The following is a 100,702-nucleotide window of genomic DNA, read 5'->3' on the forward strand; positions in this document are numbered from 1 at the left end:
TCGTGGACGTAAAGCGAAGCAGTCCACGAACAAGGCCCCGGAGGACCGTCACCGCACCCAACAACACCCAGCCCGCCGCAGGCGCAACGGCGAGACGCCCCGCGGCGCCGCGGACAACTACGGGCGGGGGCGCCGCAAAGCGCCACGGCGAGACGCCCCGCGGCGGGACGGCCAGGTACGTGGGAGGCACCGCAAAGCGCAGCGGAACGGCGAGCAACCACCACGGCGAGGAGCCGAGTACGTGGGCTACTCGCCCCTGCGCGTGAGATGCGTGAAGGCCGCCAGGTTCCGTGTGGACTCGCCCCGCGACACCCGCCACGCGTACTCCTTGCGGATGGCTGTGGCGAAGCCCAGTTCGAGGAGGGTGTTGAAGGCGCCGTCCGCCGCCTCCAGGACCTGGCCGAGGATCCGGTCGAGCTCGTCGGGGGTGACCGCGACGAGCGGCAGCTTGCCGGCGAGGTAGACGTCGCCGAGCTTGTCGATCGCGTAACTCACGCCGTAGAGGCGGGTGTTGCGCTCCAGAAGCCACCGGTGCACCGCGTCGTGGTTCTCGTCGGGGCGGCGGACGACGAAGGCGTTGATGGAGAGGGAGTGCTTGCCGACGATGAGCGAGCAGGTCGTCGACAGCTTGCGGGTCCCGGGGAGCTTGACGACGTAGTTGCCGTCGGACGGGGACTCCCACTCCAGGCCGGCGTCGTCCAGCGTCGTCTCGATCACCCGTCGTGCGTCCGCGGGGCGCACGACATCCGCGGGGCGCACGACGTCCGCGGGTCGTACGTCGTCCACCGGTCGTACGTCGTCAGCCTGGGGCAGGTCGTCAGCCATGGGCCGATCGTAGGTGACGCCGCCGTTCCTGCATCGCGGCGGTGTAGACGTCGCCGGTGGCCGTGGCGGCGGTGTCCCAGCCGAAGGACTGGGCGTGCCGGGCGGCGTCGGCGCCCATACGGGTGGCCAGGTCCGGGTCCTGGAGGAAGCGCTGCAGGGCGCGGGCGTAGTCGGCGGGGTCGTGGCCGGCGACGAGGAAGCCGCTGACGCCGTCGCGGACGGCCACCGGCAGGCCGCCGACCGCGGCGGCGATCACCGGGGTGCCGCAGGCCTGGGCCTCGATGGCGACCAGGCCGAAGGACTCGCTGTACGAGGGCATGACCAGCACGGAGGCGGCGCGGTACCAGTCGGCGAGCTGTTCCTGGCCGACCGGCGGGCGGAACCGCACGAGGTCGGCGATGCCGAGTCGGGCGGCGAGCTTCTGCAGGCCCTCGGGCTTGGCCAGGCCGCTGCCGCTGGGGCCGCCGACGACCGGTACCAGGAGCCGGGAGCGCAGCGAGGGGTCGTCGGCCAGCAGGGCGGCGGTGGCGCGCAGCAGGATGTCGGGGGCCTTGAGGGGTTGTATGCGGCCGGCGAAGAGCGGGATGACCGCGTCCTGGGGGAGGCCGAGGCGGGCGCGGGCCGCGGCCCGGCTCTCGGCGATGCCGCCGCTCGTCGGCCGGAAGCGGTCGAGGTTGACGCCGGGGTGGACGACCGCGACCCGGTCGGGGTCGGCGTCGTAATGCCGGATCAGCTCCTCGGCCTCCTCGGCGGTGTTGGCTATCAGGCGGTCGGCGGCCCGGACGACCTGGGTCTCGCCGATGACCCGGGCGGGCGGTTCGGGGGTGTCGCCGACGGCCAGGGCGGCGTTCTTGACCTTGGCCATGGTGTGCATGGCGTGCACCAGCGGGACGCCCCAGCGCTCGGCGGCCAGCCAGCCGACGTGGCCGGAGAGCCAGTAGTGGGAGTGGACCAGGTCGTAGTAGCCGGGGCGGTGGCCGGCCCAGGCCTGCATCACGCCGTGGGTGAAGGCGCACAGCTGGGCGGGGAGGTCCTCCTTGGCCAGGCCCTCGTACGGGCCGGCGTCGACGTGCCGGACGAGGACGCCGGGGGCGAGGTCGACCGCGGGCGGGAGGGTGCCCGTGGTGGCGCGGGTGAAGATCTCCACCTCGATGTTGAGGGCGGCGAGCTTCTTGGCGAGCTCGACGATGTAGACGTTCATGCCGCCGGCGTCGCCGGTGCCGGGCTGGTGCAGCGGGGAGGTGTGGACGCTGAGCATGGCCACCCGGCGCGGACGGCGCGGGCCGCCGGGCAGGCGCAGCCGCGACGGTCCCGGGAACGGGCCATGGGGACGGCTGCGGAGCCGGGACACATAGGGGCTCACGTCGAGCTACCTCCTAGCCAGGGCGTGGTGGCACGCCACCGACCTGCTGCAACAACACATCCGGCGGTTCCATTTCCGTCCGGCGGCACATCGTCGCACTTTGCCAAAGTGTGACCGTTCGGTGCACGTGACCGATCGCACGTGACCGTGGGGCAAGGAGGGCTTTCGCCGCCCATACTCTCGAAGCCATGCCCCGCCGCCCCGCCCCCGCTCATCCTGCGCCGACCCGGCCCGTCGGCAGCGCGACCCGCGGGACCACCAACCCCAACCGGCTGCGCCGCATGGACCGCTGGATAGCCGCGGAACACGCCGCCGTGCTGCGCCGCTCGGCCGACCCGGTCGCGGTCGACCTCGGGTACGGCGCCGCGCCCTGGACCGCGGTCGAGCTGCTCGGCCGGCTGCGCACGGTCCGCCCCGACGCCCGGGTCGTCGGCATAGAGATCGACCCGGACCGGGTGGCGGCCGCCCGCCCGTACGAGAAGCCGGGCCTGGACTTCCTGCACGGCGGCTTCGAGGTGCCGCTGCCCGGCGATGCGCGGCGGGCGCCGGTCCTGATACGGGCCGCGAACGTGCTGCGGCAGTACGACGAGGACGAGGTGACCGCCGTCTGGCGGCGGCTGTGCGCCCGGCTGGCCCCCGGCGGGCTGCTGGTCGAGGGCACCTGCGACGAGATAGGGCGCCGCCACGTATGGGTGGCGCTGGGTCCCGAAGGGCCCCGCACGGTCACCTTCGCGGCCCGGCTCAGCTCCCTGGAAACCCCCTCCGACCTGGCCGAACGCCTCCCCAAGGCGCTGATACACCGCAATGTGCCGGGCGAGCCGGTGCACGCCTTCCTGCGCGACTTCGACCGGGCCTGGGCGGCGGCCGCCCCGCTGGGCGCGCTCGGTGCGCGGCAGCGGTGGCGGGCCGCCGTCGCGTCCCTGGCGGCGGACTGGCCGCTCACCGGTGACCCGCGGCGGCGCCGCCAGGGCGAGGTCACCGTGCGCTGGGAGGCGCTGGCGCCGCGCGGGTAGCCGGCGGGCCCGTCCGGGCCGTGGTCACCCCGCCAGCGCGGTGGCCTCCGGCTCGCGGGACACCGCGGGCCGGGCCGCCAGCTCCCGCAGCCGCCGCTCGGTCTTCGAGCCGCACGGGGCCGTGTACGTGACCAGCGCCTGGTCCGGGTCGGTGGTCAGCCGGAAACTCTCGAAGGTGATCTCCAACTCGCCGACGTCCGGGTGCCGCAGGCGCTTGGTGCCGCGCAGGCACTCGCGCACCGACTGGGTCTCCCAGATCCGCCGGAAGTCCGCGCTGCGCTCCAGCAGTTCGCCCACGACCTCGCAGATCCGCGGGTCGTCCGGGTGCCGTCCGCTGTCGGCCCGCAGATTGCCGACCACCTCGACGGCCTTGTCCTCCCAGTCGGGGTGCAGCGCGCGGGCCGCCGGGTCGAGGAAGACCAGCAGCGCGGTGTTCCGCCGGTCCGGGGCGAGCGCGTCCAGGTCGAAGGCGATCCGGCCGCCGAGCGCGTTCCAGGCCAGGATGTCCAGGCCGCGGCCGACGACCATGGCCGGGACGGTGGTGGCCATCGCGTCCAGCAGCTGCCGGATCTCGGGCCGTACGGTCCGCCCGGGGACCGGCCCGGGCACGCAGTCCGCCTCGCTGCGGCGCCGGGGTACGGCGATGTTGCGCAGGTACGTCACCTCGCCGCCGGACAGCCGCAGGGCCCGCGCGATGGCGTCCAGGACGGAGTCGGAGATGGCGGGGGCCCGGCCCTGTTCGATCCGGGTGTAGTAGTCGACGCTGATGCCGGCGAGCTGGGCGACCTCCTCGCGCCGCAGCCCGCGCACCCGGCGGCGGCCGATCCCGCTCGGCAGACCCAGGTCGGCCGGGTCGAGCGCGGCGCGGCGCGCCTTGAGGAACGAGCTGATCTCGATTTCCGCGTACAGCATCCGTCCAGTATGCGCCGCGGCGCCGGGTGGGTGGTTCCGCCGGACCCAGGCTGCGACGGGCCTGGTCCGCCCTCCGCCACGGCACCAAGGTGGTGCACACACCCACCCGGGCACGGATCACCGACGAACAGACGGCAGGAGCAGCTCATGCAGCGCAGGATCCTCGGCGGCACCGGCATCTCGGTCAGCGAGTACGCGCTGGGCGCGATGATGCTCGGCGCCCTCGGCAACACCGACCACGCCGACTGCGTCCGCCTCGTGCACCGCGCACTGGACGCCGGCATCAACTTCGTGGACACCGCGGACATGTACTCCGCGGGCGAGTCCGAGGAGATCGTCGGCAAGGCCCTCAAGGGACGCCGCGACGACGTCGTACTCGCCAGCAAGTTCTTCAACCCCATGGGCCCGGACGCCAACCACCGCGGGGCGTCACGGCGTTGGATCGTACGCGCCGTGGAGGACAGCCTGCGCCGGCTGGACACCGACCACCTCGACCTCTACCAGGTGCACCGCCCGGACCCCACCACCGACATCGACGAGACCCTCTCCGCGCTCTCGGACCTGGTCCGCTCCGGCAAGGTACGGGCCGTCGGCACCTCGACCTTCCCCGCCGAGCAGATCGTCGAGGCCCACTGGACCGCCGAGCGCCGCGGCCACGTCCGCTTCCGCACCGAGCAGCCGCCGTACTCGATGCTGGCCCGCGGCGTCGAAGGCTCGGTGCTGCCGACCGCGCAGAAGTACGGCATGGGCGTGCTGACCTGGGGTCCGCTCAGCGCCGGCTGGCTCTCCGGCCGCGATCTGTCGGCCAGTTCCCGGGCCGCCCTGGAGAGCCACAAGTTCGACCTCTCGGTCCCGGCGAACGCCCGCAAGGCCGAGGCGGTCCGCGCCCTGTCCGAGGTCGCCTCCGACGCCGGCCTCAGCCTCCCCCACCTGGCCACCGCCTTCGTCCGCGCGCACCCGGCGGTGACCTCGGTCATCATCGGCCCGCGCACCCTCGACCAGTTGGAGAGCCTGCTGGACGGCGCCGACGTCACCCTCGGCGCGGACGTCCTGGACCGGATCGACGCCATCGTCCCCCCGGGCACCGACCTCAACCGCGCGGACAACTACTACCTGCCCCCGGCCCTCACGGACCCGGCCCTGCGCCGCCGCTGAACCCGGCCCGTGCTCAGGCCAGATGCAGCGCCGCGAGCAAGGCGTCGACCAGCGGCCGGTCCCGCTCGTGGGTGAGCCGGCCGCGGGCCTCCTCCGGCGTCAGCCACTCCAGCCGGTCGACCTCGTCGGTCGGCGTGAACGCCCCCGCCAGCGCCTCGGCGGCCCAGTAACGGACCTGCTTGGGCCGCCCGTTGGCGAGGTAGTACGAGGTCGGCAGGGGGGCGCCGGGGCGGCAGTCCATGCCGGTCTCCTCGGCCACCTCGCGGACCGCCCCGGCCAGTGCGTCCTCGCCGCGCTTGAGCTTGCCCTTGGGGTGTGACCAGTCGTCATATTTCGGCCGGTGGACTAGCGCGATCTCCAGCCCGTACTCGGCGGACGGGCGCCGGCGCCACAGCACGCACCCCGCCGCCCGCACCGGCTTACGGGCATCCACTTTCCGGGCGTCCGGCTTACGTGCGTCCTGCTTGCGGCCGTCCGGCCTCCCGGCCGGCGGCTCCCCGGGCCCCGTCACCGCTCCACCCCCTTGAGCGCCTTCTCCCGTGCCAGCCAGACGCGGCCGAAGGCGTAGCGGGCCGCCTCGACCTGGTGGCGCTGGTCGGCGTGGAGGACTCCGAGGGCGTAGGCGGTGGCCGGGGCGATCCGCGGGGTGCGGGCCGCGGCGGCGGCCGCGGCGGCGGCCTCCGCGGCGTCGCGGTGGCCCGCCAGGATCCGGGCCGCCTCCGCCAGTCGGGGGTCGGCGTACTCGGGCACGAGCACCTCCTGGGCGTAGCGGCTCAGCCGGAGCAGCACCCGGACCTGGTGCCAGGGCGCGTCCTGGCGGGGGCCGTCGGCCAGCGCCTCGGCGTTGTACGGCTGCCCGGCACGGACCAGCGGCAGCGCACCGACCGCCTCGGCCAGTCGGCGCGCGGACTGCTCGGCCAGCGGCGGCAGCGCCTCGGCGGCCGGGACGTCCGCGGCCACCCGGGTCAGCGGCACCTCGGAGGCGAGCACGGCGACGGAGTCGGCGACGGCGTGGAAGCGGGACGAGCCCAGGGCCTGCAGCGCGGCGGAGTGGGCGCGGGTACGGGCGAGGGTGAGCTGGCGGTCCAGCAGCGCCCCGGCCCGCGCGGCACCGGCCGCGAGGAGGGCATCGGCGTCCGGGACGTCGGTGTCCCGCGCCTCGGCGGCGCCGGTGTCCGGGACCTCCCCTGCCCGGGCGTCGGCGGCACGGGCGTCGGGCGTGCGGGCGCCACCGGGGCGGGTCCCGGCGGCCGGTTCGGCGCCGCGGGCGGCCCGTACGCCGCGGCCGGTGCGCGGGGCCCGGTCGGTGCCGCGCTCGGGGCGGTCGGTGCGGCCGGTCAGCCGCGTCAGGGCGGCCATCAGCCGGTCGCGGCGGGCCGCACAGGCCTGCTCGCGGGCCAGGGTTCCGGACAACCAGCCCAGCTCGGCGAGGAGTTGGTCGGCCCAGGCCTCCTCGGTCAGCGGCCGGAAGGTGTGCAGGGTGGCGCTGATCCGGCGGGCGGCGCGGCGCAGCCGGCGGGCCGCCGCGCCGGCGCCCTCGGCGTCCGGGCCGCTCTCCCGGTGCTGCCGCAGACTGCGCAGGAAGTCCGCGGACTGCTGGTGGAGATAGCCGGCGAGCACGTCCTCGGCGGTGCGCCCGGACAGCTGCGGGCCGCCGGGTCCGGTGCCCGCCGCCGCGTCGTCGTACGGCCCCGGCGGACCGTACGGTCCGTAGGGGTCCACCACCGCGGCACGGGCGCCGGCCGCCCCGCCGGGCTCGTATCCGGTGCCGAGGAGACCGGCCGGCCCCCCGGTCGGCTGGTCAGGTCGCTGGGCCACGCCGGCGCCTCCGGGCGTCGATGAGCATTTCCTGTACGTTGCGCAGCGGCGCGCCGTCCGCGTCCACGGCCCGCCGGGTCCAGTCGCCGTCCGGGCCCAGGTGCCAGGAGGACGTGGTGTCCGAGGTACCGGTCTCCAGGAGCCGGTTGAGGGCGGCCCGGTGCGCCGGGTCGGTGACCCGGACCAGCGCCTCGATCCGCCGGTCGAGGTTGCGGTGCATCATGTCGGCGCTGCCCAGCCACACCTCGGGCTCGCCGCCGTTGCCGAAGACGAAGACCCGGGAGTGTTCCAGGAAGCGGCCGAGGATGCTGCGGACCCGGACGTTCTCGCTGAGGCCGGGCACCCCTGGGCGCAGCGCACAGATGCCGCGCACCCAGACGTCGACCGGCACGCCGGCCTGCGAGGCGCGGTAGAGCGCGTCGATGACGGCCTCGTCGACCATCGAGTTGACCTTGATGCGGACGTACGCCGGCCGCCCCGCGCGCTGGTGCGCGATCTCCTTGGTGATGCGCTGGATCAGACCGTCGCGCAGGGACTTGGGGGCGACCAGCAGCCGGCGGTAGGTCTCCCGGCGGGAGTAGCCGCTCAGCCGGTTGAAGAGGTCGGAGAGGTCGGCGCCCACCTGCGGATCGGCGGTCAGCAGCCCCAGGTCCTCGTAGAGCCGGGCCGTCTTCGGGTGGTAGTTGCCGGTGCCCACGTGGGAGTAGCGGCGCAGCAGGTCGCCCTCCTGGCGGACCACCAGGGAGAGCTTGCAGTGCGTCTTCAGGCCGACCAGGCCGTAGACGACGTGGCAGCCCGCCTCCTCCAGCTTGCGGGCCCACTTGATGTTGGCCTGTTCGTCGAACCGGGCCTTGATCTCGACCAGCACCAGGACCTGCTTGCCGGACTCGGCGGCGTCTATCAGGGCGTCGACGATCGGCGAGTCGCCGGAGGTGCGGTAGAGGGTCTGCTTGATGGCGAGGACGTCGGGGTCGCCCGCGGCCTGCTCCAGGAACGCCTGCACGGAGGTGGAGAAGGAGTCGTAGGGGTGGTGCAGGAGGACGTCACGGGCGCGCAGGGCGGCGAAGATGTCGGGCGCGGAGGCCGACTCCACCTCGGCGAGGTCGCGGTGGGTGCCGGCGACGAACTTGGGGTACTTCAGCTCGGGCCGGTCCAGCGCTCCTATGCCGAACAGGCCGGTCAGGTCCAGCGGGCCGGGCAGCGGGTAGACCTCGGCGTCGGAGATCTTCAGCTCCTGGACGAGCAGGTCGAGCACGGCCGGGTCGATGGACTCCTCGACCTCCAGCCGGACCGGCGGGCCGAACCGCCGCCGCATCAGCTCCTTCTCCAGCGCCTGGAGGAGGTTCTCGGCGTCGTCCTCCTCGACCTCCAGGTCCTCGTTGCGGGTCACCCGGAACATGTGGTGCGCGCGCACCTCCATGCCCGGGAACAGCTCCTCCAGGTGGGCGGCGATGACGTCCTCGATGGGGACGTAGCGCTGCGGGGAGGCCTCGAGGAAGCGGGAGAGCAGCGGCGGGACCTTGACCCGGGCGAAGTGGTCGTGGCCGCTGACCGGGTTACGGACGACGACGGCCAGGTTCAGCGAGAGGCCGGAGATGTACGGGAAGGGGTGCGCGGGGTCCACGGCCAGCGGCGTGAGCACCGGGAAGATCTGCTGCCGGAAGAGCGTGAACAGCCGGGCCTGCTCCTTCTCCGTCAGGTCGGGCCAGCGGATCAGGTGGATGCCCTGGTCGGCGAGGTCCGGGGCGATGTCCTGCTGGAAGCAGGCGGCGTGCCGGGCCATGAGCTCGCGCGAGCGGGTCCAGATCAGGTCCAGCACCTCGCGGGGCTGGAGGCCGGAGGCGGAACGGGTGGCGACGCCGGTCGCGATCCGCCGCTTGAGTCCGGCGACCCGGACCATGAAGAACTCGTCGAGGTTGCTGGCGAAGATCGCCAGGAAGTTGGCTCGTTCGAGCAGCGGGGTGGCCGGGTCCTCGGCGAGTTCGAGCACCCGCTCGTTGAACGCCAGCCAGCTGCGTTCCCGGTCCAGGAAGCGGTCGGCGGGCAGCTCGGCGCCGTCCGCGCCCACCACGCCCTGGTCCACGTACGCGTCCGGGTCGGCGTCGAGGTCGGGTTCCAGGCCCGGCACCGTCCCGCGGACGGCGTGCGGCCGGTGCGCGGCGATGGAGCCCACGGAAGGCTGGGCCGAGGGGGCCGGGGCCTGCGGGGGCCTGGTGGCCGGCATCTCGGGCTGGACCTGTGCCTGGGCGCTGGGCTGCTGGTTCATGGCCTTATTCTTCCGCGTCCGGGGGGTTCCAGGCGCGTCAGGAGGTGGCGGCGCGAGATGGAGCCTCGGGTGGGGGAGGTTCGGCACAGCGGGCTGCATTCAGCGATGCTCGCAACCGACCTTGAATCATCGGTAACGCGGATATGGCGCACAGGCAAGCGGGACGCTACGGCGCGGGGCCGGAAGGGCGGGCATCGACGGCCGGAGACGGGCAGCGCGCCCGGGCGCCGGCGCCACTGTGTCACCCCGCCGCCACGCTGTCACCGCCCCCCAGGCGCCTGACGAATTCCGTCGGCTTCCCTGGCGAGATTACCGAGCACACCTCGTTCGATTCTTCGGGGACCACCTGATTTCCCCGGCAGGACTTTCCACGGCGCAGTAAAGAAGGACCGCGAAGGGCGAACGCAAAAGAAATGCATCGAAGCGCGGAGAAACCCATGCGCTTCCGGAAGGTGGCGGAAGGTGTTTGCCGCTGCTGCCGCCACCGTCCGCCGGGCGACCGGCGCCTGACGGGTCGTCGGCGACGGGCACCGGTGCTGCGCGCCGGGCCCCTCCCGGGTCACCACGGCCGCGCGACGGGAAGCCGGGAATTCTTGACGGAAAGGCACTGGAAATCCCGGAAAAGAACTGGCGGAAATCAGGAAAAGGGATCCGGAAACAGCCGGAGTGCTCTTTCAGCGGCTACGGACGGTGATATCGCCGCGCTCGGTGCGCAGGGTGACCGTGCCGGGCACCTGATGTGGAGGTGGTGAGGGTCGGGAAACCCAAGGACCACGAAGAAGACCGCGACGCCGGGCGCCGGGCGCCGGGCGGCGAGTAGCCCGGCACCCAGCGTCCGCCGTCCGGCGTCCGGCGTCCGGCGTCCGGCGTCCGCTATGCCGGTCAACTCCCCGCCGACCGGCCGCCATTGGCGACGATCAGGTCTCCGAGCGGTACATCAGGTCCGTCTCGTGCGTGACGAACCCCATCCGCTCGTAGACGCTCACCGCCGCCGCGTTGTCGGCGTCGACGTACAGCATCGCGGTCGGCAGCCCCTGCCCGGCCAGGTGGCGCAGGCCGATCGAGGTGAGTGCCTTGCCCAGGCCGCCGCCCTGGGCTCCCGGGCGTACGCCGAGGACGTAGACCTCGCCCAGGCCCTCCTCGGCGTGCACCTTCGTCCAGTGGAAGCCGACCAGCCGCCCGTCCTTCTCGGCCAGGAAGAAGCCCTTGGGGTCGAACCACGCCTCGGCCTTGCGGTCCTCCAGGTCACGCTGGGTCAGCGAGCCCTGCTCGGGGTGGTGCGCGAAGGCCGCCGCGTTCACCTCCAGCCAGGCCGCGTCGTCCGTGCCCGGCTGGAAGGTCCGTACGGTCACGCCCTCGGGCAGGACCGGCTCGGGCAGCTCCAGGTCACCCAGCGAGCGCCGCATCTGCCGCAGCTCACGGAACATCGTCAGGCCCAGGGTCTGCGCGAGGTGCCGGGCGGCCGGGTGCCCGCCGTGCGCCCAGACCCGCAGCCGGCGCCCGGACAGCTCCAGCAGCTCGGCGCCGAGCGCCCGGCCGTGCCCGCGGCCGCGGTGCCCGGCGTGCACCACCAGCTCGGCGGCCGGCGCCTCCACCGGGTCGGTGTCCTCCAGCTGGCCGTAGCCGACCAGCAGGTCCTCACCCGCGTCCACGTGCGCGTACACCAGCACATGCGCGACACCCGGGCGCTTGCCGCCCCGCAGCTGCAGCCGTCCCTGTTCGGACACCGCGGGCTGCCCGTCCGTGCGCGCGGCCCGTTCGATCAGCTCCAGGACGGCCGCGGCCGTTTCCGGCGCGACCTCGTCGACCACCTGGATCCTGCGGCCGGTCCGGCCCATCTCCTGTGCAGCGTCAGTCATGTGTGCAGCGTACGACCCTGCCGGGGTGTCGCAGCGGTATCAGGGCGCTGCCGTACGGATCTGCCCGGCGATCCACGCCGGCGGCGCCGGCCGGCCCGCCGCTGACCGGCAACCAGCCCGTAACCCGGCACCCCCTGTTGCGCTACGCGCGTCAACAATATGCTGCGGTCCGCTCAGGACCATCCAGGAGGGGAACCCATGCCAGCGACACCGCAACGGCGCCGCGCCATCAGCAGATTGAGGACCGGTTCGGCCGCACTGGCCGCCGCCGTCGGGATCGGCGTCACCGTCGCCGCCCTACCGGCCGGGGCCGACACCGTGCACCCGGACCGCACCGGGCACACCGGCCGCACCGTTGACGTTCAGCTGCTCTCCTTCAACGACTTCCACGGCAACCTCGAACCGCCGCAGGGCTCCTCCGGCACGGTCCAGGAGCTGCAGCCCGACGGCACGAAGAAGAGCGTGCCGGCCGGCGGGGTCGAGTACCTGGCCCAGTCCCTGCGCACGGCCCGCAAGGGCCACCCCTACTCGGTCACCGCGGCCGCCGGCGACCTGGTCGGCGCCAGCCCGCTGCTGTCCGGACTGTTCCACGACGAGCCGACCGTCGAGGCCATGAACAAGCTGGGCCTGGACGTCACCTCCGTCGGCAACCACGAATTCGACGAGGGCCGCGCGGAGTTGACCCGCCTGCAGAACGGCGGCTGCCACCCCAAGGACGGCTGCTACGAGGACGGCAAGAAGTTCGCCGGCGCCGGCTTCCCGTACCTGACCGCCAACGTCACCGACGAGAAGACCGGCAAGCCGCTGCTCAAGCCGTACACCGTCTGGCGGCACAAGGGCGTGAAGATCGGCTTCATCGGCGTGACCCTCGAAGGCACCCCGGACGTCGTCAGCGCCAACGGCGTCAAGGGCCTGAAGTTCCACGACGAGGTCGAGACGATCAACAAGTACGCCAAGGTCCTCAACAGGCAGGGCGTCAAGGCGATCGTGGCCCTCATCCACGAAGGCGGCCTGCCCGCCTCCACCTCCTACAACTACGACTGCGACAGCCCCGGCCCCGGCGACGGCATCTCCGGCCCGATCACCGAGATCGCCAAGCACGTCACGTCCAAGGTCGACGCCCTGGTCACCGGCCACACCCACCAGGCGTACGCCTGCACCATCCCCGACCCGTCGGGCCGGCCGCGCACCGTCACCTCCGCCGCGTCCTACGGCAAGCTCTACACCGACACCGAGCTCACCTACGACCGGCGCACCCACGACATCGTCCGCACCAGCGTCAAGGCGCCCGGTGCGGTCAACCACGTCGTCGACCGCGACCAGCCCAAGGCCGCGGACCTGACGTCCCTGATCGGCCGCTGGAACAAGCTGGCCGCGCCGGTCGCGGGCCGCCCGGTCGGCCACATCGCCGCCGACATCGCCGGCCGCGGCGCGGAGGCCCCCGAGTCCCCGCTCGGCGACGTCATCACTGACGCCCAGCTCGAAGCGACCAAGGCCGCCGACAAGGGCGGCGCCCAGCTCGCCCTGATGAACCCCGGCGGCATCCGCTCCGACCTCGCCTTCAAGGCCTCCGGCTCCGAGGGCGACGGTGTGGTCACCTACGGCGAGGCGTTCACCGTCCAGCCGTTCACCAACATGATGAACGTCGTCGACCTCACCGGCGCCCAGTTGCTGACCGCCCTCCAGCAGCAGGTCAGCGGCCCCAACGACGCGTCGCCCAAGATCCTCCAGGTCTCCGCGGGCCTCACCTACACCCTCGACCTGACCAAGAAGGGCGCCGACCGCGTCGTCAAGGACACCGTCAAGCTGAACGGCGCCCCCCTCGACCCGGCCAAGACCTACCGCGTCGCGATGAACGAGTTCCTCGCCGGCGGCGGTGACGGCTTCGCCGCCTTCAAGGACGCCAAGAACAAGTACGTCGGCCCGTCCGACCTGGACGCGTTCACGGCGTACCTGACCGCCCATTCCTCGGCGTCGTCGCCACTGACGCCGCCTGCGGCCAACCGCATCACGGTGGTGAAGTGACGGGCAGGGGCCCGCAGTAGCCCCGGGGGCTTCCTCTCCTTCTCCAGGCTGCACCACCACGATCAGCCGGAAGAGCAGAGAGGAAGCCCCCGGCCTCATTTACGCATCGGAAGCTACCGCGCGACATACGAGACCAACGCGGGACGCGTCCACGTCACGGTCCTTCTCGTCGGCAATGCGCCGGTCGGTCAGCACCCTGTGGGGCCCCACCGCCGTGGGGCGGTGGGGCCCCGCCATGAGGAGGACGACCCGGCCGCGGGGCCGCTCCTAGCGTGCAGGTATGACTTCGATACACGGCGGGGCGGGTCCCAAGAGGCGGCAGGCGACAAGCGCCTGGGCCTACGGGGCCTTCGGGTGGCTCGTGGTGTCGTTCGTGTGGCACGTGTGGATGGGCGTGGACCATCGCACGGCGATGGGCGCGCAGGACGACGTGCCCGTGTGGGTGTTCCTCGCCTATGACGGGCTGATCGTGGCGATGTCGGCGGTCGGCGCGGTCGTGAGCCTGGCGACCGTACGGCCGTGGGGGCGGCGGCTGCCCTGGTGGATGGTGACGGTGCCGCTGTGGTGCGGCGCCGGATTGCTGGTCGTACGGGGCGTGCCGGGCCTGGTCGAGAACCTCACGACGGCGGCCGGGCTCACCCCGTACGGCCTGCTGGGGCTGGCGGAGCAGCCCGCCGATCCCGCGTCCGGGGGGTTCTGGACGGAGATGGCGATCAATACGTACTTCTTCGTGGGCGCGGTGCTGATGGTGCCGCTGGCGGTGCGGAACCGCCGTCGGCGCCGGGACGGTCAGGAGAAGTCGGCCGCGTGATCGCGCGCCCACTCCGCGAAGGTGCGGGCGGGGTGGCCGGTGACCCGTTCGACCGCGTCGGAGACCGGGAAGGCGGGGGCGTCGACCGTGCTGCCGAACATCCGGACCAGTTCCAGGGCCGCCTCCTTCGGGAAGTGCGGGCCGGACATCGCCTCGGCGGCGGCCTCCTCGGTGATCTGCTCGACCCGGGTCTCGCGGCCGATCGCCCGGCCGATCTCGGCGACCTGGTCGGCGACGGTCAGCGGCTCGGGGCCGGTGACGAGGTAGGCCTGGCCGGTGTGGGTGCCGGTGCGGTCCAGGAGGGCGACGGCGGCGACGTCCGCGAGGTCCGCCTCATGGACCGGGACGCCCTGGGCGCCCGGGTGGGCGTCGCGGACCACCCCGGTGTCGCGGATCGCCGGGGCCCAGGCCAGTGCGTTGGTGGAGTAGTTGCCGCCGCGGACGAAGGTCCACTCCAGGCCGGAGTCGCGCACCGCGCGCTCCACCGTGGCGTGCATCCGGGCGATGAAGTTGTTCTCGTCGGCGGGGGTATCGGTCACCGCCATCGAGGAGTTGAGGACGATCCGGGGGACGCCGGCCTTGGCGGCGGCCTCGACCAGGGCGAGCGCGGCCCGGTCGCCGCCGGCCGCCAGGTTGAGGAAGAGGGCGTCGGCGCCGGCGAGGAGGGGCACGAGGTCGGCGGCGGAGCCGGTGAGATCGGCGCGTACCACCTCCGCCTCGGCGGGCAGTTGGGCGCGCGCCGGGTCGCGGGTCAGGGCGCGTACGGCGACGCCGTCCGCGAGGAGCCGGCCGACAAGGCTGCGGCCGATGTTGCCGGTTGCTCCGGTTACCACGATCATGAGGCCACCTTCAAAAGAGTGCGGATGTGTGCGCTGGAGGAAGCTGAAGAGCGCGTCGGGCCGCCGGGTGGCAGCACGCTGACGGTAATTCAGCAACAGTTCGCAGCGCGGCAAAATTTCCCCAAGCGGCACCCGACAAGCTGCGCGTATCCGACAAACTTTCGGTACGAGTTGCGTTCGAGGGCCCCGATCGTGGTGGGATGTGCGGATGCGAACCCCCACACGCATATCTTCACCCTCGCCCGAGCCCGCCGCCTCGCACCGCCCCCACACCCCCGTCGCGAGCGGCGCCCAGGACGACCCCACCGGCGACACCAGAAGACTCTTTCCGGTCAATCCGTACGCCGATCTGGCGGCCCTCGCCGACCCCGAGCCCGATCCCGCCGCGGAGACCGGGGCGGAGCACGACCCATTCGCGGACGCCGGCAGCGCCCGCCGTCGCAGCTACCTCAACGAGCGGGACGACAGCGACGATCCACTGGGGCTCGGGCTGCGCCCCGACGACGACGAGGCCTGGTCGCCGCCCAACCACCGGCGGGCCAAGCGCGGCATCAGTCGCTTCGCCGCCGTCCCGATCGCCGTGAAGCTGCTGGTCGCGGTGCTGGTGTGCACCGCGTTCCTCTCCCTCTTCGACCGGTTCGCGGTGCTGTACGCGCAGGACAAGGCCGCGGAGAAGCTGAAGACCGCGCTGCATCTGAACGCCACGCCCGAGGTCGACATCCGGGGCTTCCCGTTCCTCACCCAGGTCCTGGACAAGCGCGTCGACCAGGTGAAGGTCACCATCCCCGACCTGGCCGCCGACCGGGTCTCGCTGGCGAAGTTCGAGGCGACCGCGCGCGACGTCCGGCTCGACGGCGATCTGCCCAGTTCCGTCAAGGGCGCCACGATCGGCTCCATGCAGGGCGACGTGCTGCTCGCCTTCGACGACATGGACCGTGAACTGGGCGCGTCCCAGGTGAAGTTCAGGCAGCTGGGGCACGATTCGGTCCGCGCGGTGGGACAGTTGCCGATCGCCGGGCACGAGCTGCGGGTCCAGGCCGAGGCGCGCATCCGGCGGGCCGGCGACCGCGGGGTGTCCACCGACATCAGCCGGATGCGGCTGGACATCGGCGACGTCGCCGTCTACCGGCCGGGCACCGGCAAGGAAGAGGGCCTGCGGCTGACCCGCAAGGCCGCCGCCGACCTCAGCCGGCAGGCCGCCAAGGTCAAGTCGATGCTGAGCGTCCCGGCGATCGCCGAGCGGATCGGCATCCCGAAGGAGTACGTCGACGAGGCGCTGCGCAGCGACGACAAGCTGCACGAGCTGACCGGGTCGCCGCGCTTCGTGCACGAGCTGATGAAGGTCAACCTCGTCGACGTGGTGACGGACCACCCGTGGCTGCTGCAGAAGGTCGGCATCGACCCGAAGATCCTCGGGGCGCTGAGCGGGCTGACCAAGCCGCAGCTCGCGGACCGGCTGTCGCTCTCCTTCCAGCTCCCCAAGACCCCCGGTGACGTCCGGCTGCGCAACATCTCCGTCGAACGGGACGGCATCCGCGCCGAACTGTCGGGGACGGACCTGCCGTTCGGGGACGCGGCCGCGAAGCGGAAGTGACGTAAGGACGCGGCGGGCCGCTCAGCCCGCCGCGGGCGGCTCCGGCGGGCCCGGCGGCGGGGCCGGGCTCCCCGGTGGCGGGGCCGGCCGTGCGGGCGGCGGGGTCGGTGCGCCCGGCAGGGTCAGGACCGCCTCGGTGCCGCCGAGGTCGGCGGAGCGCAGCCGTACCGCGCCGCCCGCCTGCTCCGCCGTCCGCGCCACGATCGACAGGCCCAGCCCGCTGCCTGGCAGGCTGCGGGCGGACGGCGAACGCCAGAACCGCTCGAAGACGTGCGGCAGTTCGTCCTGCGGGATGCCGGGGCCGTGGTCGCGCACGGTCAGTTCACCGCGGGTCAGCCGGACCTCGACCGTGCCGCCCGGCGGGCTGAACTTCACCGCGTTGTCGAGCAGGTTGACCACCGCGCGCTCCAGCGAGGCCGCCTCGGCGCGTACGTACCAGGGCTCGACGTCCGTGGTGAGGGTCAGCGACGGGCCGCGCAGCCGGGCCCGTTCCAGCGCCGAGCCGACGATCTCGTGCAGCGCCACGACGCCGACCGCGCTCTGTCCGGGCTCGGGCTGCCGGGACAGCTCCTGCAGATCGCCGATCAGCGCGGCCAGCTCGCCCATCTGTGCCTTCACCGACGCCAGCAGGGCCTCCTTGTCGGCGGGCGGGATCGGGCGGCCGGACCGCTCACTGCGCACCAGCAGGTCGATGTTGGTGCGCAGCGAGGTCAGCGGGGTGCGCAGCTCGTGGCCGGCGTCCGCGATCAGCTGCTGCTGGAGGTCGCGGGAGGCGGCCAGCGCCGCGGTCATCGCGTTGAAGGAGCGGGACAGCCGGGCGATCTCGTCCTCGCCGTCGGCCGGGATGCGGACGGCGAGGTCCTGGGTGCGGGCGACGTGTTCGACGGCGGCGGTGAGCCGGTCGACGGGCTTCAGACCGGCCCGGGCCACCCACAGGCCGGCGGTCGCCGCGCCCAGCACGCCCACTCCGGCGACCACCAGCAGCACCAGCGCGAGCTGGTTGAGCGGGTCGGTGACCTGCTTCATCGGTACCGCGACGGAGATCGCCAGCCGGTTGCCCGCGGCGTCGGTGAGCGGCCCGTCGTAGGGCTTGGTCGACACCCGCATCTCGGCCCCGTCCTGGGCCCGGGTGGTGTGCTCGGTGCTCGCCAGCCGGCCCGCGGCCACCGCGGTGTCCGCGCGCTGCGGGGGGATCGGCGCCTTGTCCGGCGAGGTGCAGATGTAGCCGCCGGCCGACACCAGCTGGATGGTGTACGGGGTGGGCTGGAAGTGCACCCCGTCCGGGCTGTTGCAGTACGCGCTGAGCGCCCGGACGTAGCCGGCGTCCACCTCGACGCTGCTGAGCTGGGTGTCGAGCTGCTCGGTCAGCCGGTCCCGGGTGATCAGCCAGCAGGCGGCGGCCGAGAGGGCCACCGCGAAGGCCACCGCCACCGCCGTGAGCATCGCCAGCCGCGAGCGCAGCGGCAGCCGGTGGAACCCCGCCATCGGGCCCCGACGGGTCATGCGGGGCGTGGGGGTCGTGCTCATTCCGCCCCGCCCTCCGTCCGCAGGACGTAACCGACCCCCCGCACGGTGTGCACCAGGCGCGGTTCGCCGCCCGCCTCCGTCTTGCGGCGCAGGTACATCACGTACACGTCGAGGGAGTTGGAGGTGGGTTCGAAGTCGAAGCCCCAGACGGCCTTGAGGATCTGTTCGCGGGTGAGGACCTGCCGCGGGTGCGCGAGGAACATCTCCAGCAGGGTGAACTCCGTACGGGTCAGCTCGACCGGCCGGCCGCCGCGGGTCACCTCGCGGGTGGAGAGGTTCATCCGCAGGTCGCCGAAGCTCAGCGTCTCGCCCTCCGCGGGCTGCGCGCCGCCCGCCGCCGCGTAGGAGCTGCGGCGCAGCAGGGCGCGGATCCGGGCGAGCAGTTCGTCGAGCTCGAAGGGCTTGACGAGGTAGTCGTCGGCCCCGGCGTCGAGGCCGGTGACCCGGTCGCCGACGGTGTCGCGGGCGGTGAGCATCAGGATCGGTACGGTCACCCCGCTCGCCCGCAGCCGGCGGGCGGCGGTCAGCCCGTCCATGCGGGGCATCAGGACGTCCAGGACGATCAGTTCGGGGTCGTAGCCGGCGACCTTCTCGACCGCGTCCAGGCCGTCGACCGCCTCCTCGGTGCCGTACCCCTCGAAGACGAGCGAGCGCCGCAGCGCCTCACGGACCGCGGGCTCGTCGTCGACGATGAGGATGCGGGCGGGGTGGTCACCGTGCTCGGCGGGGCTCATGTGCGTGGGTACCTCGGCTGGGATACGGAAACGGACGGCTGCTCTTCAGCCTCGCACGGCGCCGGGCGATCCGCGGGGGGACGCGGAGCCTCTCCTGCCGGGGCGGTGGTCGGTGGGGGCACCTCCCGGCGGTGGCCGGGGGAGGGCGGGCGGTTCAGACGCCGCTGTTGTTTCCGCCGCTGCCGCCGCCGCGCAGCGCGTCGAGGTCGGCCTTGACGGTGTTGATCGGGATGGCGAAGCCCAGGCCGACGCTGCCGGCAGTGCTGCTGTTGGCCGAACTCGGCGAGTACATCGCGGAGTTGATGCCGATGATCTGGCCCTGGAGGTTGATCAGGGCGCCGCCGGAGTTGCCGGGGTTGAGCGAGGCGTCGGTCTGTATCGCCTTGTACGAGGTCTTCGAGGAGCCGGTGTCGCCGTTGTACTGGTTGCCGCCGAACTCGAACGGCCAGCCGCCGCCGTCGCCCGGGCCGCCCTGCCGGTTCCGGCCGTCCTCCTTGGGGACGGTCACATCGCGGTGGAGGGCGGAGACGATGCCGCTGGTCACCGAGCCGGTCAGGCCCTCCGGTGAGCCGATCGCCACCACGCCGTCCCCGACCGCGATCCGGTCGGAGTCGCCGAGCGAGGCCGGGGTGAGCCCCTTGGCCCCCTGGACCTTGATCAGTGCCAGGTCCTTGGCCGGGTCGGTCCCGACGACCTTGGCGGTCTTCCGGCTGCCGTCGCTGAAGGTCACCCGGACCGTGTCGGCGCCGGCGACCACGTGGTTGTTGGTGATGATCTCGCCGCCGCGGGTGAGCACGACGCCGGAGCCGGTGGACTCCCCGTCGGTGGTGCGCGCCTTGATCTCCACGATCGACGGGCTGACCGCCTTGGCCACCGCCGAGACACCACTGCCGCTGTTCTTGCCGGCGTTGACCAGGGGCGCGCCGACGGTGTCCTGGTCGGCGCGGGTGGTCGCACCGGCGATCAGTGCCGCGCTGCCGCCCCCGATGAGGCCGGAGGCGAGCGCGACCGCCGCGATCAGCGCGACCGGCTTACGGGCCCGCCGCGGCGCACCCGCCGCGCCGGCCGCCTCGGCCGGTCCCGGTGCGTACGGGGGCGGCGGTGGGAAGCCCCGCTCGGTCCCGTGCGCGAATCCCTGTGCGTAGCCCTGCTGGTGGATCTCATCGCCGCTTCGGCGGTAGCTGTCGGTCATGGTGATGACTGTGCGGCCGGTGCATGAGAACCGTCTGAGAACGTCGTGAGAGACCCGACAGAAGGAGATATGCCCGGCATGAAGGGCCCGGTGCGGGTCCGCGCGCGGTCAGCCGTCGCAGCCGCACGACCGCCGGACGACCAGCCGGGACGGGAACTGCCGCAGCCGCTCGCGGCGGGAGCCGACCACCCGCAGCCCGTCGTCCAGGACCAGGTCGACCGCGGCCCGGGCCATCGCCTGGCGGTCCGAGGCGACGGTGGTCAGCGGCGGGTCGGTGAGCCCGGCCTCCTTGACGTCGTCGAAGCCGGCCACCGCCAACTCGCCGGGCACGTCGATGCGCAGCTCGCGGGCGGCCCGCAGCACGCCGATGGCCTGGTCGTCGGTCGCGCACATGATGGCCGGCGGCCGCTCGGGCCCGGCCAGCAGCTTCAGCGCCACCTGGTAGGCGTCGTAGCGGTTGTAGAGCGCCTGGTGGTAGTGGCCGTCCGGGGAGCGGCCGGACTCCAGCATGGCCCGCCGCCAGCCCTCGACGTGGTCGGTGACCGGGTCGCCGGACTTCGGGGTCTCCTCCGTGCCGCCGAGGAAGGCGACGTAGGGGTGCCCGTGCTCCAGCAGGTGCCGGGTCGCCAGCTGGGCGCCCCAGATGTCGTCGGTCATCACCGCGACGTCGTCGATGGCGTCCGGCCGGCGGTGCAGCAGCACGACCCGGGCGTCCCAGGCGTCGATCTCGGCGGCGGCGTGCTCACTGGGTCCCTGGCTGATCAGGATCAGCCCGGCCACCCGCATGCCGAGGAACGCCCGGAGGTAGTGCACCTCGCGCTCGTCGAGGTAGTTGGCGTTGCCGACCAGCACCATCTTTCCGCGCTCGGCGGCGGCCTGTTCGACGGCGTGCGCCATCTCCGCGAAGAACGGCTGCCGGGTGTCCGGCACGATCAGGCCTATGAGGTCGGTCCGGCGGGACGCCATCGCCTGGGCGACGCGGTCCGGCCGGTAGCCGAGCTCCTTGATGGCGGCGAGCACCCGCTCGCGCGTGGCCGGGGCAACCGGCCGGGGTCCGTTGTTGATGACGTAACTGACCACGGCAGTGGACGTCCCCGCCAGTCTTGCCACATCATCCCGCGTCACCTTGGCCACGCGCGGCAGTCTACGCGGGTGGCCCTACCCGCGGGCAGGCCGTACGCCTGCGGGGTCCGCGCTGGTGGCGACGGCCGGGTCCGGGCCGTCGCCGTCCGCCGTGGTGCGGGTCCGTGCGGCGTCCGCCTGACGGCCGGATTCCGCGCGGTTCGCCCCGTTCGTCCCGTCGTCCTTGGCCTTGCTGCCGCCCTCCGCGGAGCGTTCGGGCTTCTCGGGGGTGACGAAGCGGTAGCCGACGTTACGGACCGTGCCGATGAGGGACTCGTGCTCGGGGCCGAGCTTGGCGCGCAGCCGGCGGACGTGGACGTCGACCGTCCGGGTGCCGCCGAAGTAGTCGTAGCCCCAGACCTCCTGCAGGAGCTGGGCGCGGGTGAAGACCCGGCCCGGGTGCTGCGCGAGGTACTTCAGCAGCTCGAACTCCTTGAAGGTCAGGTCCAGCACCCGGCCCTTCAACTTGGCGCTGTAGGTGGCCTCGTCCACCGAGAGGTCGCCGTTGCGGATCTCCATCGGCCCGTCGTCGGTGGTGATCTGCTGGCGGCCCATCGCCAGCCGCAGCCGCGCCTCGACCTCTGCGGGGCCGGCGGTGTCCAGCATGACGTCGTCGACGCCCCAGTCGGCGGTGACGGCGGCCAGGCCGCCCTCGGTGACGACCAGGATCAGCGGACAGCCGGGGCCGGTGGACCGCAGCAGCTGGCACAGGGAGCGCACGTGGGGAAGGTCACGGCGGCCGTCGATCAGTATGACGTCGGCGCCGGGGGTGTCGATGAGCGCCGGGCCCTCGGCCGGGGCTACCCGCACGCTGTGCAGCAGCAGCCCGAGCGCCGGGAGCACCTCCGTCGACGGCTGGAGTGCGTTGGTCAGCAGCAGGAGCGAACTCACCTGCGACCACCTGCCCGGTTCTCGGGGTGTTGCGTCCTCTTATGCTCGCGGTCCTGCCTGCTTCGCTCGCCCATGACGTCTGGTTCCTCCTCGGTCCCTGCGACGGGGGCATCTCCCCGGCTCGGCCGGGGTGTCTGCGGCACTGCTTCGTACGGGTCTCGCAGCCGCGTGGAACGTGGCTGAAAGCACAAAAGGACCCGGGGGCGACTCTGCCCGGATCCTTCTTGCCCAGCAGAATAGCTCAGATGAGTGCCGGACCCGAGGCCGATTTTGCACCTTCTTGTGTTTCGTCGATCACTTCGAGTGGTCATCGCGTGTCCCCATTGACGTCCCCCGGGCCCCTGATCGTCACCCTTCCGATCCCCTGAACGGCCCCGCACCAGCGTGAGTTGGGCGCTCCCGCACGACCCCCGCCATCACCCCGCCCACGCCCTCACCAGCACTCCGGCCGGCCCCGCGGCGCCTCGATCCGCCCGCCGGGGGCGTCCCGGCATGTGGACATGATCAGCCCACGGAACGGAACCCGGCGGCCCCGACGACCGGCGGCGGGCGGCCTGTATCGGGGCGGGGGAGCGCACGGGGAGCGCACGGGTGCGCGGATCGGCACACCGCCCGCGCCTCAGTCGTCGGTCCCGGTGCCGTCGTCGCCCGGGTCCTCCTCGTCCGAGGGCGGCCGGTGGTTGTCGATCTGGTGGTGGACCCGGATCGCGGCCTCGCGCAGCTCGTGCCACTGGTCGGCGTCGGCGAACAGCGGCGGATAGGTCCGGCCCTGTCCCAGCTCACGCAACGTGGCGAGGGCGCTCTCCGCGCTGCTCAGCGCGAGACCCAGTGCCCTGCGCTGATCGGCGATCCTCGCCCCGACGGGCCGGTCGTCCGACGCCTCGGCGTCCTGCCCCGCCGCGGACTCCGCGGCCGGCTCCCCCTCGTCCGCCCGCGCCCCGGGCCGCGCTCCGGCAGGGCCGACCGTCCAGTGCCCCGACGGCATCGAGTCCGCGATCGTCTTGCGCGCCCTGGCCTCGTCGGACGCGTAGACGACATCCCACGGCAGCAGCGGTACCTCGTCCTCGCCCTGCCGGCGGATCCGGTCCGGCGCCGTCAGGTCCACCGCGACGTGCTGGTATCCGCCGTCCGCCGCCTCCTCCTCGGGCACCCCGAACTCCTGCCGTGAACTGGCGTTGCGCGGCAGACGGCACGCTTCGAACCGCTGCGCGGCCAGCGCCAGGGTCCACAGACCGAGTTCATTGCCCTCGGCGGCCAGACCGCCGACGACGAGATGGGCATCGGCACGGAAGGGCACCTTCCCCGGCTCCCGGCGGGTGCCCAGGGCCGACCCGACGTTGCTGGTGATCAGCTTGTCGGCGATCAGGGCGGTACCGCCGGCCAGGGCGAGCGTGCAGCGGGCGTTGACGTCGCCTTTCAGGGCGGGCGCCACCAGGCTGGTGAAGTCGTCCGTCGGCACCGGGATCCAGCCGCCGGACAGCACGGCCTTGCACAGCACCCCGCCGTTGCTCCAGGCCTTCCGGGCCTGCTTGACGGCCGCCTTCTTCTCCGCCCGCCACGGCTCGTCCACCACCGGCCCCAGGAGCCCCGCATAACCCTTGGCGGTCATCCGCCGCTCGTTCTTGATCTCCTTGGCCCGCCCGCGCAGCTCGGCGTGCAGCTCCGCCCGGGTCAGCACGTGGAGGAGGTAGACGGCGCGCCACAGCGGCGTTCCGGGGATCCCCGGGTCGCGGAAGACCACCGGGGTGTCGGCGGCCGGGCGGCGGCCCACCGCGAGCGCGTACACCTCGCCCAGTTGCTCCTCGTTGCCCCACTCGCGCGCCCGGGTCTGGACGACGAGCTTGAGCGCGCGGGTGGCGACCTCCAGGTTCTGGGCCGCCGGGTCCCACGGTTTGAACTCCACATGCACCGAGGCGAGGATCGAGCGCAGGGCGTCGTCGAAGACGTCGGCGGCCGGCAGCATGCCGCCTTCGTGCGCCTGGGTTCCCACGACGATGTGGGCCGGCACCACGTACGTCTGGGCGATCTGGATGGCACGCAGCGAGGGCACCTCGCCTCCCGCCTCCTTGCCGAATTCCTCGCGCAGCAACTCACGCCGCAGTTCCCGGCCCAGTGCCCACCGCTGGGTCCGCGACTTCAGCGGCTCGTTGGCCGGCTGCTTGCGCTCGGCGAGCAGCGCCTCGGTCGCCGCGTCGGCCGCCTCCTCCTTCGTGGCGCCCGAGCCGGCCATCACCTTCCAGGCGCTGGCCAGCCGCGTGATGCCGTCCCTGGCCACCAACGCGTGCACCGGCTCGGTACCGTCGGCGAAGGCGATGACGACCGGGTGCACGATCAGCGCCCGGGTCACCCGCCGGGCCAGGATCGACTCCTCGTAGGAGTTGATGTGCAACGTGGCGTGAACGGTCTGCCAGATGTGCTTCCGGAGATGGGCCAGGTCCCGGTACTCGTAGCGCAGGATCGCCTGCGGCCGCCCGTCCGCGTCCATGCCGGTGACCTGAGGATCCTCCACGTCCAGCACTTCCTGGCCGGTACGCGGCTGGATGCCGGGGAACAGCTCGGTCAGCCACACCCTGGTGTGCACGGAGCGGAGGGTGGCGCCGTCGACGTGCTCCTCCAGGAGCAGGCTGCCGTCCGAGCCGGCCGGCTGCCGCAGTTGCACGGCGACGAGTCCCGGGGCGACCGACGCGCGCGCGACCGCGTGCCAGGCGTCCTCGGGCAGCGAAGCCAGCTCGCTCTCCTGTCCGGCCTTCACCAGCTTCATCCGGTCGTCGACGTGCGAGGCTCTCGGCAGCTCCCGCGCCACGTCGGAGACCACGACCTGTTCCTTGCCCCACTCCACGGTGATCGGCTGCTGCGCCTCGGACTTCGACATGAACCCTCCGTCGTTCTTGGCTGGTTGCGGACCGGCCGGCACGGGTCACCGCGCGGTGGGGCCGTCGGCCCACGGCAGGGTGGCGGGAAACCAGTCCTGCATGAACTCCCGCTCCGGGCGCTTGGCCACGCTCTGGTAGGCGGCGTACGCGAGCAGGTCGGCGGCCTGCAGGAAGTAGTTGATACGGGCCGACGCGAAGAGCGGGACGCCCTTGATGCGGCGGTCGTGCGCGGGCAGGTCGTGGTAGGCGTCGACCAGGCAGGTGTCGGTCCCGTCGCCGTCGACCATCACCACGCCGTATTCGCCGGCGGCGGCGAGCTCGGTGTTGATCCGGGCCAGCCAGGCCCGCTGGAGGGCCGGGCGGTCACGTCCGTAGTCGTCGGTCTCGCGGTAGACGGCGGTCACCCGGGCCCCGGGGAGGGCGGCGACGGTTTCCAGGCCACGGCGGATCACCCCGCGGCAGTTGGCCAGGTGGGCGGCGCGGGCGGCGCCGGTCAGCCCGGGGCGGTAGAGGTGGCGGCCGCGTCCCGCGGCGAGGTCCTGGGCGTGCAGCGAGGCGTCGATCGGCAGGCGCAGCGCGGGGTCCTCCTCCAGGGCGGCGCGGAACCGCAGCAACTCCTCTTTGGCGGCCGCGAGGTCGTCGAGGTGGACGGACAACGAGGCGAACGCCGTGATCGTGCGGGCGTCGCCGGCGTCGTCGCCGTAGATGATCCGCAGGGGCGCCGCGGACTCCTTGGTGGCCATGAACAGCCGTCTCCGTACCGGGCCGCATTGAGGCGTCGTGCGCACGCCATCGTCCGCACCCTCTTGGCGTGGAGCGTTCCCTCTCACCACGCGCACGCGCAGCGCGGCAGCGAGCGGCCGGGTACGTGCTCTGCGGCGGATCAGGCCTCATGGGAGGCGCCACTCACCCCAAGCAGCAGCCGTCGCCCGTCGGCCCCCCTCGCGGGAACTCCCTCGCGGGCAACGGCGTCCAGGACGATTCCCGGACCCCGGGCGACACATCGTCGCCGTGCGTGACGTGTTGACCACACCATAGCGGCGCGCCCGTATGACCTACACATAAATCCGCAATCTCCGGGGGGAGTTGGGTTTACTCGCAGGTCATACGGGCGCGGGTGCGGTAAAGGGCCGTCCGGCACGCCGCCGGGTCAGTCGGCCTCCGCCACCGCCTCGGCGAACTGGGCCGCGTACAGCCGGGCGTAGGCCCCGTCGGCCGCCAACAGCGCGTCGTGGGAGCCCTGTTCGACGATGGCGCCGTTCTCCATGACCAGGATGGTGTCGGCGTCCCGGATCGTGGAGAGGCGGTGCGCGATCACGAAACTGGTGCGCCCGGACCGGAGTTGGGCCATCGCGTGCTGGATGAGGACCTCGGTACGGGTGTCGACCGAGCTGGTGGCCTCGTCGAGGACCAGGATGGCCGGCTCGGCGAGGAAGGCCCGGGCGATGGTGATCAGCTGCTTCTCGCCGACCGAGACATTGCTGCCCTCGTCGTCGAGGACGGTGTCGTAGCCGTCGGGGAGGGTGCGCACGAAGCGGTCGACGTGGGTGGCCCTCGCGGCCGCCACGATCTTGTCCATCGAGGTGCCGGCCGGTGCGCCGTAGGCGATGTTCTCCGCGATCGTGCCGCCGAAGAGCCAGGTGTCCTGGAGGACCATGCCGATGTGGCCGCGCAGTTCCTCGCGGGACATCGCGGCGATGTCCACGCCGTCCAGGGTGATCCGGCCGCCGCGCACCTCGTAGAACCGCATCAGGAGGTTGACCAGGGTGGTCTTGCCGGCGCCGGTCGGGCCGACGATGGCGACCGTCTGGCCGGGGTGGACGGCCAGCGACAGGTCCTCGATCAGCGGCTTGTCCTCGGTGTAGGAGAACGAGACGGACGCGAACTCGACGTGGCCGCGGACGTGTTCGGGCCGGGCCGGCCGCTCGGGGTCCGGGTCCTGCTCCCCCGCGTCGAGGAGTTCGAAGACCCGCTCGGCGGAGGCGACGCCGGACTGGACGAGGTTGGCCATCGAGGCGACCTGGGTCAGCGGCTGGCTGAACTGGCGGGAGTACTGGATGAACGCCTGGACGTCACCGATGGACAGCGCCCCGGAGGCGACCCGCAGCCCGCCGACCACCGCGACCAGCACATAGTTCAGGTTGCCGATGAACATCATCGCGGGCTGGATGATGCCGGAGATGAACTGGGCCCGGAAGCCGGCCGCGTAGAGCGCCTCGTTCTGCTCGCGGAAGAGCTCGGCGGACTCCTTCTGCCGGCCGAAGACCTTCACCAGGCTGTGGCCGGTGTACATCTCCTCGATGTGGGCGTTGAGCCTGCCGGTGGTCTTCCACTGCTGGACGAACTGCGGCTGGGCCCGCTTGCCGATCTTGGTGGCGACGACCACCGAGACCGGGACGGTGACCAGCGCGACCAGCGCCAGCAGCCAGGAGATCCAGAACATCATGGCGAGCACGCCGACGATGGTCAGCAGCGAGGTCACGATCTGACTGAGGGTCTGCTGCAGCGTCTGCTGGATGTTGTCGATGTCGTTGGTGGCCCGGGAGAGCACCTCGCCGCGCTGCTGCTTGTCGAAGTAGCTCAGCGGCAGCCGGCCGAGCTTCTCCTCGACCTGCTCGCGCAGCCGGAAGACGGTCCGCTGGACGACCTTGGTGGCGATCCGGGCCTGGACGAAGCCGAAGAGCGAGGCCCCGGCGTAGATCAGGGCGGTCCAGAGCAGGACCACGCCCACCGCGCCGAAGTCGATGCCGTGGCCGGGCACGAACGGCATGGCGCCCAGCATGTCGGCCAGCCCGCCCTGGCCGTGCGCCCGCAGCCGGGCCACGGCCTGGGCCTTGGTGATCCCCTCGGGCAGCCGGCGGCCGATGATGCCGGACATGATCAGGTCGGTGGCGTGGCCGAGGACCTTGGGGCCGACGACGGTCAGCGCCACGCTCGCCACGCCCAGCAGCAGGGCGACGGACATGATGCCGCGCTCGGGCCGCATCTGGGCCAGCAGGCGCTTGCCCGAGCCCTTGAAGTCCATGGATTTCTCGGTGGGTTGCCCGCCCATGAAGCGGGCCGGGCCGGCCGCCGGGGCCGGCCCTCGTCTCGGGGCCGCCGTGGTGGTCCCCTCGGTGGCCGCCGGGGCGCCGGCGCGGGTGGCCGTCCCCTTGTCCGCGGTGGTCACGCCGCCTCCTGCTCGGTGAGCTGGGAGAGCACGATCTCCCGGTAGGTCTCGTTGTCGGCCATCAGCTCGGTGTGGGTGCCGGTGCCCACGATGCGGCCCTCGTCCAGCACCACGATCCGGTCGGCGCCGCGGATCGTGGCGACCCGCTGGGCGACGATCACCACCGTCGCCCGGTCCGTCTCGCGGGCGAGCGCGGCGCGCAGTGCGGCGTCCGTGGCGTAGTCCAGCGCGGAGAACGAGTCGTCGAAGAGGTAGATCTCGGGCCGGCGGACCAGCGCGCGGGCGATCGCCAGCCGCTGCCGCTGGCCGCCGGAGACGTTGGAGCCGCCCTGGGCGACGGGCGCGTCCAGACCGCCCTCCATCCGCTCGACGAAGTCCCGGGCCTGGGCGATCTCCAGGGCGTGCCACAGCTCGTCGTCGGTGGCGTCCGGGTTGCCGTAGCGGAGGTTGCTCGCCACCGTCCCGGAGAAGAGGTACGGCTTCTGCGGGACCAGGCCGATGGCGCCGGCCAGCGTCTCCGGGTCGAGGGTGCGCACGTCCTCGCCGTCGACGAGGACCGTGCCGCCGGTCGCGTCGAAGAGCCGGGGCACCAGCCCGAGGAGGGTGGACTTGCCGCTGCCGGTGGAGCCGATGACGGCGGTGGTCTCGCCGGGGCGTGCGGTCAGCGAGATGTCCTTGAGGACCGGCTGCTCGGCGCCGGGGAAGCGGAACTCGACGTTGCGGAGCTCCAGTTCGCCGTGGCGGCGCAGGGCGGTGACCGGGTTCTGCGGCGGGACGACGCTGGAGTCCGTGGCCAGCACCTCCTGGATGCGCTCGGCGCAGACCTCGGCGCGCGGCAGCATCATGACCATGAACGTCGCCATCATGATCGACATGAGGATGTACATCAGATAGCTGAGGAAGGCCGTCAGCGCGCCGATCTGCATCCCGCCGCTGTCGATGCGCAGCCCGCCGAACCAGACGACGGCCACGCTGGAGAGGTTCACGATCAGCATGACCAGCGGGAACATCATCGACATCAGCCGGCCGGCGCGCAGCGAGACGTCGTAGAGGTCGGTGTTGGCCCCGGCGAACCGCTCGCGCTCGTGCCCGTCGCGGACGAAGGCGCGGATCACGCGGATACCGGTGATCTGCTCGCGCAGCACGCGGTTGACGGTGTCGATGCGCTCCTGCACACCGCGGAACAGCGGCCGCATCCGGCGCACGATCAGTGAGACGAGGATCCCGAGGACCGGGACGATGACCAGCAGGAGGCCGGACAGCGGCACGTCCTGGTTGAGCGCCATGGCGACACCGCCGACGCACATGATCGGTGCGGAGACCATCATCGTGAACGTCATCAGCACCAGCATCTGGACCTGCTGGACGTCATTGGTGGTACGGGTGATCAGCGACGGGGCGCCGAAGGCGCCGAGCTCGCGGGCCGAGAAGGACTGCACCCGGTCGAAGACCGCGGCGCGGACGTCCCGGCCGAGGGCCATGGCCGTGCGCGCGCCGAAGTAGACGGCACCGATCGCGCAGACGATCTGCAGCAGGGTGACGGCGATCATGAAACCGCCGGTGCGGAAGATGTAGCCCGTGTCCCCCTGCACGACACCGTTGTCAATGATGTCGGCGTTGAGGGTGGGGAGGTAGAGGGTGGCCAGGGTCTGGATCAGCTGGAGCAGCACGATCAGGGTCATCGAGCGCTTGTGGGGCCGCAAATGCGCCCGCGCTAGTCGTACCAACACACAATGAGCCTAAGTGAACACTTGCCTTCGGCAATCGAATTTCCGGAAGGCCGCCAGGAGCGGGACGAAAGCCGTTGTCGGAACTTGTCCCGGACGGCCCCGGCCGCCGCGTACGCCATCATGGAGGCGGCAACGACGGGACCGCCGCCACCGAGGGCGGCCCCCGACCGACACGACGAAGAGGCCGCCGTGACAACAACTGGCACCGTGCGCTACTGGGCCGCGGCCAAGGCCGCCGCGGGCACGGCAGAAGAGCCCTATACGGCGGCGACGCTCGCCGAGGCGCTCGACGCCGCACGCGCCGCGCACGCCGCGAACCCCGAGTTCGCCCGCGTGCTGATGCGCTGCTCGTTCCTGGTGGACGGCGATCCGGTCGGCACCCGCGACCACGCCCGGGTGCCGCTCGCCGAGGGCGGCACCGTCGAGGTCCTCCCCCCGTTCGCGGGAGGGTGAGCAACCGATCATGAGCGACCACCAGCCGCAGGGCCACCACCCGTACCAGCCGCACGACCCCTACGCCCCGCAGGACCCCTACGGGCAGCCCGGGCCGTACGCCCCGCACGACGCCTACGGCCGGCCGGCCCCCTACGGGCAGGCCGAGCCGTACCAGGAGCAGCAGTACGGCGGGCACGACCCCTACGGGCAGCCGGTCCACCAGCCGGGCCACCAGCCGGCCCCCGCGCCGCACGAGCAGCGGGCCGCCCACCCGGACCCGTACGGGCAGCCCGGATACGGCCAGGACCGGTCCCGCGCCGAGCCGCCCGCGCCCGCCGCGCCGCTGCCCGCCGCGCAGCCGGCCCCGACCGCCACCATGGCGGCCGCCCCGCCCTCGCTGCCCGCCGCCCCGCTCAAGCCCAACCAGCGCGCCCGCCTGGAGGGCCGCTCGCCGATCATCCCGCCGGGCATCCAGCCGGCCGCGCTGACCGCCGTCCTGGCGCTGCTGCTGGCGCTGACCGCGCCGCTGGCCCGGCCGGTGCTCGCGGTGCCGGTGGTTCTCCTGCAGGCGGTCACCGCCGCCGGCTGGTTCCGGCTGAACGGCATGTGGCCGGCCCGCCAGGGCATCGCGCTGGCGTTCCTGGCCGGTCTGGCCACCGACGCGGCCCTGCTGGCCACGGACCGCGCGAGCGCGCCCCTGGTCGGCATCGGCACGCTCGGCGTGTGGTGCCTGCTGATCCTGATCCTCCAGCTGCGCAACCGCAGCAGCGCGGACGAGCGGATGTACGCGCTGACCGCGGGGCTGACGTCGACCGCGCTGGTGGTGCTCGCGGCCGGCCACCTGGCCGGGAACCCGCACGCGGTGGTCGTCGGCGCCGCCGCGGTCGCGGTGGCCACGCTCGCCCGGGCGCTGCCGTTGCCCTCGTCCGTCTCGGTCGTGATCTCCCTGGTGGCCGCGGCCGGCGCCGGCATCGCGGCCGGCCATCTGACCGGCCTGGGCACGTCCGGGGCCGACCTGGGCCTGGCGGCCGGCGGCTGCGCCCTGATCGGGTTGCGGGTGGCCAGCTACGACTACCCGTCCCGCTTCGTCCACATGACGGCGGGCGTGGCCCTCCCGCTGGCCCTCGCCGCCCCCGCGGTGTACGTCCTGGGGCGGGCCCTGGGCTAGCCCGCGAGCACCCGCGCCGGACACTCAGCGGCGGCCGACGGTGAGCGCTTCTGGCGCCCGCCCGCGGCCGCCGCTCCCCTTTGCGGAGGGCGTCGTTTAGGGTCTGATCCACCGGACGGGCCTGGGGCCGTCCGATCGCAGGCAGGGGGTCTGCGCGCCAAACGACGGGCCGGCCGGGCAGTGCCGGCCCAGTGTGGGGGTAGTGGTTCGATGCGTGCACTACGGGTGCTGTTGGTCCTCGTCGTCATATTCGGCGGGCTGTTCGTGGCCGCCGACCGGGTGGCGGTGAATCTCGTCGAGGACAAGGCCGCGGAGAAGATCCGCAGCAGCCAGGGGCTCGACCGGAACCCGGAGGTCACCATCAAGGGCTTCCCGTTCCTGACCCAGGTCGCCGGGCGCGATCTGCAGGAGGTGGACGCCGAGCTCGGCGGCATCGAGGCCCGGGCCGACGGGCACGCACTGCGCATCGACAAGCTGTCGGCGCAGTTCCATGACGTGGCGCTGACCAGCGACTACATGTCCATCGAGAGCGCCGCCACGGCCACCGGCAACGCCCGGATCACCTACGCCGACCTCACCAGGGCCGCGGGCGGCGGCGTCAAGATCACCTATGGCGGGGAGAAGAACGGCCGCAGCCAGGTCAAGATCTCGCCGAACCTGCCGCTCCTCAGCTCGCTGGACGTGACCGGCTCGATCAGCATCGTCCACGGCAACACCGTGCGGCTGCGCGCCGACGGGCTGCCCGCGATGTGCCGGGCGCTGCCGGGCTGCGAGTCGAAGGTGCGGGCCCAGACCGACCACGACTGGAAGCTGGACCAGCTGCCGGGCAACCTGAAGCTGGACAAGGTGGCGACGCTGGCCGACGGGCTGTCGATCTCCGCCTCCGGCACCGACGTCAAGCTCCCCGGCTGACCCGGGCGCGCCACGGCGCCCCGCGGCGGGCCGCCCCACCGGCCCACCGCCCGGCACGACCACCCTGCCGTCCATTTCCTGAGACACCGGGGTCCGAACACCCGTCCCCCCACCACCGGCCGGCCTCCGGCGCCCTCCCGGAAGCCGGCCGTTGACGCTCTGCGTCCCACATAACGGACAGACGCGTCTCGCCATTCGACACGCCGGTGACATGCCCGGCTTCGCGTCCCTACGATCGGTGCCATGCAGAGCGCATTGAGCCGTTCCCGTCCGCGGGGACTGGCGGTCCTCACGAAGCGGCGGGCAGTGGACCTGTGCCGCGTCGCCGCCATGCTCTGTCGCCCTGTCTGACGGGGTATGCCCCTCCCCCAAGCTCGCGATGAGTACGGGGTGTTCCCCTCGTCCGCCCGGCCGGCCGGCCGCTCCGGCCGCATCCCCCGCGTGTCCCCCGCACCGCGCCGCTCCTGCGCCCCGACGATCGTCGTGGGCCGTCCGGAAGCTTCCGGCGCGCGCCCGGCGTACCCGCGTGCCACTTCCCCAACCGCCCCCGTAACTGCCCCGGAGGAGAAGAACATGAGCCGTAGCGACGTCCTCGTAGACGCCGACTGGGTCGAGGCCCACCTCGAGGACCCGAAGGTCGTGATCGTCGAGGTCGACGAGGACACCTCGGCCTACGACAAGAACCACATCAAGAACGCGGTCCGGATCGACTGGAAGAAGGACCTCCAGGACCCGGTCCGCCGCGACTTCGTCGACCAGGCGGGCTTCGAGAAGCTGCTCTCGGAGAAGGGCATCGCCAACGACGACACCGTCGTCCTCTACGGCGGCAACAACAACTGGTTCGCCTCCTACGCGTACTGGTACTTCAAGCTCTACGGCCACGACAGCGTCAAGCTGCTCGACGGCGGCCGCAAGAAGTGGGAGCTGGACTCCCGCGACCTGGTCGACGGCTCCGAGGTCCCCCAGCGCCCGGCGACCGAGTACAAGGCCAAGGCCCAGGACACCTCGATCCGTGCCTTCCGTGACGACGTCGTCGCCGCGATCGGCAGCCTCAACCTGGTCGACGTCCGGTCCCCCGACGAGTTCAGCGGCAAGCTGCTCGCCCCCGCGCACCTGCCGCAGGAGCAGTCGCAGCGCCCCGGCCACGTGCCCAGCGCCCGCAACATCCCGTGGTCGAAGAACGCCAACGACGACGGCACCTTCAAGTCGGACGAGGAGCTCAAGGCCCTCTACGAGGAGGAGTCGGTCGACCTCGCCAAGGACACCATCGCCTACTGCCGGATCGGTGAGCGCTCCGCGCTGACCTGGTTCGTGCTGCACGAGCTGCTCGGCCAGACCAACGTCAAGAACTACGACGGCTCCTGGACCGAGTACGGCTCGCTGGTCGGCGTCCCGATCGAGCTCGGCGCCAACAAGTAAGCAAGGCTTCTCCCCCGAACCCCTCAAGGAAGTACCCCTTATGTGTGGAGCACAGGCCGGCGGCCCGGACGCCTCGACCATCAAGCCCGGTGAGACCACGATCCAGGGCAGCGTGACCCGCGACGGCCAGCCCGTCACCGGTTACGTCCGACTCCTGGACAGCACCGGCGAGTTCACCGCCGAGGTTCCCACCTCCGCGACCGGACAGTTCCGCTTCTACGCGGCCGAGGGCACCTGGACGCTGCGCGCGCTCGTCCCCGGCGCCACCGCGGACCGCACCGTCGTCGCCCAGAAGGGCGGGCTGGCGGAGGTCGCCATCGCCGTCTGACGGCGACCCTTGTCCGTACCTCCCGTACGGGCGCAAGGGCCGCACCCCCGAGGTTTGGACGCCTTGGCGGGGGTGCGGCCCTTCGCGCTGCTCTGCGCACCGCTCCGGCCCGGGCAACCGGTCCGCGCTCCGGCTTCTTTCCGGCCCCCCGCGGATTTACCGTGGAAGCGTGTACGCGCACCAACGGTCGCCCGCAGAGCGCCGTCACCGCCGGTACTTCGTGCTGATGGGCGTGTGCCTGGTGCTGTTCGTGCTGGCCTGGGGCGTGGTCCGGCTGTGGTCGGTGCCGGTCGCGGTCGGCATGTGCGTGGTCGCCATGGTCATCCCGCCGGTCGCGGCGATCATCGGCAACCGCCGCGAGCCCGGCGAACGCTGGTGGGACGAGTCGGGCGACCCGGAATCGGACCGCTGGTGGCGGGAGCTCGACGACCGCGGCGACGACAAGCACCCACGGTAGGCCGGACCCGCGGTAGACCGGTCAAGCGGTAGGCCGACCGGCCCTCGCGCGGAAGGACCGGCCCTCGCGCGGTCAGTACACCAGCGCCGTCAGTACACCAGCGCCGTCAGTACACCAGCGCGGTCAGTACACCAGCGCCTGCACGTCGTCCGGCATGATCTCGCTGACGAAGACCTGGGCCCCGGCGATGCCCGCGCCCTCGATCAGGTCCTTCTGCTCGATGTTGCGGCGGGCCGCGCACTGCGTACAGACCGTGATCGCGCCGCCGCCCGCGCGGATGCCGTCGATCAGCTCCGGCAGCGGTGCGGCGTGCGGCAGCTCGAACTCCGCCGCCCGCCCGGGCAGCGCGAACCACACCGACTCCCCGGTCAGCCACAGCGACACCTCGACGCCGCTGGCCGCCGCCACCGCCGCCACCGTGAACGCCTGCGAGCACCGCTCGGGTGCATCCGCCCCCGCCGTCACCTTGATCACGAGCTTCTTCGCCATGGGGCAAGAGTAGGCGCGGGCGGGCGGGAGACCTCACAGCGCCGTGGCCGGAGCCGCCGACTAGACTCGCAAGCGGTCCGTTACTCCCTCACTCCGTGCAAGGAGCGCCCCGTGCTTGAGGCATTCTTCACCACCCTGCTGGTTCTGGTCGCCGTCGGCGTGATCGCATTCGCCGGTCTGACCTGGGCGAAGCTGTACCAGGGCCAGCGCTGACGCACGCGGACACCCCTTTTCCCCTCACTACAGATCGCCTGAGCTCTCATGATCGAGATCCCCTCCGACCTCAACCCGGCCCTGGTGCCGCTCGCCTTCCTCCTCGGCACCTGGGAGGGCGCCGGCGTCGCCGACTTCCCCGGTACCGAGAAGTGCAACTTCGGGCAGGAGGTCACCTTCTCCCACGACGGCCGTGACTTCCTGGAGTACACCTCGCACAGCTGGGTGCTCGACTCCGAGGGCAAGAAGGTCCGCCCGCTGGAGACCGAGAGCGGCTACTGGCGCATCGACGCGGACCGCCAGGTCGAGGTCGTGATGATCCGGGACCAGGGCGTCGTCGAGGTCTGGTACGGCGAGCTGGCCGACCGGAAGCCGCAGATCGACCTGGCCACCGACGCCATCGCCCGGACCGCCTCGGCCGGCCCGTACAGCGGCGGCAAGCGGCTCTACGGCTACGTCAACAGCGACCTGATGTGGGTCGGCGAGAAGTCGACCCCGGACGTGCCGCTGCGGCCGTACATGTCCGCGCACCTGAAGAAGGTCGCCGACCTGAAGCAGTGGGCCGAGAGCCTGCCCGACGACATGCCGGACGGGGTCTCCTTCTTCAACCCTGACGGCACTCCGTACCAGGGCTGACCGGCCCGTACGGAACGCTTGACGCGCCCCGCGGGGAAGTCCGGTGGGAGTCCGGCACCGACCCGCAACGGTGAGCGGAAGGCCCCTTCCGCGAGTCCGACCGCCCGCGGCGGCGCACGTTCCCGCCAACTCGCCGTGGACTGCTTCCCGCCAACTCGCCGTGGACCGCGAGGGGACACCGCCGGGCACCGGTGCGCCGGGCCTCCGCTCCCACCGGCGTACGGACCGCCGCTCCCACCGGCGTACGGACCGCGGGCTGACGCGGCGCATACCCCGCCGCCGTCCCTGCTCCTACACTGGCGGTGTGGTGACCACCGACTGGCAGAGCGACCTCCGCAGGCGCGGATACCGCCTGACCCCGCAGCGGCAGCTCGTCCTGGAGGCCGTGGACAGGCTGGAGCACGCCACCCCGGACGACATCCTCACCGAGGTGCGCAAGACGGCCGGCGGCGTGAACATCTCCACGGTCTACCGAACCCTGGAGCTCCTGGAGGAGCTGGGCCTGGTCAGCCACGCCCACCTCGGCCACGGCGCGCCCACCTACCACCTCGCCGACCGCCACCACCACATCCACCTGGTGTGCCGGGACTGCACCGAGGTCATCGAGGCGGACCTGTCGGTGGCCGAGCCGTTCACCGCGACGCTGCGCGAACAGTTCGGCTTCGACACCGATATGAAGCATTTCGCGATCTTCGGCCGGTGCGCGGACTGCCGCGCCAAGGCCGGCGGCGACGAGAGCTGAGGCCACCCCGGCGGAAAGCCGCGGCCGCGTCGTAGGCTGGGCCCATGCTGCGACAATCACCCGTCAGCCCGCTGCTGTCGCTGCCCGGCGCAGTCCCCGCCGAGGCCCCCGACGAAGGCGTCGCCGCGCACTACGGCGACCTGTTCCGGGAGCAGCGCGCGCTCGCCGACGGCACCGGCTTCGTGGACCTCTCGCACCGCGGCGTGGTGACCGTCAGCGGCGCCGAGCGGCTGAGCTGGCTGCATCTGCTGCTCACCCAGCACGTCAGCGAACTCCCGCCGGGCCACGCCACGGAGGCCCTGATCCTCTCCGCGCACGGCCACATCGAGCATGCGCTGTACCTCGTCGACGACGGCGAAACGACGTGGCTGCACACCGAGCCGGGTGGCCAGGAGGCGCTGATCGCCTACCTGGAGAGCATGAAGTTCTTCTACCGGGTCGAGATCGCCGACCGGACCGACGAGATCGCGGTGGTCCATCTGCCGGCCGGGTCCATCACCGAGGTCCCCGAGGGCACCGTCGTACGGGAGACCGCGCACGGCCGCGATCTGTTCCTGCCGCGCGCGCGGTTGTCGGCGTTCGCGGACGCCCACGGCCCGGCCATCGGCGTGCTGGCGCTGGAGGCGCTACGCGTCGAGGCGCACCGCCCGCGGCTCGGCATGGAGACCGACCACCGCACCATTCCGCACGAGCTCGGCTGGATCGGCACCGCCGTCCACCTCCAGAAGGGCTGTTACCGAGGCCAGGAGACCGTGGCCCGGGTCCACAACCTGGGGAAGCCGCCGCGCCGGCTGGTCTTCCTGCACCTGGACGGCAGCGAGGTGCACCTGCCCCCGCACGGCGCCCCGATCCGCCTGGCCGCCGACGGCGAGGAGGGCCGCCAACTCGGCTTCGTCACCACCTCGGCCCGCCACCACGAACTCGGCCCCATCGCCCTGGCCCTGGTCAAGCGCAACGTCCCGCTGGACGCGAACCTGCTCGCGGGCGGCACGGCGGCGGCCCAGGAGGCGGTGGTGGAGCCGTAGGGACGGCGGGCTGCGGCGCTGGCGGACTGCCGCGGCGGCGGGGCTGGTGGGCTGCGGGACGGCAGGGCTGGTGGGCTGCGGCGCTGACGGGCTGCGGGACGGCGGGGCTGCCACGCTGGCGGGCTGGCCGGGCTGCGGGCTGGCGGGCTGCGGATGCCTGTCGCGGGCCCGGGAATAGCCGCCGTGCCCCGCCACGTTGTGGCCCCGCAGGGGGCGTTCGCGTCCCCTAGGGAATCCGTTCGCCTCCCCCTTACGGGCCACCCCTCCCCTTAGGGTTACGGGCCGCCCGTCCCCTTTAGGACAGCCCCTCGGCCCCGCCCCTGCCCCGCCCCTCAGACCTCGACCCACACCGTGAACGGTCCGTCGTTCGTCAGTGAGACCTTCATCTGGGCGCCGAAGCGGCCGGTCTCCACGTGGGCGCCCAGCGCTCGCAGCTGGGCGACGACCTCGTCGACCAGCGGTTCGGCGACCGGGCCGGGGGCCGCGGCGTTCCAGGTGGGACGACGGCCCTTGCGCGCGTCACCGTAGAGAGTGAACTGGCTGATCACCAGCATCGGCGCCCCGGTGTCCGAACAGGACTTCTCGCCCTGCAACATCCGCACCGACCACAGCTTGCGGGCGAGCTGTGCCGCCTTCTCCGGGGTGTCGTCGTGGGTGACGCCCACCAGTACGCACAGCCCCTCCCCGACGATCTCCCCGACCGTCTCGCCCGCCACGTCGACGCGGGCGCCGTCAACTCTCTGCACCACGGCTCGCATACCCGCCATCATGCCGGGTGGCGGTACGGCTTCGGACAGCCGTGCCCCCACGGGGGCCGTTCGGGTGCCATGGCCCTGCAGAAGGACCGCACAGAGTGGCACGATGCGTGCACGTGGTGCGTTTCATGGACAACATGCCCTGGACGCGGCCCGGATGAGGGGACGGAATCATTCATGAGTACTGCCGGCGCCGGACAGACACCCGGTCCCGTACCGAGCGCCCGTACGACATCGAGCGCCCGTACGACACCGACCGAACCACCGGCACCGGCCACCGCCGCGTCCGATACCGGGCGGCCGGCGCCCGCCGCCCCGGCACCCGCCGCCGGGCCCGCCGCCCCGGCGGCGCCCACCGCGTCGACGACCACCACCGCATCCCCCACCCCCACCACAGCCACCACATCCACCACGACGACCACGGCAGCGGCTCCCGGTGAGCCGGCCGGCACCAAGGACGGCCCCATGCTCCAGGCAGGCCAGGCGCAGCACCCCCGCCCCCCGCAGCAGCGCGACCGCTGCCGCCCGGCCGCCACACCCGATCTCTCCGGGCTGGGGCTGCCCGAGCTGCGCGTGGTACGGCGGGACTCGCAGCAGGAGGAGGCCGATCTGAGCTATCTGCGGCGCCTGCTGCAGGGCCGGATCGACATCCTGCGGGCCGAGATGGCCCGCCGTACCGCCCAGCACTCCCCGCTGCTGGACCGGCTGCCGGAGATCCTGACGGACCTGCCGTCGCGGCACCGCTCGTCGGCCCGCCATGTGACGCTCGGTACGCCGCACAGCGAGGAGTACCGCAGGATGGCGGACGAGATGCTCGGTGAGGTCCAACTGTCCGACCTCACCGCACGCACCGACCAGGAGCTGAACGAGGCGATGGGCCGGCTGATCCGTTACGAACGCCAGGTCTCGCAGCGCCGTCAGTCGCTGCAGCGCACCACCGACGAGTGCAGTGCGGAAATCGCCCGCAGGTACCGTGAAGGCGAAGCACAGGTAGATGACCTGCTGTCCTGACGACAAGTAGCGACAAGTAGCGATAAGTAACGACAAGCAGAGACAAGTAGCCGACCTGCCGTCCTGACGGGCCACGAGCCTGCCGGGCGCGGGTCGGACCCCGTCCCCGTCCGGAAGGCCGCCGATGACCTCGTCCTCGCCCACCCCGATATCCGTACCGACCCCGCGTTCCCCGGAGACCGTCTCCCCCGTCCTGGCCGAGGTCGTGCGCTCCGGTTTCGTCGAGGGCCGGCACCGCGGCTCGCTGGTGGTGCTGGCGGCGGACGGCAGTGTCGAGACGGCGCTGGGCGAGGTGACGGCACCGGTCTTCCCGCGGTCCACGAACAAGCCGATGCAGGCCGCGGCCGTTCTGCGGGCGGGCCTCGAACTGTCCGGTGAGCGGCTGGCACTGGCCGCCGCGAGCCACTCCGGCGAGGCCTTCCACCTCGATCTCGTCCGGACCATGCTGGCCGAGCACGGGCTGACCGCCGACCAGCTCCAGACGCCGCCCGACCTGCCGCTGGACCCGGAGGAGGCGGAGTCCTACCTCGCCGCCGGCCAGGTCCGCGACCGGCTGGCCATGAACTGCTCGGGCAAGCACACCGCGATGCTCGCCGCCTCGGCGGCCAACGGCTGGCCGCTGGCGTCGTACCTGGACCCGGCGCATCCGCTGCAGCAGCTGGTGGCCGAGGCGGTGCGCGGCGCGAGCGGCGAGGACGTCGCGCACGTCGGTACGGACGGCTGCGGCGCGCCGCTGCTCTCGCTCTCCCTGACGGGCCTGGCCCGCGCCTTCCGGCACTTCGTCCTGGCGGACCCGGGCACGCCGGAGCGGCGGGTGGCGGACGCGATGCGCGCCCACCCCGAGTACGTCGCCGGCACCCGCCGCCCCGACACCTGGCTGATGCGGGAGCTGCCCGGCACGCTGTCGAAGATGGGCGCCGAGGCGGTGCAGGCGGTGGCCCTGCCGGACGGCCGGGCGCTCGCCTTCAAGATCGACGACGGCGCCGGGCGCGCCCTCGGCCCGGTCCTCGCCCGCACCCTCCGCCTGATGGGCGTCGACACGCCGGTGCTGTCCCGTATGGCGGAGGTCCCGCTGCTGGGCGGCGGGGTCCGGGTGGGCGAGATCCGCGCGGCGTTCTGACCACGGCGCCGCTGCGGTGGCGCCGGTGCCGGGTGCGCCGGCGCTGCCGGAAGGGCGGTGGCCTGCATAAAGTGGCGATGACGGTGCAGGAAACAAGTGCACGCAGTATCACGTAGGTATCACGCGGTACCACGTAGATATCCGGCAGTAACACGTAGGTATCCCGCAGGTACCACGCACTCGTTCCGCACTGATCATGCACGTACCACCCACGACAGCAGGAGGCCGGCGACCATGAGCGACGCGAATCCCCAGCCGCAGGGGCCCGAGTCGATCGAGCATGCGCATGACCCCGAGGTACTGCAGCTCGCGTCCAAGGTGTTCGATCTGGCGCGGCACGGAGACACCGACACCGTCGCCGCGTACGTGGACGCCGGCGTGCCCGCCAACCTGACGAACGACAAAGGCGATTCGCTCGTGATGCTGGCGGCGTACCACGGCCACCCGACCACGGTGGAGGCGCTGCTGCAGCGCGACGCCGATCCCAACCGCCCCAACGACCGCGGCCAGACGCCGCTGGCCGGTGCGGTGTTCAAGGGCGACGACGAGGTCGTCAAGGTGCTGATGGCGCACGGGGCCGATCCGTCGGCGGGCGCGCCGTCGGCGATCGAGACGGCGCAGATGTTCCAGAAGACGGAGCTGCTGAAGCTGTTCGGCGTGGAGTGACGGGCGGGGGGGTGACGGGGTGGGGTGACCGGCACCGGGGTGACCGGCGTGGGGTGCTCCGCGTGGGGTGACCCGCGTTTGGTGACCGGCCGGCGGTCGTCCGGGGCGGCGGCCTTCCGGGGCGGCGGTCCTCCGGGGCTGGCGGTCGTCCGTGGCGACGGTCCTCCGGGGCTGGCGGTCGTCCGTGGCGACGGTCCTCCGGGGCTGGCGGTCGTCCGTGGCGACGGTCCTCGGGGCGCGCTTGACCTCAACTTTGCTTGAGGTCCTAGTTTCGGGCCCCGACGGCGAGCCCGCCGTCCACCGACCCGACCCGGCACCCCGCCACGGAGGGCCCGCATGTCCGAGCACACCTACCGCCTCGCAGTGATCGTCGCCAGCACCCGGGAGGGCCGGTTCGCGCCCGTCATCGCGAACTGGTTCACCCGGCAGGCGGAGACCCGCGCCCATGTCGACCTCGACGTGATCGACCTGGCCGAGATCCGCCCGTACGAACTGCGCCACGGCAGCGAGGAGTACGAGTCCTTCGCCAAGCGCGTGGAGCAGGCGGACGCGTTCGTGGTGATCACTCCCGAGTACAACCACTCCTTCCCGGCCCCGCTCAAGCACGCCATCGACCTGCTCTTCCCACAGTGGCAGGCCAAGCCGGTCGGCTTCGTCTCGTACGGCGGGATCTCCGGCGGCCTCCGCGCCGTCGAGCAACTGCGGCTGGTCTTCGCCGAGTTGCACGCGACGACGGTGCGCGAAACGGTGAGCTTCGCGCTGGCCGGCAACCTCTTCGACGACGCGGGCCGGCTGCACGACCCCGCCCCCGCCGAAAAGGCCGCCGACGCCCTGCTCCGCCAACTGGAGTGGTGGGCCCTGGCCCTCCGCGAGGCCCGCACGACGCGCCCTTACGGGGGCTAGATGAGTAAGTCCGAAGTCTTGGTTAGTGGTCGTAGGCGATCAGTGATCGGGTGACCGGTGTGTTGTTGGTGCGGTTGCGCCAGATGGCCGTGGTCAGGGCGAGGATGCGCTGGCCGATGCGGGCCATGACTCCGGCTGGGGTTCTGGCTCCGTGCCGTTCGAGGTCGAGTTGGCCTTTGAGTGTGTCGTTGACCGACTCGATCAGCTGCCGGATGGGCTTGAGCAGGTGTTCACCGGGTCGGGGCTTGCGGTTGCGGTAGCTGGGCCGCAGCACGGACAGGCCGTGGTCGGCCATGAAGGCGTCGAGGTGTCGGGAGACGTAGCCCTTGTCGCCGATGACCGTCTGTCCGGGATGGCTGGTCAGCAGGTCGGCGTCGTTCAGGAGCATGTCGGCGAGAACTTCGCGTTCGTCGGTCTTGGGGTTGGCCAGTGCCCAGGCGATCGGCAGTCCGCCGGGTGTGCAGATCAGGTGGAGCCGCAGGCCCCAGAAGAACCGTGAGTGCGAGGGGCAGTAGGAGTAGGCGGCCCAGCCGGCCAGGTCGGAGCGTTTGGCGGTGGGGCGGGAGCGGGCGCATTCCACCGGGGTGGAATCCACGATCCACACGTCGTCATGCCATAGGTCGGTGTCTCGGGCCAGGGTGCGGATGAAACGGCTGATCAGCGTGTTCGCCGCCCGCAGGCGCTTGTTGTAGCCGGACTGGCCGGGCAGGTAGGGGAACTCGGAGGCCAGGTGGCGGCGGGCGAACCGCAGCCACCTGGCTTCGGAGACGAACCCCAAAACGGCTTGCATCACTGCCACCGTCAACAGTTCCACGTCCGTCAGCCTCGGCGGCCGCCCCGGCCGCCGCGTTCCTGCCAGAGCGTCATCGATCTTCACGTACAGTGCTGTCGCGAGGGTTTCGAGATCTGTCGTCACAAACGGATCAACGAGACCCTCGCTTCATGCACCCCAAGACTTCGGACTTACTCATCTAGGCCGCACCCCTACGGGACCGGCATCCCCCTTACGGGGCCGGGGCCGGTCCGCACCCTTACGGGCCGGAGCACACGCTTACGGGTCGGGGCGCACCCTTACGGGGGTAGGGCGCACCCTTACGGGGTAGGGCGCACCCTTCCGGGGGCGGGGGCTGCAGGCCGGAGCCGTGGGGGCGGGGGCCGGGAGCCGCGGGCCGCGGGCCGGTGGCCGCGGGCAGCGGGCCTGCAGACCAGAGGCAGCGGGCAACGGGCCTGCAGACCGGATGCAGCGGGCAACGGGCCTGCGGACCGGGGGCAGCGGACCGGGGGAAGCGGGCCTGCGGACCGGGGACAGCGGGCCCCGGCCCGCAGGCCCCCGACCTGCGGCCCCCCGACCTGCCTGCCGGCCCGCGAAACGCCGTTATCCGGGCTCCCGCTTCCCCTCCGCCCCGATCGTGCGGTCGACGAGCTCCACGATCAGCCCGTCGGTCTCCTCGGCGGGCACCACACCGGGCAGCGTGAGCTGCTCCAGCATCAGCCCGGTCATGGCGAGATACATCAGCAGCACGGCGGTCCGGTCGCCCGGCAGCCCGCTCTCCAAGTGGAAGCCGAGGTCGTCGTCGAGCGTCGCCCGCATGACCCGGGTCAGCTCGGCCTGCAGTTCGGGGCGGCGGGTCGCCTCCAGACGCAGCTCCAGCATCGCCAGATAGCCGGTGCGGTCCCCGGTCACCCGGCGGTTGATCCACCGCATCAGGTCGGCCACCAGCGCCCGGCTACGCGGCGCCGCCATCACCTCGGCGACCTCGTCCGGATCGGGCGCGATCCGCTGGTGGATCTGGACGGTGACCTGGGCCAGCAGATCGTCCCTGCTGGTGAAGTAGTTGGACGCGGTGCCGGCGGGCACCCCCGCGGCCGCGTCTACGGCCCGGAAGGTGAGCCCGCGCGCACCGTCCCGCGCCAACACCTCGATCGCGGCATCCACCAACGCGGCCCGCCGCTCCGGATTACGCACCATCTCGCCCACCTCGCACACGGGGAACCGAAATCCCGGATCCCCGAAATCTGGGGAATCCTTCAGAATTCTTCGGAATCTTCCAAAACCCCCTTGCAACCACTACATCCAGAGTACTACAACTGAAGTTGTTGCACCGGGAGTGAGTGGCCGTGACCGACCTGGCCTCGACCACCCCGACCCAACCGCCCTGCCCCGGTGGCACACCACGCGCCATCGCGCCACCGCACCACCACGCCGCCGGACCGCCCGGCCGCGCCCGGAGAGGATCCTTATGCGCTTCGCCAAGTTCGGCACCGCCCTGCTCACCGACGACGTCGCGGCCAGCACCCGCTTCTACGTCGACCACTTCGGCTTCCAGCCGCTCGTCGAGCTCGACTGGTACGCCAGCCTCCAGCACCCCCAACACCCTGACTGTGCCCTGGACTTCACCCTGCGCGGGCACGAGGCCATGCCTCTGGATTTCCGCCACCAGAAGACCGGCGGCGCCCTCCTCGGGTTCCTGGTCGAGGACGCCACGGCCGAGGAGGCCGCCCTGCGCGCCAAGGGGGTGCCCATAGCCGTACCGCTGCGCGACGAGCCGTGGGGCCAGCGCCGCTTCAACGTCTGGGCCCCCGAAGGCACCCTCATCGAGGTCCTCCAGACCATCGCCCCGGATCCGGAGTGGATGGCCGCACAGGGACTGTGAGGCGCGCCGGCCGTCGCCCACCAGCCGCTCCCGCCTGGATACTTGCTCCAACGAGGAGAACACCGCGTCAGGGGGGCTGAAGGATGAACACACGCACACGCAACAGGCCGTACGAATGCGGGCTGGACGCCGCCGTGGACGTCATCGGCGGCAAATGGAAGGTGCTGCTGCTGTGGGCGCTGGCCGAGCGTCCACACCGGTTCGGCGAACTGCGCCGCGGCCTACCGAAGATCACCGAGAAGGTGCTGACCCAACAGCTGCGCGAGCTGGAGGCCGACGGCATCGTGCACCGCGAGACCTTCGCCCAGGTGCCGCCGAAGGTCGAATACTCCCTCACCGAGGCCGGCCGCTCCCTCAACGAGGCCCTGGCCCCACTCGGCGCCTGGGGCACCGCCCACCTCCCGCACCTGGAGGCCACTTACAGCCAACGGCATCCGGAGTAACGGGGGTTGGGCGCGCGTCGGGGCGAGGGCGTCCGGACTACCATCACGCCCCTCATACACCGCACACACCGCACGCGCCGCACACACCGCACGCGCCGCACGCGCCGCACGCGCCGCATGCACCGCCACCTCCCTGCGCGCCACGTACGCCATGCACTACTACGCACCGCACGCGGCGATCCGCACACCCGAGCGCTTCACTCCGCACACCGCCGCAGCGATCCGCCGAGCGCATCACTACGCACCCGCCGCGGTAATCCGCACCCCAAGCGCGACACTCCAGACCGCCTTAGCGATGTGCATCCCCAAGCGCGTCACTCCTCACCCCCATGGCGATATGCACCCCCGAGCGCGTCACTCCTCACCGCCGTGGCGATATGCACCCGCATCGCGCACGGAATCCGGCCGTCCGGCCGTGCCAGGGCCGCCGCCTCCCTCTCGAAGCGGGCGCGTAGTTCCGCGGTGACGGCGGGGTCGAGCGGCCCCAGATCGTAGAAGCCGCCCACGGTCGCCCAGACGCGCTCCAGCGGCCCGGTCAGATCGATCCGTACGGTCTCCCACCGCGCGGGCCCGAATCCGGCCGGGCCGAACACCGCGTCGAACCCCTCGCGGCTCCGCAGCCGCCGGTCGCCGAGCGAAGGAATCCGCTGGTCGGCAGGTGCGGCCACGAACAACGGCCGGGCCACTCGCAGGAACGCCGCATACGCCTCGTCCCCGGCCGCACCACCACCCAGGGCGACCGCCAGCGTGCCACCGGGCGCCAGCACCCGTGCCACCTCGGCCGCGACCCGCTCGGCGTCGCCCATCAGCATCAGCGCCATATGGGACACACAGCCGTCGAACCTGCCGTCCTCGAAGGGAAGTTGCTGGGCGCGTCCGGCCCTCAGATCGGCCCGGCCGACACCGGGTCGGCAGCGGGCCAGCGCCAACTCCTCGGCGGACAGGTCGACTCCGGCCAGCGCGCCGTCGGCCGGCCGCCCCTGCTCGGCGAGGAGTTCGAGCAACATCCCGTCACCGCAGCCGAGATCCAGCACCCGTTCGCAGGCCGCCACCCGGTCCCGGAAGATCTCGTAGCTCGACCGCCCGTCGTCGGCCCGTCCGTGCGCCATGGCCCGTACGGTCACCGCGGGGTGCGCCGCGTGAAACGCCCGCAAAAACGCTTCCTGCTCCCGAACCGTCGCCATCCCACTGATCGTAGACAGGATCTCCGGGGCATACGGGCGGAAGCGGGGCGGGGGCGCGGAGCCCCGGGGATGGGGCTGGGCCAGGAACAGGGGCGGGGCGGGAGCTATCCCCGGGGATGAGGCCGGGGCCGGGGCGGGGCCGGGCCCAGGGGCGGGCGATCGGGGGCGGCGAGTACAGGCACACAGGGCACACGCGGGCCAGCTGAGCCAATCTCACTCCGGCCTTCCGGCCGCCCGCCTCGTAACGCGGCACGACAGCTACAGCCTGACCCGAACGCGGCCGGGCCCCCTGAATCGAGCCAACCGAGCCCACCGAGCCCAACCGGCACCCCTGAGCCACCCCCGGCTAACCGCCCGCGGGGCCTCCCTACCCGCCGCCGGGGCCCTCCCGGCCGCCAGTGGCCCCCTCCTGCTCACCACCGGGGTTCTCCTGCTCACCACCGAGGTTCTCCCGATCACCGTTGGGCTCCTCCCCCTCGCCCCCGGGCCCCTCCTGCAACGACCAGCCGTTGCCGTCAGGATCGGCGAAGTAGACGAACGAGTTCCACACCCCGCCGGGCCCGTCGGCCAGCGCACCGTCCTCCACATGCAGCACGGGGCTCGCCGCCACGCCCCGTTCGACCAACTGTGCCCGGGCCGCGGCAATATCGGACACCACCAACTGGAGCCCCTGCACGGAACCGGGCGGCACCTCGGCGACCCCCGCACCCGCCCCGATGACGATCGAGCACTCCGACCCGGGCGGCGTCAGCTGCACGATGCGCGCCCGGCCGCCGACCGAAACGTCATGGTCGACGGCGAAGCCCAGCTGCTCGCTGTAGAAGCGCTTGGCCCGCTCCACATCGGTGACCGGAACCGGCACCAGTTCGAGCTTCCATTCCATGGCACGCCGCCCTTCCACACGACGACGGCACGAACACCCGCCACGCAGCATCCGCAACACAGCACCCGCCACGCAGCGCCAGCAACGCAGCACCCACCACGCAGCGCCCGCAATACAGCACCCGTCACGCAGTACCGACCGCAGAGCAGCGCCCGCCGCAAAGCAGCCACAACAAGCGCGCCGGCAACGGAGCAAGCACTCTGCTGCGAGAGGTCCGCTGCAAAAAGTCTAGAGAGCGGACGGCGGACCCGCGCGGCGCACGCCGGGACGGAAACCATTGACGGAGTGAGCACTCACTCCGTACTATCGACACCATGACCCCACAACCTGCACGCCGGCGCGCACCCGGCATGAGTGTGGAACAGCGCCGGGCCATGATCGTGGCCGCCGCGCTGCCGTTGGTGGCGGAGTACGGCGCGGCCGTCACCACCAGTCAGATCGCCCGCGCCGCGGGCATCGGCGAGGCCACGATCTTCCGGGCCTTCAAGGACAAGGACGAGGTGCTGGACGCCTGCGTCCGCGAGGCGGTCAGCACGGACCACGTCCTACGCGAACTGGCCTCGGTCTCCCTGGACCAGCCGCTCGCCGCCCGGCTGACGGAAGCGGCCGAGGCACTGCGCGCCCATATGGAGCGGATCGGCACCGTCGTCGGCGCCCTGCACGCCTCCGGCCACCTGCGCAGCCGCGGCCGCGAACCCGGCGCCGTCACCCCGGAGACCGGCGCCAAGACGGACGGCCCGCCGGAGGACCCCCGGGCACGCTCCGCCGCCGCGCTCCGCCAAGCCGTCACCGAACTGATCGAACCGGACCGGGACGCCTTCCGCCTGTCCCCCGAAAAGGTCGCCGGCGCCTTCCTGGGCCTCCTCTTCACCCGCCTCCCCACCCCCGTCTCAGAGGCCGACACCCCTCTCACCAGCGAGGAACTCATCGCCGTCCTCCTCCACGGCACCCTCACCCACCCCGGCAAGGACACGTAACCCACGCCTCAGCCAACGAGCCCCACCCCGCCCCACCCCACATACGACGCACCACCGCCGACCCCAAACGAGGCACTGCCGCACCCCGCCAACCAACTGGCGACCCGCCGCACCCCCGGACGCCGCTTAGCCACCCCCTGAATATCCCGCCGCGCGAGCCGGCAGTACCGCCTGCCGCATGCCGCCTGCCGCCTGCCGCCTGCCGCCTGCCCCGCCAACGAGGCATCACGGGCCGCCAACGGCCAACCACCATGCCGGGCAACGCCCGATCGCCGCGCCCCCTAACAACCCACCCGCAGCCCGGCATTGACGAACGCTCGGCACTACGGCGCCACGACCTGCCCACCTACGCCGAACGCGCCGCGCCCCCACAACGCTCCACCATCCACGCCCCCACAACGACGCACCACCGCGCCTCAGCGACGTTCCCATCGCCGCCCCCCACAACGACCACCCCCGCCGCGCCCTGGGAACAATCGCCAACCAGCGGGCCCGGCAACAACGCACCGCACCTCCGCTCGCAGCAACGACGAACCGCACCGCGCCCCGGCCCCCGCCTCATCGCTCGCACGCCAGCAACGCCAGCAACGCCCCACCAGGCCCGTCCGACACAGGACCGCCCCGGCGACGCCCAACCGCGGACTGGCAACGGCACATCACCTCACCCACTCCGGACACAACAGGCGACCGCACCCGGCAATGCCGCGTCACCGACCCGCCGCCCGCAGCCAACCGCCACAGCCCGGCAGCGACGCACCCGACGCACCCCCACGTACCAGGGTGACGACGCATCTCCGCGCCCCGTCGATGCCACGTCCCAGCCCCCGCGGACCGGCAAACGCACCACCACACGCCGACACCACCACACGCCGACCACCGCGACGCACCGCCAGGCTCAGGCCCAGCCGAGGCGCGCCCCGCACCCGTACCCCACGCCCCGCGTCCGCCCACGCCAAACGCCCGACGAGCGACGAGCGACGAGCGACGAGCGACCGCCAGCGCCCAACCACCACCCGTCAGCCCCAACCATCAGGAGTCCCGCATGACCGTGACCCTCAACCACACCATCGTCCCGGCGGCCGATCACCGGGCGGCTGCTCGGTTCTTTGCGCAGGTCATGGGGCTGCCGGAGCTCCCGCCGGCCGGTCGGCTCGGGCATTTCGCGCCGGTTCGGGTCAACGAGACGCTCACCCTCGACTTCATGACCGTGCCGGACGCCGAGGGCCACCATCTCGCCTTCGACGTGGACCCCGAGACCTTCGACGGGATCCTCTCCCGCATCGAGGCGGCCGGCATCCCCTACGGCAACGACCCGACCACCCCGGACAACGGCCGTACCGACCACCCGCTGTGCCCCCGTGGCCTGTTCTTCGCCGACGACTCCGGCAACCTGTACGAGGTGATGTCGCCCGCGTAGCCGGCCTGCGGGGCGAGGCCGGCAGGCGAGTACCGGCAGGCGGGGACCGGCAGGCACGCGAGGACCGGCAGGCCGGGGTGGGCCTGGCCGGCTCCTGACCGGTCAGCCGTCGACGAAGGTCATGCTCACCTCGTCGTACCGGGTCCCGGCCACCTGTCCGGCCGGGGCCGCGGCGTCGATGGCGGCGAGGTCCTCGGCGGACAGTTCGATGGCGAGCGCCGCGACGTTCTCCTCCAGGTACTTCTGCCGGCGGGTGCCCGGGATGGGCACCACGTCGTCCCCGCGGTGCTGCACCCAGGCCAGCGCGAGCTGGCCGGCACTGACTCCCTTCTGCTCGGCGAGTTCGTTCAGCTTCTCGACGATGGCCAGGTTCTGCTCCAGGTTTCCGTCGGCGAACCGCGGCTGGGTACGGCGCACATCCGTCTCCGCCAGGCCCTCGACGCTGGTGTATCGGCCCGTCAGGAACCCGCGGCCCAGGGGCGAGAAGGGCACCAGCCCGATCCCGAGCTCCCGGCAGACCGGCGCGACCTCCTGCTCCAGGTCCCGGGTCCACAGCGACCACTCACTCTGCAGCGCGGCGATCGGGTGCACCGCATGTGCCCGGCGCAGCGTCGCCGCGCTCGCCTCGGACAGTCCGAGGTGGCGCACCTTGCCGGCCGCGACCAGCTCGGCCATCGCCCCGACGGTCTCCTCGATCGGCACCTCGGGGTCGACCCGGTGCTGGTAGTAGAGGTCGATGTGGTCGACCCCGAGCCGGCGCAGCGATGCGTCACATGCCTGCCGTACGTACGCGGCGTCGCCCCGGATCGCGGTCGGCTCGCCGAGCCGGTTGGCGAACCCGAACTTCGTCGCCAGCACGACCTCGTCCCGCCGCCCGGCGATGGCCCGGCCGATCAACTCCTCGTTGTGCCCCGCACCGTAGAAGTCGGAGGTGTCCAGGAACGTGACGCCGAGGTCGAGCGCCCGGTTGATGGTGGCGATCGACTGCGCGTCGTCCGACTCCCCGTAACCGTGGCTCATCCCCATGCAGCCGAGTCCCTGCGCGGATACCTCCAGCTCACCGAGCTTGCGCGGGGGAATGGTCGTCGTGGTCATAGTGCCGCTACCTCCTGGACGGGCTGATCGTGGGGCTCAATCCCGTGGTGGACACTAGGAGTTGGAGTGCGCTCCAAGTCAACACGGCGCCGGGGCGACCCCGGTCCCGGTACCCACCCGGCCTCGGTACCGGTCTTACGGTCTCGGCCTTGACCTCGGTCCCGGTCTTTCGGCCTCGGCCTCGGTCCCGGTCTTTCGGCCTCGGCCTCGGCCTCGGTCCCGGTTCCGACCCCGGTCTCCGCCCGCCCCGGTCCCGACCCGTTCCCGTCTCGCAGATCGCGGGCCCAAGGCGCGGCTCCAGGGAGTCACCAGGTCACGGCCGCGGAGTCACGGCCGCGGAGTCGCGGACGCCGCGTTACGAGCGACCGCGCTACGAGCCACCGCGTCACGGCCTCCGCATCACGGGCGCCATGTCGGCTCCGGCCTCGCCGCCCATCGGCTCCGGCCTCGCCGCCCACCTCAGGCCGTCGGTCCCGCCCGTCGGTCCCGCCCGTCAGGGCTTACGGGTCAGCCGCCGGCCTCACCAGCGCCCTCCGCTATGGCGCTCAGAGCCTGGCAGTGGGCGGCGAATGCGGTGCGGCCGGCGGGTGTCAGGGCGAGCCAGGTGCGGGGGCGCTTGCCGACGTAGCCCTTGGTGACGGCGACATAACCGGCCTTCTCCAGGGTGGAGACCTGGCGCGACAGTACCGAGTCGCTCACCTCGACGGTGTCGCGGACGAAGGCGAACTCGGCCTTGTCGGCGGCCGCCAGGGTCGCCACGATGGAGAAGCGGACGGGCGCGTGGATGACCTCGTCGAGGCCGTGCCGCGGATGAGCCCCCTGGGGCGACTGCCGCGAGGTGCTCACCGGCGGGCCTCCGCGTATCCGCCTATCAGCCCGGGAAGGGCCACCAGGACTGCTCCGGCCACCCACCACGCCGCGACGCCCTGGAACCAGATGAAGCCCGGCACCAACACCGCGCTGTAGAGCACTCCCCAGGCGGTGATCAGGCCGGCATGCCAGCGGCCGAAGCCGCGCCGGGCGACCCGCTGCCGGGCCGCGTACACCGAAAGTCCGCCCACGGTGGCGCACCAGAAGATGCTGCTGATCGCCACTCCGTACGGCTGCCCCAACAACCCGAGGGCCAGCACCATCATCCCGGCCCCGCAGCCGTAGATCACCTGATAGCGGACGTACCACTTCGTGCTCGCCCGGACCGTACTGGTCAACTCCTGGGCGCGGGTCAGTGCGGCCGCCGCGTCCTCGGATGCGTATGCCTGCTCCGGCATGTCTTTCATGTCAGTCCCCCCTGGCATTCCGGCGTTCCTTGATTCCCCGTTGAGCAGCCGCCGTTGCGTCGTTGCTTCGTCGCGAGTTGGCCGCGAGTGGTCGTGAGTTGGTCGCGGACCTGTCGCGGGTTCGTCTCCCGCGGCGGACGCTCTTCGGCTGCGTGTTTTCAGCATGGCAAGCGCTTTCCGAACTGACAAGTACTTTCCTGAAAATCAGTTCGGACGAGGGACACCCGCTCACACGCCGTCAGGTACTCTGTGCCGTCCCAGCAGTGGAGTGACCGAGGAGGTGAGACCGATACCCCGCCAGTCCAGGCAGGCGCGCCCGTCTCCCGTCCGCATGGTCCACCGCCGCAGGTGACCTTCCGGCACAGGTGAGCCAGGCCCGCCTCGGCGCCCCGAAAGGCTCACCACACATGCCGTCACAGCACCTCTCACGACCCTCAGGCCACCATTCGGGATCCTCGGCTTCCCCAGTTCCTTCGGCCTCTTCGGCCTCTTCGGCCCCTTCCGGCCCCTCAGCCCCTTCCGGCCCCTCAGCTCCTCCAGGGCCGTCCCGCCCTTCACGGCCTGCACGCCCTTTGTCAGCACCCTCATTGCGCCCTGACTCCGCGGTCCAGGGCACCTGCCACGGTCTGGCGCCGGAGATCGTCGCCAGGCTGCGTGCTGCCGGCTGCGTCTTCGCCGAGGACGAGGCGGCGCTGCTGCTCGCGGCCGCCCGTACGTCCGATGAACTCGCCGCCATGGTGGAACGCCGCACCCTTGGCCACCCCCTGGAACACGTCCTGGGCTGGGCCGAGTTCTGCGGATTGCGGATCGCCGTCGACCCCGGCGTCTTCGTGCCGCGCCGCCGTACGGAGTTCCTCGTGGAGCAGGCACTCCGCCTGCGGCGCCGGTCCGTCACCCCGGAGACCGGCGCGGAACAACGGCCCACCGTGGTTGTCGATCTGTGCTGCGGCTCCGGAGCGGTGGGCGCCGCACTGGCCGCCGGCCTGGAGCAGGTCGAGCTGTACGCGGCCGATATCGAACCCGCCGCGGTGCGCTGCGCCCGCCGTAATGTCGCGCCCGTCGGCGGCGCGGTCTACGAGGGCGACCTCTTCGAGCCACTGCCACCGGGGCTCCGTGGCCGCGTCGACGTCCTGGTGGCCAACGTGCCCTACGTACCGACCGAAGAGGTCGGGCTGCTGCCGGCCGAGGCCCGCGAGTACGAGCCGCTGGTGGCGCTCGACGGCGGGGCGGACGGGCTCGACGTACTGCGCCGGGTGACCGGGGCCGCGCCGCAGTGGCTGGCGCCCGGCGGGCATCTGCTGGTCGAGACGAGTGAGCGGCAGGCGGCCCGGGCCGTCGAGGCGTTCACCGGCGCGGGGCTGCTCCCGCGGATCGTCCGCTCGGAGGAGTTGTACGCGACGGTGATTGTGGGGACGTGGCGGCAGCCGGGCCAGGCGGCTCTGTAGAGGAACGCTTCGGGGGCTATGGGGGCTATAGGGACGGGTGCCGCGACCCGTACCCGGGCGTCCTCTGGAGGCTCCCCCGGGGATGAAGGGGCGCGGAGGACGGAGGCCGGCGACATCCCCGTAACCACCGGTGGGAAATCCGGTGGGGGCCGGTCCGGGGGGCGCCCTATCGTGACGCCATGTCTCCTTCGATGACTTCGACGGCTTCGATGAGCTATGACCGTCACTGTGCCGAAATCGTCGCCCAGACCGCCCTGTTGACGTCCCACGTCAAGGGAGCCGCACTGGCCACCCCCGTGCCCGCCTGCCCCGGGTGGAACCTCGGTCAGCTGCTGCGCCATCTCGGCGAGGCGCATCGCTGGGTGGAGACGATCGTACGGACCCGGGCCACCGGGCCCGTCTCCGAGGAGCGGCTCAACAACGTCTCCGACGCGACGGACCAGGACCCGGCCGAACTCGCCGCATGGCTCACCGAGGGCGCCGGGCAACTGGCGGACGCGTTGCGGACGGCGGGGCCGGAGGTCGCGGTGTGGACCGTGGCCCCCGGTGGCACGCCGGTGTTCTGGGCCCGCCGTATGACCCACGAGACGGTGGTCCACCGCGCGGACGCGGCCTTCGCCGTCGGAGCGGACTTCACCGTGGACGACGAGGTCGCCGTCGACGCCCTGGACGAGTGGATGAGCTTCGGCCATCTGCCCCCCGTATTCGAGACCAGGCCCGACCTGCCCGCCCTCCTGGCCGGCGGCCGGACCCTGTGCTTCCGGGCCACCGACACCGCCCCCGAAGCCGGCGCGGAATGGCTGGTCCGTCTGGACGGCAACACCCTCGTCTCGGGCCGCGGTGGGGGCCCGGCCACCGGGACCGGGAGCCCGACCACCGTGACCGGGGGCCTGGCCACCGTGACCGCCCAGGGTCCGCTGGCCGACCTGCTGCTCTTCGTCTACGGCCGGCGGTTCGCCCCCGGGGGCCCCGGCGGCGGCATCGAGGTCCTCGGCGACGAGGCGCTGCTCGACGCCTGGCTCGACGCCACCAGCTTCTGGCTCAAGGAGTGAGCGGGGACCGAGGCGCGAGGTGAGCCTCGGCTGAGCCGCGAGTGAGCCGCAAATGAGCCAGGAGTCGCCTTCCGGCGCAGGTCGAGGGTGCCGGGGGCGGGGAACCGGTCGCTCCGCCCCTACCTCGCCGGCTCCGGCTCCGGCTTCGCGTCTGCGGTCGCCTCGGCTTCGATGACGGAGGACATCGCGCGGGTCGGGAGGATGCGGTGGAGGTGGAAGCCGGAGCGGGTGAGGAGGTCCTGGAACTCGGCGGCGGTGCGTTCGCGGCCGCGGACGACCATGAGCATGACGATGTCGAGGGCGAGGGCCGGGTGCGGGGAGCCGTCGGCGGGCAGCACCGCGTCGATGACGAGCAGCCGCGTGCCGGGGGTCACGGCCCGGCGGATGGTGCGCAGGATGCGCAGGCAGTCCTCGTCGGGCCAGTCGTGCAGGATGTTCTTGAGGAGGTAGAGGTCACCGCCCTGCGGTACGGCGGTGAAGAAGTCGCCGCCTTCCGTGCGCCAACGGCCGGCGAGTTCTTCGGTGTCGAGCAGGTGGTCGGCGACCGTCTCGGGCCGGTCGAAGAGGACGCCGTGCAGGCCCGGGGAGCGGGTGAGGGCCTCACGGAGCAGGCCGCCGCGGCCGCCGCCGACGTCCACGACCGTGCCGCTGGCGGGGAAGCGGTAGGCGCCGGCGATGTCCTCGTCCGCCTGGCCGGTGCGCGAGGTCATCGCGGCGTCGAACAGACGGCTCTTGTCGGGCGTGGCGGACAGGTGGGTGAAGAAGGGCAGGCCGTAAGCGGTCTCGAAGCCGGGCTCGCCGGTCCGCAGGGTGTCGGGGAGGTTCTCGGCGGAGCGGCGGAACATCTCGTCGGTGAACAGCAGGGCGGTGGCGCGCTGGGAGCCGGGCACATCGGCGCGCAGGCCCGCCCCGCTCTCCGTCAGGGCGAACGCCCCGTTCTCCTCGCGGAACAGTCCTCTGGTGGCGAGCATCCGTAGGATCCGGCGCAGGGGTACGGCCTGGGTGCCGGAGCGCTCCGCCAGGTCCTCGGCGGTGCGCGGGCCGTCGGCCAGGAGGTCCGCGATGCCGTGCACTATGACGGCGCGTACGGCATCGGCGTATATGTGCCCGTACATCAGGTGCTGCAGCGGCGAGAAGCGGGCGGCGGGGGCGGGGGCGTCCGGGCGGGTGTCAGGGGTGGCGGCCAAGGGTTCACTCCGGTCGTCGTGACGTGTCGGCATACCTCCACTATCGAGGATTTGCCCTGGTCACGGGCGGTTTCGGGAGACTCTTCGACCATCCCACGGCGACTTCCCGGGCGCGCGCCCGGCTACTCCCCGGGCGCGCCCCGTCCACCGCAACGGCCGCACCCCGTCCACCGCAACGGCCGGGCCCCGCCAACTCCCCAGCCGCGCCCCGCCAATTGCACCGGGCACCCCCACCCCTCCTCCTCCCGGGCTCACCCCCCCACATACCCCGCCAAATGCTCCCCCGTCAGCGTGGAACGGTCCGCGATCAAGTCGGCCGGTGTGCCCTCGAAGACGATGCGGCCGCCGTCGTGGCCGGCGCCGGGGCCGAGGTCGATGATCCAGTCGGCGTGGGCCATGACGGCCTGGTGGTGCTCGATGACGAGGACGGACTTACCGGAGTCGACGAGCCGGTCGAGGAGGGCCAGGAGCTGTTCCACGTCGGCGAGGTGGAGGCCGGCGGTCGGCTCGTCGAGGACGTACACACCGCCCTTCTCGGCCATGTGCGTGGCCAGTTTGAGCCGCTGCCGTTCGCCGCCGGAGAGGGTGGTGAGCGGCTGGCCGAGGGTGAGGTAGCCGAGGCCGACGTCGGAGAGCCGCTGAAGGATCCGGTGCGCGGCCGGGGTGCGCGCCTCGCCCTCGGCGAAGAACTCCAGGGCTTCGTCCACCGGCATCGCGAGCACCTCGCTGATGTCCCGCCCGCCGAAGGTGTACTCCAGCACCGATGCCTCGAACCGCTTGCCGTCGCAGTCCTCGCAGGTGGTGGCGACGCCGGCCATCATCGCCAGGTCGGTGTAGAGGACGCCGGCGCCGTTGCACGTGGGGCAGGCGCCCTCCGAATTGGCGCTGAACAGCGCCGGCTTGACGCCGTTGGCCTTGGCGAACGCCTTGCGGATCGGGTCGAGCAGCCCGGTGTACGTGGCCGGGTTGCTGCGCCGGGAGCCGCGGATCGGTGCCTGGTCCACCGCGACCACCCCCTCCGCGGCCGGGATCGAGCCGTGCACGAGGGAACTCTTGCCGGAGCCCGCGACGCCGGTGATCACGCAGAGCACCCCGAGCGGGATGTCGACGTCGACGCCCCGCAGGTTGTGCAGCGACGCGCCGCGGATCTCCAGCACCCCGTTCGGTTCGCGCACCGACTTCTTCAGGGCGGCCCGGTCGTCGAAGTGGCGGCCGGTGAGGGTGCCGCCGGTCCGCAACTCCTCGACGGTGCCCTCGAAGCAGACCGTGCCGCCGGCCGTACCGGCGCCGGGGCCGAGATCGACGACGTGGTCGGCGATCGCGATCACCTCCGGCTTGTGCTCCACGACGAGCACCGTGTTGCCCTTGTCGCGCAGCCGCAGCAGCAGGTCGTTCATCCGCTGGATGTCGTGGGGGTGCAGGCCGGTGGTGGGTTCGTCGAAGACGTAGGTGACATCGGTGAGCGAGGAGCCGAGGTGGCGGATCATCTTGACGCGCTGCGCCTCGCCGCCGGACAGCGTGCCCGACGGCCGGTCGAGGGAGAGATAGCCGAGGCCGATCTCGGAGAATGAGTCGAGGCTGTGCTGGAGGGCGGTCAGCAGCGGTGCCACCGACGGCTCCGTCAGGCCGCGCACCCACTCCGCCAGGTCGCTGATCTGCATCGCGCAGGCGTCGGCGATGCTGATGCCGTTGATCTTCGAGGACCGGGCGCCTTCGCTGAGCCGGGTGCCGTCGCACTCGGGGCAGGGGGTGAAGGTGACCGCGCGCTCCACGAACTCCCGGATGTGCGGCTGCATCGCCTCCCGGTCCTTGGCCAGCATCGACTTCTGGATCCGCGGGATCAGGCCCTCGTACGTCATGTTGATGCCCGCGATCTTCATCCGGGTCGGCTCGCGGTGCAGGAAGTCGTGCAACTCCCGCTCGGTGTACGTGCGGATCGGCTTGTCCGGGTCGAAGAAGCCCGACTCGGCGTACAGCCGGGAGTTCCAGCCGCCGCCCTTGTAGCCGGGGACGGTGATCGCGCCCTCGGTGAGCGACAGGGAGTCGTCGTAGAGCTGGGTGAGGTCGATGTCGGAGACCGTGCCCCGGCCTTCGCAGCGCGGGCACATGCCGCCGGTGCGGGAGTAAGTCGCCTTCACCGCCTTCTTGTTGCCGCGCTCGACCGTGATCGCGCCGCTCGCCCGGACCGAGGCGGTGTTGAAGGAGTACGCGCTGGGCGGGCCGATGTGCGGGGCGCCGAGGCGGCTGAAGAGGATGCGCAGCAGCGCGTTGGCGTCGGTGGCGGTGCCGACGGTGGAGCGGGGGTCGCCGCCCATCCGCTGCTGGTCGACGGTGATCGCGGTGGTCAGCCCGTCGAGGACGTCGACCTCGGGCCGGGCGAGGTTCGGCATGAAGCCCTGTACGAAGGCGCTGTACGTCTCGTTGATCAGCCGTTGCGATTCCGCGGCGATGGTGTCGAAGACCAGCGAGCTCTTGCCCGAGCCGGAGACGCCGGTGAACACGGTCAGCCGGCGCTTGGGTATCTCGATGCTGATGTCCTTGAGGTTGTTCACGCGCGCGCCGTGCACGCGGATCCACTCATGGCGGTCGGCAACGTGCGGCGCCGGCGCCTGCGGGTCCGTCCTCGGGGCCATGCTCATCGGTGTCTCCATCTGCTGGAACTGCGGAACGACTGGAAATACGGAACGGCGGGAACTACGGAACGGCGGGAACGACTGGAACCGCGGGATCTGCCGGGCTCATGGCTCGCTGCGGCTCACGCTACGGGCGAGCGGCATGCCACGCTTCTTCGTTCCTGACCAGTGTCCGCCCGCGGGCCGACCCTTCTACGGGCCCCCTCTACGGAGGGTCGACGACCACCGGCCCTCGAGCTGCCCGACCCGGCCGTTCTCCAGCAGCTCCACCTCTGCTTCAAGGTCGCGGATCTCGACGAGGCCGAGGCGCGGTTGCTGGGGCTGGGTGCGGGGAAGCCGGTGTACCAACCGCAGGAGGACCGAGGCCCCCCGCGTACCACTTTTGCTAGCGCTTGCTTGCAATAGTTAGCACGACGAGGCACCATCGAGGTATGGCATCACTCAACGTCGGCAATCTCGGCGAGTTCCTGCGGGAGCAGCGGCGCACCGCGCAGCTGAGCCTGCGGCAGCTCGCGGATGCCGCCGGGGTGTCCAATCCGTATCTCAGCCAGATCGAGCGCGGCCTGCGCAAGCCCAGTGCGGAGATCCTCCAGCAGCTGGCCAAGGCGCTGCGGATATCCGCGGAGACGCTGTACGTCCAGGCCGGGATTCTGGATGAGCGGCACGGTCTGGACGGGGTCGAGGTGCAGACCGCGATACTCACCGACCCGGCGCTGAACGAGAGACAGAAGCAGGTCCTGCTGCAGATCTACGAGTCCTTCCGCAAGGAGAACGGGCTGGTCAGCCGCGAGGACCGGGCAGCGGGCGGCCATGCGGACGGACGCGAAGCGGACTCCCATGAGACCGAGGCCGACGACGGCCCGCACGCCACCTGAGCAACCGATTCGTTCCAGGAGGAACCACGTCATGGCCATCAACACCGATGAGCTCCGCAAGGTCCTGACCGACGCAACCCCGCTCTACGCCGTGGCCGGCACCATCGATCTGGCCGCCGAGAAGCTCGGCGAGGTGCCGCAGCTGGTGGAGCGGATCCGGGCCGAGGCGCCCAAGCGCTTCGAGTCCGTCCGCAGCACCGATCCCAAGGAGGTCCAGGCGCTGGTCACCAAGCAGGCCAAGGACGCCCAGGAGAAGCTGGCGGAGCTGCTGGAGTCGCTCGACGGCGACTTCAAGAAGTTCCGCGACCAGGCCCAAGAGCTGGCGCTGCAGGGCGTCGGCCGGGTCGCCGAGACCGCGGTGCGGGCCCGGGAGGGCTACGAGGAGCTGGCCGAGCGCGGCCGGGACGCGGTGGCGACCTGGCGCGGTGAGATGGCCGAGCGCACCGAGGACGTCGCGGTGGCGATCGAGCCGGAGCCGGCCCCCAAGTCCGCGGCCAAGAACAGCGGCGCGAAGACCGGTACGGCCAACGGCGCCAAGTCGGCGAGCAAGGCCGGCCCGTCGGCCAAGGCCACCACCTCGCCGCAGACCAAGCCCGCGGCGGCGAAGAAGCCGGTCGCGCAGCGCAAGCCGGGCCCGGCGCCGTCCCCGGCGAAGAAGAGCACCCCGCCGTCCGCGAAGTGAGCGCACGGCCGCGTACCGCGCGCTGAGGCGCGGATCACGGCCGGGCCGGGCACACCTGGCGTGCCCGGCCCGTTGTGCGGGTACGGTGGGGCCGCACGGGCAGCAGTCGGCGGCCCCCCGGCCGTGAAAGCCGGGCAGCCGGACCACACGGCACAGACCACACAGCAGGCGAACGGGCGGAGGACGGCGTGCTGATCTACGGGTTCCAGTCGATTCTGGGCTGGGCACAGCTCGCACTGGGCATTTATGCCGCCGTGATGCTGATCGACGCCGCGGTGCGCCGCGAGGACGCCTACCGCGCGGCGAGCAAGCAGACCAAGCCCATGTGGCTGATCTTCCTCAGCATCGCCACGGCGCTGCTGTTCGTCCTGCCGGTGATGTCGTTCCTGCCGATCATCGGCGTGATCGCGGTGATCGTCTACACCGTCGACGTCCGGCCGGCGCTGCGGGCGGTGTCCGGCGGTGGCCGCGGGCCGCGGCGCGGCGGTTCCAGCTCCGACGGGCCGTACGGGCCGTTCAACGGCGGGCGCTGAGCCGCCCGGCCCCCGGGCCGTCCCACCCCTGAGGCAGCCGCTCAGCGGCGGTCCAGCAGCAGCACGGCCACATCGTCCGTCAGCTCGCCGCCGTTGAGGTCGCGTACCTCCCGGACGGCCGCGTCCAGCAGGGCGTCGCCCCCGAGTCCGGACTCCATCTGCCGACCGACGAGCTCCGCCATGCCCTCCTGGCCGAGCCGCTGGTTGCCCTCACCGATCCGGCCCTCGATCAGGCCGTCGGTGTACATCATCAGGCTCCAGGAGCCTCCCAGCTCGACCTGGCGGCGCGGCCAGCGGGCCTCCGGCAGCAGGCCGAGCGCCGGGCCGCCGCATTCGTACGGCAGCAGCTGCGGGCGTTCGCCGGCCCGGGCGAGCAGCGGCGCGGGGTGGCCGGCCAGGCACAGCCCGGCGCGGCGGCCGTCCGCGGAGATGTCGACGGTGCACAGCGTCGCGAAGATCTCGTCGTCCGCGCGCTCGTGCTCCAGCACCTTCTGGAGGGTGGCGAGCAGCTCGTCGCCGCACAGCCCGGCGAAGGTCAGCGCGCGCCAGGCGATCCGCAGTTCGACGCCGAGGGCGGCCTCGTCCGGGCCGTGGCCGCAGACGTCGCCGATCATGGCGTGCACGGTGCCGTCGGCGGTGCGGACGGTGTCGTAGAAGTCGCCGCCGAGCAGGGCGCGGCTGCGGCCGGGGCGGTAGCAGGCGGCGAACCGCAGGTCGGAGCCGTCCAGCAGCGGGGTGGGCAGCAGTCCGCGCTCCAGGCGGGCGTTCTCCTGGGCGAGCATCCGCGACTCGGTGAGCTGGCGCTGGGCGAGGTCGGCGCGTTTGCGTTCGACGGCGTAGCGCACGGCGCGGCTGAGGACCGCGCCGTCGAGCTCGTCGCGGAAGAGGTAGTCCTGGGCACCGACGCGTACGGCGTCGGCGGCGCGCTCGGCGTCCGTCTCGTAGGTGAGCACGAGGACGGCGTGCGAGGGTGCCAGCCGCAGGACGTCGCGCAGCATGCCCAGGGCGTCGTCGGCGGGGGTGCCGCTGTCGCCCGCGGTGCGGCCGGCGGGTTCGGCCGGCGGCAGGTCGAGCAGGATGCAGTGCACGTCGTCGGTGAGCAGCCGCTCGGCCTCGGTGAGGTTGCGGGCGGTGCGCAGCCGTACCTTGCGGCCGGCCCAGTCCCACATCTCGGGGACGTGACTGTTGGGGTCCTCGCCGATGAGGAGCAGGGTCAGGCCCTGCTGAGCCGGGACGGGATCGGCCGAAAGTCGCTGTTCGATTTCCGGGGCGTCCGGGCCCCGGTGCATCGCGTCCCCCGCGCCCGGCGCGCCGGCGACCTGCGCGGTCCGCGCGCAGGCGTCGTCCACCGGTCCTGCCTGGTGCGGCAGCACGACCGTCCGCGGGTGCGGTACGGGTACGGGCATCGGTCTGCTTCCTTCCCTCCCCCCGAGGGGCACATGGGCGCCGACCGGCGCACCACGGTGACCGGCTCCGCCGCTCGTCGGTCGATCGAACGGGCACGCTCCGGGCACTGACAGGCGACCATAGCGGCAGAACGGAGCGGTATGGAATGGCCGTCGGCAATCGGCCATCGTCATATGCCGCGGCCAATAAGCCATTTGACCTGGGTCGGGGGGAATGCGGAATGACGAATATCACCCCGCTTGAGTGCATTCGGCGACAAGCCGACAACTCTCGGAGAGGAAACAATCCGGTCATTTATCGCGGACGTGATCCGCGTCATGGTGTCGTGGGTCACCGTCCGGCCGGACCACTCCGAGGATGGGCATCGAGCCGGCCCCGGTGATCGTCACCTGCCGGCCGGGCCGCGGGGCGTGCAGGAGCGCGCCGTCACCGAGGTACATCCCGACATGGCTGGCGTCGGAGAAGTAAATGATCAGATCGCCCGGCCGCATGTCCCGGAGGGCGACGTGCGGCAGCTGGCGCCACTGCTCCTGCGAGGTCCGCGGAATGGTCCGCCCGGCGTGCTGCCAGGCCCGCAGGGTGAGCCCGGAACAGTCGAAGGTGTCCGGGCCCTCGGCGCCCCACACGTAATCCTTGCCGAGCTGCGCGGTGGCGTAGGAAATCGCCTTACGACCGGCCACCGACGCCTTATTGCTGATCTCGTCCAGTACGCCCGAGTCGAGCCACTTCTGCTGTTCCCGGAAGGCCGCCTCGTCCTCCAGCTTCCGCAGCCGGGCCTTTTCCTTCGCGGCCAGCCGGGATTCCAGCTCCTTTGCCGCGTCGATCTTTTTCTCGATGTCCTTCCGGGCGCTTTCCTTCTTCTTGCGGTTCGCCTCCAGCCGTTCCCAGCGGTCGGTCGCGGCTTTCGAATAGTCCTGCAAATCGCCCTGCATCCGGGCGAGTTGACTGATCACGCGCCGGGCGGCCAGCTGGCCCTTGCGGGCCAGGGTGGCGTTGTCGAGGAAGGCTTCCGGGTCGGCGCTGAGCATCAGCTTCGCCTCGGCCGGCAGTCCGCCGCCCCGGTACTGCGCACTGGCCAGGGCGCCCGCCTGCCGCTTGAGGGCGGCCAGGTCGTGCTGGGTGCGGTCGATGGTGCGGGCCAGCTTGACGATCTCCTTCTGCTGGCGTTCGACCTCTTCCTTGGCGGCGTTGTAGGCGTCGGTGGCCTGCTCGGCCTTGCGGTAGAGGGCGTCGATCCGCTTGCGCACGTCGTCGAGGTGGCGGGCGCCGGCATCCGCGTCGTCCGGGGCCCCCGAGGCCCGCCCGGAGCCCGCGGGCGGGTCCTTCGGGGCGTCGGCGTACGCGGTGGACGCCGTGGCGCCCAGTAGGCCCGTGACGCACAGGACGACGGCGGTGCACACCGCCAGCCGGCGGCCCGCGACGGCCCGCCCGCCCGTTTTGCCCCGTACAGCCGTTACGGCCGTTGCGGCCGCTGTCTCCCGTACCTCCCGAACGCCCTGCCGTGCCCCCTGGCTCCCCACCAGCCACCTCCGGTCGTTCCGCACCGATTCGTGTCGCCACTCCGGCGCGGATGCTGCCATACCGGCCGGTAATTCAACAGAGCGACGGGCCCTTTAGTACAGGTGGACGAGCACTTCTTCCCACACACCCAGCCGATGGCCGAGGTTCACCCTGCGTTCACTCTCCTCCATCGGCCGCTTCACTTGATCTGCCTAATTTCGGCCGTACCGAGTGCGCGTCACGCCCGGAAGGCGAGCGCGGCACGGATAAGCACATACCGCAACCGCATCCCCCACGGCGGTCACGACACACCCCATCACCTCGCACGCCGACGATGCGGCGCGCCCCAGGAAGGAATTCCCGACAGTGAAGCTTCAGCGCAAGAACCGGGTTCGCGCCCTCGCCGTTGGCGCTCTCGCCGTCTCCGGTGCCCTGGCCCTGACGGCGTGCGGCTCCGACGACACCACCGCCGGCGGCGGTGGCGGCGGCGGTTCCGCCAAGTCCGCGAACATCAAGTGCGAGGGCAAGGGCAAGCTGCTCGCGTCCGGCTCCTCCGCGCAGAAGAACGCCATGGACGTCTGGGTGCAGAACTACTCGGGCGCCTGCAAGGACACCGAGATCAACTACCAGCCGACCGGTTCCGGCGCCGGCGTCACCACCTTCCTCCAGGGCCAGACCGCCTTCGCGGGCTCCGACTCGGCCCTCAAGCCCGAGGAAGTCACCAAGTCCAAGCAGGTCTGCAAGGGCGGCCAGGCCATCGACCTGCCCATGGTCGGCGGCCCGATCGCGATCGGCTACAACGTCCCCGGCGTGGACAACCTGGTCCTGGACGCCCCGACCCTGGCGAAGATCTTCGACTCGAAGATCACGAAGTGGAACGACGCCGCGATCAAGAAGCTGAACCCGGACGCCAAGCTGCCGGACCTGAAGATCCAGGCCTTCCACCGCTCGGACGACTCGGGCACCACCGACAACTTCACCAAGTACCTCAAGGGCGCCGCGCCCGGTGACTGGAAGCACGAGCCGGCGAAGAAGTGGGAAGGCACCGGCGGCCAGGCGGCCTCCGGCTCGGCCGGCGTCTCCTCGCAGGTCAAGCAGACCAGCGGCGCGATCTCCTACTTCGAGCTGTCCTACGCCACCTCGGGCAAGATCCCCACGGTCAAGCTGAACACCGGCGCCAAGGCGCCGGTCGAGGCCACGGTGGACAATGCTTCCAAGGCCATCTCCGAGGCCCAGCAGGTCGGCAAGGGCAACGACCTGGCCCTGAAGCTCAACTACACCACCAAGGCCGAGGGCGCCTACCCGATCACCCTGGTGACGTACGAGATCGCCTGCGACAAGGGCAACAAGGCCGCGACCCTGCCGGCCACCAAGTCCTTCCTGACCTACGTCTCCAGCAAGGACGGCCAGGCCGCGCTGAAGGCCCTCGGCTACGCCCCGCTGCCCACCGAGATCGCCGACAAGGTCCGCGCGACCGTCAAGACGCTCTCCTGACCAACCCGGGTGGCGGTCCGACCGCCCACACGGCCGACAGGGGCCCTTCCACGAGGGCCCCTTTCGGGCCGCCGCCCGTCCGGTGCACCGCCGCGCCTGGAGTCCCCCGGGACTCCGCAGACCGGAGAATCCATGACTTCTGCTTCTTCCATAGCCGACAACCCGCCACCGCCCGGAGACGTGCGTCCCACCGTCTCGGGCAAGGCCGTCCGCCCCGGTGACCGGATCTTCCTCGGGCTCTCCCGGGGTTCCGGTATCGCCCTCCTGGTGATCATGGCCGCCATCGCGGTCTTCCTCACCTACCGGTCCGTCCTCGCCATCTCCGGCGACAAGGCCGACTTCCTCACCACGTTCGACTGGAACGCCACCGGCACCGAGCCCAAGTTCGGCATCGCGGTGCTCGCCTTCGGCACGGTCGTCAGCTCGGTGATCGCCATGCTGATCGCGGTCCCGGTCGCCGTCGGCATCGCGCTGTTCATCTCGCACTACGCCCCGCGCAAGCTGGCCTCGCCGCTCGGCTACGTCATCGACCTGCTCGCCGCGGTACCCAGCATCGTCTATGGCCTGTGGGGCGCGCTCTTCCTCGTCCCGCACCTGACCGGCCTTTACAGCTGGCTGGACGACTACCTCGGCTGGACCGGGATCTTCAGCTACTCCCAGGGCGCCCCGCGCTCGCTGTTCACCGTCGGCATCCTGCTCGCGATCATGATCCTGCCGATCGTGACCAGCGTCAGCCGCGAAGTGTTCCTCCAGGTCCCGAAGATGCACGAGGAGGCCGCGCTGGCCCTCGGCGCCACCCGCTGGGAAGTCATCCGGATGGCAGTGCTCCCCTTCGGCCGCTCCGGCGTGATCAGCGCCTCCATGCTCGGCCTCGGCCGCGCGCTCGGCGAGACCATGGCCGTCGCCACGGTCCTCTCGCCCAGCTTCCTGATCAGCGCCAGCCTGCTCGACCCGGGCGGCGGCACGTTCGCGCAGAACATCGCCAGCAAGTTCAGCGAGGCCGACCAGTTCGGCCAGGACGCCCTGATCGCCTCCGGTCTCGTCCTCTTCGTGATCACGCTGGTCGTCAACGGCGCGGCCCGCCTGATCATCGCCCGCCGCAAGGAGTACTCGGGAGCCGCAGCATGAGCGTGATGACCGACCGTCGTACGGTCGCCAACGGCGGCAACCCGCTCCCGGTCACCCTCAAGCAGGCCCGGCTGCCCCGCTGGACCCCGCCGGTGCTCGCGCTGGTCGCGGCCGGCGCGGGCTGCGGCATCGGGCTGGCCGCCGGACTGGACAGCACCGTCCAGTGGGGCCTGATCGCCGCCCTGCTCTTCATCGCCGGCACCTTCGTGCTGTCCGCGGCCGTCGAGGGCACCCGGCAGGCCAAGGACCGGCTGGCCACCAGCCTGGTCTGGGTCGCCTTCCTGCTCGCCGTCATCCCGCTGGCCTCCCTGCTGTGGGAGACCGTCGCCCGCGGCATCAAGGTCCTGAACGGGTACTTCCTGTCGCACTCGATGGGCACCCTGCCGGACGCCATGCCCGGCGGCGGCATCTACCACGCGATCATCGGCACCCTGGAGCAGGTCGGCCTGGCCACCCTGATCGCCGCGCCGGTCGGTCTGCTCACCGCGATCTACCTCGTCGAGTACGGCCGCGGCCGGCTCGCGAAGGCCGTCACCTTCTTCGTCGACGTGATGACCGGCATCCCGTCGATCGTCGCCGGCCTGTTCATCCTGTCCGTGTGGATCCTGATCCTCGGCTTCGGCCCGTCCGGTTTCGCCGGGTCGATGGCGCTGGCCATCCTGATGATGCCGGTCGTGGTCCGCTCCACCGAGGAGATGCTCAAGCTCGTCCCGAACGAGCTGCGCGAGGCATCGCTGGCCCTCGGCGTCCCCAAGTGGCGCACCATCCTCAAGGTCGTCCTGCCGACGTCGATCGGCGGCATCACCACCGGCGTGATGCTCGCCATCGCCCGCATCACCGGCGAGACCGCCCCGGTCCTGCTCCTGGTGTGGGGCGCGAAGACGATCAACAACAACCCCTTCGAAGACGCCCAGCAGTCGCTCCCGCTGTACGTGTTCCAGCAGTGGCAGCAGGGCTCCGAGGCCTCCTACGACCGCGCCTGGGCCGCGGCCCTGGTCCTCATCGCCTTCGTCATGATCCTCAACCTGGTGGCCCGCGGCATCGCCCGCTGGAAGGCCCCCAAGCACGCCGGTCGCTGACGCGGCCAATACAGCGACCCGACGTACCCCCCGCGAAAGAAGCAGTGATTTCCATGGCCAAGCGAATCGACGTCAGCGGCCTCTCCGCGTACTACGGCAGCCACAAGGCCATCGACGACATCTCGATGACCATCGAGCCGCGCACGGTGACCGCCTTCATCGGCCCGTCCGGCTGCGGCAAGTCGACGTTCCTGCGCACCCTGAACCGGATGCACGAGGTCACCCCCGGCGGCCGTGTCGAGGGCAAGGTGCTGCTGGACGACGAGAACCTCTACGCCACCGGCGTGGACCCGGTCGCGGTCCGCCGCACCGTCGGCATGGTCTTCCAGCGCCCCAACCCGTTCCCCACGATGTCGATCTTCGACAACGTCGCGGCCGGACTGCGGCTGAACGGCTCGTACAAGAAGAACGAGCTCAAGGACATCGTCGAGAAGTCCCTCAAGGGCGCCAACCTCTGGAACGAGGTCAAGGACCGGCTGAGCAAGCCCGGCTCGGGCCTCTCCGGCGGCCAGCAGCAGCGGCTGTGCATCGCCCGCGCGATAGCCGTAGAACCGCAGGTGCTGCTGATGGACGAGCCCTGCTCCGCCCTCGACCCGATCTCCACCCTCGCCATCGAGGACCTGATCGGTGAGCTGAAGGAGCGCTTCACGATCGTCATCGTGACGCACAACATGCAGCAGGCGGCGCGGGTCTCGGACCGTACGGCGTTCTTCAACCTCGCGGCGGTCGGCCAGCCCGGCAAGCTGATCGAGATCGACGAGACCGAGCGGATCTTCTCCAACCCGTCGGTGCAGGCCACGGAGGACTACATCTCCGGCCGCTTCGGCTAGGCCGCGCGTCCTGCGGGACGTGCCCCGGCCGGCACCCCCCTGAGCGTCCTGCGGTGCTGCATGGCGGTGCCACCGCAAGGCGAAGGGCCCGCCCCTCCTTCCCGGAGGGGCGGGCCCACTGCGTTGTCGGGCCGGGGTGTGCTCCGGCCGGTGCGTCAGCCGAAGGCCAGCCGGATCAGCCAGTACGCGAGCGCCGCGACCAGCGCCGCCGCCGGCATCGTGATGAACCAGCCCATCACGATGTTCTTGGCGACGCCCCAGCGGACCGCGCGCGAGCCCTTCGTCGAGCCGACACCCATGATCCCGGCCGTGATGACGTGGGTCGTGGAGATCGGCGCGTGGTACATGAACGACGCGGTGTACATGACGGACGCCGCGGTGGTCTCCGCGGCGAAGCCCTGCGGCGGGTCCAGCTCGATGATGCGGCGGCCGAGGGTGCGCATGATGCGCCAGCCGCCCGCGTACGTACCGAGCGACAGGGTGATCGCACAGGCCAGCTTGACCCAGATCGGGATGGCCGCGTTCTTGTCCTCGACGTCGGCGATGACCAGGGCCATGACGACCACGCCCATGGTCTTCTGCGCGTCCTGCAGGCCGTGCCCGAGCGCCATACCGGCGGCCGAGACGGTCTGCGCTATGCGGAAGCCCCGCTTGGCCTTGTGCGGGTTGGACCGCCGGAACAGCCAGAGGATGACGACCATCACCAGGTAGCCGAGCACCAGGCCGACCACCGGCGAGATGAACATCGGCAGGACGACCTTCTCGACCACCCCGGACCAGATCACCGTGGTCCCGCCGGCCAGCGCGGCGCCGACCATGCCGCCGAACAGCGCGTGCGAGGACGACGAGGGCAGCCCGAAGTACCAGGTGACGAGGTTCCAGACCACCGCGCCGAGCAGCGCGGCGAACAGGATGCCCATGCCCTGGTCGCCGTGCGGGGTTTCGATCAGTCCTTCACTGACCGTCTTGGCGACGCCGCTGCCGAGGAAGGCACCGGCGAGGTTCATCACCGCGGCCATCGCGAGCGCGGCCCGCGGGGTCAGCGCCCGGGTCGAGACCGAGGTCGCGATCGCGTTCGCCGAATCGTGGAAGCCGTTGGTGTAGGTGAAACCGAGCGCGACCGCAATGGTCACGATGAGCGCGAAGGTGTCCATGGCTGAGGGCTCAGGACTCCTTGACCGCGATGGTTTCGACCGTGTTGGCGACGTGCTCGAACGCGTCCGCCGCCTCTTCGAGGATGTCCACGATCTGCTTGAGCTTGAGCACCTCGATGGCGTCGTACTTGCCGTTGAAGAGGTGCGCGAGCAGCTTGCGGTGGATCTGGTCGGCCTGGTTCTCCAGGCGGTTGACCTCGATCCAGTACTCGGTGAGGTTCGACATCGTCCGCAGGTTCGGCATCGCCTCGGCGGTCAGCTCCGCCGCCCGCGCCAGCACCTCGATCTGCTGATCGACGCCCTTGGGCAGCTCCTCGACCTTGTAGAGGACGACCAGGTCGACGGCCTCCTCCATGAAGTCCATGATGTCGTCGAGCGACGAGGCGAGGTTGTAGATGTCCTCGCGGTCGAACGGCGTGATGAACGAGGAGTTCAGCTGGTGGAAGATCGCGTGGGTCGCGTCATCTCCCGCATGCTCCGCCGCGCGCATCCGCTCGGAGATCTCGGTCCGCGCGGAGGCGTCCGCCCCGAGCAGTTCCATCAGGAGCTTCGAGCCCGTCACGATGTTGTCCGCGGAGGCCGCGAACATGTCGTAGAAGCTCGTCTCCCTGGGGGTCAGACGAAAACGCACGTGAAATCCTCGGGGTGCATCGGATTCGGTCGAGTTGATGCTAGGCGCATCATCCAGCCACAGCTAACCGGCATTCCTTCAGTGTCGCCCATCGGGCAGCATGCTCTGCACGGGGTACCACGAGTGCCCGCAAAGTTCGTTACTATATACCCACCAGGGGTATATAGATCGCCTAGATACCACGGGAGACGGCCATGACGACCACGGACGCCGACACCCCCGGCAACGCCGCAGCCGCCGCGGCCGGCCACCCCGCGCAGCCGGAAATCGACCCCCGAGGTGCGACCCGAACCGTGACCGATACCGCAGAGACCTCCCCGGCCCCCGGCGTCCACGGCTACGCACAGCAGAAGGACGCACACCTCAAGCGACTGCGTCGCATCGAGGGCCAGATCCGCGGACTGCAGCGGATGCTCGAGGAGGACGTCTACTGCATCGACATACTCACCCAGGTCTCGGCGAGCACGAAGGGCCTGCAGTCCTTCGGGCTCCAGCTCCTCGAGGAGCACCTGCGGCACTGCGTCGCGGACGCGGCGGTCAAGGGGCCCGAGGCCATCGACGCCAAGGTCCAGGAGGCGACCAAGGCCATCGAGCGGATGCTGCGGAGCTGACCGCGGGCTATCCCCGGCCCGCGGCGCCGGACGGCTCGCCACCGTCCCCGTCCGCCTCCACGTCCAGCACCTCGTCGATACGGTCCGGGCTGAGCCGCTCCTCGCTCGCGGCCGCCGCCGCGATCATCAACTCACCGGTCAGGTCGATCTCCACGAGGGCGACGTGGTCCTGGACCGTATGGCGGTGGCCGGCCACGGACAACACCTCCTCCTCCGGGCGCCTCGCACGCATGCGGTGGTACCGCCAGCGTAAGGAGGGGCGCACGCCGCGCGCATGGCACGGAAGGACCATTTCCGCTCCCGGCGGCCGGCCCCGAGGGGTGCTTTCCGGCTACGGAGCGGCGGAGGCGATCCTGCCCGCGTAGATGTCGCGGCGGTCCGGCAGCCGTACCACAACAGGGGTGCCGAATCCGGACAATTCGGTGGTGGAGGTCACCGACGCCCCCTGGGGCGCGCCATTGGCGAAACGGAAGCGTTCGCGCACCTTGCGCAGCCGGCCCGCCTCGTCCAGATACGCATCGAACGGCACCGCCTCGGTGGTGAACCCCTTCTCCGCGGCCACCAGCGCCGGCCTGGTCCGGGCCGAGGCGGCCCGCGCGGCCACCGCGATGTCCGTGGTCCCGCGGTAGTGCCGCACCAGCACGCCGTCCAGCCGCTCCTCGCCCTGGTACGTCACCTGCCGTGCGCCGCGCAGCAGTTCCGCCGCGGCGAGCGGGTCGGTGGCCCCGCCGGTGACGAGGTTGCCGTCGGCCAGCGCGGCGGTCTCCACCCGCACCCACTTGTCGGCGGGCACCCCGGCCCCGCGGTTCTTCATGTACAGCGCGCCGGGCGCGAGGATCTCGGTGACCGGCTGGCGGCCCTCGCCGGGCCGGTCCGCGGGGTCCGGGAGTACCACGACGAGCCGTCCGGTGCCGGTGGTGAAGTCGTAGCCGCCGGTGCCGCGGATGGCGACGCGGGTGCCGCCGCTGTCCGTCTCCATGGCCGTACGGACGGCGGCCGAGCGGGCCCGGACGAGGGCGTCGGCGCTGCCGCGGACCCGGGCGGCGGCCGCGGCGGCGGACCGGCCGGGCGGCTCGTGGTCGTCGGCGGCGGCGCCCTCGGAGGAACAGCCCGCCGTCAGCAGTCCGACCGCCAGACCCGTCCCGCACGCCAGGGCCACGGCGGCCGTCCGGCCGCCCCGCCTGTCCTGCACCACCATCGCGTACGAGCCCCCTCGGCCGCCGTCTTCGGGACCGGCCTGGCCGGCCGGTCCGCTCGGGAGGGTCCGACGTCCCGCCCGTCCGCGCCTGACGTTCCGTCGACCGATCCGTTCAACGACCGTTGAGGGGGCTCGTCACGCTGGCGTGATCCTGGGCGCGTAGCGTGGCGCCCGTGCCCGACCGAGCGCTGCATGCGACCTCCACCACCGAACGCGGTTCCTTCTGCACGGCCCGCTGCGAGTGCGGCTGGCGCGGGCCGGCCCGGCGCGCCCGCTCACAGGCGCGGACGGACGCGGAGCGGCACCTGTCGGCGGCCGGCGACGGGCCGCGCCCGGACCACCCCGTGGAATGAGGGAATCCGTTCCTGGAACCCCCAACGCCCCTCACGCATCTGCCTAGTCAGGGAAGTAACAGCGGTCCCGTGACCGCCCCGCGACGACCAGCCGGGTCACCGGCGGACGGGGCAGGACCGTTCGACATCGAGGGGGAACCATCCCAGTGAAGCGGCGCACACTCCTGCAGACCGGCGGCGGACTCGCGGCGACCTCGGTCGTCTGGGCCACCGGTTGCGACGACAAGAGCGGCGGGACGGGCGCGGCCTCCTCCTCCGCCACCACGGCCGGCTCCGACGGCGTGCAGACCAACGCGGCCTCCGCGCCCGCCCGGGTCGCCGCCGGCCGGGCCACCCCGGCCTCCTGGTCGGCGCTCGGCAAGAGCCTGGACGGCAAGCTCGTCCGCGCCTCGGACGCCGCCTACGCGGCCGCCCGGCGGCTCTACAACACCCGCTACGACACCCTGAAGCCGTCGGCGATCGCGTACGTCAAGCACCCGGCCGACGTCGCCGAATGCCTGGCGTTCGCCCGGCGGTACGGCACCCAGGTGGCCATCCGCAGCGGCGGCCACTCCTACGCGGGCTGGTCCAGCGGCAACGGCAAGCTCATCATCGACGTCTCCGCGCTGGCGAAGGTCGGCGCGCCGTCCGGCGGGGTGACCCGCATCGGGGCCGGGGCCAAGCTCATCGACGTCTACCAGGGCCTGGCGGCGCACGGCGTGACCATACCCGGGGGCTCCTGCCCCACCGTCGGGATATCCGGCCTGACGCTCGGCGGCGGCCACGGTGTGGTCTCCCGGGCGTACGGGCTGACCTGCGACAGCCTGGTCGGCGCGACCGTCGTCACGGCGGACGGGAAGACCGTCGACTGCGACGCCAAGCAGCACGCCGACCTGTTCTGGGCGCTGCGCGGCGCCGGCAACGGCAACTTCGGCGTGGTCACCGAGCTGCGCTTCCGTACGCATCCGGCGCCGCGCGCGGTGATGGCATACATCACCTGGCCGTGGGCCAAGGCGGCGAAGGTGGTCGCGTCCTGGCAGAAGTGGGGGCCGGTGCAGGCGGACGAGATATGGTCCGCCTGCCATCTGGACGCCCGGCCCGGCGGCACCCCGGCGGTGTCGGTGGCGGCGTTCTCCCTGGGGTCGTACGGCGACCTGAAGAACGCCGTGGACCGGCTCGCCGACCAGGCGGGCGGCCCCGGCCCGGCGTCCACCGTGCATCTGACCCCGATCGGCTACCTGGACGCCATGGAGACCTACGCGGGCTGCTCGTCGAAGACCTCCGCGCAGTGCCATATGCCGGGTTCGCTGCCCGGGCACACCGGCAGCGGCCAGCTGGGCCGGGAGACCTACGCCGCCCGCTCGCACTTCTTCGACCGTTCGCTGTCCACGACCGGCATCCGGACCCTGATGGACCAGATCGAGCGCGGCGGCCGCAAGGGCGTCGCCGGGAACGTGGCGCTGACCGCGCTGGGCGGCGCGATCAACCGCGTGGGCCGCACCGACACCGCGTTCGTGCACCGCGGATCGCGGTTCCTGGCCCAGTACTTGACGTCCTGGCCGGCCGGCGGTTCGCCGGGCACCCGCACAGCGTGGCTGGATTCGTTCCATGACGCGATGCGCCGCCACTCCTCGGGCGCCGCGTACCAGAACTACACCGACCCGAACCTGACGAACTGGAAGTCCGCCTACTACGGGGCGGCCGCCGGACGGCTCGCCGAGGTCAAGAAGACCTACGACCCGCAGCGGCTGTTCAGCACCTTCCCGCAGGCGCTCTGAGACCGCCGGCGGACATACGGACGGCCCGGTCCCCGCATGGGGTCCGGGCCGTCCGCATCCGCCAGGTATTCGTTCCCCCGCCTCGTGCCCCGGGGGAGGCGGGCCGGTGGGCCCTCCGTCAGGCCGCCAGGTCCTTGTCCCGCTCCTCGGTGCCGCGCGGCAGTGCCGGTCCGGTGGCGACCACCCGGCTGCCCTCGCCGTCCTGGCCCGGACGGCCGTCCGCCGGCACCCCCGGCGCCCGGACCAGCCAGTACACCTTCGAGCGGCCGATCGCGGTGGCGAGCGGCACCAGCAGCGCCTGGGCGAGCGGCGCGAGCAGCAGGGCGACGGCGGTACCCAGCGCGAAGCCGCCGATCACGTCGGTGGGGTAGTGCACGCCCATGTAGACGCGGCAGAAGCCCTCCGCGAGCGCCAGCGCGATGCCGATCAGGCCGTAGGCGCGGTGCGCGATGAACAGTCCGACACCGACCGCCATGGTCAGCGTGGCGTGGTCGCTGACGAACGAGAAGTCGCTCTTGCCGGGGATCAGCACCGCCAGCCCGGCGTGGTCCTTGAACGGCCGGGGCCGCTCGACGAACTCACGGATCGGGATGTTGGCCAGCAGCGCGATGCCGGCCGCCAGTGGGGCCCACACCAGGCCGGCGACGGCGCCGGCGGCACCCGGTCGGCGGCGCACGGACCACCAGGCGATCAGGCACAGCACCGCGAGGGCGGCGATGATGCCGTACTCGCCGATGTACTCCATGGCCTTGTTGACCCAGTGGGGCGCGTCCTTCGCGAGGCCGTTGATGCCGTCGAGCACGTCGACGTCGGGGTTCGGCCCCTCGAATGCGAGTCCAGCCATCTACCGCGGCCCCTTATCTTTCGCGCGCGCGTGCGCCGTCCGTGTGCTGCCAACCCCCGTGGTCGTCGAGCGTGTGCTGCTGCGAGCTGCTACGTCCCCACGCCTAGGAAACGTGACGTCCGCCCCGGGCGTTCCACTCTCCACCGGATGATCACCAGGACGTTATCGAAGCTTGACTCATCACTGCAGTTCAGGGCCCTATGTTCACGCAGCGTTCGCAGCGGGGAGCGCTTTTGCGCCATCCGAGGTGACACGGGTCGCCCCGATGTAGTCCGGTGTGTCGATCTTGTCGAACCGGATCACCGCCCCGGTGTACGGCGCGTTGATCATGTACCCCCCGCCGACGTAGATCCCCACATGGTGGATCGAACGCGGATCGTTCAGGTCGTACGCGAAGAACACCAGGTCCCCCGGGAGCAGCTCGCTGCGCTTGGGGTGGGGCCCGGCGTTCCACTGGTCGTTCGCCACCCGCGGCAGCTCGATGCCCACCGAGTGGTACGCGGCCTGGGTGAGCCCCGAGCAGTCGAACCGCCCGCCCTGCGAGGCCGTTCCCGTCCCGCCCCACAGATACGGCCGGCCGAGCTTGTCCTGGGCGTAGTAGATGGCCCCGGCGGCCTGCCGGGACGGCGCCACCGGCCCGCGCGGCGCCTCGAAGCTCTTGGCCAGGGTCGTGATGGTCTTCACGTAGTTCTGGGTCTCGCGGTACGGCGGGACGCCGTTGTACTGGATGACGCGGTACGCGCCGGCGTTGTAGGCGGCGAGCATGTTGTGGGTGGCGTCGCCCGGCGCCTTCTTCACATAGCTGGCCAGCTCACAGTCGTACGAGGCGGCCGACGGGATCGCGTCCTCCGGGTCCCAGACGTCCTTCCTGCCGTCGCCGTTCCCGTCGATCCCGTGCGTCTGCCAGGTGGCGGGGATGAACTGCGCCATGCCCTGGGCGGCCGCCGGGCTCTGCGCCTTGGGATTCCACCCGCTCTCCTGATAGAGCTGCGCCGCCAGCAGCGCGGGGCTTATGGCCGGGCAGAGCGTGCCCCACTTCTGCACCAGGTCCTGGTACGCGGCCGGCACCGCGCCCTTGGCCAGCCCGAGCGCCCGCCCGCCGACCCCGGCCAGTCCGGCCGCCGCCACGTACGTACCGATCACGAGCAGCCCGAGCAGGAGCACCAGCCCCGTCCCGAGCCCACCGGCAACCCAGAATTTCCGCACCCCCCAACCCTCCCCCATTCAGGCGCGGTTCACTGCCTTTTTCCGGCCGCGCGCTGCGCGTCGCGCGTCACACCGGCGGCACACCGGCGGCGCAGGGGGCGCGCCGCCCCGGTCCCCGACCCGCACGCCTGAGCCCCTCCCCGCCGCACCGATGATCATTGCTCACGGTTATCCCCCGTGATACACACAGTGAGACCCGTCGGCTCAATGGGTGGCCCGCACCCGCACGTACACGCCACCCCCATGGGATCCGTCGAAGAAAGGCGTCAAGTCGACTTCTGACGGCGTCTTTGTCAGCGAAGATAGAGGGCGACAGCGCGCCGACCTGCGTCGGCCGGCGCGACGGCATCATCAACGACCCATAAGGGGCGGTGAGTTCACACATGGCACCGATGTCACACATGTTCCTTGCGGCCGAAAAGGGCGACATCACCACCATCATCGGCGGAATCGCCCCGGACTGGGGCCCGTTCGGAAGCCTGGGCAACGAGGCCCGCGTGATGGTCGAAGTGGTCATGGCGGTGGCGATCCTGCTGTGCCTCGGCATCGCGATCTGGGGCGCCGCCAAACAGCGCATCGGCGCCACCGCGCTGCGCGACACCTTCAGCGCCGAACAGGGCAAGGGCCTCATCGTCGCCGGCCTGACCGGCGTCTTCATCATCGGCTCCCTGGGGACCCTGTTCACCATCGTGTACGGGATGGCGGTGTAGGGGGCGGAGCAGGGGCAGGGGGCGGCCAGGTCGAGGTCGGGGCAGCCAGGGGAAGCCGGGGGCAGAGTCAGGGACAAGCCGGGGACCAGCCCGGGGCGGGGGCGATAGGCCAACCGGGCCGACGCCCGCCCCCGCACCGCCCCTCCCGGCCCCCTCCGACCGTCCCGGCCCTCCGACCTTCCCGCTCCCCCGCTCCACCGGGCCCTCCCGGCCCTCCGGCACTGGGCGCACCGGGGCCGGCGTCCGTCCCCGCGCCGCTCCCCCTGCGCCCCCGTCCGTCCTCTCACCGCCGTCCCGTGCCACCGCCCGCTTCCACCCGGCCGCACCTCCCCTGCGAAGGCCCCATGCTGACGCCCACTCACCCCGGCCCGCCGGGCCCGCCGCGCGCCCTTCGCATCCCCGCCACCAGCGGGCCGATTGGGCTGCCCGCCGGACGGGGACAGGTGGATCCGGGGGAAGGAAGGCGCGAAAGGGCGCAAGAGGGCGACGGCCGACGCGGAGCGAGGCGGATGAGTACAAATAACCCACAGTCCCCCATTCGCCCCTGCGGCACCGCATCTGAGGAACCGTCACCGTGAGATGTACTCGTATCCCCGCGCCCGAGCTGCCGCCCGCGCGGCTACGGTCATATGTGGGCGGCACAACGACGGCACGGACGGCGACGGCGGTCAAGACAGAGGGGGCACAGGGGCGATGAGTCTCAGCGACGACGGAGGCTACGGCGGCGACGGCCACCGCGGCCCCGAGACGGGCCAGACCCGCACCAGACTTCCCGACAGCGGCGGCGACCCCTACGGCCCGGGGCGCAGGCCCCGGAACGGGCCGTCCAGCCGCAACCTCATCACGGTCGTCGGCGTGATCGTCCTGCTCCTCGCGGCCATCGCCTTCGCCAACCGCGGCGGCAGCGGCAGCACCGGGTCCGACACCTCTGGCGACTCCCCCAAGAACGCCCCCGGCCCCGCCCGCCCCACCTCCCCCACCGGCACCAAACCCGTCACCACGAAGAACGGCGGCATCGCCACGGGCTTCCCCAAGACGGAACAGGGGGCACAGTCGGCGGCGGCGAACTATGTGGTGGCGCTGAGCAGCGACGGGATGTACAACGCCGCCAGGCGGCAGGAGATCGTTCGGGCCGTATTCGCCCCCTCCGTGGCAGCATCGCGCCAGAAGATCCTCGACAAGGGGTACACCGATGCCGCATCCCTCGGACGGGTAGGCCTCAAGCCGGACGGGACCGCCCCGAAGGGCATGACGTTCGTCTCCCGTGCGACCCCGGTCGGCGCAAAGGTCGAATCGTTCAAGGGCGACACGGCGAAGGTTTCGGTCTGGTATTCCGCCCTCTTCGGACTGGCCGGTCCGCAGTCGCGGAATCCCGTGACGGAGAGCTGGCTCACCAACACATTCGACATGAAGTGGACGGGCGGGGACTGGAAGGTCACCAACTCCACGCAGAAGGACGGCCCCGCTCCGATCGGACGCGACCAAGCTGCCGCATCGGCTGAGGACATGACCAAGGCCGTCCAAGGCTATGGAGGTTTCACCTATGCCCGGTAAGCCCAAGCATCGCCGTGCGATCTCAGTCGCCGCCGCGCTCGCGAGCGTCCAAGCAATTGCGCTCACCCTGGCTACGCGGGCCATGGCAGCTCCATCACCGGGACCGGGTGACAAGAAGTGTGACCTCCTCAGTGGTCCATTCGTACATTCCTGTAAAGAGGGCAACCAATCCGGAGGGGACACGACCCCTCCCAGCCCGTTCGACAACAACCCCCTGGACCCCCTCGAATCCCTCGCCAAAGGCTGTGCCAAAGCCGCCGCCTGGATTGTGAACAAGCTGTCCGGTGCCGTGAATGCCACTTCGCAGGTGGACTTCACCAACGCGGCGTTTCTGCGGCAGTACGCCGTCGTGTTCGCCGCGTCGACCGTGCTCACGCTGGTGCTGTGGCTGCTCGCCGTGGCCAAGCGGGCGGTGCGGGGGGTGCGGCTGACGGAGGCGATCAGTGAGGCGGTCGGGTTCCTGTGGCTGACCGTGCTGGCGTCGGCGTTCACGCCGTTGATCCTTTACACCGTCGTGTCGGCGACGGACGGGGTCACCGCGATCATCGCCAAGGGCACGGGCGCGCAGACCGACACGTTCTTCGGGTCGTTCTCGCAGGCGCTGACGAAGGGCACCGACATCGGCGGCGGGCCGATCATGCTGATCGTGGTCAGCCTGGTCTCCGTGCTGGCCGCCGGTGTGCTGTGGCTGGAGCTGGTGATCCGGGCCGCGCTGCTGTACGTCGGGGCGCTGCTCGGGACGGTGGTGTACGCCGGGCTGGTCGACAAGAACATGTGGGGCCATGTGCGCCGCTGGGCCGGCATCATGATCGCGGTGATCATGGTGAAACCGGTCATCGTGATCGTGCTGGGCATCGCCGGGGCGCTCTCCGGCGACAAGGGCCCCAACGCCATCTCGGCGGTGGTGTCCGGCCTCGCCATCATCCTGCTGGCGATCTTCGCCAGCGCGGTGATCTACCGCTTCGTCCCGGGGTTCGGCGACGAGATCGCCGCCTCGCGGAACAACCGGATGAGCCGGGGCGCGGAGAACGCCGCCGCCGCGGTGCTCAGCTCCCCCGCCGCGCTGGTCTCGCAGGGCATCAAGACGCACAGCACCCGCCGCTCCGGCGGCGACGGCGGCGGCCAGCCGCAGGGCGCGCAGGGCGGCCAGTCCCGGCCGGCCGACGCGGTCTCCGGCGGCGTCGCCGCGCACAGCTCCCGCAGCGGCGGCGGCCGTGCCCCGTCCCCCGCCGCGCCCGCTCCCCGTACGAACCCCGGCCCCGACCCGAGCAGCAGCGCCCGCACCGGCAAGACAGCAGGAGGTGAGGGGCGTTGAGCACGCAGTCCCATCCGATCACACCACGACGCACCTATCTCATCGGCCGCGCCCGGCCGAACGCGATCGTCGGCAAGAACCGCGAGACCGGCGAGATCGCGCTGATCATCGCGGGCGCGTTCCTCGGCATGATGTGCGGCCTGCTGGTGCCGAGCCTGCCGCTGCGGATCGTCAGCCTCACCGGCTTTCCGATGCTGGGCCTGGCCGCCGTCTACGTTCCGTACAAGGGCCGCACGTTCTACCGGTGGTTCGAGATCCGGCGCAGTTTCCGCCGCACGGTCCGCAAGGGCGGCGCGGTCTACCGTTCGGGCGCGGCGGAGGCCGGCACCCGGCTGGACGGCCGCGAGGTGGAGATCGGCCCGCCGCCGGGCATCGGCCGGATCAACTGGCTCAGCGCACCGTTCGGCCCGGACGAGATCGCGGTGCTGCTGCACGCCGACCGGCGGACCGTCACCGCCGCGATCGAGATCGAGGGGCCGGGCGTCGGGCTGCGGGACAGCGAGGACCAGGAGGCGCTGGTCGACCGGTTCGGGACGCTGCTGAAGCACGTGGCCAACGGGGACGGCTTCGTGACGCGGCTGCAGATGCTGGCGCGTACCCTGCCCGCCGACCCGGACGCGCACGCCAAGGACGTGGCCCAGCGGGGCGACCGCAATTCCCCGCAGTGGCTGCGGGACTCCTACGACCAGCTGCAGTCGATGGTGTCGACCAGCAGTGAGCAGCACCGCGCGTACCTCGTCGCCTGTATGCACTACACCCGTGAACTGGCCGCCGAGGCCCACACCATGGCGCGGGCCGCCCGGATGCACCAGGGCGGGCTGCTGCGCAAGAAGCTCGACCGGGACGCCGGGCTCGCGGTGGTGATGGCCCGTGAGCTGACCGACATCTGCGCCCGGCTCGCCGAGGCCGACATCCGGGTCCGGCAGCCGCTCGGCCAGGCCCGGCTGGCGTCCCTGGTGCACTCGATGTACGACCCGGACCACCCCATCGACCACATCCAGGCGATGAGCAAGCGCAACGCCTGGCCGGCCGAGCTCGACGCGATGGAGCCGACGTACCTGCAGGCGAAGACCCGGGAGTCGTCGACCCGGGCGCCCTGGTGCCACGCCACCGCCTGGATCAAGGAGTGGCCGCTGACCCCGGTGGGCGTCAACTTCCTCGCGCCGCTGCTGGTCCACACCCCGGACGTGATCCGTACGGTCGCGGTCTGCATGGACCTGGAGCCCACCGAGGTCGCCATCGAGCGGATGCTGACGGAGAAGACCAACGACGACGCGGAGGCGAGCCGCGCGGCGAAGATGAACCGGGTGGTCGACCCGCGGGACGTCGCCCACCACGGCCGCGTCGACCAGCGCGGTGAGGACCTGGCGTCCGGCGCGGCCGGCGTCAACCTCGTCGGCTACCTCACCGTCTCGTCCCGGTCGCCGGAGGCGCTGGCCCGGGACAAGCGGACCATCCGGGCCTCGGCCGGCAAGTCGTACCTCAAGCTGGAGTGGTGCGACCGGGAGCACCACCGGGCGTTCGTCAACACCCTGCCGTTCGCGACCGGGATCCGCCGCTAAAGCCGCTGGGAGGCGCGTACGTCATGGCCATGCTCGATCCGCTCGGAGCGCTCACCGAGGCGTTCACCAGCTTCCTGTTCGGGAAGGTGGAGACGACACGGCTGCCGGTACGCACCTCCACCGGACAGGCCCAGGCGGTCTATCTGCCCACCGCCGCGCCCGGTCTCGGCGATTCCGGCGTGATCATCGGCCGTGAGGTCTACAGCGGCAAGGGCTACATCTACGACCCGTTCCAGCTGTACGGCCAGCAGCTGCCGGCCCCGCACTGGCTCGTGCTCGGCGAGTCCGGCAACGGCAAGTCCGCGCTGGAGAAGACGTACGTGCTGCGGCAGCTGAGGTTCCGGGACCGGCAGGTCGTGGTGCTCGACGCGCAGGGCGAGGACGGCGTCGGCGAGTGGAACCTCATCGCCCAGGAGCTGGGGATAACTCCCATCCGGCTGGACCCGACCGCCGCGCTCAACGGCGGGATCCGGCTCAACCCGCTCGACCCGTCGATCACCACCACCGGCCAGCTGGCCCTGCTGCGGACGATCATCGAGGTGGCGATGGGCCACGGCCTCGACGAGCGGGCCGGCTTCGCCCTCAAGGTCGCCCACGCCTACGTCAACGAGACGATCACCGACCGCCAGCCGGTGCTCACGGACATCGTCGAGCAACTGCGGCACCCGGAGGCCGAGTCGGCCGAGGCGATGAACGTCGACATAGACGACGTACGGGCCTGGGGTCTGGACGTGGCGCTGGTGCTGGACCGGCTGGTCGACGGTGACCTGCGCGGCATGTTCGACGGGCCGACGTCGGCGGGCATCGACCTGGACGCCCCGCTGATCGTCTTCGACCTCTCGCACATCGACCGCAACTCCATCGCGATGCCGATCCTGATGGCGATCGTCGGCGTCTGGCTGGAGCACACCTGGATCAGGCCGGACCGGAAGAAACGCATCTTCCTGGTCGAGGAGGCCTGGCACATCATCAATTCGCCGTTCGTGGCGCAGCTCTTCCAGCGGCTGCTGAAGTTCGGCCGCCGGCTGGGCCTGTCGTTCGTGGCGGTCGTCCACCACCTGTCGGACGTGGTGGACGGCGCGGCCGCGCGGGAGGCCGCGGCGATCCTGAAGATGGCGTCGACCCGGACCATCTACGCGCAGAAGGCCGACGAGGCACGGGCCACCGGCCGGGTGCTGGGCCTGCCGCGCTGGGCCGTGGAGATCATCCCGACCCTCACGCCCGGCATCGCGGTCTGGGACGTCAACGGCAACGTCCAGGTCGTCAAGCACCTCATCACGGAGGCCGAACGGCCGCTGGTCTACACCGACCGGGCGATGACCGAGTCGTCCCCGCTGCCGGCGGACGACACCCGCGCCTCCCTCGACGCGGCGGCGGACGCGGAGGCCGAGGCCCGCGCCGAGGCGATGGCGATGGAACGCCGGTGGAGAGACGAGTCGAGCGAGACGGTGGCGTGACGCGCGGATACGACGACGGGCCCTATGACGGACGGCACGGCGGACGGGACGACGGCCGGGACGGGTGGTACGCGGAGCCGCACCGCCCGCACCCCCGCGACCGGCCCGGCGGCCGGGGCCGGGGCATCCCCGACTCCCTGCTGGTCGGGCTGCTCGCCTTCCTGCTGGGCCTGACCCTGCTCGTGTGGACGGCGACCGGGCTGGCCGGGCTGTTCGCGCACGGCGCCTGGCCGAACGGCGTCGACTATTCCGGTACGCCGCTGGCCCTGCGCCATCTGGTGTCCGCGCCGCACGACATGGCCGCCGCCTGGCCGGGCACCCCCAAGGGCCAGCTCTCCGGGTACGGCCTGTTCTGGGGCATCTTCATCGGCGAGCTGATGGTGCTGCTCGTCCTGACGATCTTCGCGATGGGCACGATCACCCGCTACCGGGCCGTACGCACCGCCCGCCGGGCGAAGGCCCGGGCGGCGGCAAGGGCGGCGCGGGCCGGGCTCGTCGAGGACGCCCCGGCCGGGCCGGTCACGACGGCCGGCCCGCCCGCACCGGCCCCCTCGACCACCCCGCCCGCCGCCGTCGCACCGCCCGTACCGGCCGTACCGGAGACCCCGGCCGTACCGGAAGCCGCGGCCGTACCGCAGGTGCCGGCCGTCGCCGAGACGCCCGCCGAGGCGGCGGCAGCCGCCCCGCCCGGCCCGGTCCCCGAGCAGCGCACCGCCTCCCCGGGTCCGCCCGGGACCGTCGCCGCGGCGGGTGAACCGGCGCTGCCCCGGGTCGAGTTCACCGCCGACCGGGCCGCCGCGCGGGCCGCCGCCGCTGCCGTCGCGGCCGCCGCCCCCGGCGCGCTGATCGTCGCCACCACGGACCCGGCCCTGTGGGACGGGACCAAGGACGCCCGCGCCAAACTCGGCCCGCTGCTGACCTACGACCCCACGCACCGCCTCGACACCCCGGCCCGGATGCGCTGGTCGCCCACCGCCGGTTGTGAGGACCTCGCCACCGCGGCGGCCCGCGCGGCCGCCCTGCTCGCCCCCGTACGCCCCACCAGCACCCTGGACTCGGCGCTCGCGGACGCCGCGGAGACGCTGCTGCGCTGCTGGCTGCACGCCGCGGCGGTGGACGGCCGGCCATTCCGGCAGCTGCACCGCTGGGCGCATGCCACGGGCGGCGCGCAGGAGCCGGTGCGGATCCTGCGGACCAGCGCCCAGGCGTCCGCCGGGCAGGCCGGTGAGCTGGAGTCGGTGCTCACCGCGCACGCCGAACGCCGGGAGGCCGCCAAGGAGTTGGTCGGGCGGGCGCTGGGTGCGCTGTCGTCGATCCACATCCGGGACGCCTGCAATCCGCTGCGCGCGGATTCGCTGCTTCTCGAATCATTCATCGACGAAGGGGGAACGCTGTACGTGGTAGGCGAGCCCGTCGAGGATCCGCGTACCGACCCGGGTGCGATGCCGCTGCTCACCGCACTCCTTGCGTACGTGGTCGAGCACGGCCGCCGCATGGCCGAACGGTCATCCGCCGGCCGGCTCGACCCACCACTCACCCTCGTCCTGGACGACATCGCGGCGCTGGCGCCGCTGCCCGCGCTACCGGACCTGTTGGAGGCGGGCCGGGCCCGCGGCCTGCTGACGCTCGCGACCCTGCGCTCCCCGGAGCAGGCCCGGGCCCGCTGGCCGCACCGCTCCCTGCCGGCCTGACACCTGCCGGTCCGACAGCTGCCGCTCCGACACCTGCCCCTCCGACACCTGCCGGTCCGGGGCCGCGACGACGGCCCGCGCCAGGTCGGGCCAGTGCCGGGTGAGGTAGAAGTGGTCGCCGCCCGGGAAGACCCGCAGCCGGAAGTCCCCGGCGGTGTGCGCCCGCCAGGCGGCCGCCTCGTCGACCGTCACCAGCGGATCGGCGTCCCCGACCAGCGCGGTGACGGGGGTGGTGAGCGGCGGGCCGGGGCGGTGCCGGTAGGTCTCGACGGCCCGGTAGTCGCTGCGGACCACGGGCAGCGCCATGGCCAGCAGTTCCCGGTCCTCCAGCACCCGCGGGTCGGTGCCACCGGTGCGCCGGATCTCCTCGATCAGTCCGTCGTCGTCCCGCAGATGCACGGTGCCGCCACGGACCCGGGAGGGCGCCCAGGCGCCGGAGACGACGAGCCGCACCGGCCGGCCGGCGCCCGCCCGCTCCAGCAGCCGGGTCACCTCGTAGGCGATCAGTGCGCCCATGCTGTGCCCGAGCAGGACCAGGGGCTGCCGCCCGGTGAGCGGCTGCAGCCCCCGGCAGGCCCGGCCGGCCAGTTCGCGCAAGTCCTCCAGGCGTTCCTCGTGGAGGCGGTCGTGGCGGCCCGGGTAGCGCACCGCCAGCACCTCGTACGGCCCGGTCCCGGCCTCCGCGGCGGCCGCCGCCACGGCCTTGGCGAGCGGCCGGAACACGGCCGCGCCGCCGCCCGCGTGCGGGAAGCACACCACCCGGGCGGCCGGCTCCGCCCCGTCCCCGGCCGGCGCCGGGCCCAGCCGGCGCAGCCACCGGCTACATTCCACGGGTGTAACCCCCGTCGACGGTCAGGCTCTGCGCGGTGATCGCGGCCGCCCGACCGGACACCAGGAACCCGATCAGCTCCGCGGCCTCCCGCGCCTCGACCAGCCGGCGCAGCGGGATGCCCTTGCGGGCCTGGCGCAGCATCCGGGCCGGGTCGGCGCCGATCTCCTCGGCCTGCGCGGTGAGTTCGCGGCGCAGCATGGGCGTGTCGATCCAGCCGGGCAGGACGGCGTTGACCGTGATGCCGCGGGCCGCGAGGTCCAGGGCGAGGCCCTTGGTGTAGCCGATCAGGCCGTGCTTGGACGCGCAGTAGGCGGTGTTCCGCATCTTGCCGGCCTTGCCGAGGATCGACGAGACATTGACGATCCGGCCGTGGTCGACGAGGTATTCCAGGCAGGCGGCGGTCACCGCGAAGGTGCCGTGCAGGTTGATGTCCAGCACCCGCAGCCAGGTGTCCTCGTCGTCGGGCCCGTTCTCGTCGGCCACCCCGGCGTTGTTGACGAGGATGTCGAGGGTGCCGGCAGCCCGCAGTTCCGTGCGGAGCCGGGTGCGGACCAGTTCCCGGTCACGCAGGTCCGCGGCGACGGCCACGGCGGTGGCGCCCAGGTCACCGGCCTCCTTGACGACCGTCTCCAGCTGCGCCTCGTCCCGGTCCAGGAGGATCAGCCGGGCGGCGCCCGCCTCCGCCAGCAGCAGCGCGGTCTCCCGGCCGATGCCCTGGGCGGCGCCGGTCACCACGGCCGTCTTCCCGGCCAGTTCGCCCGGTGCGGGACCGTCGCCCGGCGCGCCGGGCAGCCCGGCCGTTCCGGGTATCGCGTGCTCACTCATGGTCGTCGTCCCCTCACGCCATCTTCAGGCCGCCGTCGATGTGGAGCACCTCGCCCGTCGCATACGTGTTGCGCGGGCTTGCCAGGTACGCCACGGCGTCGGCGATGGTCTCGGGCTCGGCGTAGGACTTCACCAGCAGCCGGCGCATGATCTCGTCCTCGCCGTGGCTGCGGATGGCGTCGGTCATCTCCGTGTTGATGACGCCGGGGGCGACCGCGTTGACGAGGATCCCGCGGGAGGCGAGCTCCACCGCCATCGCCTTGGTGAACGCCTCCAGACCGCCCTTGGCCGCCGCGTAGTTGGACTGCCCGCGGCCCGGCTTGGAGGCGGCCGACGAGGAGATGTTGACGATCCGGCCGTAGCGCTGACGCATCATCAGGGGCGCCACGGCCTGGACGGTGAGCATCGGCGCGACCAGGTTGGTGGCCAGCACCTGCTCGATGTCCTTCAGGCTCTGGTTGACCAGCAGTTCGTCGCGGGTGATGCCGGCGTTGTTGACCAGCACGTCGACCCGCCCGAAGGCGGCCCGTACGCCCGCGACCAGCGACCGCGGCACGTCGGGGTCGGAGATGTCCCCCTGGAAGAGTTCGACGCGGCGGCCGAGGGCGGCGATCTGCTCGGCGGCCTGCTCCGCCTCGCGGGTCGCGCTGCGGTAGTTGAGCGCGATGTCCGAGCCGCCCTCCGCCAGTTTCAGGGCGATGGCCCGGCCGATGCCCCGGCTGCCGCCGGTCACCAGCGCCACCTGGCCTTCGAATTCCATGATGTCCTCTCGCACGTGGGTGAGGTCCGGTCTCAGACCGAGTGGGCGCTCTTGTAGTCGGCCAGCCGCAGCCCGTGCGCCTCGGCCAGCGCCGCGATGTCGATGACCTGCTGGCGGCTGATGTTCCCGTAGGAGTAGTGCTGGTCCAGGCCGGAAAGGCCCATCAGCGCGGTCTCCGCCATGCACGCGAACAGCTGGCCGGCGTCCAGGAAGGCGCGCGCCGACGGGTGCAGGCTCTCGCCGTTCGGCGTGGCGACGATCCCGCCGAGCATGTACGCCAGGTCCGGCCGCTGCTCGGTGACGCCCGGCACCACGTTGTTGGGCACCGCGATGTCGCAGATCACCGCGCCCTCAGCGAAGTGCTCGCCGGTCAGGAACGGTTCGGGGCTGTTGGACGCGGCGAGCACCAGCTGCGCCTCGCGCAGCGCCGCACTGTCCTGGGTGACGGTCAGGAACGGATCGCTGCCGTAACGCTCCTGAAGGTACTCGGCGATGGCCCGGCCGCGCCCGGCGTCGTCGTCGCCCGGCCCCTCGGCCAGCCACTTGGTGACCAGCGGCTCCTCCGCCAGCCGCGCCGGGATGCCGGTCAGTTCGCCGCCGGCCGCGATCCGCGACCAGCACTCCTGGTAGATGCCGTGCACCGTGTTGCGCAGCCGCCGGGCGGAGCCGTCGCGGCGGCTGCCGACCAGCACGATCCGCCCGAGCCGCTCGGCGAACAGCTGGCTGTAGACCGACGCGATGTTGCCGGCCGCGCCGACCACGGCCAGCGTGGCGTCCTCGACCTTCCAGCCCCGGTCCCGCGCGCCCCGCTCCATCGCCTGTACGCCCATCGCCACGGTCAGCGCGTTGCCGGACGTCAGCGCGATGCCCGGGACCCGCAGCGAGGTGCAGTTGTTCGTGACGATCGAGGTGTACATGCCCAGGCCGGCCACCGTGCAGCCGTCGTCGCGGGCCGCCTGCACCCGCTCCTCGATGTCCGCGCGGATCCCCGCCACATCACCGGAGGCGAGGTAGCCGCCCATCTGCTCGGACGACACCATCAGCGGGTAGAGGGCGAACTCCACGGCACTGCCCAGCGGCGAGTCGATCCGTACGCCGGGGTAGGGCGCGGCCTTCTTGACCGGGTCCATGCCCAGCACGAACGAGCGCAGCGCGGCGTCGCTCAGGTCGGCCAGCGCCGGGTCGACCTGCCGCAGATGGGCGGGTTCGATGAGGTGGTTGAGGAACGCGACCTTGCGCACCGGCCCGGTCACCGGCCGCGGCGCGCCCTGCTCGTAGCCGGGCAGCGCGCCCCGGAAGTCCCGGATCTCGGCGCGCGGCTTGGCGATCCGGCGGTCGCTGGCCGGGTGCACCAGGTGCAGCGTGTCCTCGTACCGCAGGATGCGGCAGAGCCGGTCCAGCGCCCCGCGCAGCTGCTCGATCTCCTCGTCGGTGAGGTACGCGGACGGCTGGATGCGCAGCACGTTGCCGGCGCTGCCGGTCGGCGCGATGCGGATGCGTTCCTGCCGCAGCAGGTAGCCGGAGAGCAGATAGCCCAACGACCCGGTGTAGGCGCTGCCGCGCAGCACCATCGAGCGGGCCCCGCCCTGGTCGCGCAGCTGCACACCGACGAACAGGCCCTTGCCGCGGACGTCCTCGATGACGTCGGGGTAGGCGGCCTTCAGCTCGCCCAGCATCGCGGTGAGCTGCTCGCCGCGCTCGGTGACCTGCCGGTAGAGCTGCCCGTCGTCGGCCTCCAGCAGCTCGACGACCTTCCGGGCGATCGCCGACGAGAAGTCGTCCATGGCGAACGTGGAACTGTGGATGATGTCGAACTCGCCCTGGTAGAGCGACGCGCGGACCAGCATCGCGGAGATCTTGGCGAGGCCGCCGCCGAGCGACTTGGACAGCGTGTAGTAGTCGCCGCGCAGCCCGATCAGCGAGCTGGCCAGGAACGCGCCGCAGCGGCCCAGGCCGCTCTGCACCTCGTCGATGATCAGCGCGGTGCCGACCTTGTTGCAGAACAGCCGGATGGCCCGGCCCTGTTCGACGGTCAGCGCGTGGATGCCGCCCTCGCCCTGCACCGGCTCCACCAGGAACGCGGTGATCACCGGCAGGTCCCGCTCGACGACCCGGACCCGCCCGCCGTCGGTCTCCACGTCGAGCAGCGTCACCCGCTCCTCGTCGGCGATCTCGTCCAGCAGCTCGGGCCGGTCCATCGGCACGAACCGCACCCGCGTCCCGAGGTGCGCGAACGGCGCCCGGAAGCCGCTGTTGTACGTCAGCTGGACGCTGCCGACGAGCTTGCCGTGGAAGGACCGCTCCAGCGCCAGGAACAGCGGCCGGGTGGCCAGCGCCGCCGCGTTGTGCGCCCCGACCGCCGCCAGCAGCGCCTCGATCCCGCCGCCCTCCGGCGCCCGCTCCCGCACCGCCGCGGCGCGGAAGGCGTCCTCGTCGACGACGGCCTCGCCCCGGCCGACCGCCTCCCGGGCCCGCTCCACATGGGCGGCGACGGTGTCGGCGAGCTCCGTGACGGCCCGGACCCGGACCAGCTCGGCGTGCTTGACGGCCGCCTCGACGGCCTCGGCGCCGCTGTTGCCGAACGTGGCGATGTACGGCTCCTTGCCGGAGGTCTCCCGCCGGATGACGTCGCTGAGCGCGGCGCCGAGCCGGCCGGCCTCCTCCCGCAGCGAGAACTGGGCGTGCACGGCCCGCCGCTGGTCGAGCAGATCGTGCGCATGGGCGACGATCTCCGGGTGGTTGTGGCCCAGGATCAGCGAGCCGTAGCCGCCCATCAGGTCCAGGACGGGCACCTCGGCGCCCTGCTCGTCACGGTGGTGGAGGGTGTTGCCCTCCGCCCGGACGTACTCCACGTCCAGCCCCAGGGCGGTGAAGATCCGGCCCATCTGAGGCTGCACGAACTCGGTGAACTGCGACATGTGTTGGTGTCCCCTCGTGCGTCAGTCCGTGTGCGGCCGCTGGGCCAGCAGTGCTCCGGCGAACCCGTTGAAGGTGCTGTGCAGGCTCAGCACCGAGTCGATCCGCCGCCTCCTGGGCGCGCCCATGACGAAGTCGGTGCCGTCGTCCGGCGGCGTCCGCAGATGCGCGATCGGCGGCAGCTCCCCGGTGGCGAACAGGTGGGGTGCCAGGGCGAGTTCGGCCAGCGGCCCGGCGGCACCGAGGGTGCCGGTGACCGGCCGCAGCGAGCCGACCGGCACCCCGCTGTCCTTCAGCAGCGCCCGCAGCAGCTCCGCCTCCGCGGCGTCGTGCCGGACGGTGCCCTTGCCGTCGGCGAGGACCGCGCCGAGGGTGTCGGGCGTCAGACCGTGCTCGGTCAGCAGCCCGCGCGGGCCCTCGGCGAGGGCGGCCGGGCCGACACCGCTGTCCACCGCCGGGCGCAGCGCCGCCCCCAGGAACGTCACCAGTGGCCGCGCCCCGCGCGCCGCCGCGTCCCCGGCCCGCTCCAGGACCAGCGCCACCGCGCCCTCGGCCAACACGGTGCCGTCCCGCTCGGCGTCGAAGCTGCGCAGCGCCGCCCCGTCGGGGCCGCCGGGCGTCAGATGGCCGGCGCGGTACTGCGCGGCCAGCTTCAGCGGCTCGTTGTAGCTGCCGGCACCGACCACCAGCGCGGTGTCGCAGGTCCCCTCGCGCAGCGTGAACGCGGCCCGCTGCAGCGCGCCCAGCGCCGCCCCGGCGTCCTGCACGAACGCCGCACAGTCGCCCCGGAACCGCTGCGCGATGCTGATCAGCGCGAGGGTGTTGTTGTTCAGCGCCCGGATGACCGTGAACGGGTTGAAGGTGGCCGCGTTGCCGAACGCCTCCGCCACCAGCCGCGTCAGGTTCACCCCCGCCTCCGGCGAGTGGTCCGTGCGGGCGTTGTCCAGCGCCTTGTGGAACGCCGCCGCGCTCAGGTCGGTGGAGTCGTCCTGTGCGACGTACAGCCCGCGCCGCTCCTCCGGCACCTGCTGCCAGCTCTCCCCGGCCGCCGCCATCGCGTCCTGCGCGGCGAGCACCGCGTTGAACGTGAACGGCGTCCCGAACTTGCGCAGTTTGTGCGGGACGCTGTCCCGGCTCTCCTCCTGGAGTGCGTCCGGTACGTGCCCGAAGTGGCTGATCTTCCGGGTCCGCACGTACGGGTCCCGGTACGGCGAGAGCGCCGGCTGCGCCTCGCGCCAGGCCGACCACAGCGCCTCGGGGCCGCGCCCGGTCGGCAGCACCGCGCCGATACCGGTCACGACGATCGCGTCCGGGTCGAAGGCCGCACGGGAGGTGTCGGGGGTGTGGGGGGTGTGGGGGTGGGTGTTGTCGTGGAGCTCGTCCGAGGGGTTCGTACTCGGGAGGTCAGTCGTCATAACCGCGTACCACCAGACTGGCGTTGAGGCCGCCGAAGCCGAAGGAATTGCTCACTGCCACCGACACCTCCTGGTGCCGGGCCTTGTCCGGGACGTAATCGAGATCGCAGGCCGGGTCGGGGTTCGTCAGGTTGAGGGTGGGCGGCACGATGCCGTCGCGCACCGACAGCACCGTCGCGATCAGCTCGGGCGCGCCGGCCGCCGCGATCAGATGCCCGAGCATCGTCTTGTTGGCGGTCACCGCCAGCTTCCGGTAGTGCTCACCGCCGGCGAAGACGTCCTTGATCGCCCGGGTCTCGATCGGATCGTTGAGGGGCGTGGACGTGCCGTGCGCATTGACCGAGTCCACCGCCTCCGGGGCCACCCCGCCGTCCGTCAGCGCCCGCCGCATCGCCAGCGCCGCCCCCACACCGTCCGGATGCGGGGCGGTCACCTGATAGGCGTCCAGGGAGCTCCCGAAGCCCGCCACCTCGGCGTAGACGGTCGCACCGCGCCGCCGGGCGCTCTCCTCGCTCTCCAGCACCAGCATCGCGGCGCCCTCGGCGGCGACCAGACCGCTGCGGTCCCGGTCGAAGGCGCGGCACAGCCGGTCCCCGAACAGCTCGGACGTGGACGGCGCCCCCAGCAGGTGCAGCCCGGTCATGGTGGGCAGGTTCAGCACCGAGTCGGCGCCGCCCACCACCATCGCGTCCACCTCACCGCGCCGGATCATCCGGAACCCGTGCCCGATGGCGTGCGTGGCGCCCGCACAGGCGGTGCTGAAGTTCAGCGCCGGGCCGCGCAGCCGGTGCCGGGCCGCGATCCCCGCGGCCAGCGCGTCATTGGTGCAGAACAGGCCGCTGGACCGGTCCAGTTGGTCGCGCCGCGCGTACAGCGCCTGCCAGCTGGGCCGCCCGTCCTCGCCGAGGGCCGGCAGCAGCTCCAGCGGGTCGCGCTCCGGTACGCCCGAGCCGACCGCGGTCCCGATCCGGCCCGCCGGCCGCGCCCCGTCCCCGTCGGCCGCCAGACCGGCGTCGGCCAGCGCCTGACCGGCCGCCGCCAGCCCGAACCGCACCCGCCGCTCCACCGGCTCCGCATCGGCGCCGTACCGCGCGGCGAACGCCGCGTCGTCGACCGGCGCCGCATAGCGCACCGGGAAGTCGTCCACGCCCGGCGGCTGCCAGGCACGGATCGCCGAGCGGCCCTCGCACAGGCCCTCCCACATGGTCTGCCAGTCGAGCCCCAGTCCGCAGACGGCGCCCAGTCCGGTCACCACGACGCGGCGGCTCATGATCCGGCTCCTTCCAGTACGACGGCACACACCTGACCGCGTGCGCCGCAGGCCAGCACCAGCGCCCGGGAGACCGGCAACGGCTCCTCGCGGACGGTTTCCCCGTCGTCCGCGAGGAGCCGCCCGGTGGCCAGCCCGTGCAGCGCCAGCAGCACATGGGCCAGCGGGTGGGCGGGCCCGAGCACACCGGTGGCCCGCCCGGCACCGGCCACCGCGGGCCACCCGCCGGCCGGCCCGAAGACCTGGCCGAGCGCGGCCCGCTGGGCCTGTTCACCGGCCGCCGTCCACCCGGCGTCCGGCAGCACCCAGCCGATCCCGGCGGCGTCGGTGCCGGCCATCGCCAGCGCCGCCCGCACCGCCTCGGTGAGCGCCTCGGTCAGCTCCGCACCGTCCGCACCGAACCCGCGCCCGTAACCGGCCAGCCGCACCGCCGGTACGTCCCGCGCCGCCGGACCGTCCGGCGCCGCCACTACGTCCTGCGTACGCCGGGCGACGAGGAACGCGGCCCCCTCCCCGGGGGCGGCGCCGGTCCAGCCCAGCTCCTCGTACTGCGGGAACAGCAGCGGATGCACCTTCGGGCTGACCGCACCGATGACGGCCGCCTCGTTCTCGCCCTCGGCGACCGAGAGCACCCCGTCGACCAGCGCCGCCAGGCCCGCATCCGAGAACGGCGAGTACGCGGCCATCGCACCCGTCAGCCCGAACGCCGCCGAGATGTGCGCGGCGGCCGTGCTGTTGAGGTGGGACAGTCCGCTGAACGGCGGGACCTCCCGCCCGTAGAGCGCCGCCACCGCACCGGGCGAGTCGTCCGCCGCCCGGCGCAGCCCGTCCAGGGCGGCGAACCGCAGCAACTGCTCGTCGACCGTGGGCAGTCCGAGGTACAGCCCCCAGCCCTCCCCGCCCACCGGGCCGGTCACCCCGGCCCCGGTCAGCGCCAGCCGCGCCCCGTAGAGCGCCGTCCGGGCCTGCTTCTCGGAGGTCCGCAGCACCCGCCGGTGCACGCCGAGCGTCGCCGCGTCCGGGTCGTCGACGAGGAAGACGGTGCCCGCGCCGGGCCAGGTGTCCGCGAGCGGCTCGTAGGGCCGTCCGGTGTCCTTGCCGGCCACCAGGGCCTCCCACAGCGAGGCGGTGTCCGCGCCCGCCGCGGTGTATAAGCCGGGTGCGGTCAGCCGCACCCGATCGAGGTTCGTCATCGCCTTGCTCACCCCGCCTGCGCCAGGATCAGCGCACAGTTCTGCCCGCCGAAGCCGAAGGAGTTGGACAGCACCGTGGTCACCGGCGTGTGCCGCTGCTCGGTGACGATGTCCAGGCCGCGGGTCACCTCGTCCGGCTCGTGGAAGTTCAGGGTCGGCAGGACCGCCTGCCGCTGCAGGCTGAGCACCGACAGCACCGCCTCGGCCGCCCCGCTGTTCGCCAGCGAATGGCCCATCGCGGACTTGTTGCCGGTCACCGGGATCCGGCCCACCCGCTCCCCGAACACGGTGTGCAGCGCCGCCGCCTCACAGGTGTCGTTGGCCTCGGTCGAGGTGCCGTGCGCATTGACGTGGTCGATGTCGTCCGGGGTCAGCCCGCCGTCCGCGAGCGCCGCCCGGATACAGGTGGCGTAGTCGGAACCGTCCCGGGAGCTGGACGTCATCTTCACCGCCTCGGTCACCCCGGCGTAGCCGGCGACCCGGGCCAGGACGCGGGCGCCCCGGGCCTCGGCGTGCGCCCGCGACTCCAGCACCAGGAACGCGGCCCCGTCACCGATGACGAACCCGGAACGGTCCTTGTCGAACGGCCGGCTGAGCTCCGCCGCGTCCCGGTCCCCGGCGGGCGCCAGCGCACCGATCCCGTAGAACGCGGCCACCGAGGTCAGCGTCGTCAGGCTCTCCGCGCCGCCGGCCAGCGCCACGTCGAGCGTGCCGCTGCGGATGTAGCGGTACGCACTGCCGATGGCCATCCCGCCCGCGGCACAGGCGTCCGCGTGCGTCTCCAGCACACCGGCCGCACCGAACCAGTCGGCCAGCCGCGCGGTGGCGGTGTCCGGCTGGATCCGCTCGTACCGCCGCGGGTCCGGCCCGCCCGCGTCGAGGTAGCCGTCCAGGTCCAACGCGCCCGCCTCGTAGTCCACGTGGCCGGCCAGCGCGGCGAGTTCGGCGGGCTCCATCACCATGCGGTTGCAGGCGAGGAAGACCCCGCCGCGCTCGGAGTCCAGGCGCCGCGGCAGTCCGCTGCGCTCCCAGGCCTGGGCGGCGGCGTGCCAGGCGAGCGCGCCGGCCGGACCCAGCGGACCGGCCTCCGGCGGCACCGCCTCCTCCAGGGACCGCCGCACCTCGGGGTCGATGTGTGCCGAGACGGCGCAGGGCACGCCCCACTCCTTGTGGAGCGGGTGCTCGGCGATGAGGGTGTTCCCCTGCGCGAGATGGTCGAACAGCGCCTCGGGGTCGGTCAGTCGACCGGCCACCAGGCCGATCCCGGTCACCACGACCTCGTGACCGGCCCCGGTGGGTATGTGGGGATTCACTTGCTTTCCTTTCGCACGTCGAACGCTTCGGCGGCGGCCGGTTCCGGTCAGCCGACGGGCTGGGCCTGCCCCAGGGCGGCCAGCGCCGCACGGACGCCCTCGGCCATCACCTCGTCACCGGTGACCGGCTCCAGCGCGGCACCGCAGCCGGCGCACTGGACCTTGCCGGACGGCGCGATCTGCGCCTTGTCGGCGGCGCACTCGGTGCAGGTCTCGGGAAGGTGGTCGAAGATCCGGTGGGTGAACGCGGCCCAGTGCGCGCTGGTGGCCGCCGCGGCGACCTCGTACGGGCGCATCCCGGCGTGCACCTGCTCCTCGCTGTAGCCGAAAGCGCTGCGCCGCAGCACCTCGGCGGCCAGCTCGGAGATCCCGCCCCGCTCGTCGTAGAGCTGCTCCGACCCGCCGAGCGCCGACGCCAGCTGGTCGAGGACATTGGACTTGGGCAGCGCCACGCCGAGCTTGGTCTCCATCTCGAAGCGGAACTCGACCAGGTCGAGGGATTCCGCCCCGAGGTCGGCGACGAGCGTGGCGTCCGCGGTGATCTCGTCGACGCTGCTGCCCAGCACCTGCGCCAGGCCCTCACGGACGATGTCGTGGATCCGGTCTGCCTCGTAGGGGTTCTGCATGGTTCTCTCCTCGTTTCGAAAGCACTGTGCACGCCACCTTTTACCGGCCATGGAAAACGCTGGAAAACGGCAGCGAAAATTACCTGGCGGCACGTTTCGACGACCGGCCGAAAACCGGAAGGAAAGTGCGAAGAAAGGGCATCCCTGGGGTATCCCTGGGGCATCACTGAACGCAACCGCAACGGTTCCCGGTTTTCACGACACGGCTTGAGCAAAGCCGGAATGAACTACTGGAAAACCGTCCGGAAATTCAGGTCAGGACACTCGACAGAGGTGGCGGCCGTCATCACGGCCCACCCGTCCCAGGGACACAGAACACCGGGACCCTCTCCCGAAAAGCGGGAGGCCCGGACACCGGACATCGTTTACGGACACCGATTCAGACATCGCTTCAGACATCGCTGAACGCGTTACACATGCTATCCCCCGTAGCAAATGATCCCCCGATACCTGCTTACACAGGAACAGGCCGTAAAGCGTCGGCGGCCACCTCGTCGTGCCCCACCGAAAGGCCTGCACCGCCTCTCCCGGAGGCGCGATAAAAACGTTACCAGAGCCGCACAGAAGCGTCACGGGAATGTGCGATAGGTCACGTGACCCAATCGCTTCCCCGCGGGGTCAACTCAAATGGTTCCGTGGTAATGAAAAACTTAACGTGGGATTCACATACCCCCGGTCCGGTTTTCCCGGGCTCCGGTTCGCATTCACATACTCCCGGTCCGGTTTTCTCGGCTCCGGTTCCCGCATCCCGGACATTCCCTAGGCTTTCCCGAGGCCTTTCCCGAAGCCGACACCCCGGGCGACCCGGCACCCGCTCCCGGCCCCCCAGCCCCCGGACGCCCGGTCCCCAGCCGCCGCTCCCCGGTCCCGGGCCGCCAGCCGCCGGCCGCCCGGCGCCCACCCGGAATACCGCCCCGCCCGGCCCCGTTGTGGCCCGAAGGGGCCCTCGCACCCCCTAAGGGATCCGTTCGACACCCCCTAAGGCCCCTCCAACTCCCCACCCCACCCCGCCCCGAACCACCCCCTGCCCTACCCTCTCCAGCCCCCTACCCCAACCGCCGCGCGTACCCCGGCAGCAGCTTCCCCTGGTTCACGCTCACCGCACCCACCAGCCGCTCGCCCCGGTAGTGCGCCACCAGCACCGCACCCTCCGCGGCGGACCCCGCCTCCACCACCTCACGGTCACCCGTACCCGGCAGCCCCACCGACCGGATCCGCAACCCGAACGCCGCCGTCCAGAACGACGGCACATGCGCATACGGCTCGGCCGCCGCCGGCCCCGCCAGCAGATTGCGCCCCGCCAACTCCCCCTGCGCGGCCGCATTGCTCCAGTGCTCCAACGGAACCGGCCCCTCCGCCGTCCGCACCGCCTCACACCACGCCGCGTCCCCGGCCACCACCACCGCCGGATCCACCGCACCCGCACCCGCCGCACCACCGGCACCACCCGCGGCCCGCGCGAACAGCCGCTCGTCACAGTGGATCCGCCCCGACGGCAACGCCAGCCCCGACCCCGCCAGCCACCCCGTGGCCGGCACCATCCCGATCGCCACCACCACCAGCGACGCGGAAGGCTCCGCCCCGTCCGCCAGCACCACCGCCCGCACCCGGCCGTCCCCGGCCGCCGCGAAACCCCGTACCCCCACGCCCAGCCGCAGCGCCACCCCGGCCCGGCCCGCCGCCTCCGTCACCACCTCCGACACCGTGCCACCCAGCGCCCGCAGCGGCGCACCGAACGGCTCCACCAGCGTGACCTTCACCCCCAGCCCGCTCAGCGACGACGCCAGCTCCACCCCGACGAACCCGGCCCCGACGATCACCACCTCATCGGCCCCGCCGTCCACCGCCGCCCGTAACCGCCGGACGTCCGCGAGCCCCCGCACCGTCAGCACCCCGTCCGGCACCCCGGCCCCGGGCCACTCCCGCGCCTTCGCACCCGGCGCCAGCACCACCCCGTCGTACGGCAGCTCCGCACCATCGGCCAGCCGCACCCGCCGCCGCTCCCGGTCCAGCCCGACGGCCGCGGTCCCCCGGATCCAGCGGGCGCCGAACTCCCCGTCGCCCGCCAGCCGGATGTCGTCCCCGGTCATCGTCCCGGCCACCACCTGCTTGGTCAGCGGCGGCCGGTCGTAGGGCAGTTCCGGCTCGTCCGACACCACCGTCAGCCGGCCGTCGAACCCCGCCTCCCGCAGCGACCCGGCGGCCCGCACCCCCGCCAGGCCCGCCCCCACCACGACGACCTCGCGCAACGCTCAGGCCCCCTCGACCGCGAGCGCCCGTACCGGACAGGCCCGCACCGCGGCGGCCACCTTGCCCGCCAGCCCGTCCGGCACCTCCGGCGCCACCACCAGCTGCTCGTCGTCATCGAGCGTGAACACCTCGGGCGCCACCAGCGCACACTGCCCGAGCCCGTCACACACGTCCCGGTCGACCCGGATCTCCACCATTCCGCCATCCCCCACGTTCTCGGTCACACTTCCTGACGTACCGTCAGCGCTCGTACCGCAGCGGCAGCTCCACCAGCCCGCGGATCGCATCCGACGGCAGCCACCGCACCTCCTCCGCCGGCACCGCCAGCTCCAGCGTGCCGAACCGCCGCAGGATCTCGGTCAGCGCGATCGTCGCCTCCTGGCGGGCCAGCCGCTGCCCCAGGCAGAAGTGCGCCCCCACCCCGAACGACAGGTGCTGCGCGGTCGCCCTCCCGATGTCGAACGCATGCGGATCGTCCCGCACCTCGGGATCCCGGTTCGCCGCGTTCAGCAGGAACCGCACCAGCTCCCCCTTACGGATCACCACCCCGCCCGCCTCGACGTCCTCCAGCGCCACCCGGTTCACCGTCGTCATCGCCGACCCCCGGAACCGCAACGCCTCCTCCACCGCCGCACCGACCAGCGACGGATCCGCCCGCAGCGCCGCCAGCTGCTCCGGATGCGCCAGCAGATCGTGCAACGCGTTGGCCAGCAGATTCGTGACCGTGTCATGCCCCGCGATCAGCAACACCGCGGCGAACGACGACAGTTCCTCATCGCTCAGCGCACCCCCGTCCTCGAACCGCGCCGCGATCAGCTCACTGAGCAGGTCCTCGGTCGGCCGCTCCCGCTTCGCCCCGATCAGCCCGATGCAGTACCCGAACAGCTCCGCGGCCGCCGACTGCATCGCCTCCAGCGACGGCGCCGCCGAGATGTCCATCGCCCACTGCCGGAACGGATCCCGATCCTCCGCCGGCACCCCCAGCAGCTCGCAGATCACCTCCAGCGGCATCGGATACGTGAACTCCTCGATGAAGTCCGCCGTACCGCGGTCGCCCAGCTTGTCCAGCAACTGGTCGGTGATCTCCGCGATCCGCGGCTCCAGCTGCCGCACCGCCCGCGACGCGAACGCCGCACTCACCAGCCGGCGGTGCCGCGCATGATCCGGATCGTCCTGCTCCAGCAGCATCACCGCCATCCCCGGCACCAGCGCCCCGTGCGGCGCATGCGTGTGCACATCGTTGGACAGCCGCGGATCGCTCAACAGCTCCCGCGTCAGCGCCGCCCCGAGCACCGTCCAGGTCTCCAGCCCGTTCAACTGCCGGGTACGGATGATCCCGTGGCTCTTCGCCAGCCGGTCCAGCTCCTGCTCCAGCCCCGCCGTCGATGCCAGCTCGGCCAGATCCACCACTACGGTCATGACGTACTTCCCCCTGATTCCGCCTGGTTGACCCCGGAACGCTCAGTCCCGGAGCAATTGCACGGCAAACTGCGCCAGTTGCTCATCCATCGCGGACGACCGGCTGCCGGCGATCCCCGAACGCATCAGGGCCGCCCCCTCGACCAGCGCCACGAACGTCTCGGCCCGGGCCCGGCAGAACTCACCCGACCAGTCCGGCCGCCCCTGCTGCACGTACGCCTCCACATGGGCCACGTACTTCCGGTAGAACTCCCGCACCACGGTGGCGATCTCGTCGTCCCGCGCCGCCAGCGCCCACACCTCGACGTACAGCCGGACCAGCTGCGGATCCTCCTGCTCGGCCAGGACCACCCCGACCACCTCGTCGGGGTTCGCCGGCCCTTCCGGGAGCTCCATGGCCGACGGGTCGTCCCGCACCATCCGCAGCCCCGTCGTCTCCGCCAGCCGCTCCAGCGAACGCTCCAACGCCCGCTCCAGTACGGCCTTGATCAGATCGGCCCGGGTCGGGAAGTAGTGCTGAAGATGCCCGACCCGCACCCCCGCCTCACCGGCGATCGCCCGCAACGAGGCATCCGACCCCTTGGCCACCAGCACGGCCTCCGCCGCGTCCAGCAGACTCGTCCGCCGGATGGTGCCCTGCCGCGTCAGCGTCGAGCCCTTCCCGGGCCCGCCGTCCTTCTCCTCGCTCATGACACCTCGACCCCGACACCGGCCTTCTCCAGCGCCGCCACGACGTCCTGCGGCACCGGCGTCATCTCCGGGAACACCACCCCGCGCGGCGCGGCCGCCCCGTCCTCACCCAGCACCCGGCGCAGCCCCAACAGGCCGCCCAGCGCGGTGAGATGGGCCTGCCCTGCCGGGTCCGTCAGCACCGCCGTACGCCGCTGACCACTCCGCCCGCGCACATCGATCCGCAGGCACGCACTGCCGCCCTCACCGGGCGAATACAGCATCGACCGCCGCGTCGACCGGAACCTGTCGCCGCGCCCCCACCGGAAGAACCCGGTCTTCTTCAGGGCCAGCAGCGTCGACGTCGACGAGTTGGCACTGAACCCGATCCGCGTGAGGGCGGTGTCCACCCCCAGCACCAGCGGCAGCGTGAACTGCTCCGGCGTGTCGATCCGCGCGACCTTCGTCCGGTGCTCCCCGATGGTCACCTGACCGGCCCCGGTCAACGGCATGATCATCTTCCGCTGCCCGCCCTCGGTCACCTCGTAGTCCAGGCCCAGCCGGTCCATGAACTCCACCGAGTCCGTACCCGCCCGGTCCTTCAGGTCGTACCGGATCGCGATCTCCACCGCCGACGCCCCGCCGACCTCGGCCGCCAGCGCGGCCGCGACCAGCGCCGTCACCCCGCCCATCCAGCTCGACGACAGCAGCACCGGCGCCTTCGGCGGATGCACCGCCGCCACCGCCACCGCCCGCTGCAGCCGCGCCGTCCACCGCGTGATGTCCACATACGGCACACCACCGCGGATCGCCGCCAACAGCACCCGGTCGTCAGGGTCGTTCACCGTGCTGATCACGGCCCGTACCTTCGCCGAGAACGGCTCCGGATCACTCAGATCCCACCGCCGCACCGACGCCCCGACCTCCTCGGCCAGCGCCTTCCCGCGCTCCGGCGTACGCCCCGTCAGGAGCAACGGCCACGAAGGGGCCGCCAACCGCGCCAAATCCCCGCCAACGGTCCCATAGCCGCCCACCACAAGAACCGGGCCCGTCACATCAAGCTGGATGTCATCGTCCACACATCCGAGACTAGGTCACGCGACCTAGAAACACAACGACGATCTACGTCACACAGGGCCGGCGCCACCGCGCTCGGCACCGCGACCCCGCACCGTGCCCCGCCGCCGGCCCCCGCCCGGCCCGCCGGGCAACGCCGTCACCGCACCCCTCCCGCAGCCCCAGAACGCAAAAAAGCCTCACCCCGAGTCGAATTACTTCAACTCGGGGTGAGGCTTCATTAAAATTTGTTCGGCGGCGTCCTACTCTCCCACAGGGTCCCCCCTGCAGTACCATCGGCGCTGAAAGGCTTAGCTTCCGGGTTCGAAATGTAACCGGGCGT

General features: G+C 72.0%; 91 protein-coding genes, 1 rRNA gene and 1 riboswitch. Of the genes, 41 read left to right on the forward strand and 51 right to left on the reverse strand.

What is annotated here, in order from left to right:
• Positions 1 to 246: 246 nt before the first annotated feature.
• Together ACFV1J_RS26490 and mshA are read right to left on the reverse strand one after the other, a co-directional pair.
• Positions 247 to 825 carry a YbjN domain-containing protein gene (locus tag ACFV1J_RS26490; RefSeq protein WP_385862026.1) on the reverse strand — a complete coding sequence of 193 codons (579 nt, stop codon included), beginning with the start codon at positions 823 to 825 and terminating at the stop codon, positions 247 to 249.
• Positions 818 to 2,188, reverse strand: coding sequence for a D-inositol-3-phosphate glycosyltransferase (gene mshA, locus ACFV1J_RS26495; protein ID WP_385862028.1), 1,371 nt, complete (start codon positions 2,186 to 2,188; stop codon positions 818 to 820). The genes ACFV1J_RS26490 and mshA overlap by 8 nt, the downstream gene beginning before the upstream one ends.
• Positions 2,189 to 2,376: 188 nt before the next feature.
• On the opposite strand from mshA, the gene ACFV1J_RS26500 reads away from it, so the two are divergent.
• Positions 2,377 to 3,201 carry a class I SAM-dependent methyltransferase gene (locus tag ACFV1J_RS26500; protein WP_385862031.1) on the forward strand — a complete coding sequence of 275 codons (825 nt, stop codon included), beginning with the start codon at positions 2,377 to 2,379 and terminating at the stop codon, positions 3,199 to 3,201.
• Positions 3,202 to 3,225: 24 nt separating this feature from the next.
• On the opposite strand, the gene ACFV1J_RS26505 is transcribed toward ACFV1J_RS26500, so the two are convergent.
• Positions 3,226 to 4,113 carry a helix-turn-helix transcriptional regulator gene (locus tag ACFV1J_RS26505; protein ID WP_385862033.1) on the reverse strand — a complete coding sequence of 296 codons (888 nt, stop codon included), beginning with the start codon at positions 4,111 to 4,113 and terminating at the stop codon, positions 3,226 to 3,228.
• Between the two features lie 147 nt (positions 4,114 to 4,260).
• Between ACFV1J_RS26505 and ACFV1J_RS26510 the strand changes: the two genes are divergently transcribed.
• A complete protein-coding gene (locus ACFV1J_RS26510; protein WP_385862035.1) occupies positions 4,261 to 5,268 on the forward strand; it encodes an aldo/keto reductase in 1,008 nt (335 codons plus the stop codon).
• Between the two features lie 13 nt (positions 5,269 to 5,281).
• Here the strand turns inward: ACFV1J_RS26510 and ACFV1J_RS26515 are convergent, their stop codons facing one another.
• The 4 genes from ACFV1J_RS26515 to mshD all read right to left on the reverse strand — a co-directional run bounded on the left by ACFV1J_RS26515 (position 5,282) and on the right by mshD (position 11,190).
• On the reverse strand, positions 5,282 to 5,701 hold the full coding sequence (locus ACFV1J_RS26515; protein ID WP_385862170.1) for an NUDIX hydrolase: 420 nt from the start codon (positions 5,699 to 5,701) through the stop codon (positions 5,282 to 5,284).
• Positions 5,702 to 5,775: 74 nt separating this feature from the next.
• Positions 5,776 to 7,086: a CHAD domain-containing protein gene (locus ACFV1J_RS26520; RefSeq protein WP_385862037.1), complete on the reverse strand. Its 1,311-nt coding sequence runs from the start codon at positions 7,084 to 7,086 to the stop codon at positions 5,776 to 5,778.
• On the reverse strand, positions 7,070 to 9,352 hold the full coding sequence (locus ACFV1J_RS26525; RefSeq protein WP_385862040.1) for an RNA degradosome polyphosphate kinase: 2,283 nt from the start codon (positions 9,350 to 9,352) through the stop codon (positions 7,070 to 7,072). The genes ACFV1J_RS26520 and ACFV1J_RS26525 overlap by 17 nt, the downstream gene beginning before the upstream one ends.
• Before the next feature lie 917 nt (positions 9,353 to 10,269).
• Complete coding sequence (gene mshD, locus ACFV1J_RS26530; RefSeq protein ID WP_385862171.1) at positions 10,270 to 11,190, reverse strand: mycothiol synthase; 921 nt, start codon at positions 11,188 to 11,190, stop codon at positions 10,270 to 10,272.
• Between the two features lie 219 nt (positions 11,191 to 11,409).
• Between mshD and ACFV1J_RS26535 the strand changes: the two genes are divergently transcribed.
• Complete coding sequence (locus tag ACFV1J_RS26535) at positions 11,410 to 13,236, forward strand: bifunctional metallophosphatase/5'-nucleotidase (RefSeq protein ID WP_385862041.1); 1,827 nt, start codon at positions 11,410 to 11,412, stop codon at positions 13,234 to 13,236.
• A 280-nt stretch (positions 13,237 to 13,516) separates the two neighbouring features.
• Positions 13,517 to 14,047: a hypothetical protein gene (locus ACFV1J_RS26540; protein WP_385862042.1), complete on the forward strand. Its 531-nt coding sequence runs from the start codon at positions 13,517 to 13,519 to the stop codon at positions 14,045 to 14,047.
• On the opposite strand, the gene ACFV1J_RS26545 is transcribed toward ACFV1J_RS26540, so the two are convergent.
• Positions 14,026 to 14,886: an SDR family oxidoreductase gene (locus ACFV1J_RS26545; protein WP_385862043.1), complete on the reverse strand. Its 861-nt coding sequence runs from the start codon at positions 14,884 to 14,886 to the stop codon at positions 14,026 to 14,028. The two genes, ACFV1J_RS26540 and ACFV1J_RS26545, sit on opposite strands and share 22 nt — an antisense overlap.
• A gap of 208 nt (positions 14,887 to 15,094) precedes the next feature.
• On the opposite strand from ACFV1J_RS26545, the gene ACFV1J_RS26550 reads away from it, so the two are divergent.
• On the forward strand, positions 15,095 to 16,480 hold the full coding sequence (locus ACFV1J_RS26550) for a DUF2993 domain-containing protein (protein WP_385862045.1): 1,386 nt from the start codon (positions 15,095 to 15,097) through the stop codon (positions 16,478 to 16,480).
• A 21-nt stretch (positions 16,481 to 16,501) separates the two neighbouring features.
• Here ACFV1J_RS26550 and ACFV1J_RS26555 read toward each other — a convergent pair whose 3' ends face one another.
• The 9 genes from ACFV1J_RS26555 to ACFV1J_RS26595 form a co-directional block, all read right to left on the reverse strand.
• On the reverse strand, positions 16,502 to 18,007 hold the full coding sequence (locus tag ACFV1J_RS26555; RefSeq protein ID WP_385862047.1) for an ATP-binding protein: 1,506 nt from the start codon (positions 18,005 to 18,007) through the stop codon (positions 16,502 to 16,504).
• Positions 18,004 to 18,741 carry a response regulator transcription factor gene (locus ACFV1J_RS26560; RefSeq protein WP_385862049.1) on the reverse strand — a complete coding sequence of 246 codons (738 nt, stop codon included), beginning with the start codon at positions 18,739 to 18,741 and terminating at the stop codon, positions 18,004 to 18,006. The genes ACFV1J_RS26555 and ACFV1J_RS26560 overlap by 4 nt, the downstream gene beginning before the upstream one ends.
• A gap of 154 nt (positions 18,742 to 18,895) precedes the next feature.
• Positions 18,896 to 19,933 (reverse strand): S1C family serine protease, encoded by a 1,038-nt coding sequence (locus ACFV1J_RS26565; RefSeq protein ID WP_385862051.1) that lies wholly within the window; start codon positions 19,931 to 19,933, stop codon positions 18,896 to 18,898.
• A gap of 108 nt (positions 19,934 to 20,041) precedes the next feature.
• On the reverse strand, positions 20,042 to 21,067 hold the full coding sequence (locus tag ACFV1J_RS26570; protein WP_385862053.1) for a LacI family DNA-binding transcriptional regulator: 1,026 nt from the start codon (positions 21,065 to 21,067) through the stop codon (positions 20,042 to 20,044).
• A 24-nt stretch (positions 21,068 to 21,091) separates the two neighbouring features.
• On the reverse strand, positions 21,092 to 21,946 hold the full coding sequence (locus ACFV1J_RS26575) for a winged helix-turn-helix domain-containing protein (protein WP_385862056.1): 855 nt from the start codon (positions 21,944 to 21,946) through the stop codon (positions 21,092 to 21,094).
• A gap of 619 nt (positions 21,947 to 22,565) precedes the next feature.
• Positions 22,566 to 24,818, reverse strand: a complete 2,253-nt coding sequence (locus tag ACFV1J_RS26580) for a hypothetical protein (protein ID WP_385862058.1) — start codon at positions 24,816 to 24,818, stop codon at positions 22,566 to 22,568.
• 45 nt (positions 24,819 to 24,863) lie between these two features.
• Positions 24,864 to 25,562 (reverse strand): hypothetical protein, encoded by a 699-nt coding sequence (locus tag ACFV1J_RS26585; RefSeq protein ID WP_385862060.1) that lies wholly within the window; start codon positions 25,560 to 25,562, stop codon positions 24,864 to 24,866.
• Positions 25,563 to 25,969: 407 nt separating this feature from the next.
• A complete protein-coding gene (locus ACFV1J_RS26590; protein ID WP_385862062.1) occupies positions 25,970 to 27,988 on the reverse strand; it encodes an ABC transporter ATP-binding protein in 2,019 nt (672 codons plus the stop codon).
• Positions 27,985 to 29,718, reverse strand: a complete 1,734-nt coding sequence (locus ACFV1J_RS26595) for an ABC transporter ATP-binding protein (protein WP_385862064.1) — start codon at positions 29,716 to 29,718, stop codon at positions 27,985 to 27,987. The genes ACFV1J_RS26590 and ACFV1J_RS26595 overlap by 4 nt, the downstream gene beginning before the upstream one ends.
• A gap of 207 nt (positions 29,719 to 29,925) precedes the next feature.
• On the opposite strand from ACFV1J_RS26595, the gene ACFV1J_RS26600 reads away from it, so the two are divergent.
• The 7 genes from ACFV1J_RS26600 (at position 29,926) to ACFV1J_RS26630 (ending at position 34,437) form a co-directional block, all read left to right on the forward strand.
• Positions 29,926 to 30,171 carry a MoaD/ThiS family protein gene (locus ACFV1J_RS26600; protein WP_030414753.1) on the forward strand — a complete coding sequence of 82 codons (246 nt, stop codon included), beginning with the start codon at positions 29,926 to 29,928 and terminating at the stop codon, positions 30,169 to 30,171.
• 10 nt (positions 30,172 to 30,181) lie between these two features.
• Positions 30,182 to 31,321 carry a hypothetical protein gene (locus ACFV1J_RS26605; protein WP_385862065.1) on the forward strand — a complete coding sequence of 380 codons (1,140 nt, stop codon included), beginning with the start codon at positions 30,182 to 30,184 and terminating at the stop codon, positions 31,319 to 31,321.
• Positions 31,322 to 31,531: 210 nt separating this feature from the next.
• Complete coding sequence (locus ACFV1J_RS26610; RefSeq protein ID WP_385862067.1) at positions 31,532 to 32,233, forward strand: DUF2993 domain-containing protein; 702 nt, start codon at positions 31,532 to 31,534, stop codon at positions 32,231 to 32,233.
• A gap of 243 nt (positions 32,234 to 32,476) precedes the next feature.
• Complete coding sequence (locus tag ACFV1J_RS26615; RefSeq protein ID WP_351531855.1) at positions 32,477 to 32,584, forward strand: putative leader peptide; 108 nt, start codon at positions 32,477 to 32,479, stop codon at positions 32,582 to 32,584.
• A gap of 222 nt (positions 32,585 to 32,806) precedes the next feature.
• On the forward strand, positions 32,807 to 33,652 hold the full coding sequence (locus tag ACFV1J_RS26620) for a sulfurtransferase (protein ID WP_385862069.1): 846 nt from the start codon (positions 32,807 to 32,809) through the stop codon (positions 33,650 to 33,652).
• 40 nt (positions 33,653 to 33,692) lie between these two features.
• Positions 33,693 to 33,980, forward strand: a complete 288-nt coding sequence (locus ACFV1J_RS26625) for a DUF1416 domain-containing protein (RefSeq protein ID WP_030812677.1) — start codon at positions 33,693 to 33,695, stop codon at positions 33,978 to 33,980.
• A gap of 169 nt (positions 33,981 to 34,149) precedes the next feature.
• Complete coding sequence (locus ACFV1J_RS26630) at positions 34,150 to 34,437, forward strand: DUF3099 domain-containing protein (RefSeq protein WP_030414757.1); 288 nt, start codon at positions 34,150 to 34,152, stop codon at positions 34,435 to 34,437.
• 123 nt (positions 34,438 to 34,560) lie between these two features.
• Here ACFV1J_RS26630 and ACFV1J_RS26635 read toward each other — a convergent pair whose 3' ends face one another.
• Complete coding sequence (locus ACFV1J_RS26635) at positions 34,561 to 34,926, reverse strand: DsrE family protein (RefSeq protein WP_030414758.1); 366 nt, start codon at positions 34,924 to 34,926, stop codon at positions 34,561 to 34,563.
• A gap of 261 nt (positions 34,927 to 35,187) precedes the next feature.
• On the opposite strand from ACFV1J_RS26635, the gene ACFV1J_RS26640 reads away from it, so the two are divergent.
• The 3 genes from ACFV1J_RS26640 to ACFV1J_RS26650 all read left to right on the forward strand — a co-directional run bounded on the left by ACFV1J_RS26640 (position 35,188) and on the right by ACFV1J_RS26650 (position 37,542).
• Positions 35,188 to 35,775: an FABP family protein gene (locus ACFV1J_RS26640; RefSeq protein WP_385862072.1), complete on the forward strand. Its 588-nt coding sequence runs from the start codon at positions 35,188 to 35,190 to the stop codon at positions 35,773 to 35,775.
• A gap of 33 nt (positions 35,776 to 35,808) precedes the next feature.
• Positions 35,809 to 35,877: riboswitch (cobalamin riboswitch) on the forward strand.
• A 202-nt stretch (positions 35,878 to 36,079) separates the two neighbouring features.
• On the forward strand, positions 36,080 to 36,517 hold the full coding sequence (locus ACFV1J_RS26645; protein ID WP_385862073.1) for a Fur family transcriptional regulator: 438 nt from the start codon (positions 36,080 to 36,082) through the stop codon (positions 36,515 to 36,517).
• A 44-nt stretch (positions 36,518 to 36,561) separates the two neighbouring features.
• Positions 36,562 to 37,542 (forward strand): YgfZ/GcvT domain-containing protein, encoded by a 981-nt coding sequence (locus tag ACFV1J_RS26650; RefSeq protein ID WP_385862075.1) that lies wholly within the window; start codon positions 36,562 to 36,564, stop codon positions 37,540 to 37,542.
• Between the two features lie 332 nt (positions 37,543 to 37,874).
• On the opposite strand, the gene dtd is transcribed toward ACFV1J_RS26650, so the two are convergent.
• A complete protein-coding gene (dtd, locus tag ACFV1J_RS26655; protein ID WP_385862076.1) occupies positions 37,875 to 38,300 on the reverse strand; it encodes a D-aminoacyl-tRNA deacylase in 426 nt (141 codons plus the stop codon).
• Between the two features lie 462 nt (positions 38,301 to 38,762).
• Here dtd and ACFV1J_RS26660 point away from each other — a divergent pair, with 462 nt between their 5' ends.
• From ACFV1J_RS26660 to ACFV1J_RS26675, 4 genes are all read left to right on the forward strand, one after another.
• Positions 38,763 to 39,308 (forward strand): ABC transporter substrate-binding protein, encoded by a 546-nt coding sequence (locus tag ACFV1J_RS26660; RefSeq protein ID WP_385862173.1) that lies wholly within the window; start codon positions 38,763 to 38,765, stop codon positions 39,306 to 39,308.
• Between the two features lie 124 nt (positions 39,309 to 39,432).
• Positions 39,433 to 40,428 carry an asparaginase gene (locus tag ACFV1J_RS26665; protein WP_385862078.1) on the forward strand — a complete coding sequence of 332 codons (996 nt, stop codon included), beginning with the start codon at positions 39,433 to 39,435 and terminating at the stop codon, positions 40,426 to 40,428.
• A 234-nt stretch (positions 40,429 to 40,662) separates the two neighbouring features.
• On the forward strand, positions 40,663 to 41,094 hold the full coding sequence (locus ACFV1J_RS26670) for an ankyrin repeat domain-containing protein (RefSeq protein ID WP_385862080.1): 432 nt from the start codon (positions 40,663 to 40,665) through the stop codon (positions 41,092 to 41,094).
• A 336-nt stretch (positions 41,095 to 41,430) separates the two neighbouring features.
• Complete coding sequence (locus tag ACFV1J_RS26675; RefSeq protein WP_385862081.1) at positions 41,431 to 41,997, forward strand: NADPH-dependent FMN reductase; 567 nt, start codon at positions 41,431 to 41,433, stop codon at positions 41,995 to 41,997.
• Between the two features lie 22 nt (positions 41,998 to 42,019).
• Here ACFV1J_RS26675 and ACFV1J_RS26680 read toward each other — a convergent pair whose 3' ends face one another.
• Positions 42,020 to 42,913, reverse strand: a complete 894-nt coding sequence (locus ACFV1J_RS26680; protein ID WP_385862082.1) for an IS982 family transposase — start codon at positions 42,911 to 42,913, stop codon at positions 42,020 to 42,022.
• A gap of 459 nt (positions 42,914 to 43,372) precedes the next feature.
• Complete coding sequence (locus ACFV1J_RS26685) at positions 43,373 to 43,966, reverse strand: TetR/AcrR family transcriptional regulator (protein ID WP_385862084.1); 594 nt, start codon at positions 43,964 to 43,966, stop codon at positions 43,373 to 43,375.
• Positions 43,967 to 44,237: 271 nt separating this feature from the next.
• Between ACFV1J_RS26685 and ACFV1J_RS26690 the strand changes: the two genes are divergently transcribed.
• Positions 44,238 to 44,651 (forward strand): VOC family protein, encoded by a 414-nt coding sequence (locus ACFV1J_RS26690; RefSeq protein WP_385862085.1) that lies wholly within the window; start codon positions 44,238 to 44,240, stop codon positions 44,649 to 44,651.
• 83 nt (positions 44,652 to 44,734) lie between these two features.
• Positions 44,735 to 45,094 (forward strand): winged helix-turn-helix transcriptional regulator, encoded by a 360-nt coding sequence (locus ACFV1J_RS26695; protein ID WP_385862086.1) that lies wholly within the window; start codon positions 44,735 to 44,737, stop codon positions 45,092 to 45,094.
• 314 nt (positions 45,095 to 45,408) lie between these two features.
• Here ACFV1J_RS26695 and ACFV1J_RS26700 read toward each other — a convergent pair whose 3' ends face one another.
• Together ACFV1J_RS26700 and ACFV1J_RS26705 are read right to left on the reverse strand one after the other, a co-directional pair.
• A complete protein-coding gene (locus ACFV1J_RS26700; RefSeq protein WP_385862088.1) occupies positions 45,409 to 46,278 on the reverse strand; it encodes a class I SAM-dependent methyltransferase in 870 nt (289 codons plus the stop codon).
• Between the two features lie 367 nt (positions 46,279 to 46,645).
• Positions 46,646 to 47,161, reverse strand: a complete 516-nt coding sequence (locus ACFV1J_RS26705) for a VOC family protein (protein WP_385862091.1) — start codon at positions 47,159 to 47,161, stop codon at positions 46,646 to 46,648.
• A 374-nt stretch (positions 47,162 to 47,535) separates the two neighbouring features.
• Here ACFV1J_RS26705 and ACFV1J_RS26710 point away from each other — a divergent pair, with 374 nt between their 5' ends.
• Positions 47,536 to 48,138 (forward strand): TetR/AcrR family transcriptional regulator, encoded by a 603-nt coding sequence (locus ACFV1J_RS26710; RefSeq protein WP_385862175.1) that lies wholly within the window; start codon positions 47,536 to 47,538, stop codon positions 48,136 to 48,138.
• Positions 48,139 to 49,180: 1,042 nt separating this feature from the next.
• Positions 49,181 to 49,555 (forward strand): VOC family protein, encoded by a 375-nt coding sequence (locus ACFV1J_RS26715; RefSeq protein ID WP_385862093.1) that lies wholly within the window; start codon positions 49,181 to 49,183, stop codon positions 49,553 to 49,555.
• A 102-nt stretch (positions 49,556 to 49,657) separates the two neighbouring features.
• On the opposite strand, the gene ACFV1J_RS26720 is transcribed toward ACFV1J_RS26715, so the two are convergent.
• From ACFV1J_RS26720 to ACFV1J_RS26730, 3 genes are all read right to left on the reverse strand, one after another.
• Positions 49,658 to 50,650, reverse strand: coding sequence for an aldo/keto reductase (locus ACFV1J_RS26720; protein WP_385862094.1), 993 nt, complete (start codon positions 50,648 to 50,650; stop codon positions 49,658 to 49,660).
• Between the two features lie 507 nt (positions 50,651 to 51,157).
• Entirely contained in the window at positions 51,158 to 51,496 is a 339-nt protein-coding gene (locus ACFV1J_RS26725; RefSeq protein WP_385862096.1) for a winged helix-turn-helix domain-containing protein, read from the reverse strand.
• Positions 51,493 to 51,927: a hypothetical protein gene (locus ACFV1J_RS26730; protein WP_385862098.1), complete on the reverse strand. Its 435-nt coding sequence runs from the start codon at positions 51,925 to 51,927 to the stop codon at positions 51,493 to 51,495. Before ACFV1J_RS26730 ends, ACFV1J_RS26725 begins: the two co-directional genes overlap by 4 nt.
• Positions 51,928 to 52,514: 587 nt before the next feature.
• Between ACFV1J_RS26730 and ACFV1J_RS26735 the strand changes: the two genes are divergently transcribed.
• The gene (locus ACFV1J_RS26735; RefSeq protein ID WP_385862100.1) at positions 52,515 to 53,372 is read left to right on the forward strand and encodes a putative protein N(5)-glutamine methyltransferase; all 858 of its coding nucleotides are present in this window, start codon (positions 52,515 to 52,517) and stop codon (positions 53,370 to 53,372) included.
• A gap of 209 nt (positions 53,373 to 53,581) precedes the next feature.
• Positions 53,582 to 54,424, forward strand: coding sequence for a maleylpyruvate isomerase N-terminal domain-containing protein (locus ACFV1J_RS26740; protein ID WP_385862102.1), 843 nt, complete (start codon positions 53,582 to 53,584; stop codon positions 54,422 to 54,424).
• A gap of 119 nt (positions 54,425 to 54,543) precedes the next feature.
• Here the strand turns inward: ACFV1J_RS26740 and ACFV1J_RS26745 are convergent, their stop codons facing one another.
• Together ACFV1J_RS26745 and ACFV1J_RS26750 are read right to left on the reverse strand one after the other, a co-directional pair.
• On the reverse strand, positions 54,544 to 55,644 hold the full coding sequence (locus tag ACFV1J_RS26745; RefSeq protein WP_385862104.1) for a methyltransferase: 1,101 nt from the start codon (positions 55,642 to 55,644) through the stop codon (positions 54,544 to 54,546).
• A gap of 218 nt (positions 55,645 to 55,862) precedes the next feature.
• Entirely contained in the window at positions 55,863 to 58,250 is a 2,388-nt protein-coding gene (locus ACFV1J_RS26750) for an ATP-binding cassette domain-containing protein (RefSeq protein ID WP_385862106.1), read from the reverse strand.
• Positions 58,251 to 58,675: 425 nt separating this feature from the next.
• Between ACFV1J_RS26750 and ACFV1J_RS26755 the strand changes: the two genes are divergently transcribed.
• From ACFV1J_RS26755 to ACFV1J_RS26765, 3 genes are all read left to right on the forward strand, one after another.
• Complete coding sequence (locus ACFV1J_RS26755; protein ID WP_385862107.1) at positions 58,676 to 59,119, forward strand: helix-turn-helix domain-containing protein; 444 nt, start codon at positions 58,676 to 58,678, stop codon at positions 59,117 to 59,119.
• Between the two features lie 31 nt (positions 59,120 to 59,150).
• Complete coding sequence (locus ACFV1J_RS26760; protein ID WP_385862109.1) at positions 59,151 to 59,801, forward strand: hypothetical protein; 651 nt, start codon at positions 59,151 to 59,153, stop codon at positions 59,799 to 59,801.
• 188 nt (positions 59,802 to 59,989) lie between these two features.
• Positions 59,990 to 60,334, forward strand: a complete 345-nt coding sequence (locus ACFV1J_RS26765; RefSeq protein WP_385862111.1) for a DUF2516 family protein — start codon at positions 59,990 to 59,992, stop codon at positions 60,332 to 60,334.
• A gap of 41 nt (positions 60,335 to 60,375) precedes the next feature.
• Here the strand turns inward: ACFV1J_RS26765 and ACFV1J_RS26770 are convergent, their stop codons facing one another.
• Positions 60,376 to 61,740 carry a PP2C family protein-serine/threonine phosphatase gene (locus ACFV1J_RS26770; protein WP_385862114.1) on the reverse strand — a complete coding sequence of 455 codons (1,365 nt, stop codon included), beginning with the start codon at positions 61,738 to 61,740 and terminating at the stop codon, positions 60,376 to 60,378.
• A gap of 291 nt (positions 61,741 to 62,031) precedes the next feature.
• Positions 62,032 to 63,141, reverse strand: coding sequence for an NlpC/P60 family protein (locus ACFV1J_RS26775; RefSeq protein ID WP_385862177.1), 1,110 nt, complete (start codon positions 63,139 to 63,141; stop codon positions 62,032 to 62,034).
• A 466-nt stretch (positions 63,142 to 63,607) separates the two neighbouring features.
• Here ACFV1J_RS26775 and pstS point away from each other — a divergent pair, with 466 nt between their 5' ends.
• The 4 genes from pstS to pstB all read left to right on the forward strand — a co-directional run bounded on the left by pstS (position 63,608) and on the right by pstB (position 67,772).
• The gene (gene pstS, locus ACFV1J_RS26780) at positions 63,608 to 64,735 is read left to right on the forward strand and encodes a phosphate ABC transporter substrate-binding protein PstS (RefSeq protein WP_385862115.1); all 1,128 of its coding nucleotides are present in this window, start codon (positions 63,608 to 63,610) and stop codon (positions 64,733 to 64,735) included.
• A 132-nt stretch (positions 64,736 to 64,867) separates the two neighbouring features.
• A complete protein-coding gene (gene pstC, locus ACFV1J_RS26785) occupies positions 64,868 to 65,863 on the forward strand; it encodes a phosphate ABC transporter permease subunit PstC (RefSeq protein ID WP_385862117.1) in 996 nt (331 codons plus the stop codon).
• A complete protein-coding gene (pstA, locus tag ACFV1J_RS26790) occupies positions 65,860 to 66,942 on the forward strand; it encodes a phosphate ABC transporter permease PstA (protein WP_385862119.1) in 1,083 nt (360 codons plus the stop codon). Before pstC ends, pstA begins: the two co-directional genes overlap by 4 nt.
• A gap of 53 nt (positions 66,943 to 66,995) precedes the next feature.
• A complete protein-coding gene (gene pstB / locus ACFV1J_RS26795) occupies positions 66,996 to 67,772 on the forward strand; it encodes a phosphate ABC transporter ATP-binding protein PstB (protein WP_385862120.1) in 777 nt (258 codons plus the stop codon).
• A gap of 155 nt (positions 67,773 to 67,927) precedes the next feature.
• On the opposite strand, the gene ACFV1J_RS26800 is transcribed toward pstB, so the two are convergent.
• Together ACFV1J_RS26800 and ACFV1J_RS26805 are read right to left on the reverse strand one after the other, a co-directional pair.
• Complete coding sequence (locus ACFV1J_RS26800; RefSeq protein WP_385862122.1) at positions 67,928 to 68,926, reverse strand: anion permease; 999 nt, start codon at positions 68,924 to 68,926, stop codon at positions 67,928 to 67,930.
• A gap of 10 nt (positions 68,927 to 68,936) precedes the next feature.
• Positions 68,937 to 69,557, reverse strand: coding sequence for a DUF47 domain-containing protein (locus ACFV1J_RS26805; RefSeq protein WP_385862123.1), 621 nt, complete (start codon positions 69,555 to 69,557; stop codon positions 68,937 to 68,939).
• 194 nt (positions 69,558 to 69,751) lie between these two features.
• On the opposite strand from ACFV1J_RS26805, the gene ACFV1J_RS26810 reads away from it, so the two are divergent.
• Positions 69,752 to 70,168: a metal-sensitive transcriptional regulator gene (locus ACFV1J_RS26810; RefSeq protein ID WP_385862124.1), complete on the forward strand. Its 417-nt coding sequence runs from the start codon at positions 69,752 to 69,754 to the stop codon at positions 70,166 to 70,168.
• A 7-nt stretch (positions 70,169 to 70,175) separates the two neighbouring features.
• On the opposite strand, the gene ACFV1J_RS26815 is transcribed toward ACFV1J_RS26810, so the two are convergent.
• Both ACFV1J_RS26815 and ACFV1J_RS26820 read right to left on the reverse strand, forming a co-directional pair.
• Positions 70,176 to 70,400 (reverse strand): hypothetical protein, encoded by a 225-nt coding sequence (locus ACFV1J_RS26815; RefSeq protein WP_385862125.1) that lies wholly within the window; start codon positions 70,398 to 70,400, stop codon positions 70,176 to 70,178.
• A 99-nt stretch (positions 70,401 to 70,499) separates the two neighbouring features.
• The gene (locus ACFV1J_RS26820) at positions 70,500 to 71,366 is read right to left on the reverse strand and encodes a hypothetical protein (protein ID WP_385862127.1); all 867 of its coding nucleotides are present in this window, start codon (positions 71,364 to 71,366) and stop codon (positions 70,500 to 70,502) included.
• A gap of 173 nt (positions 71,367 to 71,539) precedes the next feature.
• Here ACFV1J_RS26820 and ACFV1J_RS26825 point away from each other — a divergent pair, with 173 nt between their 5' ends.
• Together ACFV1J_RS26825 and ACFV1J_RS26830 are read left to right on the forward strand one after the other, a co-directional pair.
• A complete protein-coding gene (locus tag ACFV1J_RS26825; RefSeq protein ID WP_385862130.1) occupies positions 71,540 to 71,719 on the forward strand; it encodes a hypothetical protein in 180 nt (59 codons plus the stop codon).
• Between the two features lie 146 nt (positions 71,720 to 71,865).
• Positions 71,866 to 73,476 (forward strand): FAD-binding oxidoreductase, encoded by a 1,611-nt coding sequence (locus ACFV1J_RS26830; RefSeq protein WP_385862131.1) that lies wholly within the window; start codon positions 71,866 to 71,868, stop codon positions 73,474 to 73,476.
• Positions 73,477 to 73,594: 118 nt separating this feature from the next.
• Here the strand turns inward: ACFV1J_RS26830 and ACFV1J_RS26835 are convergent, their stop codons facing one another.
• Both ACFV1J_RS26835 and ACFV1J_RS26840 read right to left on the reverse strand, forming a co-directional pair.
• Entirely contained in the window at positions 73,595 to 74,320 is a 726-nt protein-coding gene (locus ACFV1J_RS26835; RefSeq protein ID WP_385862133.1) for a phosphatase PAP2 family protein, read from the reverse strand.
• A gap of 204 nt (positions 74,321 to 74,524) precedes the next feature.
• The gene (locus ACFV1J_RS26840) at positions 74,525 to 75,526 is read right to left on the reverse strand and encodes an NlpC/P60 family protein (RefSeq protein ID WP_385862135.1); all 1,002 of its coding nucleotides are present in this window, start codon (positions 75,524 to 75,526) and stop codon (positions 74,525 to 74,527) included.
• Between the two features lie 401 nt (positions 75,527 to 75,927).
• Here ACFV1J_RS26840 and ACFV1J_RS26845 point away from each other — a divergent pair, with 401 nt between their 5' ends.
• From ACFV1J_RS26845 to ACFV1J_RS26870, 6 genes are all read left to right on the forward strand, one after another.
• Positions 75,928 to 76,236: a hypothetical protein gene (locus ACFV1J_RS26845; protein WP_046930918.1), complete on the forward strand. Its 309-nt coding sequence runs from the start codon at positions 75,928 to 75,930 to the stop codon at positions 76,234 to 76,236.
• Between the two features lie 693 nt (positions 76,237 to 76,929).
• On the forward strand, positions 76,930 to 77,790 hold the full coding sequence (locus ACFV1J_RS26850; RefSeq protein WP_385862136.1) for a hypothetical protein: 861 nt from the start codon (positions 76,930 to 76,932) through the stop codon (positions 77,788 to 77,790).
• Positions 77,780 to 79,105 (forward strand): hypothetical protein, encoded by a 1,326-nt coding sequence (locus ACFV1J_RS26855; protein ID WP_385862138.1) that lies wholly within the window; start codon positions 77,780 to 77,782, stop codon positions 79,103 to 79,105. Before ACFV1J_RS26850 ends, ACFV1J_RS26855 begins: the two co-directional genes overlap by 11 nt.
• Positions 79,102 to 80,667: an SCO6880 family protein gene (locus ACFV1J_RS26860; RefSeq protein ID WP_385862139.1), complete on the forward strand. Its 1,566-nt coding sequence runs from the start codon at positions 79,102 to 79,104 to the stop codon at positions 80,665 to 80,667. The genes ACFV1J_RS26855 and ACFV1J_RS26860 overlap by 4 nt, the downstream gene beginning before the upstream one ends.
• A gap of 29 nt (positions 80,668 to 80,696) precedes the next feature.
• Positions 80,697 to 82,124 (forward strand): ATP-binding protein, encoded by a 1,428-nt coding sequence (locus ACFV1J_RS26865; protein ID WP_385862178.1) that lies wholly within the window; start codon positions 80,697 to 80,699, stop codon positions 82,122 to 82,124.
• Positions 82,121 to 83,815 (forward strand): type VI secretion protein, encoded by a 1,695-nt coding sequence (locus ACFV1J_RS26870; RefSeq protein ID WP_385862140.1) that lies wholly within the window; start codon positions 82,121 to 82,123, stop codon positions 83,813 to 83,815. Before ACFV1J_RS26865 ends, ACFV1J_RS26870 begins: the two co-directional genes overlap by 4 nt.
• Here the strand turns inward: ACFV1J_RS26870 and ACFV1J_RS26875 are convergent.
• The 15 genes from ACFV1J_RS26875 to rrf form a co-directional block, all read right to left on the reverse strand.
• Complete coding sequence (locus ACFV1J_RS26875) at positions 83,705 to 84,646, reverse strand: thioesterase II family protein (protein WP_385862142.1); 942 nt, start codon at positions 84,644 to 84,646, stop codon at positions 83,705 to 83,707. The two genes, ACFV1J_RS26870 and ACFV1J_RS26875, sit on opposite strands and share 111 nt — an antisense overlap.
• A complete protein-coding gene (locus ACFV1J_RS26880; RefSeq protein ID WP_385862144.1) occupies positions 84,636 to 85,472 on the reverse strand; it encodes an SDR family NAD(P)-dependent oxidoreductase in 837 nt (278 codons plus the stop codon). Before ACFV1J_RS26880 ends, ACFV1J_RS26875 begins: the two co-directional genes overlap by 11 nt.
• 13 nt (positions 85,473 to 85,485) lie before the next feature.
• Positions 85,486 to 86,232, reverse strand: a complete 747-nt coding sequence (locus ACFV1J_RS26885; protein ID WP_385862146.1) for a 3-oxoacyl-ACP reductase family protein — start codon at positions 86,230 to 86,232, stop codon at positions 85,486 to 85,488.
• Between the two features lie 32 nt (positions 86,233 to 86,264).
• Complete coding sequence (locus tag ACFV1J_RS26890) at positions 86,265 to 89,150, reverse strand: aminotransferase class III-fold pyridoxal phosphate-dependent enzyme (RefSeq protein WP_385862148.1); 2,886 nt, start codon at positions 89,148 to 89,150, stop codon at positions 86,265 to 86,267.
• A 21-nt stretch (positions 89,151 to 89,171) separates the two neighbouring features.
• Positions 89,172 to 90,563: a beta-ketoacyl synthase N-terminal-like domain-containing protein gene (locus ACFV1J_RS26895; protein ID WP_385862150.1), complete on the reverse strand. Its 1,392-nt coding sequence runs from the start codon at positions 90,561 to 90,563 to the stop codon at positions 89,172 to 89,174.
• Entirely contained in the window at positions 90,553 to 91,833 is a 1,281-nt protein-coding gene (locus ACFV1J_RS26900; RefSeq protein ID WP_385862152.1) for a beta-ketoacyl-[acyl-carrier-protein] synthase family protein, read from the reverse strand. The genes ACFV1J_RS26895 and ACFV1J_RS26900 overlap by 11 nt, the downstream gene beginning before the upstream one ends.
• A complete protein-coding gene (locus tag ACFV1J_RS26905) occupies positions 91,830 to 93,026 on the reverse strand; it encodes a beta-ketoacyl synthase N-terminal-like domain-containing protein (protein WP_385862154.1) in 1,197 nt (398 codons plus the stop codon). Before ACFV1J_RS26905 ends, ACFV1J_RS26900 begins: the two co-directional genes overlap by 4 nt.
• Before the next feature lie 8 nt (positions 93,027 to 93,034).
• Complete coding sequence (locus ACFV1J_RS26910) at positions 93,035 to 94,339, reverse strand: beta-ketoacyl-[acyl-carrier-protein] synthase family protein (protein ID WP_385862155.1); 1,305 nt, start codon at positions 94,337 to 94,339, stop codon at positions 93,035 to 93,037.
• A 47-nt stretch (positions 94,340 to 94,386) separates the two neighbouring features.
• A complete protein-coding gene (locus tag ACFV1J_RS26915) occupies positions 94,387 to 94,965 on the reverse strand; it encodes an acyl carrier protein (protein WP_385862157.1) in 579 nt (192 codons plus the stop codon).
• A 1,046-nt stretch (positions 94,966 to 96,011) separates the two neighbouring features.
• Complete coding sequence (locus ACFV1J_RS26920; RefSeq protein WP_385862160.1) at positions 96,012 to 97,214, reverse strand: NAD(P)/FAD-dependent oxidoreductase; 1,203 nt, start codon at positions 97,212 to 97,214, stop codon at positions 96,012 to 96,014.
• Between the two features lie 3 nt (positions 97,215 to 97,217).
• A complete protein-coding gene (locus ACFV1J_RS26925) occupies positions 97,218 to 97,439 on the reverse strand; it encodes a ferredoxin (protein WP_385862162.1) in 222 nt (73 codons plus the stop codon).
• Between the two features lie 16 nt (positions 97,440 to 97,455).
• A complete protein-coding gene (locus ACFV1J_RS26930) occupies positions 97,456 to 98,634 on the reverse strand; it encodes a cytochrome P450 (RefSeq protein WP_385862164.1) in 1,179 nt (392 codons plus the stop codon).
• Between the two features lie 42 nt (positions 98,635 to 98,676).
• Positions 98,677 to 99,324: a TetR/AcrR family transcriptional regulator gene (locus ACFV1J_RS26935; protein ID WP_385862166.1), complete on the reverse strand. Its 648-nt coding sequence runs from the start codon at positions 99,322 to 99,324 to the stop codon at positions 98,677 to 98,679.
• Entirely contained in the window at positions 99,321 to 100,382 is a 1,062-nt protein-coding gene (locus tag ACFV1J_RS26940) for a saccharopine dehydrogenase (protein WP_385862168.1), read from the reverse strand. Before ACFV1J_RS26940 ends, ACFV1J_RS26935 begins: the two co-directional genes overlap by 4 nt.
• A 227-nt stretch (positions 100,383 to 100,609) precedes the next feature.
• A 5S ribosomal RNA gene (gene rrf, locus ACFV1J_RS26945) occupies positions 100,610 to 100,702 on the reverse strand; the annotation flags it as partial.

Origin of the sequence: Streptomyces sp. NPDC059649, from assembly GCF_042734445.1 — a bacterium.
Taxonomy (GTDB): domain Bacteria; phylum Actinomycetota; class Actinomycetes; order Streptomycetales; family Streptomycetaceae; genus Streptomyces.

Coding starts and splice junctions, on each gene's coding strand:
- ACFV1J_RS26490 (WP_385862026.1), bottom strand. CDS start 825: ATGGCTGACGACCTGCCCCAGGCTGACGACGTACGACCGGTGGACGAC.
- ACFV1J_RS26500 (WP_385862031.1), top strand. CDS start 2,377: ATGCCCCGCCGCCCCGCCCCCGCTCATCCTGCGCCGACCCGGCCCGTC.
- ACFV1J_RS26505 (WP_385862033.1), bottom strand. CDS start 4,113: ATGCTGTACGCGGAAATCGAGATCAGCTCGTTCCTCAAGGCGCGCCGC.
- ACFV1J_RS26510 (WP_385862035.1), top strand. CDS start 4,261: ATGCAGCGCAGGATCCTCGGCGGCACCGGCATCTCGGTCAGCGAGTAC.
- ACFV1J_RS26525 (WP_385862040.1), bottom strand. CDS start 9,352: ATGAACCAGCAGCCCAGCGCCCAGGCACAGGTCCAGCCCGAGATGCCG.
- mshD (WP_385862171.1), bottom strand. CDS start 11,190: ATGGGCCGGACCGGCCGCAGGATCCAGGTGGTCGACGAGGTCGCGCCG.
- ACFV1J_RS26535 (WP_385862041.1), top strand. CDS start 11,410: ATGCCAGCGACACCGCAACGGCGCCGCGCCATCAGCAGATTGAGGACC.
- ACFV1J_RS26540 (WP_385862042.1), top strand. CDS start 13,517: ATGACTTCGATACACGGCGGGGCGGGTCCCAAGAGGCGGCAGGCGACA.
- ACFV1J_RS26545 (WP_385862043.1), bottom strand. CDS start 14,886: ATGATCGTGGTAACCGGAGCAACCGGCAACATCGGCCGCAGCCTTGTC.
- ACFV1J_RS26550 (WP_385862045.1), top strand. CDS start 15,095: ATGCGAACCCCCACACGCATATCTTCACCCTCGCCCGAGCCCGCCGCC.
- ACFV1J_RS26555 (WP_385862047.1), bottom strand. CDS start 18,007: ATGAGCACGACCCCCACGCCCCGCATGACCCGTCGGGGCCCGATGGCG.
- ACFV1J_RS26560 (WP_385862049.1), bottom strand. CDS start 18,741: ATGAGCCCCGCCGAGCACGGTGACCACCCCGCCCGCATCCTCATCGTC.
- ACFV1J_RS26565 (WP_385862051.1), bottom strand. CDS start 19,933: ATGACCGACAGCTACCGCCGAAGCGGCGATGAGATCCACCAGCAGGGC.
- ACFV1J_RS26580 (WP_385862058.1), bottom strand. CDS start 24,818: ATGTCGAAGTCCGAGGCGCAGCAGCCGATCACCGTGGAGTGGGGCAAG.
- ACFV1J_RS26585 (WP_385862060.1), bottom strand. CDS start 25,562: ATGGCCACCAAGGAGTCCGCGGCGCCCCTGCGGATCATCTACGGCGAC.
- ACFV1J_RS26605 (WP_385862065.1), top strand. CDS start 30,182: ATGAGCGACCACCAGCCGCAGGGCCACCACCCGTACCAGCCGCACGAC.
- ACFV1J_RS26610 (WP_385862067.1), top strand. CDS start 31,532: ATGCGTGCACTACGGGTGCTGTTGGTCCTCGTCGTCATATTCGGCGGG.
- ACFV1J_RS26615 (WP_351531855.1), top strand. CDS start 32,477: ATGCAGAGCGCATTGAGCCGTTCCCGTCCGCGGGGACTGGCGGTCCTC.
- ACFV1J_RS26620 (WP_385862069.1), top strand. CDS start 32,807: ATGAGCCGTAGCGACGTCCTCGTAGACGCCGACTGGGTCGAGGCCCAC.
- ACFV1J_RS26625 (WP_030812677.1), top strand. CDS start 33,693: ATGTGTGGAGCACAGGCCGGCGGCCCGGACGCCTCGACCATCAAGCCC.
- ACFV1J_RS26635 (WP_030414758.1), bottom strand. CDS start 34,926: ATGGCGAAGAAGCTCGTGATCAAGGTGACGGCGGGGGCGGATGCACCC.
- ACFV1J_RS26640 (WP_385862072.1), top strand. CDS start 35,188: ATGATCGAGATCCCCTCCGACCTCAACCCGGCCCTGGTGCCGCTCGCC.
- ACFV1J_RS26650 (WP_385862075.1), top strand. CDS start 36,562: ATGCTGCGACAATCACCCGTCAGCCCGCTGCTGTCGCTGCCCGGCGCA.
- dtd (WP_385862076.1), bottom strand. CDS start 38,300: ATGCGAGCCGTGGTGCAGAGAGTTGACGGCGCCCGCGTCGACGTGGCG.
- ACFV1J_RS26660 (WP_385862173.1), top strand. CDS start 38,763: ATGCTCCAGGCAGGCCAGGCGCAGCACCCCCGCCCCCCGCAGCAGCGC.
- ACFV1J_RS26665 (WP_385862078.1), top strand. CDS start 39,433: ATGACCTCGTCCTCGCCCACCCCGATATCCGTACCGACCCCGCGTTCC.
- ACFV1J_RS26670 (WP_385862080.1), top strand. CDS start 40,663: ATGAGCGACGCGAATCCCCAGCCGCAGGGGCCCGAGTCGATCGAGCAT.
- ACFV1J_RS26675 (WP_385862081.1), top strand. CDS start 41,431: ATGTCCGAGCACACCTACCGCCTCGCAGTGATCGTCGCCAGCACCCGG.
- ACFV1J_RS26685 (WP_385862084.1), bottom strand. CDS start 43,966: ATGGTGCGTAATCCGGAGCGGCGGGCCGCGTTGGTGGATGCCGCGATC.
- ACFV1J_RS26690 (WP_385862085.1), top strand. CDS start 44,238: ATGCGCTTCGCCAAGTTCGGCACCGCCCTGCTCACCGACGACGTCGCG.
- ACFV1J_RS26695 (WP_385862086.1), top strand. CDS start 44,735: ATGAACACACGCACACGCAACAGGCCGTACGAATGCGGGCTGGACGCC.
- ACFV1J_RS26700 (WP_385862088.1), bottom strand. CDS start 46,278: ATGGCGACGGTTCGGGAGCAGGAAGCGTTTTTGCGGGCGTTTCACGCG.
- ACFV1J_RS26705 (WP_385862091.1), bottom strand. CDS start 47,161: ATGGAATGGAAGCTCGAACTGGTGCCGGTTCCGGTCACCGATGTGGAG.
- ACFV1J_RS26710 (WP_385862175.1), top strand. CDS start 47,536: ATGATCGTGGCCGCCGCGCTGCCGTTGGTGGCGGAGTACGGCGCGGCC.
- ACFV1J_RS26715 (WP_385862093.1), top strand. CDS start 49,181: ATGACCGTGACCCTCAACCACACCATCGTCCCGGCGGCCGATCACCGG.
- ACFV1J_RS26720 (WP_385862094.1), bottom strand. CDS start 50,650: ATGACCACGACGACCATTCCCCCGCGCAAGCTCGGTGAGCTGGAGGTA.
- ACFV1J_RS26730 (WP_385862098.1), bottom strand. CDS start 51,927: ATGAAAGACATGCCGGAGCAGGCATACGCATCCGAGGACGCGGCGGCC.
- ACFV1J_RS26740 (WP_385862102.1), top strand. CDS start 53,582: ATGAGCTATGACCGTCACTGTGCCGAAATCGTCGCCCAGACCGCCCTG.
- ACFV1J_RS26745 (WP_385862104.1), bottom strand. CDS start 55,644: ATGCCGACACGTCACGACGACCGGAGTGAACCCTTGGCCGCCACCCCT.
- ACFV1J_RS26750 (WP_385862106.1), bottom strand. CDS start 58,250: ATGAGCATGGCCCCGAGGACGGACCCGCAGGCGCCGGCGCCGCACGTT.
- ACFV1J_RS26755 (WP_385862107.1), top strand. CDS start 58,676: ATGGCATCACTCAACGTCGGCAATCTCGGCGAGTTCCTGCGGGAGCAG.
- ACFV1J_RS26760 (WP_385862109.1), top strand. CDS start 59,151: ATGGCCATCAACACCGATGAGCTCCGCAAGGTCCTGACCGACGCAACC.
- ACFV1J_RS26770 (WP_385862114.1), bottom strand. CDS start 61,740: ATGCCCGTACCCGTACCGCACCCGCGGACGGTCGTGCTGCCGCACCAG.
- pstC (WP_385862117.1), top strand. CDS start 64,868: ATGACTTCTGCTTCTTCCATAGCCGACAACCCGCCACCGCCCGGAGAC.
- pstA (WP_385862119.1), top strand. CDS start 65,860: ATGAGCGTGATGACCGACCGTCGTACGGTCGCCAACGGCGGCAACCCG.
- pstB (WP_385862120.1), top strand. CDS start 66,996: ATGGCCAAGCGAATCGACGTCAGCGGCCTCTCCGCGTACTACGGCAGC.
- ACFV1J_RS26800 (WP_385862122.1), bottom strand. CDS start 68,926: ATGGACACCTTCGCGCTCATCGTGACCATTGCGGTCGCGCTCGGTTTC.
- ACFV1J_RS26810 (WP_385862124.1), top strand. CDS start 69,752: ATGACGACCACGGACGCCGACACCCCCGGCAACGCCGCAGCCGCCGCG.
- ACFV1J_RS26815 (WP_385862125.1), bottom strand. CDS start 70,400: ATGCGTGCGAGGCGCCCGGAGGAGGAGGTGTTGTCCGTGGCCGGCCAC.
- ACFV1J_RS26820 (WP_385862127.1), bottom strand. CDS start 71,366: ATGGTGGTGCAGGACAGGCGGGGCGGCCGGACGGCCGCCGTGGCCCTG.
- ACFV1J_RS26835 (WP_385862133.1), bottom strand. CDS start 74,320: ATGGCTGGACTCGCATTCGAGGGGCCGAACCCCGACGTCGACGTGCTC.
- ACFV1J_RS26845 (WP_046930918.1), top strand. CDS start 75,928: ATGTTCCTTGCGGCCGAAAAGGGCGACATCACCACCATCATCGGCGGA.
- ACFV1J_RS26850 (WP_385862136.1), top strand. CDS start 76,930: ATGAGTCTCAGCGACGACGGAGGCTACGGCGGCGACGGCCACCGCGGC.
- ACFV1J_RS26855 (WP_385862138.1), top strand. CDS start 77,780: ATGCCCGGTAAGCCCAAGCATCGCCGTGCGATCTCAGTCGCCGCCGCG.
- ACFV1J_RS26865 (WP_385862178.1), top strand. CDS start 80,697: ATGCTCGATCCGCTCGGAGCGCTCACCGAGGCGTTCACCAGCTTCCTG.
- ACFV1J_RS26880 (WP_385862144.1), bottom strand. CDS start 85,472: ATGAGTGAGCACGCGATACCCGGAACGGCCGGGCTGCCCGGCGCGCCG.
- ACFV1J_RS26885 (WP_385862146.1), bottom strand. CDS start 86,232: ATGGAATTCGAAGGCCAGGTGGCGCTGGTGACCGGCGGCAGCCGGGGC.
- ACFV1J_RS26890 (WP_385862148.1), bottom strand. CDS start 89,150: ATGTCGCAGTTCACCGAGTTCGTGCAGCCTCAGATGGGCCGGATCTTC.
- ACFV1J_RS26895 (WP_385862150.1), bottom strand. CDS start 90,563: ATGACGACTGACCTCCCGAGTACGAACCCCTCGGACGAGCTCCACGAC.
- ACFV1J_RS26900 (WP_385862152.1), bottom strand. CDS start 91,833: ATGAGCCGCCGCGTCGTGGTGACCGGACTGGGCGCCGTCTGCGGACTG.
- ACFV1J_RS26905 (WP_385862154.1), bottom strand. CDS start 93,026: ATGACGAACCTCGATCGGGTGCGGCTGACCGCACCCGGCTTATACACC.
- ACFV1J_RS26915 (WP_385862157.1), bottom strand. CDS start 94,965: ATGCAGAACCCCTACGAGGCAGACCGGATCCACGACATCGTCCGTGAG.
- ACFV1J_RS26930 (WP_385862164.1), bottom strand. CDS start 98,634: ATGACCGTAGTGGTGGATCTGGCCGAGCTGGCATCGACGGCGGGGCTG.
- ACFV1J_RS26935 (WP_385862166.1), bottom strand. CDS start 99,324: ATGAGCGAGGAGAAGGACGGCGGGCCCGGGAAGGGCTCGACGCTGACG.